This is a genomic window from Micromonospora aridisoli, assembly GCF_056150025.1.
In genome coordinates, this window is record NZ_JAXCFK010000006.1 from 170,826 (window position 1) to 286,168 (window position 115,343).

96 protein-coding genes, 1 tRNA gene and 2 pseudogenes (3 of these 99 running past the window's edge) are annotated in these 115,343 nt (G+C 71.8%); 63 read left to right on the forward strand and 36 right to left on the reverse strand.

Annotation, left to right across the window (positions count from 1 at the left end):
- On the forward strand, nucleotides 1-51 hold the end of the coding sequence (locus SM447_RS15185; protein WP_474573436.1) for a rhomboid family intramembrane serine protease. 603 nt of this gene lie to the left of the window's left edge; only the last 51 of its 654 coding nucleotides appear in the window; its start codon lies off the left edge, out of view; its stop codon occupies nucleotides 49-51.
- Here SM447_RS15185 and SM447_RS15190 read toward each other — a convergent pair.
- Together SM447_RS15190 and glpX are read right to left on the reverse strand one after the other, a co-directional pair.
- Nucleotides 1-1,009: the 5' portion of a DMT family transporter gene (locus SM447_RS15190; protein ID WP_474573437.1), read on the reverse strand. 20 nt of this gene lie to the left of the window's left edge; only the first 1,009 of its 1,029 coding nucleotides appear in the window; the start codon lies at nucleotides 1,007-1,009; its stop codon lies off the left edge, out of view. The genes SM447_RS15185 and SM447_RS15190 overlap by 71 nt on opposite strands.
- A complete protein-coding gene (gene glpX / locus SM447_RS15195) occupies nucleotides 1,006-2,037 on the reverse strand; it encodes a class II fructose-bisphosphatase (RefSeq protein WP_474573438.1) in 1,032 nt (343 codons plus the stop codon). Before glpX ends, SM447_RS15190 begins: the two co-directional genes overlap by 4 nt.
- A gap of 144 nt (nucleotides 2,038-2,181) precedes the next feature.
- Between glpX and SM447_RS15200 the strand changes: the two genes are divergently transcribed.
- The 3 genes from SM447_RS15200 (at nucleotide 2,182) to SM447_RS15210 (ending at nucleotide 4,841) form a co-directional block, all read left to right on the forward strand.
- A complete protein-coding gene (locus SM447_RS15200) occupies nucleotides 2,182-2,841 on the forward strand; it encodes a DUF4245 domain-containing protein (protein ID WP_474573439.1) in 660 nt (219 codons plus the stop codon).
- Between the two features lie 200 nt (nucleotides 2,842-3,041).
- The gene (locus tag SM447_RS15205) at nucleotides 3,042-3,824 is read left to right on the forward strand and encodes a hypothetical protein (RefSeq protein WP_474573440.1); all 783 of its coding nucleotides are present in this window, start codon (nucleotides 3,042-3,044) and stop codon (nucleotides 3,822-3,824) included.
- Between the two features lie 180 nt (nucleotides 3,825-4,004).
- Complete coding sequence (locus SM447_RS15210) at nucleotides 4,005-4,841, forward strand: hypothetical protein (RefSeq protein WP_474573441.1); 837 nt, start codon at nucleotides 4,005-4,007, stop codon at nucleotides 4,839-4,841.
- 126 nt (nucleotides 4,842-4,967) lie between these two features.
- On the opposite strand, the gene SM447_RS15215 is transcribed toward SM447_RS15210, so the two are convergent.
- Nucleotides 4,968-5,198, reverse strand: coding sequence for an exodeoxyribonuclease VII small subunit (locus SM447_RS15215; protein WP_474573442.1), 231 nt, complete (start codon nucleotides 5,196-5,198; stop codon nucleotides 4,968-4,970).
- Nucleotides 5,199-5,246: 48 nt separating this feature from the next.
- Nucleotides 5,247-6,128 carry an aldo/keto reductase family oxidoreductase gene (locus tag SM447_RS15220; protein ID WP_474573443.1) on the reverse strand — a complete coding sequence of 294 codons (882 nt, stop codon included), beginning with the start codon at nucleotides 6,126-6,128 and terminating at the stop codon, nucleotides 5,247-5,249.
- A gap of 127 nt (nucleotides 6,129-6,255) precedes the next feature.
- Here SM447_RS15220 and SM447_RS15225 point away from each other — a divergent pair, with 127 nt between their 5' ends.
- On the forward strand, nucleotides 6,256-6,693 hold the full coding sequence (locus SM447_RS15225; RefSeq protein WP_474573444.1) for a winged helix-turn-helix transcriptional regulator: 438 nt from the start codon (nucleotides 6,256-6,258) through the stop codon (nucleotides 6,691-6,693).
- A 39-nt stretch (nucleotides 6,694-6,732) separates the two neighbouring features.
- On the opposite strand, the gene xseA is transcribed toward SM447_RS15225, so the two are convergent.
- Nucleotides 6,733-7,971: an exodeoxyribonuclease VII large subunit gene (gene xseA, locus SM447_RS15230; protein ID WP_474573445.1), complete on the reverse strand. Its 1,239-nt coding sequence runs from the start codon at nucleotides 7,969-7,971 to the stop codon at nucleotides 6,733-6,735.
- Nucleotides 7,972-8,124: 153 nt separating this feature from the next.
- Between xseA and SM447_RS15235 the strand changes: the two genes are divergently transcribed.
- The 3 genes from SM447_RS15235 (at nucleotide 8,125) to SM447_RS15245 (ending at nucleotide 10,524) form a co-directional block, all read left to right on the forward strand.
- A complete protein-coding gene (locus tag SM447_RS15235; protein WP_474573446.1) occupies nucleotides 8,125-9,114 on the forward strand; it encodes a 4-hydroxy-3-methylbut-2-enyl diphosphate reductase in 990 nt (329 codons plus the stop codon).
- Nucleotides 9,115-9,171: 57 nt separating this feature from the next.
- A complete protein-coding gene (locus SM447_RS15240; protein ID WP_474573447.1) occupies nucleotides 9,172-9,618 on the forward strand; it encodes a hypothetical protein in 447 nt (148 codons plus the stop codon).
- Between the two features lie 72 nt (nucleotides 9,619-9,690).
- Nucleotides 9,691-10,524, forward strand: a complete 834-nt coding sequence (locus SM447_RS15245; protein WP_474573448.1) for a hypothetical protein — start codon at nucleotides 9,691-9,693, stop codon at nucleotides 10,522-10,524.
- A gap of 100 nt (nucleotides 10,525-10,624) precedes the next feature.
- Here the strand turns inward: SM447_RS15245 and SM447_RS15250 are convergent, their stop codons facing one another.
- Together SM447_RS15250 and SM447_RS15255 are read right to left on the reverse strand one after the other, a co-directional pair.
- Nucleotides 10,625-13,882 (reverse strand): S8 family serine peptidase, encoded by a 3,258-nt coding sequence (locus SM447_RS15250; RefSeq protein ID WP_474573449.1) that lies wholly within the window; start codon nucleotides 13,880-13,882, stop codon nucleotides 10,625-10,627.
- Between the two features lie 161 nt (nucleotides 13,883-14,043).
- The gene (locus SM447_RS15255; RefSeq protein WP_474573450.1) at nucleotides 14,044-15,213 is read right to left on the reverse strand and encodes a DNA recombination protein RmuC; all 1,170 of its coding nucleotides are present in this window, start codon (nucleotides 15,211-15,213) and stop codon (nucleotides 14,044-14,046) included.
- Nucleotides 15,214-15,329: 116 nt separating this feature from the next.
- On the opposite strand from SM447_RS15255, the gene SM447_RS15260 reads away from it, so the two are divergent.
- Nucleotides 15,330-16,076, forward strand: a complete 747-nt coding sequence (locus SM447_RS15260; RefSeq protein WP_474573451.1) for a hypothetical protein — start codon at nucleotides 15,330-15,332, stop codon at nucleotides 16,074-16,076.
- Between the two features lie 110 nt (nucleotides 16,077-16,186).
- Here SM447_RS15260 and ppc read toward each other — a convergent pair whose 3' ends face one another.
- Nucleotides 16,187-18,973 carry a phosphoenolpyruvate carboxylase gene (gene ppc, locus SM447_RS15265; protein ID WP_474573452.1) on the reverse strand — a complete coding sequence of 929 codons (2,787 nt, stop codon included), beginning with the start codon at nucleotides 18,971-18,973 and terminating at the stop codon, nucleotides 16,187-16,189.
- 202 nt (nucleotides 18,974-19,175) lie between these two features.
- Between ppc and SM447_RS15270 the strand changes: the two genes are divergently transcribed.
- The gene (locus SM447_RS15270) at nucleotides 19,176-20,216 is read left to right on the forward strand and encodes a S66 family peptidase (protein ID WP_474573453.1); all 1,041 of its coding nucleotides are present in this window, start codon (nucleotides 19,176-19,178) and stop codon (nucleotides 20,214-20,216) included.
- 190 nt (nucleotides 20,217-20,406) lie between these two features.
- On the opposite strand, the gene SM447_RS15275 is transcribed toward SM447_RS15270, so the two are convergent.
- Together SM447_RS15275 and SM447_RS15280 are read right to left on the reverse strand one after the other, a co-directional pair.
- Nucleotides 20,407-21,123, reverse strand: coding sequence for a hypothetical protein (locus SM447_RS15275; protein ID WP_474573454.1), 717 nt, complete (start codon nucleotides 21,121-21,123; stop codon nucleotides 20,407-20,409).
- An 11-nt stretch (nucleotides 21,124-21,134) separates the two neighbouring features.
- On the reverse strand, nucleotides 21,135-22,049 hold the full coding sequence (locus tag SM447_RS15280; RefSeq protein ID WP_474573455.1) for a cyclase family protein: 915 nt from the start codon (nucleotides 22,047-22,049) through the stop codon (nucleotides 21,135-21,137).
- Between the two features lie 286 nt (nucleotides 22,050-22,335).
- Here SM447_RS15280 and mfd point away from each other — a divergent pair, with 286 nt between their 5' ends.
- From mfd to SM447_RS15300, 4 genes are all read left to right on the forward strand, one after another.
- Nucleotides 22,336-26,043 carry a transcription-repair coupling factor gene (gene mfd, locus SM447_RS15285; RefSeq protein ID WP_474573456.1) on the forward strand — a complete coding sequence of 1,236 codons (3,708 nt, stop codon included), beginning with the start codon at nucleotides 22,336-22,338 and terminating at the stop codon, nucleotides 26,041-26,043.
- Between the two features lie 75 nt (nucleotides 26,044-26,118).
- Entirely contained in the window at nucleotides 26,119-26,865 is a 747-nt protein-coding gene (locus tag SM447_RS15290; protein ID WP_474573457.1) for a hypothetical protein, read from the forward strand.
- A gap of 2 nt (nucleotides 26,866-26,867) precedes the next feature.
- Nucleotides 26,868-27,848, forward strand: a complete 981-nt coding sequence (locus tag SM447_RS15295) for a nucleoside triphosphate pyrophosphohydrolase (protein WP_474573458.1) — start codon at nucleotides 26,868-26,870, stop codon at nucleotides 27,846-27,848.
- Nucleotides 27,849-27,937: 89 nt separating this feature from the next.
- Nucleotides 27,938-29,557 carry a DUF885 domain-containing protein gene (locus SM447_RS15300; protein ID WP_474573459.1) on the forward strand — a complete coding sequence of 540 codons (1,620 nt, stop codon included), beginning with the start codon at nucleotides 27,938-27,940 and terminating at the stop codon, nucleotides 29,555-29,557.
- A gap of 50 nt (nucleotides 29,558-29,607) precedes the next feature.
- Here SM447_RS15300 and SM447_RS15305 read toward each other — a convergent pair whose 3' ends face one another.
- Entirely contained in the window at nucleotides 29,608-30,300 is a 693-nt protein-coding gene (locus SM447_RS15305; protein ID WP_474573460.1) for a hypothetical protein, read from the reverse strand.
- 221 nt (nucleotides 30,301-30,521) lie between these two features.
- Here SM447_RS15305 and eno point away from each other — a divergent pair, with 221 nt between their 5' ends.
- The 13 genes from eno (at nucleotide 30,522) to SM447_RS15370 (ending at nucleotide 42,302) form a co-directional block, all read left to right on the forward strand.
- Nucleotides 30,522-31,805 (forward strand): phosphopyruvate hydratase, encoded by a 1,284-nt coding sequence (gene eno / locus SM447_RS15310; RefSeq protein WP_093406354.1) that lies wholly within the window; start codon nucleotides 30,522-30,524, stop codon nucleotides 31,803-31,805.
- A 29-nt stretch (nucleotides 31,806-31,834) separates the two neighbouring features.
- Nucleotides 31,835-32,455: an FtsB family cell division protein gene (locus SM447_RS15315; protein WP_474573461.1), complete on the forward strand. Its 621-nt coding sequence runs from the start codon at nucleotides 31,835-31,837 to the stop codon at nucleotides 32,453-32,455.
- A gap of 29 nt (nucleotides 32,456-32,484) precedes the next feature.
- Nucleotides 32,485-33,081 (forward strand): DUF501 domain-containing protein, encoded by a 597-nt coding sequence (locus tag SM447_RS15320; protein WP_474573462.1) that lies wholly within the window; start codon nucleotides 32,485-32,487, stop codon nucleotides 33,079-33,081.
- Nucleotides 33,078-33,590 carry an amino-acid N-acetyltransferase gene (locus SM447_RS15325; RefSeq protein WP_474573463.1) on the forward strand — a complete coding sequence of 171 codons (513 nt, stop codon included), beginning with the start codon at nucleotides 33,078-33,080 and terminating at the stop codon, nucleotides 33,588-33,590. Before SM447_RS15320 ends, SM447_RS15325 begins: the two co-directional genes overlap by 4 nt.
- A 339-nt stretch (nucleotides 33,591-33,929) precedes the next feature.
- Nucleotides 33,930-34,874 carry a Ppx/GppA phosphatase family protein gene (locus SM447_RS15330; protein ID WP_474573600.1) on the forward strand — a complete coding sequence of 315 codons (945 nt, stop codon included), beginning with the start codon at nucleotides 33,930-33,932 and terminating at the stop codon, nucleotides 34,872-34,874.
- A 111-nt stretch (nucleotides 34,875-34,985) separates the two neighbouring features.
- Nucleotides 34,986-35,672 (forward strand): dienelactone hydrolase family protein, encoded by a 687-nt coding sequence (locus SM447_RS15335; RefSeq protein WP_474573464.1) that lies wholly within the window; start codon nucleotides 34,986-34,988, stop codon nucleotides 35,670-35,672.
- Nucleotides 35,665-36,405, forward strand: a complete 741-nt coding sequence (locus SM447_RS15340; RefSeq protein WP_474573465.1) for a uracil-DNA glycosylase — start codon at nucleotides 35,665-35,667, stop codon at nucleotides 36,403-36,405. The genes SM447_RS15335 and SM447_RS15340 overlap by 8 nt, the downstream gene beginning before the upstream one ends.
- A 76-nt stretch (nucleotides 36,406-36,481) precedes the next feature.
- The gene (locus tag SM447_RS15345) at nucleotides 36,482-37,210 is read left to right on the forward strand and encodes a DUF4129 domain-containing protein (protein ID WP_474573466.1); all 729 of its coding nucleotides are present in this window, start codon (nucleotides 36,482-36,484) and stop codon (nucleotides 37,208-37,210) included.
- The gene (locus SM447_RS15350; protein ID WP_474573467.1) at nucleotides 37,207-37,794 is read left to right on the forward strand and encodes a hypothetical protein; all 588 of its coding nucleotides are present in this window, start codon (nucleotides 37,207-37,209) and stop codon (nucleotides 37,792-37,794) included. Before SM447_RS15345 ends, SM447_RS15350 begins: the two co-directional genes overlap by 4 nt.
- The gene (locus SM447_RS15355) at nucleotides 37,794-38,801 is read left to right on the forward strand and encodes an AAA family ATPase (RefSeq protein WP_474573468.1); all 1,008 of its coding nucleotides are present in this window, start codon (nucleotides 37,794-37,796) and stop codon (nucleotides 38,799-38,801) included. Before SM447_RS15350 ends, SM447_RS15355 begins: the two co-directional genes overlap by 1 nt.
- A gap of 6 nt (nucleotides 38,802-38,807) precedes the next feature.
- On the forward strand, nucleotides 38,808-40,190 hold the full coding sequence (locus SM447_RS15360; RefSeq protein ID WP_474573469.1) for a DUF58 domain-containing protein: 1,383 nt from the start codon (nucleotides 38,808-38,810) through the stop codon (nucleotides 40,188-40,190).
- A gap of 67 nt (nucleotides 40,191-40,257) precedes the next feature.
- Entirely contained in the window at nucleotides 40,258-40,821 is a 564-nt protein-coding gene (locus SM447_RS15365; protein WP_474573601.1) for a hypothetical protein, read from the forward strand.
- Nucleotides 40,822-40,976: 155 nt separating this feature from the next.
- Nucleotides 40,977-42,302 carry an NAD(P)/FAD-dependent oxidoreductase gene (locus SM447_RS15370; protein WP_474573470.1) on the forward strand — a complete coding sequence of 442 codons (1,326 nt, stop codon included), beginning with the start codon at nucleotides 40,977-40,979 and terminating at the stop codon, nucleotides 42,300-42,302.
- 36 nt (nucleotides 42,303-42,338) lie between these two features.
- Here SM447_RS15370 and SM447_RS15375 read toward each other — a convergent pair whose 3' ends face one another.
- Nucleotides 42,339-44,183: a hypothetical protein gene (locus SM447_RS15375; RefSeq protein ID WP_474573471.1), complete on the reverse strand. Its 1,845-nt coding sequence runs from the start codon at nucleotides 44,181-44,183 to the stop codon at nucleotides 42,339-42,341.
- 101 nt (nucleotides 44,184-44,284) lie between these two features.
- On the opposite strand from SM447_RS15375, the gene SM447_RS15380 reads away from it, so the two are divergent.
- The 10 genes from SM447_RS15380 to SM447_RS15425 all read left to right on the forward strand — a co-directional run bounded on the left by SM447_RS15380 (nucleotide 44,285) and on the right by SM447_RS15425 (nucleotide 54,842).
- Nucleotides 44,285-44,365 (forward strand) — tRNA-Leu (locus tag SM447_RS15380).
- A gap of 250 nt (nucleotides 44,366-44,615) precedes the next feature.
- A complete protein-coding gene (locus tag SM447_RS15385) occupies nucleotides 44,616-45,305 on the forward strand; it encodes a choice-of-anchor M domain-containing protein (RefSeq protein WP_474573472.1) in 690 nt (229 codons plus the stop codon).
- 25 nt (nucleotides 45,306-45,330) lie between these two features.
- Complete coding sequence (locus SM447_RS15390; protein ID WP_474573473.1) at nucleotides 45,331-45,987, forward strand: choice-of-anchor M domain-containing protein; 657 nt, start codon at nucleotides 45,331-45,333, stop codon at nucleotides 45,985-45,987.
- A 157-nt stretch (nucleotides 45,988-46,144) separates the two neighbouring features.
- The gene (locus SM447_RS15395) at nucleotides 46,145-47,707 is read left to right on the forward strand and encodes an anchored repeat ABC transporter, substrate-binding protein (RefSeq protein ID WP_474573602.1); all 1,563 of its coding nucleotides are present in this window, start codon (nucleotides 46,145-46,147) and stop codon (nucleotides 47,705-47,707) included.
- Nucleotides 47,708-47,723: 16 nt separating this feature from the next.
- Nucleotides 47,724-48,686 carry a choice-of-anchor M domain-containing protein gene (locus SM447_RS15400; protein ID WP_474573603.1) on the forward strand — a complete coding sequence of 321 codons (963 nt, stop codon included), beginning with the start codon at nucleotides 47,724-47,726 and terminating at the stop codon, nucleotides 48,684-48,686.
- Nucleotides 48,683-49,480 (forward strand): anchored repeat-type ABC transporter ATP-binding subunit, encoded by a 798-nt coding sequence (locus SM447_RS15405; protein WP_474573474.1) that lies wholly within the window; start codon nucleotides 48,683-48,685, stop codon nucleotides 49,478-49,480. The genes SM447_RS15400 and SM447_RS15405 overlap by 4 nt, the downstream gene beginning before the upstream one ends.
- Nucleotides 49,480-50,397 (forward strand): anchored repeat-type ABC transporter permease subunit, encoded by a 918-nt coding sequence (locus SM447_RS15410; RefSeq protein ID WP_474573475.1) that lies wholly within the window; start codon nucleotides 49,480-49,482, stop codon nucleotides 50,395-50,397. The genes SM447_RS15405 and SM447_RS15410 overlap by 1 nt, the downstream gene beginning before the upstream one ends.
- A gap of 121 nt (nucleotides 50,398-50,518) precedes the next feature.
- Nucleotides 50,519-51,979 (forward strand): choice-of-anchor M domain-containing protein, encoded by a 1,461-nt coding sequence (locus tag SM447_RS15415; RefSeq protein ID WP_474573476.1) that lies wholly within the window; start codon nucleotides 50,519-50,521, stop codon nucleotides 51,977-51,979.
- Nucleotides 51,980-52,059: 80 nt separating this feature from the next.
- Nucleotides 52,060-53,163 (forward strand): WxL protein peptidoglycan domain-containing protein, encoded by a 1,104-nt coding sequence (locus SM447_RS15420; protein ID WP_474573477.1) that lies wholly within the window; start codon nucleotides 52,060-52,062, stop codon nucleotides 53,161-53,163.
- Nucleotides 53,164-53,186: 23 nt separating this feature from the next.
- Entirely contained in the window at nucleotides 53,187-54,842 is a 1,656-nt protein-coding gene (locus SM447_RS15425; RefSeq protein WP_474573478.1) for a TIGR03773 family transporter-associated surface protein, read from the forward strand.
- A 113-nt stretch (nucleotides 54,843-54,955) separates the two neighbouring features.
- Here the strand turns inward: SM447_RS15425 and SM447_RS15430 are convergent, their stop codons facing one another.
- Together SM447_RS15430 and SM447_RS15435 are read right to left on the reverse strand one after the other, a co-directional pair.
- Entirely contained in the window at nucleotides 54,956-55,219 is a 264-nt protein-coding gene (locus SM447_RS15430) for a type B 50S ribosomal protein L31 (RefSeq protein WP_474573479.1), read from the reverse strand.
- Nucleotides 55,216-56,502, reverse strand: coding sequence for a CobW family GTP-binding protein (locus tag SM447_RS15435; RefSeq protein WP_474573480.1), 1,287 nt, complete (start codon nucleotides 56,500-56,502; stop codon nucleotides 55,216-55,218). The genes SM447_RS15430 and SM447_RS15435 overlap by 4 nt, the downstream gene beginning before the upstream one ends.
- A 140-nt stretch (nucleotides 56,503-56,642) precedes the next feature.
- Here SM447_RS15435 and rpmB point away from each other — a divergent pair, with 140 nt between their 5' ends.
- The 5 genes from rpmB to SM447_RS15460 all read left to right on the forward strand — a co-directional run bounded on the left by rpmB (nucleotide 56,643) and on the right by SM447_RS15460 (nucleotide 58,851).
- Nucleotides 56,643-56,879, forward strand: a complete 237-nt coding sequence (rpmB, locus tag SM447_RS15440) for a 50S ribosomal protein L28 (protein WP_474573481.1) — start codon at nucleotides 56,643-56,645, stop codon at nucleotides 56,877-56,879.
- Nucleotides 56,879-57,046 (forward strand): 50S ribosomal protein L33, encoded by a 168-nt coding sequence (gene rpmG, locus SM447_RS15445; protein ID WP_093410686.1) that lies wholly within the window; start codon nucleotides 56,879-56,881, stop codon nucleotides 57,044-57,046. Before rpmB ends, rpmG begins: the two co-directional genes overlap by 1 nt.
- A 1-nt stretch (nucleotide 57,047) precedes the next feature.
- Nucleotides 57,048-57,353, forward strand: a complete 306-nt coding sequence (rpsN, locus tag SM447_RS15450) for a 30S ribosomal protein S14 (RefSeq protein ID WP_474573482.1) — start codon at nucleotides 57,048-57,050, stop codon at nucleotides 57,351-57,353.
- A gap of 131 nt (nucleotides 57,354-57,484) precedes the next feature.
- Nucleotides 57,485-58,318: a Bax inhibitor-1/YccA family protein gene (locus SM447_RS15455; RefSeq protein ID WP_474573483.1), complete on the forward strand. Its 834-nt coding sequence runs from the start codon at nucleotides 57,485-57,487 to the stop codon at nucleotides 58,316-58,318.
- Nucleotides 58,319-58,557: 239 nt separating this feature from the next.
- Nucleotides 58,558-58,851, forward strand: a complete 294-nt coding sequence (locus SM447_RS15460; protein ID WP_474573484.1) for a hypothetical protein — start codon at nucleotides 58,558-58,560, stop codon at nucleotides 58,849-58,851.
- A 45-nt stretch (nucleotides 58,852-58,896) separates the two neighbouring features.
- On the opposite strand, the gene SM447_RS15465 is transcribed toward SM447_RS15460, so the two are convergent.
- The 3 genes from SM447_RS15465 to SM447_RS15475 all read right to left on the reverse strand — a co-directional run bounded on the left by SM447_RS15465 (nucleotide 58,897) and on the right by SM447_RS15475 (nucleotide 62,154).
- Nucleotides 58,897-60,156, reverse strand: a complete 1,260-nt coding sequence (locus tag SM447_RS15465; RefSeq protein WP_474573485.1) for an acetyl-CoA C-acetyltransferase — start codon at nucleotides 60,154-60,156, stop codon at nucleotides 58,897-58,899.
- A gap of 89 nt (nucleotides 60,157-60,245) precedes the next feature.
- On the reverse strand, nucleotides 60,246-61,049 hold the full coding sequence (locus SM447_RS15470) for an SGNH/GDSL hydrolase family protein (RefSeq protein ID WP_474573486.1): 804 nt from the start codon (nucleotides 61,047-61,049) through the stop codon (nucleotides 60,246-60,248).
- A gap of 52 nt (nucleotides 61,050-61,101) precedes the next feature.
- A complete protein-coding gene (locus SM447_RS15475; RefSeq protein WP_474573487.1) occupies nucleotides 61,102-62,154 on the reverse strand; it encodes an SGNH/GDSL hydrolase family protein in 1,053 nt (350 codons plus the stop codon).
- Nucleotides 62,155-62,293: 139 nt separating this feature from the next.
- Between SM447_RS15475 and SM447_RS15480 the strand changes: the two genes are divergently transcribed.
- Nucleotides 62,294-62,650: a YkvA family protein gene (locus SM447_RS15480; RefSeq protein ID WP_474573488.1), complete on the forward strand. Its 357-nt coding sequence runs from the start codon at nucleotides 62,294-62,296 to the stop codon at nucleotides 62,648-62,650.
- Nucleotides 62,651-62,731: 81 nt separating this feature from the next.
- On the forward strand, nucleotides 62,732-64,102 hold the full coding sequence (locus SM447_RS15485; protein WP_474573489.1) for a cystathionine beta-synthase: 1,371 nt from the start codon (nucleotides 62,732-62,734) through the stop codon (nucleotides 64,100-64,102).
- Between the two features lie 135 nt (nucleotides 64,103-64,237).
- Here SM447_RS15485 and SM447_RS15490 read toward each other — a convergent pair whose 3' ends face one another.
- From SM447_RS15490 to SM447_RS15510, 5 genes are all read right to left on the reverse strand, one after another.
- Complete coding sequence (locus tag SM447_RS15490) at nucleotides 64,238-64,747, reverse strand: N-acetyltransferase family protein (protein ID WP_474573490.1); 510 nt, start codon at nucleotides 64,745-64,747, stop codon at nucleotides 64,238-64,240.
- On the reverse strand, nucleotides 64,744-65,673 hold the full coding sequence (locus SM447_RS15495) for a ribonuclease Z (protein WP_474573491.1): 930 nt from the start codon (nucleotides 65,671-65,673) through the stop codon (nucleotides 64,744-64,746). Before SM447_RS15495 ends, SM447_RS15490 begins: the two co-directional genes overlap by 4 nt.
- A 329-nt stretch (nucleotides 65,674-66,002) precedes the next feature.
- On the reverse strand, nucleotides 66,003-67,196 hold the full coding sequence (locus SM447_RS15500) for an osmoprotectant NAGGN system M42 family peptidase (RefSeq protein WP_474573492.1): 1,194 nt from the start codon (nucleotides 67,194-67,196) through the stop codon (nucleotides 66,003-66,005).
- Nucleotides 67,193-69,085, reverse strand: coding sequence for an N-acetylglutaminylglutamine synthetase (gene ngg, locus SM447_RS15505; protein ID WP_474573493.1), 1,893 nt, complete (start codon nucleotides 69,083-69,085; stop codon nucleotides 67,193-67,195). Before ngg ends, SM447_RS15500 begins: the two co-directional genes overlap by 4 nt.
- A 2-nt stretch (nucleotides 69,086-69,087) precedes the next feature.
- Entirely contained in the window at nucleotides 69,088-70,872 is a 1,785-nt protein-coding gene (locus SM447_RS15510) for an N-acetylglutaminylglutamine amidotransferase (RefSeq protein WP_474573494.1), read from the reverse strand.
- A 446-nt stretch (nucleotides 70,873-71,318) separates the two neighbouring features.
- Here SM447_RS15510 and SM447_RS15515 point away from each other — a divergent pair, with 446 nt between their 5' ends.
- Nucleotides 71,319-77,552 carry a DNRLRE domain-containing protein gene (locus SM447_RS15515; protein WP_474573495.1) on the forward strand — a complete coding sequence of 2,078 codons (6,234 nt, stop codon included), beginning with the start codon at nucleotides 71,319-71,321 and terminating at the stop codon, nucleotides 77,550-77,552.
- Between the two features lie 15 nt (nucleotides 77,553-77,567).
- The gene (locus SM447_RS15520) at nucleotides 77,568-77,885 is read left to right on the forward strand and encodes a hypothetical protein (protein ID WP_474573496.1); all 318 of its coding nucleotides are present in this window, start codon (nucleotides 77,568-77,570) and stop codon (nucleotides 77,883-77,885) included.
- A gap of 60 nt (nucleotides 77,886-77,945) precedes the next feature.
- On the opposite strand, the gene msrA is transcribed toward SM447_RS15520, so the two are convergent.
- Nucleotides 77,946-78,608 carry a peptide-methionine (S)-S-oxide reductase MsrA gene (gene msrA / locus SM447_RS15525; RefSeq protein WP_474573497.1) on the reverse strand — a complete coding sequence of 221 codons (663 nt, stop codon included), beginning with the start codon at nucleotides 78,606-78,608 and terminating at the stop codon, nucleotides 77,946-77,948.
- Between the two features lie 74 nt (nucleotides 78,609-78,682).
- The gene (locus SM447_RS15530) at nucleotides 78,683-79,099 is read right to left on the reverse strand and encodes an HIT family protein (protein WP_474573498.1); all 417 of its coding nucleotides are present in this window, start codon (nucleotides 79,097-79,099) and stop codon (nucleotides 78,683-78,685) included.
- Between the two features lie 204 nt (nucleotides 79,100-79,303).
- Between SM447_RS15530 and SM447_RS15535 the strand changes: the two genes are divergently transcribed.
- The 5 genes from SM447_RS15535 to ilvA all read left to right on the forward strand — a co-directional run bounded on the left by SM447_RS15535 (nucleotide 79,304) and on the right by ilvA (nucleotide 85,192).
- Nucleotides 79,304-80,341, forward strand: a complete 1,038-nt coding sequence (locus tag SM447_RS15535) for a YncE family protein (RefSeq protein WP_474573499.1) — start codon at nucleotides 79,304-79,306, stop codon at nucleotides 80,339-80,341.
- Between the two features lie 89 nt (nucleotides 80,342-80,430).
- Nucleotides 80,431-81,573 (forward strand): cystathionine gamma-synthase, encoded by a 1,143-nt coding sequence (locus SM447_RS15540; protein WP_474573500.1) that lies wholly within the window; start codon nucleotides 80,431-80,433, stop codon nucleotides 81,571-81,573.
- Nucleotides 81,574-81,589: 16 nt separating this feature from the next.
- Nucleotides 81,590-82,999, forward strand: coding sequence for an amidase (locus SM447_RS15545; RefSeq protein ID WP_474573501.1), 1,410 nt, complete (start codon nucleotides 81,590-81,592; stop codon nucleotides 82,997-82,999).
- Nucleotides 83,000-83,036: 37 nt separating this feature from the next.
- On the forward strand, nucleotides 83,037-83,969 hold the full coding sequence (locus tag SM447_RS15550; protein ID WP_474573502.1) for a DUF4328 domain-containing protein: 933 nt from the start codon (nucleotides 83,037-83,039) through the stop codon (nucleotides 83,967-83,969).
- A 2-nt stretch (nucleotides 83,970-83,971) separates the two neighbouring features.
- Complete coding sequence (ilvA, locus tag SM447_RS15555; protein ID WP_474573503.1) at nucleotides 83,972-85,192, forward strand: threonine ammonia-lyase; 1,221 nt, start codon at nucleotides 83,972-83,974, stop codon at nucleotides 85,190-85,192.
- A gap of 54 nt (nucleotides 85,193-85,246) precedes the next feature.
- Here ilvA and greA read toward each other — a convergent pair whose 3' ends face one another.
- Both greA and SM447_RS15565 read right to left on the reverse strand, forming a co-directional pair.
- Nucleotides 85,247-85,744, reverse strand: coding sequence for a transcription elongation factor GreA (gene greA / locus SM447_RS15560; protein WP_350695645.1), 498 nt, complete (start codon nucleotides 85,742-85,744; stop codon nucleotides 85,247-85,249).
- 252 nt (nucleotides 85,745-85,996) lie between these two features.
- Nucleotides 85,997-86,431 (reverse strand): DUF4307 domain-containing protein, encoded by a 435-nt coding sequence (locus tag SM447_RS15565; protein WP_474573504.1) that lies wholly within the window; start codon nucleotides 86,429-86,431, stop codon nucleotides 85,997-85,999.
- 222 nt (nucleotides 86,432-86,653) lie between these two features.
- Between SM447_RS15565 and mca the strand changes: the two genes are divergently transcribed.
- The 3 genes from mca to SM447_RS15580 all read left to right on the forward strand — a co-directional run bounded on the left by mca (nucleotide 86,654) and on the right by SM447_RS15580 (nucleotide 90,589).
- Nucleotides 86,654-87,535: a mycothiol conjugate amidase Mca gene (gene mca, locus SM447_RS15570; RefSeq protein ID WP_474573505.1), complete on the forward strand. Its 882-nt coding sequence runs from the start codon at nucleotides 86,654-86,656 to the stop codon at nucleotides 87,533-87,535.
- A 48-nt stretch (nucleotides 87,536-87,583) separates the two neighbouring features.
- Entirely contained in the window at nucleotides 87,584-87,880 is a 297-nt protein-coding gene (locus SM447_RS15575) for a hypothetical protein (RefSeq protein ID WP_474573506.1), read from the forward strand.
- Between the two features lie 234 nt (nucleotides 87,881-88,114).
- Complete coding sequence (locus tag SM447_RS15580) at nucleotides 88,115-90,589, forward strand: putative bifunctional diguanylate cyclase/phosphodiesterase (RefSeq protein WP_474573604.1); 2,475 nt, start codon at nucleotides 88,115-88,117, stop codon at nucleotides 90,587-90,589.
- 90 nt (nucleotides 90,590-90,679) lie between these two features.
- Here the strand turns inward: SM447_RS15580 and SM447_RS15585 are convergent, their stop codons facing one another.
- The gene (locus tag SM447_RS15585; protein ID WP_474573507.1) at nucleotides 90,680-91,711 is read right to left on the reverse strand and encodes a phosphatidylinositol-specific phospholipase C domain-containing protein; all 1,032 of its coding nucleotides are present in this window, start codon (nucleotides 91,709-91,711) and stop codon (nucleotides 90,680-90,682) included.
- Between the two features lie 131 nt (nucleotides 91,712-91,842).
- On the opposite strand from SM447_RS15585, the gene SM447_RS15590 reads away from it, so the two are divergent.
- From SM447_RS15590 to purE, 3 genes are read left to right on the forward strand one after another with little or no spacing between them, the layout of a single operon-like run.
- The gene (locus SM447_RS15590) at nucleotides 91,843-93,882 is read left to right on the forward strand and encodes a thioredoxin domain-containing protein (RefSeq protein WP_474573508.1); all 2,040 of its coding nucleotides are present in this window, start codon (nucleotides 91,843-91,845) and stop codon (nucleotides 93,880-93,882) included.
- Between the two features lie 51 nt (nucleotides 93,883-93,933).
- Nucleotides 93,934-95,121, forward strand: coding sequence for a 5-(carboxyamino)imidazole ribonucleotide synthase (locus SM447_RS15595; RefSeq protein ID WP_474573509.1), 1,188 nt, complete (start codon nucleotides 93,934-93,936; stop codon nucleotides 95,119-95,121).
- Nucleotides 95,122-95,126: 5 nt separating this feature from the next.
- On the forward strand, nucleotides 95,127-95,618 hold the full coding sequence (gene purE / locus SM447_RS15600; RefSeq protein WP_474573510.1) for a 5-(carboxyamino)imidazole ribonucleotide mutase: 492 nt from the start codon (nucleotides 95,127-95,129) through the stop codon (nucleotides 95,616-95,618).
- 257 nt (nucleotides 95,619-95,875) lie between these two features.
- Here purE and SM447_RS15605 read toward each other — a convergent pair.
- From SM447_RS15605 to SM447_RS15615, 3 genes and pseudogenes are all read right to left on the reverse strand, one after another.
- Nucleotides 95,876-100,465, reverse strand: a pseudogene (locus tag SM447_RS15605) (SCO7613 C-terminal domain-containing membrane protein); the annotation flags it as partial.
- A 66-nt stretch (nucleotides 100,466-100,531) separates the two neighbouring features.
- A pseudogene (locus tag SM447_RS15610) lies at nucleotides 100,532-100,828 on the reverse strand (TFIIB-type zinc ribbon-containing protein); the annotation flags it as partial.
- Nucleotides 100,829-100,938: 110 nt separating this feature from the next.
- Nucleotides 100,939-102,366 (reverse strand): UDP-glucose dehydrogenase family protein, encoded by a 1,428-nt coding sequence (locus SM447_RS15615; protein ID WP_474573511.1) that lies wholly within the window; start codon nucleotides 102,364-102,366, stop codon nucleotides 100,939-100,941.
- Between the two features lie 251 nt (nucleotides 102,367-102,617).
- Here SM447_RS15615 and SM447_RS15620 point away from each other — a divergent pair, with 251 nt between their 5' ends.
- Nucleotides 102,618-103,781, forward strand: coding sequence for an acyl-CoA dehydrogenase family protein (locus SM447_RS15620; protein ID WP_474573512.1), 1,164 nt, complete (start codon nucleotides 102,618-102,620; stop codon nucleotides 103,779-103,781).
- 60 nt (nucleotides 103,782-103,841) lie between these two features.
- Here SM447_RS15620 and SM447_RS15625 read toward each other — a convergent pair whose 3' ends face one another.
- Together SM447_RS15625 and SM447_RS15630 are read right to left on the reverse strand one after the other, a co-directional pair.
- On the reverse strand, nucleotides 103,842-104,786 hold the full coding sequence (locus SM447_RS15625; protein WP_474573513.1) for a ribose-phosphate diphosphokinase: 945 nt from the start codon (nucleotides 104,784-104,786) through the stop codon (nucleotides 103,842-103,844).
- A gap of 192 nt (nucleotides 104,787-104,978) precedes the next feature.
- Nucleotides 104,979-105,632, reverse strand: coding sequence for a hypothetical protein (locus SM447_RS15630; protein ID WP_474573514.1), 654 nt, complete (start codon nucleotides 105,630-105,632; stop codon nucleotides 104,979-104,981).
- A 23-nt stretch (nucleotides 105,633-105,655) separates the two neighbouring features.
- Here SM447_RS15630 and SM447_RS15635 point away from each other — a divergent pair, with 23 nt between their 5' ends.
- Nucleotides 105,656-106,177: an acyl-CoA thioesterase gene (locus SM447_RS15635; RefSeq protein WP_474573515.1), complete on the forward strand. Its 522-nt coding sequence runs from the start codon at nucleotides 105,656-105,658 to the stop codon at nucleotides 106,175-106,177.
- Nucleotides 106,178-106,352: 175 nt separating this feature from the next.
- A complete protein-coding gene (locus SM447_RS15640) occupies nucleotides 106,353-108,335 on the forward strand; it encodes an acetoacetate--CoA ligase (protein ID WP_474573516.1) in 1,983 nt (660 codons plus the stop codon).
- A 656-nt stretch (nucleotides 108,336-108,991) separates the two neighbouring features.
- On the opposite strand, the gene SM447_RS15645 is transcribed toward SM447_RS15640, so the two are convergent.
- Nucleotides 108,992-109,681, reverse strand: a complete 690-nt coding sequence (locus tag SM447_RS15645) for a TIGR03089 family protein (protein WP_474573517.1) — start codon at nucleotides 109,679-109,681, stop codon at nucleotides 108,992-108,994.
- 150 nt (nucleotides 109,682-109,831) lie between these two features.
- Between SM447_RS15645 and SM447_RS15650 the strand changes: the two genes are divergently transcribed.
- Both SM447_RS15650 and SM447_RS15655 read left to right on the forward strand, forming a co-directional pair.
- Nucleotides 109,832-110,977 carry a glycosyltransferase family 4 protein gene (locus SM447_RS15650; protein ID WP_474573518.1) on the forward strand — a complete coding sequence of 382 codons (1,146 nt, stop codon included), beginning with the start codon at nucleotides 109,832-109,834 and terminating at the stop codon, nucleotides 110,975-110,977.
- A 48-nt stretch (nucleotides 110,978-111,025) separates the two neighbouring features.
- Nucleotides 111,026-112,117 carry a mannose-1-phosphate guanylyltransferase gene (locus SM447_RS15655; protein ID WP_474573519.1) on the forward strand — a complete coding sequence of 364 codons (1,092 nt, stop codon included), beginning with the start codon at nucleotides 111,026-111,028 and terminating at the stop codon, nucleotides 112,115-112,117.
- Here the strand turns inward: SM447_RS15655 and SM447_RS15660 are convergent.
- The gene (locus SM447_RS15660; RefSeq protein WP_474573605.1) at nucleotides 112,086-112,685 is read right to left on the reverse strand and encodes an NUDIX hydrolase; all 600 of its coding nucleotides are present in this window, start codon (nucleotides 112,683-112,685) and stop codon (nucleotides 112,086-112,088) included. The genes SM447_RS15655 and SM447_RS15660 overlap by 32 nt on opposite strands.
- A 354-nt stretch (nucleotides 112,686-113,039) precedes the next feature.
- Here SM447_RS15660 and SM447_RS15665 point away from each other — a divergent pair, with 354 nt between their 5' ends.
- Nucleotides 113,040-114,026, forward strand: a complete 987-nt coding sequence (locus SM447_RS15665) for an ArsR/SmtB family transcription factor (RefSeq protein ID WP_474573520.1) — start codon at nucleotides 113,040-113,042, stop codon at nucleotides 114,024-114,026.
- Nucleotides 114,027-114,150: 124 nt separating this feature from the next.
- On the opposite strand, the gene SM447_RS15670 is transcribed toward SM447_RS15665, so the two are convergent.
- Both SM447_RS15670 and cofD read right to left on the reverse strand, forming a co-directional pair.
- A complete protein-coding gene (locus tag SM447_RS15670; RefSeq protein WP_474573521.1) occupies nucleotides 114,151-115,239 on the reverse strand; it encodes a coenzyme F420-0:L-glutamate ligase in 1,089 nt (362 codons plus the stop codon).
- Nucleotides 115,236-115,343: the 3' end of a 2-phospho-L-lactate transferase gene (gene cofD / locus SM447_RS15675; RefSeq protein WP_474573522.1), read on the reverse strand. It continues 858 nt past the right edge of the window; only the last 108 of its 966 coding nucleotides appear in the window; its start codon lies beyond the right edge, outside the window; the stop codon is at nucleotides 115,236-115,238. The genes SM447_RS15670 and cofD overlap by 4 nt, the downstream gene beginning before the upstream one ends.

The window sequence follows — 115,343 nt, forward strand, 5'->3', positions numbered from 1 at the left end:
TCCGACCTCGACGGGCCGTACCGCTCCGAGTCCCCGATGACCATGCCCTGAACCGTCCGCCGAGCGCGGCGACCGCCACGGCGACCAGGGTGAGAACCGCACCGAGCAGGGTGGTCGCGTCGGGATGGGAGGCCGCGGACGGCATCAGCACGTCCAGCAGCACCGCGCCGAAGACCTGACCGGCGACGGTGGCCAGGCCGAGCAGCAGCACACCGGTGAGCCGGACCACCGCCGCGGCGACGGCGATGAACGTCACGCCGATCGGCCCGCCGAGGTAGAGCCAGGGCTCGGTGGGCAGACCGCCCGGGGGCAGCCCTCGCAGCGCGAGGCTGGCGACGAACGCGGCCAGCAGCACCGCCGTGCCGGCGGCGAAGTTGACCAGCGTGGCGGTCAGGGTGCTTCCGGTGACCACGCGAACCCACCCGTTCACCGCCTGCTGCCAGGCCACGGCGACGCCGGCCAGCAGCGGCAGCACGGCCAGACCGAGGGTCGCGGGCTCGCGGAACCGGTCGCTGACCGCCAGCAGCACCGCCACCGTGGTCAGCACCGCACCGGCCAGCCGGGCACCGGTGACCGGCTGCCGGCCGCTCGGGCCGACCCCCGCCCGGTCCACGAGCAGGCTGCTGGCGGACTGGCCGGCGACCACCGCCACGGTGAACACCGCGACCCCCAGGGTGCCGACGGTCGCGCCCTGGGTGAACACGAGAAACGCGCCGCACGCACCGCCGAGGCACTGCCAGGGCCGGAGCGTCCCGCGGTGGAGAGCGGCGCGCAGCGTCGTCAGTCCCCGTCGCCCGGCGCCGGTGGCCGGAACCAGCACCAGCAACAGCAGCAGACCGGAGCCGAACGAGATGACCGCGGCGGCCACCCCGTCACCGAGGCGTACGCCCAGCTCACCGTTGATCCGCGACTGCGTCGCGACGGCGACCCCGGCCACCGTCGCCAGCACCACCGCGCCGAACCGGCGACCCGCCGAGACCTCCGGCCGGGTCGCCGTCGCGGCACTCAAGCCTGTTCGTCCAGCGGCCGGCCGTCGAAGTCCACCGCCGAGTAGAGCGCCAGCTTCTCCAAACGGTGGTACGAGTCGATGACCCGGATGGTGCCGCTCTTGGAGCGCATCACGATCGACTGGGTGTACGCCCCGCCGGCCCGGTACCGCACGCCGCGTAGCAGGTCCCCGGAGGTGATGCCGGTGGCCACGAAGAAGCAGTTGTCGCCGGTCACCAGATCGTCGGTGGTGAGCACCCGGTCCAGGTCGTGTCCCGCCGCGATCGCCTTCTCCCGTTCGGCGTCGTCGCGTGGCCAGAGCTTGGCCTGCATCATTCCGCCCATGCACTTGAGGGCGCAGGCGGCGGTGATCCCCTCCGGGGTGCCGCCGATGCCCATCAGCACGTCGACGTCCGACTCGCCGCGCGCCGCGGCGATCGCACCGGCGATGTCGCCGTCGGAGATGAAGCGGATGCCGGCCCCGGCGTGGCGGATCTGGTCGACCAGGTCGTCGTGCCGGGAACGATCGAGCACGCAGACGGTGACCTCGGAGACGCTGGATCCCTTCACCCGCGCGATCCGGCGCAGGTTCTCCCCGACACCGGCGTCGATGTCCACCACGTCCGCGTAGGCCGGGCCGACGGCGAGCTTCTCCATGTAGAAGACCGCGCTCGGGTCGAACATCGCACCGCGCTCGGCGACCGCCAGCACCGCGAGCGCGTTCGGCATCCCCTTGCTCATCAGGGTGGTGCCGTCGATCGGGTCGACCGCCACGTCCACCTCGGGACCGGTGCCGTCGCCGACCTCCTCACCGTTGAAGAGCATCGGGGCGTTGTCCTTCTCGCCCTCGCCGATCACCACGATCCCCGTCATCGGGATCGAGTTGATCAACTTGCGCATCGCGTCGACGGCGGCTCCGTCGCCGCCCTCCTTGTCGCCCCGGCCGACCCACCGGCCGGCGGCCATTGCGGCCGCCTCGGTGACCCTGACGAGGTCGAGAGCGAGGTTACGGTCGAGGTTCTGTGGGGTCCGGGTCCTGGTGGTCGTCATGAAAGCGGCTCCTCCTCGCGGCGGTGCGGGGCGGGCCGGCGCTGCCGGCTTCGATCCTGATCCTCACACGATGACGGACCCGCAGCCGGGGCGGGGCGGTGATGGGACGGATACCGCCGGTCGGGCGGCTGCGAGAATGGCGGGGTGGAACCCGCACAGCCTGCCGACCGCGTACCCGCCGACGAGTCCCCGACCGGTGCCGACCCGACCGTCGACCGGGCCGGCGGGTCGGGCGTACCCGAGGAACAGTCGGCGCGGATTCCCGGCGAACCCGTGCCGCCGGCCGCCGCCGCCGCGAAGTCGGAACGCTCACCGCGCGACATGGCGATCTCGCTGCTGGTGCTGCTGATCCCCATCGTCCTGCTGCTCGCCTTCTACCGGGGTTTCCTCGGCGGGGACGAACCGAACACGGTCGATCCGGCACCCGCCTTCGAACAGGCGAGATCGGCCGGCGCTTTTCCGGTGAGCGAACCGTCCGGACTGGGCGACGGGTGGCGGCCCGTACGCGCCACCTACCGGACGGCCGAGGACGGCGCCATTCTCCGGGTGGGATATGTCACCCCGGAGGGCCGTGGCCTGCAACTGGTGCAGAGCAACGTGCCGCCGGAGCGGCTGCTGCCGGTCGAGTTGACCGACGAGGGGCGGCCCCAGGGGCAGGCCGATCTCGGGTCCGGCACCTGGCAGCGGTACACGGCGCGCGGCAACGAGCAGGCGTTGGTGCTGCTTCAGCCGGAGCGTACGGTGATCGTCGTCGGCGACGCCCGGGACAACGAGCTGCGGGCGCTGGCCACCGCCGTGGACTGAGCGCCGATTCCGGTCGCGGCGACGGTCCCACCCTGCGTTGGGGCGTGACAAGCCACCCGCCCGGCCGCCGTCGGCAGGTCGGTGCCCCCTGCGTGTCGGTCCGATCCGTTACGCTCGCCGGGTTCGATGCCTGGCCGGCCCCGGTCGGTCGGGCTTTCCTGCTTGAAGAGAGACGATCTGTGAACATTCGACGGTGGAGCGTGGGCCTCATTGCCGCCACGCTGCTCGTTCCCGGTCTCGCCGCCTGCAACAACTCCGGCGACGAGTCGCCCTCGACGGCCTCCTCGGCCGAGTCGGGCATTCCGGCCGACCCGAAGGCGGCGCTGGTCGCCTCCACCAAGGGGCTGGCCGACGGCAACTTCACGTTCACCATCGCGGCTGACTCGATGAACGGCAAGGGCACGCTCCACAAGCCCAGCAACAGCGCGCAGATGACGATGACCGTGGGTGACGAGAACTTCACCATGGACTTCGACCTCATCCAGATCCAGCCGGACACCTGGGTCAAGGTCGACCTGGGTGACCTTGCGGCCGGCATCCCGGGGATGGAGATGTTCAAGGACAAGTACCAGCACCTCGACGCCGCCAAGGCCAAGAACGCCAAGAATCTCGACATCTTCAAGGGCGGCACCGACCCGGCCGACGCCGCCGGGATGTTCGAGGGCCTCACCGACGTGCAGAAGACCGGTGAGGGCACCTACGCCGGCACCTTCGACCTGACCACCGTCAAGGACTCGGTCGCCGCCGACGAGGACCTGCTCAAGGAGCTGGGCGACCAGGCCAAGGCGATCCCGTTCACCGCGAAGCTGGACGCCGAGGGTCGGCTGACCGAGCTGGTCATGTCCGTCCCGGCGGCCGGCGAGGCCAAGGCGCAGGACATCAAGATCACCTACGGTGACTACGGTGCGGCGACCGCCGTGCAGAAGCCGCCGGCGGACCAGGTCGTCGAGGCGAGCGAGCAGACCTACGAGATGTTCAAGTAGGCCGAGCGACAGTGCTGCGGGGGTGGGCCTGGCCCACCCCCGTTCGCGTACCCGGCGGCAGGCACGTGCCGACAACCGGGGATGCCCGGGTTCGGGTGATTGCGCGGGCGGGCGGACGGGAACAGATAGGGGGAGCCTCCGGCGCGAGAACGCACCGGATGACCCTGCTGGGAGACACCGATGACCGTTCGACGACTGAGCGCCGGCCTCGTGGCCGTCGCCCTCTTCACGCCCGGAGTCGCCGCCTGCGCCACGACCGGTGACGCCGGGTCGACCGCCACACCGTCCGCCACCGCCACCGCCACCGGTGCCGCGCCTGAGGCCGACTCGGAGGCCAAGCAGGCGCTGCTGGACTCGACCCGGGAGATCCGCAACGGCAACTTCCGGTTCAGCATGTCCGGTGCCGGCTCCATCGCGGAGGGGCAGGTGCATCAGCCGAGCCAGAGCGCCGAGATGCGGGTACGGCTCGGCGAGCCGACGGACGACCTCGCGATCAGCCTCGACCTGATTCACGCCCGACCCGACAGCTGGGTGAAGGTGGACCTCAAGGGCCAGGCCGCGGCCCGGGTGCCCGGGGTGGAGCGACTGAACCTCGGCAAGTACCAGCACCTCGACCAGAACCGGATCCAGGGCGACCGTAACCTCGGGTTCGACTTCGATCGGGTCGACCCCGCCGGTAGCGAGGCGTTGACCCAGGCGGTCACCGAGGTCCGCCGTACCGGCGAGGGCACGTACGCCGGCACCCTGGACCTCTCCAAGGCCGCCGACGCCCGATCGCTCGACCCGACGGTGATCACCGCGCTCGGCGCGGAGGCGAACTCGGTGCCGTTCACGGCGACGACCGACGCCCAGGGGCGGCTCACCGAGCTGGTGATCCAACTGCCCGAGGCCGGCCGGGCAGCCGGACAGGAGATCAGGGTGACGTACTCCGACTACGGCAACGCGACCGAGGCGACCAGGCCTCCGGCGGACCAGGTCGTCGAGGCGCCGCCGGAGCTGTACAACCTGTTCGACTGAGGGCATGCTGCGGGGCCGAGCAGTACGCACGCCTCGCTCGTCCTGACCGTACGCGTCGCGGCGGGAACCACGGGTTCCCGCCGCGACGGCTGTCGGTACCGGCTGCGGCGCGTACTCGGGGTCGGGTCAGCCAGCCGGGTCGGGGCGGGCGGCGTCGATACGGGCACGAGCGCCGTCGAGCCAGCGCTGACAGATGACCGCCAGCGCCTCGCCGCGCTCCCACAACGCCAGCGACTCCTCCAGGGACGTGCCGCCGGCCTCCAGCCGCTCCACCACCGACGCGAGTTCGGCGCGGGCCTGTTCGTAGCTGAGCCGCTCGTCCGACCCGCTGCTCTTCTCGTCAGTCATCGCACCCATCTCAGCACAACCCCCCGACGCCTCCGCCGACGACGTCGCAGTCGCCGGTTACGGCAGGCAGCGGCCGATGCCGTCCAGCTCGGCGACGTCTTCGCTGGACAGGGCGAGCCCCGCCCCGGCGATGTTCTCGCGGAGGTGTGCCGCCTTCGACGTACCGGGAATCAGCAGGACGTTCGGTGAGCGTCGCAGGAGCCAGGCGAGGGCGACGGACATCGTTGTCGACTCCAGCCGGGCGGCGACGGCCGCGAGCGCCTCGGACTGCAACGGCGAGAAGCCGCCGAGGGGGAAGAACGGCACGTAGGCGATGCCGTCGGCGGCGAGCTGGTCGATGAGATCGTCGTCGTGACGGTGGGCGAGGTTGTACATGTTCTGCACGCACACGACAGGGGCGATGGTCCGGGCCTCGGCGACCTGCTCCGCGGTGACATTGCTGACGCCGAGGTGGCGGATCAGTCCCTCCTGCTGAAGCTCGACGAGCGTGCCGAACGCCTCGGCGATCGAACCGGGCTGAGGACCTTCGGCGTTGCCCATGCGCATGTTGACCAGATCGAGGGTCTCGCATCCGAGGGATCGCAGGTTCTCGTGGACCTGCCTGCGCAGATCCTCGGGTCGACGGGCGGTCGGCCAACCGCCTTGCGCGTCGCGGGTCGCGCCCACCTTGGTGGCGATGACCAACGACTCCGGGTAGGGGTGGAGTGCTTCGCGGATCAGCTCGTTGGTGACGCGCGGCCCGTACGCGTCGCTCGTGTCGATGTGGGTGATCCCCCGGTCGACCGCTTCGCGCAGCACGGTCAGTGCGCCCTCATGATCGGCGGGCGGGCCCAGCACCCACGGCCCGGCGAGTTGCATGGCACCGTACCCGAACCGGGTGACGGTCCGATCGCCCAGCGTCCAGGCGCCGCCGGGAAGAGGAGGAACAGGTGAGCTCATCGTGTCGATTTCCTCGCTGGTGAGAGGGTGGCGGGTTGCGTCTGCACGGATGAGTATTGGAGCGGAACTTCCCAACGGGAAGTAGGCACCTGAAAGTACGTAACCACCCAACAGTGAGGGGGAATCAGTGGCCACGATGCGGGCGGCTCAGCAGCGAGCGCAGGCCAGGGCGGATTACAACGCCTTTCTCGCCGGCTGCCCCAGCCGCCAGTTGCTCGACCGGATCTCGGACAAGTGGGTCGTGCTCATCCTGTGCGCGTTGGGCGGCGACACCTCTTCGCAACCCCACGCGTCGGACGGGCCGAGAGCGATGCGTTACTCCGAGCTATCCCGGCTGCTGGCCGGGGTCAGTCAGAAGATGTTGACCCAGACCCTGCGGTCGCTGGAGCGTGACGGCCTCCTGACCCGTACCGTGACGCCGACCGTTCCGGTCACCGTCACCTACGAACTGACCGACCTCGGTCTCTCGCTCCAGCGCATGACACGCGAGATCAGACACTGGGCACAGGCACACATGAGCGAGGTCCTCGCACATCGCGACGAACACGACCGTGCCGCCTCCTGAGGCGACCGAGGACCTTTGACACCGGCCCAGGCGTATGGGTCAGGTGTCGACCGTGGCGGAGAGTTCGCCCTCGGCGAGGCGTACCCGAAGCGGGTCGCCGGGAGTGACCTCGGTGGCCGCGCGTACGACATGGCCGTCGGCCCGTTGCACGATGGCGTACCCCCGGTCGAGGGTGGCCGCCGGGGAGAGAGCGCGCAGCCGGGCCAGGGTGTGCCGGAGGTCGTCACCGGCGGCGGCGAGGCGGTGGTCCAGGCAGCGACCGGCGCGTTGGCGCAGGGCGGCCAGCTCGGCGGCCCGTTGCTCGACCATCACCTGCGGCCGGGCCAGCACCGGCCGGGAACGCAGCGCGTCGATGCGGTGGGACTCCCGGTCGACCAGGTTGTGCACGGCCCGGTGCAGGCGGTACCGGGCCTGCTTGATCAGGCGTACCTCCTCGGCCAGATCGGGCACCACCCGCTTCGCCGCGTCGGTGGGGGTCGACGCGCGGACGTCGGCCACGTAGTCGACCAGCGGCGCGTCCGTCTCGTGGCCGATCGCGCTGACCACCGGTGTACGGCAGGCGAAGACGGCCCGGCAGAGCGCCTCGTCGGAGAAGGGCAGCAGGTCCTCGATGCCACCCCCGCCACGGGCCAGGATGATCACGTCGATAGTCGGGTCCGCGTCCAGCACCTTCAGCGCGTCCACGATCTGCGGCACGGCGCTCGGACCCTGGACGGCCACGTTCACCGTCCGGAACTCCACTGCGGGCCAGCGCCGGCGCGCGTTGGTCAGCACGTCCCGCTCGGCGGCGCTGGCCCGGCCGGTGATGAGCCCGATCCGCTGCGGCAGGAATGGCGGACGGCGCTTGCGGGCCCGGTCGAACAGCCCCTCGGCGGCCAGCAGCTTCTTGAGTTTCTCCAGCCGGGCCAGCAGCTCACCGAGGCCGACCTGGCGGATCTCGTCCGCGCGCAGGCTGAGCGTGCCCCGGGCGGCGTAGAACTCGGGTTTGGCGTGCAGCACCACGCGGGCGCCCTCGCGCAGTTCCGGTGCGCCGGTGTCGAGCACGTCCCGGTTGGTGGTGACCGTGAGGCTCAGATCGGCGGACGGGTCACGCAGGGTCAGGAACACGGTGCTGGCACCGGGACGCCGGCTGATCTGCGCCACCTGCCCGTCGACCCACACCCACCCGAGCCGGGCGACCCAGGCGCCGATCTTCTGACTGACCACCCGCACCGGCCACGGCTCATCCGAGCTGCTCTTCCCGCCCGCCCCCGCGCCTGCTCCCTCACCCGAACCCACCCGACCACCCTACGATCCGCCGCCCCGACCGCGTTGATCATGAGGCTGTTGCTCTCGGGAGGGCGTGTCGCGGGCGACAACCTCATGGTCAACAGGCGATGGGGGAGATCCGGCGCCGCTGCCGCGCCCGGCGAGGGCACGTACGATGAGGGGGTGACTGAGGCTGAGGCGACTCCCCGGACCGGTAAGCGCGTGCTCCTGGCCAAGCCCCGCGGCTACTGCGCGGGTGTCGACCGGGCGGTGCAGACCGTCGAGGAAGCGCTCAAGCTCTACGGTGCCCCCATCTACGTCCGCAAGCAGATCGTGCACAACAAGCACGTGGTGCGGACGCTGGAGGCCCAGGGCGCGATCTTCGTGGAGGAGAACGAGGAGGTGCCCGAGGGTGCCACCGTGATCTTCTCCGCGCACGGCGTGGCACCCGAGGTGTACGAGCAGGCGAAGCAGCGGTCGCTCAAGGCGATCGACGCCACCTGCCCGCTGGTGACCAAGGTGCACCACGAGGCGAAGCGGTTCGCCGCCGAGGATTACGACATCCTGCTCATCGGTCACGAGGGGCACGAGGAGGTCATCGGTACCTCCGGCGAGGCCCCGGAGCACATCCAACTGGTCGACGGCCCGGAGGACGCCGACCGGGTCACCGTGCGGGACCCGAACAAGGTCGTCTGGCTGTCGCAGACCACGCTGTCGGTGGACGAGACGATGGAGACCGTGGCCCGGCTCAAGAAGCGGCTGCCGATGCTCCAGTCTCCGCCCAGCGACGACATCTGCTACGCCACCAGCAACCGGCAGCACGTCATCAAGGAGATCGCGCCGGAGTGCGACGTGGTGCTCGTCGTCGGCTCCCGCAACTCGTCCAACTCGGTCCGCCTGGTCGAGGTGGCCCTGGACGCCGGTGCCCGTGGTGGTCATCTGGTCGACTTCGCTCACGAGATCGACGACGCCTGGCTGGCCGGTGCGGAGACGGTGGGGCTGACCTCGGGCGCGAGCGTGCCGGAGGAACTGGTCCAGGAGGTGCTGGCGCACCTCGCCGAGCGTGGCTTCACCGATGTGGAGGAGGTCGTGACCGCCAACGAACGGCTCACCTTCTCACTGCCGCAAGAGCTCAAGCGCGACATGAAGGCCGCCGCCGCGGCCCGTGGCTGAGCGCACCGGGGCAGGCCCGATGGAACTGTTCACCGGTCCGCTACGTCAGAGCCTGGTATGAGGACTCTTCGGATCGCCGCCACCGCGCTGATCGTCTGCACGGCGCTCGCCGCCTGCGGCGGCCAGGACGCGGGGGACGGCACCACCACCCCGACCCCGACCGGAGCGTCACCCGTGACCGAGCTGCCCACCCCGGATCCGACCGGATCCGCGCCCCCGCCCTCCGATCCGGTGGACCCGACGGCACCGACCACCCGACCGACGGTGCGACCCAGCGGCCCGTCGAAGCCGCCGCCGACCGGCGAGATCACCCTGACCGGCCGGGTCGAGTCCGGGGTCGAGCCGGGCTGCCTGCTGCTCGACGGTTACCTGCTGCTCGGCGGCCCCCGAGACGTGCTCACCTCGGGTGCCTCCGTGACGGTGACCGGGCGTCCCGACCCGACCATGATGTCCACCTGCCAGCAGGGCACCCCGTTCGTCGTGTCCTCCGCCAAACGCAACTGAGCGCGCGGCTCCGGGCACCCTCGGCGGCAGTACGGGCCGGCGATATGCATCGATTGATGGCAGTATGCCCGGGTGCGGTACCGATCGATCCTTCCGGCGGCGGCGGGGGCACTCGCCGCCGTTCACGTCCTTGGCATCCTCACCGGTGTTCCCCTGCTGCGTCAGGCCGAGGTGGCCGCGCTGCTGCTGCTGTCGGCGTACGCGCTGACCGCCCGGCTACCGGGCCGGCCCTGGGCAGTGCCGATGGCGCTCACCGTGCTAGTCGTCGATGCGTGGACCACGATGCCCGCCGATCCCGCCGACCGGAAATGGCAGGTGCTCCGGCCCGGTGAGGTTGACCCCACCCTGGGGTTCGTCACCGGCCTTCGCCTGGGCTGGGCGCCGCTGGTCCTCGTCCTGATCCTGTTGTTGGGCGCGCGATGGCGCGACGCGCGCCCGAGTCGCCCCGCCCTCGCCGGGACGGTGCTGGCGGCGACGCTGGTGGCCGCGTACGCGACGGTCCGGCTGGTCGAGATCCACCTTGCGGTACGGGAGGTTCAGCGGCTCAGCCCCGGCAGCGGCGGCCCGTCCGGCGCGGAGGTGGCCGCCGCCATGCTGGTGCCGCTCGCACTCGCCTTCGGCGCGCTCGTTCTGACCGCCCTGTTGGCCGAACGCCGGCACCGGCTCGCTGCCGGTGCTGCCGTCCTGCTGGTACCGGTCGCGCTGACCCACCTGGACATGGCACTCAACTCGTTGTCGCTGCCGTCGTACGCCGGACGTGGTGTTCTGGTCACCGCCGTGTCTCATGCCAACGCGAGCCTGCCCGCCTCCGGACCGGCCGTCCTCGCCGGTGTCGAGTTGGTCGCTTACCTGCTGCTCGTGGTCGGGCTGGTTGCCCGCTACCCGCAACGGGTCGAGCCGGACTGACGGATGCCAAGCGGCTGATCGCGTCGGGCAGGTGGACAGACGGAAGCCCGTCTCCGGAGATCCGGAGACGGGCTTCCTGGTGGTGCGGGGGTGGTACGGGTCAGTTCACCGCGCCGACGGAGACCGCGCCGCGGCCGACGACCGCGCCTTCGGTGGTCACCACGGACAGCTCACCGAAGAGCGACCGGCCCGCGGCCGGGGCGGACTGGGCGGTCACCGTACCGGAGATGGTGCCGGTGGCGCCGTGCGCCAGGGTGAGAGCGGTGCCCGACGCCGCGAGGGTGCCGAGCGCCGGGGAGGAGAACGAGTCCCGGTAGTCGTACTCGGTGCTGCCACCGGCACCGTCGACCGAGTACGCCTCGACGACGACGGTGTAGGTGCCCGCCGGCGGGTTGGCGATGGTGACGAACTCCTCGGAGTCACCGTCGGCGTTGTAGCCGACCAGGGTGCTGCCCCGGTAGACGAACAGGTCGAGGTCGGCACCGGCGTTCGAGGTGTTGCCGATGCGGGCGGTGAAGCTGGTGGCGCCCGCCGGCACCTCGACGGTGAACTCCTGCTCCGCGTACTCGACGATGGTCGGCCGCTCGGCGTGGGAGCTGGACAGCGCGCCGCCCTGGCCGGTCACCGAGACCGGACCGAAGGTGTTCTTCAGCGACCAGGTGACCGGGGTCGGGGTGCCGGCGGTGACCGACGGCAGCTCGACCACGGCCGGCTCGACCGCGACGCCCTGCACCCGCGCCTGAATCTGGTACGGGTTGTTCAGCGCCGGCGAGGTCCGCCGGGACTCCACCTCGATCTCCCAGACACCCGGCATCGGGTTCTGGTAGTCACGCTCGAAGGCGTTGCAGGCGCTGGCGAAGTTGGTGTAGCAGGTCAGGCTGGAGGTGCTCTCCACCGGCACGCCCCACGGGTTGAACGCGATGAAGCGCGTCTGCGACCCGGTCGCGATCCCGGAGAGGTTGACCTGGAGGGCACCGGCACCCGGGGGCACCGTCACGAAGTACGACGTGGTGCTGTTCCGGTCCACCGAGCCCTGCGCCGAGTAGGCGAAGTTGGGCTTGCTGACGTCGTTCGAGACCACCACCACGGCGGAGAACTCGAAGTCGATCGTGTTGGTGGCCGGGTCGTCGACGGTCACGATCGTGCTGTGCGCGCCCGCGGTCTTGGGCTTGGCGGTGATCGTGATGGTGACGGTCTTGTTCAGCGGCAGCGTGACGCTCTTCGGCGCCGAGAAGGTGCCGTTGTTGCCGCGCAGGCCGACGTCGTGCTTGACGTTGCCGGCCGGGCCGCTGGTCCGGGTCAGCTTGACCTGGTACGACTTCGACTGGTTGACCTTGTGACCGCCGTCGGCGGAGCCGCAGCGGTTGTAGACGCCGGTGCCGCGGTGCGGGGTGGCCAGCATGCCGGACAGCGGCGTGCAGACCGGGGCGTCGGCGGTGTACGAGCGGGTCTGCACACCCTTCTTGAGCAGCTTCCAGGCGCCCGGCACGTCGAACATGCCGTAGCCCTGCCCGTAGGTCGGGGTGTCGGCGATCGGCTTGGCCGAGGTGTAGATCGCCCGGCGCAGCATTTCCGGGGTGACGCCCTTGTCGGTCGCCTTGGCGGCCGAGAGCAGCAGCGCGGCGGCGCCGGCAGCCTGCGGGGAGGCCATCGACGTGCCGTTGAACATGCCGTAGCCCGGCGGGAGCGCGTAACCGGCCTCGGCGACCGGGCTGCCGGCCTGCCAGACCGGGGTGGTGGAGATGGCCGAACCCGGCGCGGCGATGTTCGGCTTGGCGCCACCGTCCTCACGCGGGCCGCGCGAGGAGAAGTTGAACAGGGCGTTCTTCTTCTTGACCACCGAGCCGTAGTTCGCCAGCCAGGTGTCCTTGCTGACGCTGGCGGCGACACTGACCACGTTGGTCGACGCCGAGGGGTCGCCGATGGTGTTCACGCCCGGGCCGGAGTTGCCGGCCGAGATGAACATCTGCACCCCGTAGGTGGTGATCAGGTTGTTGTAGAGGGTGGCGCGGGCGTTGTTGCCGTCGTTGAGCGCCGGCAGGCCACCGATCGACATGTTGATGACGTCGACACCCCGGTTGATCACCAGATCGGCCATGCCGGTGGTGAGTGCGGCGGCCGTGCAACCGCCGCCCCAGGAGCAGGCACGGGAGGAAACGATCTTGGCGCCGGGGGCGGCACCGTCGAACGCGCCGTTGCCCAGCATGTCGTTGGCGGCGGTGATGCCGGCGACGTGCGTGCCGTGGGCGCTCTCGATGATGCCGATGTTGACGTAGTCGACCAGACCGGGGCCGCCGACCGGGGTGGTGTCGACGTTCTTGCGGTACTCGACGACGAACGACATCCGCTCCTTGACCGGAGTCGCCGGGTTGTCGGTGCCGAAGTAGCCGACGTCGAACTTCTCCTTGTACGGCCGCATCACGGCCTCGTCGGTGAAGTCACCGTCCTGGTCGGTGTCGACCCAGATGTTGTTGGTGGCCGGGTCGAACAGGATGCCGAACTGGTCGGTGTTGTCACCGTCGCGGTTGACGTCACCGGCCGGATCGCTGTTGTTCGTGACGTTCTCGCTGAACAGGTTGAACCGGTAGGTGCCGGCCGGCGCGGTCCAGGTGCGACCGGCGAGGGTGAAGGTGGGCCCGGTCACCTGGTTGATCATCGGCCGCCAGGTGGCGTCCTCGAACGGGTCGGTCGCGGTCACCCAGTCGACGATCTTGCGCTCGCCGGTGGTGGTCTTCTGCAGCGCCGGGTGCTCCAGGTCCACACCGGAGTCCATGACGCCGATGGTGACGCCGCGCCCGTCCCACTTGGGGTTCTGCTTGACGAACTTGACCGCACCGGTCTCGCCCGTGGGCATGTACGGGTTGTCGGCGGGCGTCGTGGCGCCGGGGCCACTGAGCGTGGTGCCCTGCTTGGCGGCCTTGCCGCCCTGGGCGGCCTCGGGCTTCGGGTCCGGCAGCTGGATCTTCTCGTCCAGGTCGACCGCGGCGACGCCGGGCAGCGTGGCGGCCTTGACCGCCTTTCCGGTCGGCACCTTGGCGAGCACGAATCCGATCGTGTCGTAGCGCTCGGTGACGGCGGCGCCCAGGTCCTTGAGGTCGCCGGCGACGTCCTTCGCCTTGCCGCGGTCGGTTGCGACGATCATCGTGACGGTGAGGGCGTTCTTCGCCTCCGCCTCGGCGAGCAGCTTGGCGTCGTGCTGGCTCAACGCCTCGGCGGGGGTGGCCTGCGCGGCGTCGGGTCCGGCAGGAGCGGCGCTCGCGGTGGCGGCACCGCCCGCCACGGTCACGGCGCTGGCCGCCATGACCGAGGCGAAGAGCGCGGCGGAGGTACGCCGGCTCAGGTTTCGGGGTTTGCTCACGTTCTCTTTCCTCCAGAGAACAGGGCGCCCTCAGATGCAGGGCACGCGTGAGCGAAATCCTTCGTGGTGCCGACCGTCGATGTCACTACCGCCAGGTACGTTGTGACCATCTCGTGATATGCGAGACGCACATTGTCACATCGAAGATGATAGGGGTCGATTCAGTTGGACCGACTTCGATCATCCGTTGTGGATTCCGCAAGCAGTTCAGGCGCTTGCGGCTGTCGCGGCGCCAGCTCCACCTGCCCCGGCGCGGGCAGTTCCTGATCCGATACCCCCAGTTCGGCCAGCTTCCGGGCGCTCACCAGCACCCGTGCCTCCAGCGAGCCCACCGCCCGGTTGTAAGCGGTGACCGCGCCGCCGAGTGAGGCGCCGAGTTTGCCGACGTGGTCGCCGAGCGTCGACAGCCGTCCGTACAGTTCCCGTGCCAGCGTGTGCACCGCCATCGCATTACGGGCCAGCTGCTCCTGCCGCCACGACCACGCGACCGTACGCAGCAGCGCGACCAGCGTGGCCGGAGTGGCCAGCACCACGTTGCGGGCGAACGCGTGCTCCAGCAGCGTCGGATCGCGTTGCAGGGCGACGTCCAGGAACGGGTCGGCCGGCACGAAGAGCACCACGAACTCCGGAGTGGACTCGAAGGCGGCCCAGTAGGACTTGGCGGCCAACGCGTCGACGTGTGCCCGCAGGTGCTTGGCGTGCAGGTCGAGCTGGCTGTCCCGGCCCCGCTCGTCGCGCGCCTCCATCGCGGTGAGGTACGCGTCGAAGGGCGCCTTGGCGTCCACCACCACGCTCCGGCCGCCGTGCAGCCGGACCACCAGGTCGGGGCGTACCGTCTGCTGGTCGGTGGCGGCGGTGACCTGCTCGGCGAAGTCGCAGTGCTCCAGCATGCCCGCCGCCTCGACGATGCGACGTAGCTGGTGCTCCCCCCACCGGCCGCGTACCTGTGGTGCGCGCAGCGCCGCCACCAGCTGTTTCGTCTCGGTCCGCAGCTCACCGGAGACCGCGCTCATCGAACGGACCTGCTCGCGCAACTCGGCGTACGCGTCGACCCGCTCGCGCTCAAGCTCGGCCACCCGCTGCTCGTAGCGGCGTAACGTGTCGTGCAGTGGGGCCACCGCCCGGGCGACCGCCTCCTGCGACTGGGCCGTCGCCTCGTAGCTCAACGCCCGCATCGACTGTTCCAGCCGGCCCTCGCCCTCGCGGGTGGCGCGCAGGGTGGCGTCCAGCCGGGCGATCTCGGTCGCCGAGCGGGTCCGAGCGGCGAACCAACCGAGCGCGCCGCCGGCACCGAGACAGACGACGACAACCGCGAGGGTCGAGAGTTCCATCCTCACGAGCTTGCCAAAGACGGGCCCTCCGCGCCCGGACGGGTGTCCCGGTCCGCCGACGTGTCAGCTACTCCGCGGCAGGTGGGACGTTGGCTCCGGCTGGGTAGGTTGAAGTGGTGGAACCCCTGCTGCTCGTACTTCTCGTGGTCCTGCTCGGTGGTGCCCTGCTCTGGTGGCGGCGGGAGCGTGCCGCCCGCGAGGCCCGCAACCTCGCCGACGTGCAGGCGGACGCGCGGCGGTGGTACGAACGCCTCGGCGGGCAGGTGATGAACCTCAGCGGCGAGGATCCGGCGGTACGCCAGGCGCTGGCCGACGCTGCCGAGCGCTACCACGCCGCCGGCTCCCAGTTGGAGCAGGCGCGGAGCATCACGCAGTACCGGCTCGCCCGGGAGACCGCCGTGGAGGGGCTCACCTACATCCGGGCCGCGCGGCTGGCGCTCGGCATCGACCCGGGCCCACCACTGCCGCCGCTCGCCGCCGCCAGTGGTGCCGGTGAGTTGACCGTGCCACGCCAGGTCGAGGTGCAGGGCCAGACGTTCAGGGCCGGCCCGCAACCTGGGCAGGAGACGCCCTACTACTACCCGGGCGGCCGGGTACGGGGCCGACCGGTGCCGGCCGGCTGGTACTCAACCCCCTGGTGGAAGACCGCGCTGGGCGCCGGGGCCGGCGTGATCGGCGGCATGCTGATCGCCGACGCGCTCTTCTCACCGTCGTTCGGCGACCCCGGCTACGACGCCGCCGCCGCGGGCGGCTTCGAGGATCCGGGCGACGTCGGCGCGGACTTCGGCGGCGGCGATTTCGGGAGTGGTGACTTCGGCGGGTCCGACTTCGGCGGCGGGGATTTCGGCGGCGGCGACTTCTGACACCCGCCCCGTTCGGCACCAGCGCGAACCTGCCCGACCAGCACGGCGGTCTAGTTAAGAAGGGCCCCTTCCTATACACAAGGCGTTAACAAGGGGCCCTTCCTTACACCTCAGCCGGTGTTGCGCATGCCGGCCGCGATGCCGTTGACCGTGGTCAGCAGGGCCCGCTCCAGGGCGGTGCCGTCGCTGGGGGCACGCCGGCCACCCGGTGCGGTGGCCACGGCCCGTCCGGCGGCCCCCGAGTCGCGGTACTGCCGCAGCAGCGCCACCTGAAGGTGGTGCAGCGGCTCCAGGTAGGTGTCGCGCACGGCGAGGGTGCGTTGCAGCACCGGAGAGTTCTCCAGCAGGTCCGGCGAATCGGTGATCGCGAGCACCTCGCGTCGGGTCAGCTCGTACTCCTGCTCGATCTTGTCGAAGATCGGGTGCAGCTTCTTCGGTACCAGCGTCTCCACGTACCGGCGGGCGATGCCGAGGTCGGTCTTGGTCAGCATCATCTCGACGTTCGACAGGAACGTGCGGAAGAAGTGCCAGTTGCGGTGCATCTCGGCGAGCACGTCGGCCAGCCCGGCCTCCCGGGCGGCGGCCAGGCCGGTGCCGACGCCGAACCAGCCCGGCACGATCTGACGGGTCTGGGTCCAACCGAACACCCACGGGATGGCCCGCAGCCCGGACAGCCCGGCACCGGTGTTCGGTCGCTTCGCCGGCCGGGAGCCGATGTTCAGCGCGCCGAGCAGCTCGGTCGGGGTGGACGCCCAGAAGTACGCGGGCAGATCCGGATCCTCCACCAGAGAGCGGTACGACCGGAACGCCGACTCGGACACCACGTCCATCGCCGCGTCCCAGCGTTCCAGCATCTCGGCGGGCTGCCGGGGGGCGGTGTGCAGCAGCGTCGCCTGGAGCACGGCGGCCACGCTCAGCTCCAGGTTCTCCCGGGCCAGCGCGGGCAGGGTGTACTTGTCGGAGATGACCTCGCCCTGCTCGGTCACCTTGATCTCGCCGTCCAGCGTGCCGTAGGGCTGGGCCAGGATCGCGTCGTGCGTGGGGCCGCCGCCGCGCCCGACCGTGCCGCCCCGGCCGTGGAAGAGCCGCAGGTGCACCCCGTGCCGGGCGGCCACGTCGCGCAGTGCGCGCTGGGCCCGGTGGATGGACCACTGGCTGGTGGTGATGCCGGCCTCCTTGTTGGAGTCGGAGTAGCCGAGCATCACCTCCTGCACGTCACCCCGGGCCGCCACCAACGCCCGGTACGCCGGCAGTGAGAGCAGCTCGTCGAGCAGGTCACCGCCGGAGTTCAGCTCGGCCGGGGTCTCCAGCAGCGGCACGATGCCGATCCGGGCCCGGCCGCTGTGCACGTCGACCAGGCCGGCCTCGCGGGCGAGCACCACCGCGGCGAGCACGTCGTCCACACCGAGCGTCATCGAGATGATGTACGACTCGATGACCTCGGCGCCGAACCGGTCCTGCGCCTCGCGGATGGTCGCGAACACGTCGAAGGTCTTGCGGGCCGACTCGCTCAGCGGGGTGTCCGCCGTCGACAGCGGCCGGCGGCTGGCCAGCTCGTCGGCGAGCAGCTTGGTGCGCTCCAGCCGACTCAGCGACGGGTAGTCGTCGACCTCGCCCACCGCCGCGTACAGCTGGGTGAGCACCTCGTGGTGCTTCTCGGCGTGCTCGCGGACGTCCATGGTCGCCAGGTGCAGGCCGAACGCGGAGACGGTACGGATGGTCGAGGCGAGCCGGCCGACGGCCGTGAGCTGGCCGGAGTTACGGGCCAGCGAGGCGCGCAGCAGCTCCAGGTCGGCGATCAGCTCGGCCGAGCCCCGGTAGTCGCGCCCCGGCACGTGCGGGGTGCCCTGCCGCAGCCGGGCCCGGGTGTTGGCGAGCTTGGCGCGTACGCAGCGGGCCTTGAGCCGGTACGGCTCCTCGGCGTTGACCCGGCGAAATCGGGGTGCCACCTCGGGCAGCGCGTCGAGGTCGGCGGCGAGGCTGGCGGAGAGGTCCAGCGACACCCCGCGCAGTCGGCGGGAGACCGACACCTCGTTGATCAGCTCCTCCATCGCCGTCTCGGTGGCGGTCAGCCCGTGCTCGTGCTGGATGGCCAGCACCTCGCGGGTCACCGCCGGGGTGACGAACGGGTTGCCGTCCCGGTCGCCGCCGATCCAGGTGCCGAAGGTCAGCGGCCGGGCCGTCGGCGAGGTCTCCACGCCGAGCGTGCGCAGCGTCTCGGCGAGGTCGTCGAGCACCTGCGGAGCCGCCTCGGCGTACAGGTCACGCAGGTAGTAGATCGCGTTGCGGGCCTCGTCGGTCGGGTCCGGCCGGTCCAGCCGCAACTCGTCGGTCTGCCACATCAGGTCGAGCAGTTCGGCCAGCCGCCGGTTCGCCGGGCCCTCGTCGCTGGCGCCGTAGAGAATCGCGTTGGCGGTCTCGGTGTCCAGCTCGTCGGCGATCGCCCGCAGCTTCGACAGGATCGACCGGCGGGCCGCCTCGGTCGGGTGCGCGGTGAAGACCGGGCGTACCGCCAACCGGCGGGCCACCGACGCGATCTCCTCGGCCGGCACCCCGCGCTCGGCGATCATCTTGGCCGCCTGGTCCAGCCAGCCGCCGTGGATGGCGCGGCGGCGGCGCAGGTCGCGGGCCCGGTGCACCTGTTCGGTGATGTTGGCCAGGTGGAAGTAGGTGGAGAAGGCCCGGGCCAGCTTGGTGCCGGTGGTCACATCGAGCCCGCCGAGCCGCTGGGCGGCGGCCGGGGCGTCGGTGCGGACCTGGGCGCGGATCTCCTCGACGAGGTCGAGCAGCGGTCGCCCCTCCTGGCGGGCCAGGGTCTGCCCGAGCAGCGTGCCCAGCCTGCGGATGTCGGCGCGCAGGGCGGCGTCGGGGCCGTCGTGATCGTGCTGGTCGGTCACCGTGCGCTCCTCACGTCAAGTACGAAGGACAGCGCTGTCCGACTCCCCCGATCGTATCCGCGTGAACCCGTCTGTAAGGAGGGGGCCCTTGTTAACGCCTTTTGTATAGGAAGGGCCCCCTCCTAACGTCGAGCCTGCCGGGTGTTCCGGTCGCGGCTCACCGAGGGCGAAAACGGCTGGTCATGGCCGGTAGCGTCCGGACATGACGTCCTTGGTTCATCCCCCGAAGCCCCGACCGGGTGACCGGGTGGCGGTGGTCTCACCCTCCGCCGGCCTGCCGGGTGTTTTTCCCCACGTGTACGAGCTGGGGCTGCGTCGGCTGCGTGAGGAGTACGGCCTGGAGCCGGTCGAGTACCCGACCACCCGGGTCATGGGCGCGGACCCGCGCGACCGTGCCCGGGACCTGACCGCCGCCTTCGCCGATCCGACGATCACCGCTGTGCTGGCCACCGTCGGTGGCGACGACCTGATCACCGTCACGCCGCATCTGGACGACGAGGTGCTGCGGAGCAACCCGAAGCCCTATTTCGGATACTCCGACAACACCAACCTGCTCAACCACCTGCACCGGCTGGGAATCGTCAGCTACCACGGCGGGTCGGTGCTGGTGCATCTCGGTCGTCCCGGCGCGTTGCACCCGCTGACTGCCGACTCGCTGCGCGCGGCGCTGTTCGGCACCGACTGGTACGACCTCACCCCGGCGACCGAGTGGGGTGATGAGCCGAACGACTGGAACGACCTCGAATGCCTGGCGGACGAGCCGGTGATGTTCCCCGGCGAAGGCTGGCGCTGGCAGGGCCCGGCGACGGTGGCCGAGGGCCCCACCTGGGGCGGCAACCTGGAGGTGCTGCACTGGCTGCTCGCCGCCGACCGGGTCGCCCCGGTCGGTCAGCTCGCCGGGTCGGTCTTCCTGATGGAGACCTCCGAGGAACTGCCGCCGGCTGTCGAGGTCTACCGGATGCTCCGCAACCTCGGCGAGCGGGGCCTGCTCGGCACCTTCCCGGCTGCCCTGATCGGCCGGGCCAAGGCGTGGGACTTCGGGCGCCGGCTCACCCCCGATGAGAAGAAGGCGTACGCCCGGGAGCAGCGCGCCGCCATCACCCGGGCCTTCGCCGAGTACGCCCCCGACGCGATCCTGGTCTTCGACGTCGACCTCGGTCACACCGACCCGCAGCTGATCATCCCGTACGGCGGCCCGGTCCGGGTCGACGCGGTCGAGCGCCGCATCTCGGTGCACTACTGACGTTGGTCACCGGAAATGCCCAACCCCGCCACATGCTCGTCGCGTCAGTAGCTCCGGTGCACGCGTGACGGCTCACCCAGCCAGATCGACTCCACTCGCGCGATGGTGCGGTGTCCGCCGGGTTCGGATGCCGCACCATCGCCCACCCGGAGTTGCCCTCGGACGTGGGCCCGGACGGGCCGCGCGACGGTCAGGTGAGGAGGCAGCGGCCGGCGCTGAAGTGGGCGACGGCCGCCAGGATCTCTTCCTCGGACTTGTCGGCGAAGTTGAGTGTGGCGACGAGCCCGGAACCGTAGAAAAGGCTCAATGCCCCGCTGTCCAACGCCGTGTACGCGCCGAGGTTCTGCAGGGCGCGCGGGTCGCGCGGCTTGACCACCAGCATCTTCTCCAGGCTCCACCGGCGGCGCGAGATCTGTGCCACGCCCTCCCAGGGCAGCCAGACCGCCTGGCCCCGGGTCGGCCGGGTACGGATCCAGAGCCCGGCCGGGCCCAGCGCCAGCACCGGACCGCCGGAGCCGATCAGCCACAGCTGAATGCCCAGCGGCACGCAGATCGCGACCAGCAGGCAACCGAGCACGCCCAGGAAGCCGAGGAGCGCGTCGCTGCCGGTGTCGGCCGAACCCATGAAGCCGAGCCCGACGCAGCAGGTGACCGGCACGACGAGCAGCAGCGCGAGGCCCAGGAAGACCAGACCACGCTTGGTGATGTTGGGGCGTACGACGAAGGGTTGGTCCTCGGGGATGCGCCGGACGACGGGTGCCGACGGCGGGCGGCCAATCGGCGGCGGTTGGCCACCCGACGGGGGAAGGCTTCCTGGCGGGTAGGGGCCGGCCCAACCGTGGGGGTGTCCGGACGGTTGATCACCATGGGGCGGGTGCTGCGGGAATCCCGGCGGCGGGTTGGTCACCTGTCTCGCTCTCAGTCGATGATGGCGTACGCGCGGACGGGGAAGGTGCCCATGCCGGCCACCCTCGGCGGGGCCGCGGTGAACCGGAAGCCGTCGGGCGGCAGCGCCTCCAGCCCGGTGAGGTGTTCCACGATCGGGATACCTGCGGCCAGCAGCAGGCTGTGTGCGGGGCGCGTACCGCCGGCCGCCGGGGACATGTCGTCGATGTTGATCGAGTCGATGCCGACCAGGGCGGCGCCCGCGTCCACCAGCGCCTCTGCGCCGTCGGCCGTGAGGTACGGCGCGTCCGGTGCGGCGTACCCGTCGGTGCCGAAGCGCGCGTCCCAGCCGGTGTGCAGCAGCACGGCCTTGCCGGCGACGTCGTACGGCGCGAGGAGCAGGCGGTCCACGGCACGGGTGTCGGCGGGCACCCGGACGACGGTCCCGGGCAGGTCGGCGAGCCGGTCCAGCGGGGCGCCGGCCAGGTCGGCGCCGTCGGCGTACCGGTGGGCGGGGGTGTCCAGGTAGGTGCCGGTGTTGGCGATCATGTCGATGCGGCCCACGTGGAACTCGGTGCCCGGGGCGTAGTGCTGCCGGGACGCCTCACGGGTCAGCCAGTCGGTGATCCGGGGTGCCGGCCAGCCGGGGAGGGTGGTCATCCCGTCGGTGAGCACGTGGCTCAGCTCGATCAGCCGTCGACCGGCGGTGCCATCGGCGGCAGCCGCGACGCCACGACCGCCCTTGTGTGGTTCCTCGATGATCGTCTTGTTGGTGATCCGTACGTCGGACACCATCAGCAGGCCGAGATGCCGGACGAAGAGCGCCGCCAGGTCGCCGTCGTCGATCCCGTCTCCCGGTATGTCCAGCCGGAATCCCTCGGTGCTCAGGCCCCCGCCGTTGGCGAAGGTGACCACCGCGTCGAACTGCACCCGCCACTGACCACTCACCCGCCCACCCGATCACCCTCCGCCCGACCAGTCAAGATCCATATTTGCTCCCGCCGCCCAGGTCGAGGCGACAACTTCGGGGAAAGTGTGGCCTCCCGCGCACCGCAGGCTGCACTTTCCCCGAAGTTGCACACGCCTCGGGGCGGGGCGGGCGCTCCTGTGACGTGTCGGGCTGGGGTGTGGGAAGCGGGGAGACGGTCGGGGGGCAGAGCTAGGCTGGCATCCGTACACCCCCCGTCCGACCCGGACGCGGGGTGATCGTCGTGTCCCCACCTCGGAAGTGATCATGACTGCGCTCACCGGACTGTTCGCCGCCGCCCTGGCCGACCCGGGCCTGGCCCGCGTCCGTGACCTGGCGCGCTCCGGTGCTGCCCAGGTCGACGGGATCGACCTGACCGCTCCGCCCGCGCTGCGCCCGTTCGCGGTCGCCGCCGTCGCGGCCGACCCCGCCGACCCCGCCGACCCCCAGCGCACCGACGCCCAGCGCACCGACGGCCAGGGCGCCGGTGGGACGAGTGGCGGGGCGGGGCGGCCGGTGTTGGCGGTGACCGCCACCAGCCGTGAGGCCGAGGATCTCGTCGCGGCCCTGGGTAGCCTGCTGCCGCCCGAACAGGTGGCGATCTTCCCGAGCTGGGAGACGCTGCCGCACGAGCGGCTCTCGCCGCGCTCCGACACGGTGGGCCGGCGGTTGGCCGTGCTGCGCCGACTCGCCCATCCCGACTCGGCGGACGCGCACGGGCGCACCGGCCCGCTGCGGGTGGTGGTCGCCCCCGTCCGCTCGGTGTTGCAACCGCAGCTCAAGGGGCTCGGTGACCTTGAGCCGGTCCGGCTCGCCGCCGGTGACGAGGCCGACCTGGAGCAGGTGGCCCGCCGACTGACCGACATGGCGTACGCGCGGGTCGACCTGGTCACCAAGCGCGGCGAGTTCGCCGTGCGCGGCGGCATCCTCGACGTGTTCCCGCCCACCGACGAGCACCCGTCCCGGGTCGAGTTCTGGGGCGACGAGGTGGAGGAGATCCGGACCTTCGCGGTCGCCGACCAGCGCACCATCGAGCAGATCGCCCAGCTCTGGGCACCGCCCTGCCGGGAGCTGCTGCTCACTCCCGAGGTCCGGGACCGCGCCGCCACGCTGGCCCAGCAGCACCCGGAGCTGGCCGAGATCCTGGACAAGCTGGCCGGCGGCGTACCGGTGGAGGGGATGGAGTCCCTGGCGCCGGCGCTGATCGGCGGGGACTCCATGGAGCTGCTGCTGGATTGCATGCCGGCGGGCACGCACGTGCTGCTCTGCGACCCGGAGCGGATCCGCACCCGGGCGCACGACCTGGTGCGTACCTCGGAGGAGTTCCTCCAGGCCAGCTGGGCCGCGGCCGCCGTCGGTGGCCAGGCGCCGATCGACCTCGGCGCCGCCGCGTTCCGCACCCTCGCCGACGTCCGCGCGACCGCCGCGACGCTGCGCCAGCCCTGGTGGACGCTGTCCCCGTTCGGCCTGGCCGAGCCGGCCGCGGGTCCGGCCGCGACCCGACAGCCGTGGGAGGACGAGCCGGCGACGGTCGACGTCACGCCCGACGACGCGATCGCGGTGTCCCTGGCCGCGCAACCCGCCCCGCTCTACCACGGCGAGACCGCCCGGGTGGTCGACGACCTGAAGCGCTGGGCCGGTGAGGGCTGGTCGATCGCGCTGGTCTTCGAGGGTCACGGTCCCGCCCAGCGGGCCGTCGAGGTGCTGCGGGACGGCGGCCTCGGGGCCAGGATGACCGAGGAGGTGCCCGCCGCGCCCGCACCGGGTGAGCTGCTGGTCACCTGCGGCAGCCTCACCGGCGGCTTCGTCGACGAGGCCGCCCGGTTCGTGCTGCTCACCGGCAACGACGTGACCGGCGGCCGGGGTGTGTCGACCCGCGACATGCGCAAGTTGCCGAGCCGGCGGCGCAACACCATCGACCCGCTGGAGCTGCGCGCCGGTGACCACGTGGTGCACGAGCAGCACGGCATCGGCCGGTACGTCGAGCTGGTGCAGCGCACCGTCAACGGTGCCTCACGGGAGTACCTGGTCATCGAGTACGCCCCGAGCAAGCGCGGCCAGCCGGGCGACCGGCTCTTCGTACCCACCGACCAGCTCGACCAGCTCAGCCGCTACGTCGGGGGTGAGCAGCCCGCCCTGCACAAGATGGGCGGTTCCGACTGGCAGAAGTCCAAGGCCCGGGCCCGCAAGGCGGTACGCGAGATCGCCGCTCAGCTCATCCAGCTCTACGCCGCCCGTAAGGCGTCCAAGGGGCACACCTTCGGCCCGGACACCCCGTGGCAGCGGGAGCTGGAGGACGCCTTCCCCTGGCAGGAGACGCCCGACCAACTCGCCGCCATCGAAGAGGTCAAGCGGGACATGGAGCAGAGCGTCCCGATGGACCGGTTGATCTGCGGTGACGTCGGCTACGGCAAGACCGAGATCGCGGTACGGGCAGCGTTCAAGGCGGTGCAGGACGGCAAGCAGGTCGCCGTGCTGGTGCCGACCACCCTGCTGGTGCAGCAGCACTACAACACCTTCGCCGAGCGGATGAGCCAGTTCCCGGTGACGATCCGGCAGCTGTCGCGGTTCCAGACGCCGAAGGAGGCCGAGCGGACCATGGAGATGGTCGCCGACGGCACCGCCGACATCGTCATCGGCACCCACCGGCTGCTCCAGTCGGCCACCCGGTTCAAGTCCCTCGGGCTGGTCATCGTCGACGAGGAGCAGCGCTTCGGCGTGGAGCACAAGGAGCACCTGAAGTCGATGCGGGCGGCGGTCGACGTGCTGAGCATGTCGGCGACCCCGATCCCGCGCACCCTGGAGATGGCGATCACCGGCATCCGGGAGATGTCCACCATCGCCACCCCGCCGGAGGAGCGGCACCCGGTGCTCACCGCCGTCGGGGCGTACGACGAGCGGCAGGTGGCCGCCGCCATCCACCGCGAGCTGCTCCGCGACGGTCAGGTCTTCTACCTGCACAACCGGGTCGAGTCGATCGAGCGGGCGGCACGGCGGCTGCGCGAGCTGGTCCCCGAGGCCCGGGTTGCGGTGGCGCACGGCCAGCTCGGCGAGGACGCCCTGGAGAAGGTCATGGTCGGCTTCTGGGAGAAGGAGTTCGACGTGCTGGTCTGCACCACGATCGTGGAGTCCGGCATCGACATCCCGAACGCCAACACGCTGATCGTGGAGCGGGCCGACCTGCTCGGCCTGGCCCAGTTGCACCAGATCCGGGGCCGGGTCGGTCGGGGTCGGGAGCGGGCGTACGCGTACTTCCTCTACCCGCCGGACAAGCCGCTCACCGAGCACGCCCACGAGCGGCTGGCCACCATCGCCCAGCACACCGAGCTGGGTGCCGGCATGTACGTGGCGATGAAGGACCTGGAGATCCGGGGTGCCGGGAACCTGCTCGGCGGTGAGCAGTCCGGGCACATCGAGGGCGTCGGGTTCGACCTGTACGTGCGGATGGTCGGCGAGGCGGTGCAGGCGTTCAAGGGCGAGCGCCCGGAGGAGGAGGCCGACATCAAGATCGACCTTCCGGTGGACGCGCACCTGCCGCACGACTACGTCGGTGTCGAGCGGCTGCGCCTGGAGATGTACCGCAAACTCGCCGAGGCCCGCGACGACGAGCGGTTGCGCGAGGTGGCCGCCGAGATGACCGACCGCTACGGCGAGCCGCCCGCGCCGGTGCAGAACCTGATCGCGGTGGCCCGGTTCCGGCTGCTGGCCCGCCAGTACGGCCTCACCGACGTCAGCATGCAGGGCAAGCACATCCGGTTCGGCCCGCTGCCGCTGCCGGACTCCAAGCAGTTGCGGCTCAAGCGGTACCACCCCGACTCGGTCTACAAGGCCGCCCTGGACCAGGTCAGCGTGCCCCGCCCGACCACCCGCCGGGTCGGCGGCGAGCCGCTGCGCGACCAGGCCCTGCTGGAGTGGTGCGCTCAACTCCTCTCCGACGTCCTGGGTGCCCCCGCCCTCGCCGGCTCCCCTAGCTGATCATGAAGTTCTTGTCCTGCCACGCCGGGGGACCTGTCAGGGATCAGTGCGATGGGGCATGAGAGAGTGACGGGCATGCGTGCTCGCCGTCTTGTCGCCGTCGCCAGCGTGGCGGTCGGCCTCGTCGCCCTCACCGGTTGCCGTTCCGAGCCCGGCGTCGCCGCGTACGTCGGTGACCACCGCATCACGGAGGACGCGGTCACCGAGGTCGTCGACGACGCTGCGGCGAGGAACCCGACCCCGACCGAGTCGGACGAGCTGCCGCCCGGCCAGGAGCCGCAGCTGCCCGGACGTAGCCAGGTGGTCAGCACCCTCGTGCTCACCGAGGTCTGTGAGCGGGTATCGGCCGCCGAGGGCTACCGGCCGGAGGGCCAGGTCGACCCCGATCAGGTCGCGCGCGGCCTGGGCCTGAGCCCCGAGACCGGGTACGTGCGTCAGGTCGCCGAGTTGTACACCTGCCTGTCCGGGATCCCGGTCGGCTCGCCGGTGGCTCCCACCGAGCAGGAGCTGATCGACCTGGTGGCGGCGGGCAAGCGGGCCGGCGCCGTACCGCCCGAGGTGACCGTCGAGCAGGCCGCCTCTCAGCTCGACGGCGACCAGCTCCGCCAGGCCCTGGCCAGCCGCAACTCGCTCAGTGAGGCGGTCGAGGCGTACGACGTGACGGTCAACCCCCGGTACCGGCCGCTGATCTTCCCGGTGCTGAGCTTCACCGGGCAGGCCATCGCGGTGGGCGTGCCGCTGGGTGAGCCGGCCTCCGACGCGGTCACCGACATCTCCACCCCGAGGCCGCGGCCCGAGCCGGCCGCACCGACCGACGGCTGAGCATGCCGCGGATCGTCCTGCTGGTGACCTCACCCCGGTTGCCGGCCGGTCTGCTGACGGCGGCCGCCTGGGACGTCGTACGCGCGGCTCCGGTGCTGGCCGCCGAGGAGAGTGAGCTGACCACGGCGCTGCGGACGGCGGGCGCCGAGGTCCGGGTGCTCGACGAGCCGCCGGTGCCGGCGCTGCTGGCCGCGGCGGCGACGCACGACACGGTGGTCTGGCTGGCCGGCCCGGCCGGGGACGAGTCACTGGCCCGGGAGCTGGGGTTGCGACTGGCGCGCGAGCCGGGGCTGGCGGAGCTGGAGCTGATGTACGGCTCGTGGGATCCACCCGGTGCCCGGCTGCTGGACGCGGTGGCGGTGCTCGACCGGTTGCTCTCGCCCGGTGGGGATCCGTGGAAGCGGGCCCAGACGCACCGGAGCCTCGCCGGGTTCCTGCTGGAGGAGAGCTACGAGGCGTACGACGCGATCAGTGCCGGGGACACCGACGCGCTGCGCGAGGAGCTGGGTGACGTGCTGCTCCAGGTCGTGCTGCACGCCCGGCTGGCCGAGGAGCTGCCCGAGGAGGAACGCTGGACCGTCGACGACGTGGCCGGTGGGCTGGTGGACAAGATGATCCGGCGCAACCCGCACGTCTTCGCCGGGGCCGAGGCGGGCACCCTTGAGGAGATCACCGCCAACTGGGAGCGGATCAAGCAGGCGGAGAAGGCCCGTGACTCGGTGCTCGACGGCGTCGTGCTGAGCCAGCCGGCGCTCGCCCTTGCGGCGAAGATCCTGGATCGTGCCGCCCGGGCCGGCATCGCGGTGCCGCTGCCGTCCCCGGAGGCGCAACCCGACCCCGAGACCACCCTCGGCGCCCACCTCCTCGCCTCCGTCGCCCAGGCCCGCACCGCCGACCTGGACCCCGAAGCCGCCCTCCGCCGCACGACCCTCGCCCTCGCCGAGACCCTCCGCGCCGCCGAGCCGCCCACCCCACCGCGTTGACCATGAAGTTGTTGCATCCCGGATCGGCGTGTCGGGGCAACAACCTCATGATCAACGCGGCGAATGGGGTGGGTGGTTAGGGTCGGGGGGTGGAGAGCTTCGGGGTGGTGGGGGAGCGGGTTGTCGAGGCGTTGCTGGGGAGTCGACCGGGGCTCGCCGCTACGGCGGGGGACCATCGGGTCGACGATCGACTCCCGGATTTCTCGGCCGACGCGGTGGCGGGGGACCGGGCGATGCTGGTCGATGCGGCGAGCGCGCTCGTCGAGATCGATCCCGACGTCCTCGACGCCGAGGAGCGCGTAGACCACGCCCTGCTCTCCGCCCTGGTCGACCGGGAACTGTTCGAGCTGACCGAGATCCGGGGACACGAGTGGAACCCGCTCGCGTACAACCCTGGCCCACTGCTGCACGCCCTGCTGGTCCGGCCGTTCGCGCCGGTGGAGGTGCGGTTGACCGCCCTCGCCGGCCGGCTCGCCGCCGTACCGGACGCGCTGGCCACCGCGCGCGCGACGTTGCGCGACATGCCCCGCGTCCACGCCGAGACGGCGGTCGGGCAGTTCACCGGGGTGGCGGCACTGATCCGCGACGAGGTGCCGGCGCTGCTCGCGCAGGCACCCGGATTCCTCGACCGGATCGAGCCGGCCGCCACCGCGGCGCTGGCCGGGCTCGACGAGTTCGTCGCCTGGCTGCGCGCCGGCCTGGCCGCCGACGCCGGCCCGGGCCGCGATCCCCGGCTGGGCCGGCGGCGCTGGGAGGCGCGACTGTGGCACGCACTCGACACCGAGCTGGGTGCCGCCGAGATCCAGCGCCGGGCCTGGGCGAACCTCGACCGGGTCACCGAGGAGATCCGCGCGGCGGCGGTCGAGCTGGTCGGTGGTCCGGCCGACGACGAGACCGTACGCCGGGCACTCGACCTGCTCGCCGCCGAGCACCCCGACGACCACACCATCGTCGACCTGGCCTCGATCACTCTCGACGAGGCGAGCGACTTCGTCCGCGCGCACGATCTGGTGAGCGTGCCGGAGGACCCGTGTGTCATCCAGGTGATGCCGCAGTTCGCCCGGGGCGTCGCAGTGGCCTACTGCGACGCGCCCGGCGGTCTGGAAACCGCCGCCGTGCCCACGTTCTACTGCATCGCGCCCACACCGGCGGACTGGCCGGCACGCCGGGTGGAGTCGTTCTACCGTGAGTACAACGACCACATGATCCGCAACCTGACCGTGCACGAGGCGATGCCCGGTCACTTCCTCCAGCTCGCGCACGCCCGGCGGTACGCCGGCTCCACCCGGGTGCGGGCGTTGATCCGTTCCGGCCCCTTCGTGGAGGGTTGGGCGGTCTACGCCGAGGAGCTGATGGTCGGTCGCGGCTTCGGTGGCCTGCCGGTGCGGTTGCAGCAGTTGAAGATGCAGCTGCGGATGACCCTGAACGCGCTGCTCGATCAGCTGGTGCACGCCGAGGAGCTACCGGAGGCCGAGGCGATGGCGCTGTTGACCGGCCGTGGTTTCCAGGAGGAGGGCGAGGCGGCCGGCAAGTGGCGCCGGGCGCTGCTGACCTCGACGCAACTGTCGACGTACTTCGTCGGCTACAGCGAGCTGGCCGAGATCGCCGCCGCCCGGCCGCCCGACGTGACGCTGCGCGACTGGCACGACGAGCTGCTCGCCCACGGCAGCCCACCGCCGCGCCATCTGCGGACCCTGCTCGATCTCTAGCGGCCGCCTCCAGCTGTAGGGGCCGTCGCGACGGCGGCGACCGGGGCGGGTCAGGGGCCGGTCGGGCGCCGGTCCACCACGCCGGCACCCGCCGGCAGGTCGAACGCGGTGCCGTCGACCTGCTCGCGGTAGCGGCTCAGCGCCAGCTCGACCGGTCGGCCGTCGAGCTGCCCGGTGAAGCTGCCCAGCGCGCCCTCCCCGGTCACGCAGGCGGAGAAGCTCTCGGCGCTCTGCCGTACGTCGACGCAGGTGGCGTGATGACCCGCGACGGTGCTGCTGCGTTGGGTGATGACCGCGCCCGGATCCAGCGCGGCGGAGGTCAGCCGGCCCATCACCATCGGCGGTGTGACCAGCCCTTGAAGCTCGGCCTCGGCGAAGACCACGACCGAGGGCTTGCTGTTCGGCGCGGGAGGCGCCTCGAGGGTGCAGACCGGCTTGTCGCCGTCGGTGTCGCACCGGGTGGTGGCCTCCTCGGTGACCGTCAGCTTCCCGCCGGGCCAGGTGTAGCTGGACCCGGCCGGGTCCTGCGACTGGACGAACGAGGCGCGCTGCCCACCGGCGATCTGGTACTCCGCTGAGTAGGTCAGCTCCAGCGCGCGGTCCATCCGGGCGGCGAGATCGTTGACGATGTCGGCCCGCCCCATCGCCCGGCCGGCGTCGTCCAGGGCCTGACAGCCGGTGACGGTGAGCAACGCGATGACCGACACAGCGAGGGTACGGAGAGTGGTCGAGGCGGCGGGCATGGCGACCAGCCTTGTCGATCGGGTCCCGCTCGTGCAAACCGGTTGCCGGTTGAGGCACGAGAATCCGGGAATGTCCGACCTGTCGGTAGCCGGAGCGTGGTCGTTGACCCGCCCGGTCGCCGTACCGGCGGGCGGGGACCGATACGCTGCGTTCAACACCTGCCTCTGCCGCACCGTCGCGGCCCATACCGGACGAGACCGCACGAACGAGGAGCAACTCAGTGGCAACCATCGAGGTAATCGAGGCTCGGGAGATCCTGGACTCGCGGGGCAACCCCACCGTCGAGGTCGAGGTCGGGCTCGACGACGGGACGATCTCCCGGGCGGCGGTGCCCTCCGGCGCCTCGACCGGCGCCTTCGAGGCGATCGAGCTGCGCGACGGTGACAAGGGCCGCTACCTGGGCAAGGGAGTGGAGAAGGCGGTCGCCAACATCGAGGACCGGATCGTCGACCAGCTCATCGGCTACGAGGCCAGCGAGCAGCGGGCGATCGACCAGAAGATGCTCGACATCGACGGCACGGACAACAAGGCGGAGCTGGGCGCCAACGCGATCCTGGGGGTCTCGCTGGCCGTGGCCAAGGCCGCCGCCGGCAGCGCCGACCTGAGCCTCTTCCGCTACCTGGGCGGGCCGAACGCGCACCTGTTGCCGGTGCCGATGATGAACATCCTCAACGGTGGGGCGCACGCCGACAGCAACGTCGACATCCAGGAGTTCATGATCGCGCCGATCGGTGCGCCCAGCTTCCGCGAGGCGCTGCGCTCCGGGGCCGAGGTGTACCACGCGCTGAAGTCGGTGCTGAAGAAGAAGGACCTGTCGACCGGGCTCGGTGACGAGGGCGGCTTCGCGCCGAACCTGCCGACCAACGCCGCCGCCCTGGACCTGATCGCGGAGGCGGTGGAGAAGGCCGGCTACCGGCTCGGCACCGACATCGTCTTCGCCCTCGACGTGGCCGCGACCGAGTTCTTCGCCGACGGCAGCTACACCTTCGAGGGTGCCGCCAAGAGCGCCGCGGAGATGAGCGAGTACTACACCAAGCTGGCCGACGCGTACCCGATCGTCTCCATCGAGGACCCGCTGGCCGAGGACGACTGGACCGGCTGGCAGACGCTGACCGCCGCGATCGGCGACCGGGTCCAGATCGTCGGTGACGACCTGTTCGTCACCAACCCGCAGCGCATCGCCCGGGGCATCGCCGAGAAGGCGGCGAACGCGGTGCTGGTCAAGGTCAACCAGATCGGCTCGCTCACCGAGACGCTGGACGCGGTGGACCTGGCCCACCGGGCCGGCTTCAAGTGCATGATGAGCCACCGCTCCGGCGAGACCGAGGACACCACCATCGCCGACCTGGCGGTGGCCACCGGTTGCGGCCAGATCAAGACGGGTGCTCCGGCGCGCTCCGACCGGGTCGCGAAGTACAACCAGCTCCTGCGCATCGAGGAGGAGTTGGCCGACGCGGCGCGCTACGCCGGGGCGGGCGCGTTCCCGCGCTACCGTTCCGCCTGACGGATGCCGGACCTCGGGGGAGGGGTGTGATGCAGCAGCGCCGCACACCGGGTGGTCAGCGCCCGGTCCGTCGACCGGCTCGCGCCGGGCGGCCCGGCACCGCCCGGGACGGCGGTGTCCGCGCCGAGTCGCGGTCCGCCGCCGGCCGGGCGCCGTCGGCCGCCCGCGGTGCCGAGGGCGTACGCTCCGCGAAGCGGCCCGCCGCCGCCCGGCGTGCGGCGGCCAGCGGCGCGGTGACGCGGCTGTCCGCACCCCGAACCCGAGGTCTCACCGGCCGGGCCACCGTGCTGTTCGCGGTGTTGATCGCCCTCGCCCTCGCCTACACCTATCCCGTCCGGGTCTACCTCGACCAGCAGGCCGACATCGAGCGGATGGAGGCCTCGCAGGCGGCCCAGCGCAAGCTGATCGCCGAGCTGACCACCGAGGCGGAGAAGTGGCAGGACGACGCGTACATCGAGGCCAAGGCGCGGGAGCGGTTCTTCATGCGACGCCCCGGCGAGAAGATGCTGATCCTGCTCGACGACCCGGCCGGTGCCGCCCGGGAGGCGGGCGGCGGCGCTGACCCGGCGAACCCGGTCACGCCCGACCCCTGGTACGACACCCTCTGGTCCAGCGTGCGGGCCGCCGACGCCCAGCACACCGAGGACTGACCGAAGCACCCCCGACGAGAGATGGCATCGTGACTGTCGTACCACCGCAGGAGCCGGCGGCGGCCTCCGTACCCCCGCCGCAGCGGGAACCGGCCACGGAGGGCGACCTGGCCGCGGTGGCCGCGCAGCTCGGACGTCCGCCCCGGGGCACCCGGGCGGTTGCGCACCGCTGCCCCTGCGGTCTGCCGGACGTGGTGGAGACGACTCCTCGGCTGGCTGACGGCACCCCCTTCCCGACGCTGTTCTACCTGACCTGCCCTCGGGCGACGGCGGCGTGCAGCCGACTGGAGTCGGCCGGGCTGATGAAGGAGATGGCGGACCGGCTGGCCGCCGACCCGGAACTGGCCGCCCGGTACCGTGCGGCGCACGAGGACTACCTGACCCGTCGGGACGCCATCGGCGAGGTGCCCGAGATCGCCGGCATCTCGGCCGGCGGGATGCCCGGCCGGGTGAAGTGCCTGCACGTCCATCTCGGCCACGCGCTCGCTGCCGGGCCGGGGGTGAACCCGTTCGGGGACGAGACACTCGACCTGGTCGAGCCCTGGTGGACGGCCGGACGCTGCGTCGACGTGCCACCGGGTGACCGGGTGGCGGGAGACCAGACCGACGTGCCGGAGGCCGGGTGAGCGACGGCGGCGTCGTGGTCCGTCGGGCCCGGACCGCCGACGTGCGGGCGATCCGACGGCTGGTCGACACCTACACCGACGACCGCCGGCTGCTCAGCAAGGCGACCGTGACCCTCTACGAGGACGTGCAGGAGTTCCGGGTCGCCAGCCGGGTCACCGACGGCGCGGTGGTGGGCTGCGGCGCGTTGCATGTCATGTGGGAGGACCTGGCCGAGATCCGCACGGTGGCGGTCGATCCGAGCTGCCGGGGACAGCGGATCGGGCACCGCATCGTCGCGGAGCTGATCGAGGCGGCGCGGGACCTCGGGGTGGCCCGCATCTTCGTGCTGACCTTCGAGACCCGGTTCTTCGCATCGTTCGGCTTCACCGAGATCGACGGCGCCCCGGTGCCGCACCCGGTCTACGAGCAGTTGCTGCGCTCGTACGACGAGGGTGTCGCCGAGTTCCTCGACCTGGAGCGGGTCAAGCCGAACACCCTGGGCAACACCCGCATGCTGCTCCGCCTCTGACAGCGCCTACCGCACCGTCACCTGCCCGCACCGTCACTCACTGTGGCCGCGCCCGGGCGGGTCCACTCTCCACCTTGCGCCCTTTGCTCTGCTTACCTCTACGCACAGGTTTACGGTCAGTGACGGCCGGGCGGGATAGACCCGGCGCCGGGCCTTCAGGGAGTACCAGTTCAGGCCGGTTTGCGTATGAGTAAGCAGAGCAAAGGGCGGAAGGAGCAAGGAGGGCAGCCCGGCTGGTCGACTTCGGAGAGCGACTGACGGGTCCGCTACTGTCCGTGCATATGGTGGTCGGCGTGACGGGCCGGCGGTGGCGGTAGGGTTTCCGTCGTGACGACACGCGTGGCGGCCATCGACTGTGGTACCAACTCGATCCGGTTGCTGGTGGCCGATCTGCCCGACCCGTCGGCCGGGCCGTCCGCACCGCTGGTCGACGTCAGCCGACGAATGGAGATCGTCCGGTTGGGGCAGGGGGTCGACAGGACCCGCCGGCTGGCCCCGGAGGCGATCGAGCGGACCCGGGTCGCGCTCGCCGACTACGCCACCGAGATCGAGAAGCTGGGTGCCGAGCGGGTACGCATGGTCGCCACGTCGGCCAGTCGGGACGCGGAGAACGCGGCCGACTTCCGCGCCATGGTGGAACGGACCCTCGGCGTCGCGCCCGAGGTGGTCAGCGGCGACGAGGAGGCCCGGCTGTCGTTCACCGGGGCGGTACGCGGTCTCCCCGTTGACGCGCCGCCGCCGTACCTGGTGATGGACATCGGCGGCGGCTCGACCGAGTTCGTCGTCGGCACCCGCGACGGTGGTGTCGAGGCCGCGATCTCAATGGACATCGGCTGCGTACGGATGACCGAGCGGCACCTGCACGGCGACCCGCCGGGTCTGGACGAGATCGCGGCCGCCCAGGCCGACATCGCGGTCGCGGTGGACCGGGCGTTGACGGCGGTGCCGGGGCGGGGGGCCGCCACGCTGGTCGGGCTCGCCGGCTCGGTCACCACCGTGGTCGCGATAGCCGAGGGCCTGCCCGGGTACGACTCGGCCCGCATCCACCATGCCCGGGTCTCCTACGACCGGGTGGCGGAGGTGACGGCCGACCTGTTGGCGATGACGCGCGAGCAGCGGTTGGCCGTCCCGGTGATGCACCCCGGACGCGCCGACGTGATCGGCGCGGGCGCGTTGGTGCTCCGTGTGGCCATGGAACGGGCGGGGATGGCCTCGGTGATCGCCTCCGAGCACGACATCCTCGACGGCATCGCCTGGAGTCTCGCAGACGCGAACGGGAGGTGAATGCCACTGTTCCGGCATCTTCCCGGCGGTGGTCACGGCGTGGCAGGCTACCGGCACGTAGGACCACTGGGCGACCAGCCAACGATGACTGACCGCTAGGAGGACGGGCCGATGGGCGAGATGGTGACCTACCGTGGCGATGGCGGTACGGGTGAGGGATATCTCGCGATACCCGCCACCGGCACGACCAGCCCGGCAGTGATCGTGATTCAGGACTGGTGGGGCCTGGTGCCGCACATCCGGTCGGTGGTGGACCGCTTCGCCGAGGCGGGCTTCGTCGCCCTCGCCCCCGATTTCCGGCACGGCGAACCGGCCGGAAAGCCGAGCGAGCCCCGACGGCTGCTCAACGGGCCGCAGATGGACGAGACCGCGCGGGAGATCGCCGCCGCCGCCGACTACCTCGCCGGCCGTCCCGAGGTCACCGGCAAGGTGGGCTGCGCGGGCTTCTGCGCCGGGGCAAGTCTGGCGCTCTGGGCGGCGAACTTCTCCGAACGGATCGTCGCCACCGCCGCCTTCTACCCCCGGTTGCCCTGGGAGGGCATGCGCACCGAGTGGACGGACTACGCGGGCAAGGACGCGCTGGTGCACTGCTCGGAGGCGGACGGCACCTCCGCCGACCCGGGTGTCCAGGCGGTACGTCAGGCGATCGAGAACTCCGGCGGTACCTGCCACCTGCACGACTATCCGGGCACCTCACACGCCTTCTTCAACGAGGACCGGCCGGAGAAGTTCGACCAACGGGCCGCCACCAGCGCGTGGGCCCGCACCCTGGAACTCTTCCGGGCCAGGCTTGGCTGAGTCGCATACCCCCGCTGAGGTCGTGGCCCGCGCCGGGCGCGCGGCGGATCTGGCCGAGCTGGACGCGGGCGTCGCCGACTGCTTCGCCTGCCCCCGGCTGGTCGAGTGGCGGGAGGAGGTCGCCCGCACGAAGCGGGCAGCCTTCCGCGACCAGGAGTACTGGGGACGACCGGTGCCCGGCTTCGGCGACCCGGCGGCCCGGATCGGGATCCTCGGCCTGGCCCCGGCCGCGCACGGCGGCAACCGCACCGGACGGATCTTCACCGGCGACCGCTCCGGTGACGTGCTCTTCGCCGCGCTGCACCGCGCCGGCCTGGCCAACCAGCCGACCAGCGTGGCCGCCGACGATGGACTGACGCTGCGGGACACGAGGATCTTCGCCGCCGTACGCTGTGCCCCGCCGGACAACAAGCCCACCCCGGGCGAGCGGGACACCTGCGCACCCTGGCTGCACCGGGAGATCGAGCTGATCCGGCCGACGCTGCGGGTGGTGGTGGCGCTGGGCGCCTTCGCCTGGGCCGCGTGGTGGCCGGCGTCACGCGCCGCGTACGGCGTCCGTCCGCCCAGCCCGCGACCGTCGTTCGGTCATGGGGCACACTGGTCCGGCACGGCCGTACCGGAACTGCTCGGTTGTTACCACGTCAGCCAGCAGAACACCTTCACCGGGCGGCTGACACCAGAGATGCTGGACGATGTATTCGCCCGGGCGAAGCTACTGGCCGGGGTGGACTGAGGCTGCGGGGCGGTGACGATGGCGGACGGTACGCGTGACTGCCCGCCGTACGCCCCGGTGGCCCGGAGGTAACCCGATGGACGTGCTGCGCAGGTGGTGGCCGGTGACGGCGGTGATCGCCCTGCTCGCCGCGGTCACCCTGGCCACCGCGCACTCGTCGATCGGTGCGAGCCGGATCCCGCCGGCCGTCCAGGACGCCCCCTTCGTGCTGGAGTACCCGACTGACGAGCCGCGTCCGTCGATCCCGGCCGAACCCCGCGAGGCCGCCGAGGAAACCCGTACCCAGATGCCGTCGTGGCTGGGCAAGGTGGCCGTGGCGGTGCTCGGGCTGGCGCTGCTCGCCGCCCTGAGCTATCTGATCTGGACGGTGGCGCGGGGGGTGGCGCGTCGGGTCACCCGGGCGCTGCCGGCACAGCGGACCCGGCGCAGTGCCGAGGGCACCGCCGCGGAGGTGGTGGCGGCCGTCGACGCCGGCCTGGTCGACCTGGACGACCGTGCCACCGACCCGCGCGTCGCGGTGATCGCCTGCTGGGTGCGCCTCGAAGAGGCCGCGGCCGCCGCCGGGGTGTCCCGGTTGACCGGCGACACCCCGACCGACCTGGTCACCCGGCTGCTCCGCGGTGACCCGTCCACCGGCGTCCCGGCGATCGTGAGTGCCGACGTGCTGGCCGAGTTCGCGCACGTCTACCGGGAGGCCCGCTACGCCACCCGCCCGGTGGACGAACGGACCCGGGACCAGGCCCGGGCGGCCCTGCGTCGGTTGCGCGGCGAACTCACCGCGCTGACCGAGCGGGAGACGGCGTGAGCAGCACGAGTATCGACGACCTGCTCAGCTTCTCGGAGGAGCGGCAGGTCCAGCAGGAGTCGCGTCAGGGCGGGCCACTGCGCACCGTGGCCGGTGTGCTCGGTGTCACCGCCGCCGGGACCGTCGTGGCCGTCGCCGGGCTGCGGGCGGTCGGGCTGCGGGTGTCGCTGCTGGTGCTGGTCGCCGCCGTGGTCGCGTTGCTGGTGGTACGCCGCATCGTCGGCGCGCTCGCGCCGCCACCGAAGTCCGGTCAGGGCGGGTCCTCGTCGCGGGGCGGCGAGGAACCCGGCACCTACAACTGGGACGCCCGGGACGCGTTGCGGGTCGCGATCAACGGCTGGGCGGTTCCGCTGGAGTGGTCCAAGACGCGCCCGGAACGGTTCACCACCGTGATCCTGCCTCGCCTGGCCGAGCTGGCCGACGAGCGGCTGCGCCTGAAACACGGCGTCACCCGCGAGTCGGATCCGGCCCGTGCCCGCGTCCTGCTGGGCGACCGGCTGTCGACGTTCCTGGAGACCCCACCCCGCCGCACCCCTTCGCCGCGTGACCTCGCGGCGATCGTCGCCGAACTGGAGAAGATCTGATGAACGACGTCGGCCGGACGATGCCCCCCACCGAGGTCGGTCGCCTCGCCCGGGCGGTGCTGGACGCGGTGGGTCAGGTCGTGGTCGGCAAGCGGGACGCCCTGGAGCTGGTTCTCGCCGGCATCCTCGCCGGTGGGCACGTCCTGCTGGAGGATCTGCCAGGGCTGGGCAAGACGCTCACCGCACGCTCCTTCGCCCAGGCGCTGGGGCTGGACTTCCGGCGCCTCCAGTTCACCCCCGACCTGCTGCCGGCCGACGTCACCGGCTCGTTCCTCTACGACCAGCGCAGCGGCGACTTCACCTTCCGGGCGGGGCCCGTCTTCACCAACCTGCTCCTCGCCGACGAGATCAACCGGACCCCGCCGAAGACCCAGTCGGCCCTGCTGGAGGCGATGCAGGAGAAGCAGGTCTCGGTGGAGGGCGTCACGTACCGGCTCGACGAGCCGTTCCATGTGCTCGCCACCGCCAACCCGATCGAGTACGAGGGCACCTACCCGTTGCCCGAGGCGCAGCTGGACCGGTTCCTGTTGCGGGTGTCGTTCGGCTACCCGGCGCAGGACGAGGAGTGGGAGGTGCTGCGCCGGCGGATGGCCCGACGTCGGGAGGAGGCCGACATCAAGCCGGTGGTCGACGCCGGCACGCTGCGCGCCATGCAGGCGGCGCTGGAGGACGTGGTGGTGGAGGACTCGGTGGGCCGCTACATCGTGGCGCTGACCGCGGCCACCCGCGAGCATCCCTCGGTGCTGGTCGGGGCGTCGCCGCGTGGCTCGCTGGCGCTGCTGCTGCTGTCCCGGGTGCGGGCGGTGCTCTCCGGCCGGGACTACGTGGTTCCCGAGGACGTCAAGGAGGTGGCGGCCCCGGCGCTGGCCCACCGGATCACGCTGCGGCCGGAGATGTGGCTGCGTCGGGTCGATCCGTCCTTCGTGGTCGGTGAGGTCCTCGACGGCACCCCGGCACCGGCCAGTGGAGCACTGCCCAGCTACGCCGCTGGCCGGCAGGGAGACTGACCCGGCGTGAGCGAGCGAACGGCACCGCCCAACTGGACGCCCACCTGGGCGTTCGGCCGAGCGGTGCTGCTCACCGGCCTGCTCCTGGTCGCCGCGGTGCTGCTGGGGCGGGTGGATCTGATCGTGCTGGCCGTCCCGTTCGCACTCGGCACCGCGTACGCGTTGCGACGCCGGCCCACCGAGCTGCCCCAGGTCTGGCTCAGCACGGACGAGGATCACCTGGTGGAGGGCGGCGCGATGGCCGGGACGGTCAGCGTCGGCAACCCGGGTGAGGTTCCCTACGACGTGGCGGTGCTGCGTACCCGGGTCTCGCCGTGGCTGCGGGTCGAGCGCGCCGGGGTGGCCGGCAGCGCCGTGGTCGGGTCCGGCCGACCCGTCGGCGCGGGTCAACCGACCGTGGCGGACCGCCCGTTCGTCACCTCGGTCGCTCCGGACACCGCCGTCGACCTGGACCTCACCGGTACCGCGCTGCGGTGGGGTCGGCACCCCTTCGGTCCGGCGGGTGCCCGGGTCGCCGCGGCGCAGGGCCTGCTGGTCTCGCGCGCGGTGATCGTCGAACCGGTGCTGTCCAAGGTGTACCCGAAGACCGAGCCGTTCGAGGCAGTCGAGGCGATGCCCCGGGCCGCCGGCCTGGTGGGTGCCCACCATTCGCGTCGCCCCGGTGAGGGTGGCGAACTGGCCGGGGTGCGGGTGTTCGCCCCCGGTGACCGGTTGCGCCGCATCGACTGGCGGGTCTCGCTGCGGGCCCGGCAGCTGCACGTGGCGGCCACCCTCTCGGACCGGGACGCCGAGGTGGTCGTGCTGCTGGACGTGCTGGCCGAGGCCGGGCGTTCCGGTGGCGTCACCGGTACCGCGTCGGTGCTGGACACCACGGTCCGGGCGGCCGCCGCCATCGCCGAGCACTACCTGCACCGGGGTGACCGGGTCGCCCTGCTGGAGTACGGCCCCAGTGCGCGGCGGCTGCGCCCGGCGACCGGACGCCGGCAGTACCTGACGGTGCTGGAGTGGCTGCTGGACGTCAAAGCCCAGTCCTCGCCGCACGAACCGTACGACCAGGTGTTCGGTCCCCAACTGCTCTCCGCTGACGCGCTGGTGGTGGTGCTCACCCCGCTGCTGGAGGAGCGGTCGGCGCAGATGCTGGCCCGGTTGGCCCGTTCGGGACGGTTCGTGGTGGCCGTCGACACCCTTCCGGCGGATCTGTCCGCACCGACCGATCGTGGCTGGGCCGAGGTGGCGTACCGGCTGTGGCGGCTGGACCGGGACACGATGATCGCGCAGCTGCGCGAGCACGGGGTGCCGGTGGTGCCGTGGGCGGGTGCGGGCAGCCTCGACCAGGTGCTCCGCGACGTGGCGCGGCTGGCCACCGCCCCCCGGGTCGGTGGCCGGTGAGCGCGAGGAAAGTAGTGCGGCGGATTCTCGCGGTCGCGAACGGAGGGCCGGCCCGGTGAGCGAGATGGTGGGGACGGTCATCGGGCGGGTCCGGGCACTGCGGACGGCCGCCGCCCGGATCTCCCCGGCTCCGCTGCTGGTCCGGGTGGGGATCTTCCTCAGCGCCCTGGTGGGGGTGCTGCTGGCGTACCCGGCCGAGGTGCTGGCCGGGGAGGCACTGGGTCCACTGGTCGTGGTCGCGGTGCTGCCCGCCGTGCTACCACGCCGGCTCTGGCCGACCTTCGCCGCGTTGGTCACGGTCGGCGGCTGGCTGCTCGCCACCGAGGGGCACGGCCGACCGATCGCGCTGTGGCGGCTGATGGCGGTGGCGGCCGCGCTCTACCTGACGCACACGCTCTGCGCGCTGGTGGCGGTGTTGCCGTACGACGCCGTGGTGGGTCCGGACGTGATAGTGGGTTGGCTCACCCGTGCCGCGGGCGTGTTGCTCGCCACGTCGGTCCTGGGCGTGCTGCTGCTCGAACTCTCCGGTTCGCGTGCCGGCGGCAGCGGGTGGCAGGCGGTCACGCTGGTCGGTCTGCTGCTCGCCGTCGGGGTGACCGCGTTGCTGGCTGGGCTGCTGCGACGCAGGTGACGGAGGGTCCGTCGGGGTTGGTGGAACCGACGGTGCCGGCGGGCCGGAGGTGGCTGGCGGGGGCGGCGTTACCGGGGTCACAGCGGGCTTGTGCTCGGTCACAGAAGGCGGCCGCGCCCGGAATTACCGCTCCCGGTGGGGGAAAGATGCTAGGTGTGAATCCGAAGCGGATCCTTGTGGTGGGTGCCGGGCACGTCGGTCTCTACGCGGCGCTGCGCCTGTCGAAGAAGCTGAGTTCCCGTGAGGCTGAGGTCATCGTCGTCGACCCCCAGCCGCACATGACGTACCAGCCGTTCCTGCCCGAGGCCTCGGCGGGAAACATCTCCCCACGGCACTCCGTGGTGCCGCTGCGGCGGGAGTTGCGCCGGTGCACGGTGGTGGCCGGTGCGGTCACCCGGATCGACCACGCCAGCAGGACCGCCACGGTGCAGCCGATCATCGGTCCGCCCCGCGAGATCACCTACGACCACGTGGTGGTCGCCCCCGGTTCGGTCTCCCGGACCCTGCCGATCCCCGGTCTGCACGAGCACGGCATCGGCTTCAAGACCATCGGTGAGGCCATCTACCTGCGTAACCACGTGCTCGAACAGCTGGACGTGGCCGCCGCCACGATCGACCCGGAGGTGCGCCGCCGGGCGCTGACCTTCGTCTTCGTCGGTGGCGGGTACGCCGGCATCGAGGCGCTGGCCGAGATGGAGGACATGGCCCGCCACGCCCTGAAGTACTACCCGGAGCTCAAGCTCTCGGACATGCGGTGGGTACTGGTCGAGGCCACCCAGCGGGTGCTGCCGGAGGTCGACCGGGACATGGGTGCCTACACGGTGCAGCAGCTGCTCAAGCGGGACATGGACATCCGGCTCGACACCCGGTTGGAGTCCTGCGTCGACGGGGTGGTCAAGCTCTCCGACGGGGACAGCTTCAGCGCGGACACCATCGTCTGGACCGCCGGGGTGAAGCCGTCACCAATGCTGGACGCGACCGACTTCCCCCGCGAGGAGCGGCGCCGGATCACCTGCCTGCCGACGTTGCAGGTGGTGGACGGCGACCGCGTGGTCGAGGGTGCCTGGAGCGCCGGTGACTGCGCCGCCGTGCCGGACCTGACCAAGCCGCCGGGCAACTTCTGCTCGCCGAGCGCTCAGCACGCGGTCCGCCAGGCCCAGCGGATGGCCGACAACATCGTCGCCGTGATCCGGGGCCGCGAGCCGGTGGCCTACAAGCACAAGCACGCCGGCAGCGTGGCCAGCCTCGGCCTGCACAAGGGTGTGGCCCAGGTGTACGGCATCAAGATGACCGGTTGGCCGGCGTGGTTCATGCACCGGACGTACCACATGAGCCGGATCCCGTCGCTGAACCGGAAGATCCGGGTCGTGGTGGACTGGACACTGGCGTTCGTCCTCAAGCGCGAGGTGGTCGCCCTCGGCCAGCTGCACGACCCGCGCGAGGAGTTCGCCGAGGCGTCTCAACCACCCGCGAAGGTGTGAGCGGAGCCCCTTCCCTGGGAAGGGGCTCCGTCGTTCTCAGACCCGCCAGTACCACGCGTCGGCGACCCGGGTCGACGGGCCGTAGAGCGCCTCCAGGGTCAGCCGGAGACTGTCGGCGTGCGTGGTGTCGGCCGCGAGCACCACGCACGAGGCGCCCCAGTGCTCGACGTCCGTGACGGCCCGGCGGCGCTGCTCGTCGCCGACGACCGGCCGGAGGCCGCTGCGGGCCACCTCGGTCAGGAGCGCTGAGGTGGGTCGCGGTGCGACGCCCATCGCGGCGCTGCCGCCCCGGCCGTGCGGGCCGATGAAGAAGCCCTCCGGCATGCCGAATGCGGCGTCGGCAGCGGTAGCCCACCGCATCGGCCAGGGCTCCTTGGGCGTCGCGAGTGGCACCGGCACCAGGACGCCGCCCGGCTCGACACACGTGCGCCAGTGACCGGCGGTGATGAACTGCGGCACCGGGGGCCGCTGCGTGGTGGGCAGCGGGGCCGGGAGCAGCGGTACCACCGCCACGGCGACGGCGACCAGGGTCAGGCGTCGGGTTCGGCCCGTGGCGCGTAGCGCCCGGTCGACCGTCAGCACCAGCAGTGTCGCCACCAGCGGCGGTACGGCCAGGGCGAACCGCATCGGCAGCGCGCCGTCGACCACCGGCAGCCCACCGAGCAGCGCGTACGGCCCCGGCAGGCCGGTGCGTTCGCCGTCGAAGACCACCTCGGGGCCGAGCGAGAGAGCGCCCATCACCAGGATGCCGGCGACACAGGCCAGCACCAGCGGACGGCGTCCCAGCCAGATGGCGCAACCGGCGGTGACCACCAGCAGCGGCCAGCCGAGGAAGGTGTTGTACTCGGCCGGGCCGGTGCTCAGCCCGGCGGAGCGGTCGTCCCCGACCAGGGCGAGCGGTGAGATCGCCACCCAGCTGCGCAGGTCCGCCGAGAAGTAGTGCGGGCTGAACATGCCGTCGGCGACGCCGAGCGGCCCGGCGAACTGGAACCACAGCGGGCGGGCCAGCACCAGCAGGGCCGCCCCGGTGGCGAGGGCCATCGCCCCGGCGAAGGCGGGCAGCGCGCGGCGGGCCAGGTCGCGGTCCGCGACGATCACCGTCACCGCCATCGCCAGCAGGGTGAGTGCGGCGAGGAAGAGCACCTCCTCGCCGATGAACACCTGGACGGAGACGGCGGCGGCGAGCCCGAACGCGGAGGTGGTCAGCCGGCGCCGGTCCAGACCACCGGCCGGCACACCGGAGGCGGAACCGGGCCGGGCGGCGGGATCGGCGGCCCGCAGCAGGCGTACCACCAGCCAGACGATGACCGGCAGCAGCCACTGCGCCGTCATGTGCAGGTGACTGTTGCTCTGCGACACCATGCCGGGGCCGAACCCGCACAGCGCGCCCCCCAGCGTCGCGGCGACCCGGTGCGCCCGCAGCGTCCGGCAGAACAGGAGGTACCAGGCGGTAGCGGTGCCGGCGAGGTTGGCGGTCACGATCAGGGCGAAGGTGACCGGGGCGCCGAACAGCAGGGTGACCGGGGCGAACAGCACACCGAGTGCGATGACCGAGGTGTTGGCCATCAGGTTGACCCCGTCGGGCGCGTTGAGCCGATCGGTGGTCAGGCCGAAGTCGCCCAGCAGGGCCCGGGCGTCGACGGCCAGGAACCACTCGTAGAGCACCTGGTCCTCGGGGTTGAGGGCGAACGCCCGTCCGGTCGGATCGGCCCAGAGCCGGTGGGTGAGTGTGCCGGCGAGCGCCAGGAAGAACAGTCCCACCAGTAGGTCGGCCCGGTACCGGGACAGCCGGGCCAGCCGCGGCCGGCGTACCCGTTCGACGGTGTGATCGGCCTGCGACACCACGTCGTCGGTGGCGGCGTTGGGTGCGCGGCTGCTCACGGCCTCGACCCTAGTGGCGGTGCTCGGCGGGGGACGCCGCAGTGGCCACGAACCCGCTACCGTGGCACTGCACCGTGCGTGCCGGCGCGCCGGTGTCACCCGCCCGGGTGGTGGAACGGCAGACACGGCCGCCTTAAAAGCGGCTGCCGCAAGGCGTGCGGGTTCGACCCCCGCCCCGGGCACTCGAAGCGTCCCCGCCGAGGTCATCGGCGGGCGTTGACCCTCCCCCCTCCCGCCCCTCCCGCCCCTTCCGAGCCGCCGGCAGCCGTCCGCTCGATGGCCGATGCCCTCGGCAGCTCCGTACCGCAGCTTGCGCCGGTTCGTTCCCGCACCGTCCCGCCACCGGCACGATCCCCACTGTCGCGATCAGATGAAAATGAGTATCGTTACCATCAGTGCTCCACAGGGGATCACTGGGAAGGAGTCCGTTTCATGCTGACCGCAACCCGCGGGCGAGCCAGGGTCGCGCTGGTGACGGGAGCCGCGATGATCGCGGCCCTCGTCGGCTCGGCGGCACCGGCGCAGGCCCACGGCGTCCCGGCGCTGCCGGTCGTTCTCTCGGCCGGCCACGTCGACGTGATCGATGTGGAGTACGAGGACGGCGAGCTCGAACTCGGCGTTCACGACGGCACCGTCGAGCCCGGTGTGCACCGCGACCACTCCGATGTCGTCTTCGTGGTCAAGTCGCAGGCCAGGACCACGGTGCCGGCGGACCCCGCCTACCGTTTCCTCGGCGCCGCCGGCACGCCGGCCTGGATCCTGCCCCAGATCGAGAACGAGGAACTGCTCTTCGCCGGCCTCTCGGCCGAGGAGTTGGACGCCGGCGTCTTCGACGGTGACTCGATCGACCTGACCGTGCAGCAGCTGGTCAGCGCCCCCAGCTCCGCCCGGGTGGCGATCTACACCGAGAACCTCTTCGGGCAACCCACGGTGTTGGCGAACAGCCGTGACGGGCTGCCGGACGTCGTCGACCTGCCGATCGGTGACCACCTGCACGCCAACTGGGCCTTCAGCAAGCCGGGCGCATACGTACTCAAGGTGAAGGCGAGCGGCACCCTGGCCGGCACCACGACGGTCGTCGAGTCCGAGTCGGTCCAGCTGCGTTTCGTCGTCCTGCCCTGACGTGAGGGCGGTAAGGGAGAGTGGGATGAACAGGACCTTTGCCCGCCGTTGGCTGGCCGGGGCCGCCGCGACCATGCTGGCCGGGACGCTGGCGCTCGCGGTGACCAGCCCGGCGCGGGCCGCCGTGATCGAGCTGACCAGCGGCCACGTCGACGTCATCGACGTCAACCACGTGGCCGGCGGGCCGATCGTGGTCAGTGTCCGCGACGACACCGGATCCACCCCGGTCGAGCGGGATCCGTCGACCGTGGTCTTCAAGGTGCCGCCGGCGGCGCGCACGGCGGTGCCGTCCGGATCGGCGTGGTCGTTCCTCGGCAGCGGCGGGTACGCCTACGTTCTGCCGCAGACCAACACCTCCGGTCTGCTCTGGGCCGGCTGGAACACCATCGACGTCGCCAGCGGGGCGCTCCAGCTCAACCGGGTGACGTTCGCACTGACCGGGGTGCAGGGCCCGGGCGGGTTCAGCGTCTTCACCGCGTCGGGTGGCACCCCCACCGTGCTGTTCGACAGCGGTAACGGACTGCCGGACAGCCTCAACGTCAACCGCAACGTGCACGCCCATGTCAACTGGGGCTTCGACGTCGCAGGCACGTACGTGGCGACGTTCACGGTCAGCGGCGTACGGGCGTCCAACGGGCAGTCGGTGAGCACCACCAAGCAGTTCACCTTCCAGGTCGGCTGAGCGCGCGTGCCGCCCCCGGCCCCGGTGACCCCGGTGACGGGGGCGGCGCGTCCAACGGCGACGGCTGTCACCCACCTGGACTTGATAACCGTTCCCATTTTCATGGTACGTTGCTGCCGGTCGGCCGGTTGAGAGGTGAACAGTGCGGGGTGTGCGGCTGCTGGCGCTGTCGGTGCTGTTGGTCGCCGGCCTCACCGGCTGCGTCGACGCTGAGGTGCTCAGCGATCGCGACGAGCGGCTCCAGGTCGTCACGACCACCGGGATCCTGCGCGACCTGGTGCGCAACGTCGGCGGCGACCGGGTGGCGGTCAGTTCGCTGGTGCCCGACGGCGCTGACCCACACGCGTACGAGCCGTCGCTGCGCGACGTGCGCAACGTCGTCTACGCCGACGTGGCCTTCAGCAACTACCTGCTCCTCGAGGAGCAGGCCGTCATCAAGGCCCTCGACGCGAACCTGCGGTCGGGCGTACCGAACGTCTCGCTCGCCGAGGGTGCCGTCAAGTACGCCGCGGAGATCATCCCGCTGGTCGAGGACGTGGCCCTGGACACCATCTGGCTCGGCATGCGGGTCCGCGGCGGCGGGGCCGCCCACGGCGCCAACCGCGCCTCCGACGTGCTGCTGCGCGCCACGAACCTCACCGGGCCCGGTGTGCTGGCGGCGTATCTCACCGGGTCGTTCGGAAACCCGACCGTCTACCTCAACTCCGCCGACGGTTTCGACGCGGCGACCGGTTACCGCGACGACACCGCCACCCTGCCGCCCGACGCGCACACCCACATGAGCTGGGCGTTCACCGCGCCCGGCATCTACCGGTTGACCCTGTCGGCGCAGCTCGCGGTCACCCCCGAGGCGCGACCCGTTGGGCTGGGCGAGCAGACCTTCACCTTCGCGGTCGGCGTCGACCCGCACGGCGTGCCGGGCATGGCCGACGCAGCCGTGCTGCGCGGCGGGCACGCCGACGTGACCGTCGACCTGGACGCCGCCGCTCGTGGCGAGCCCACCCTCTACCTGCTCGCCGACCCGCACGGTGGCGGCGACGCCCACCAGCGGATCCACGACCCGACGCGCACGGTCGTCGAGGTGCCGAACAAGGCGCTCGCCGAGGTTCCGGCGGACCGGGACTTCCGCTTCCTCGGCCGTCCCGGCACCCGGATCCACCAGCTGCCCCAGGCGGTGCTCGGCAAGCACGTGCACGGCGAGATCGATCCCCACCTGTGGCAGAACGTCCGCAACGCCATCTCCTACGTGGAGCTGATCCGGGACACCCTGACCGGAGTCGATCCCGCCGGGGCGGCGGACTACCGGAGCAACGCGACCGCCTACATCGCCGAGCTGGAGGCGCTCGATCGCGAGGTGCGGGACACCATCGCCCAGATTCCGCCGGCCCGCCGACACCTGATCACCACCCACGACGCGTTCGGCTACCTCGGCGCGGCCTACGACGTGCAGATCTCCGGCTTCGTGACGCCCCATCCGGCCGCCGAGCCGAGCCTTGCCGACCGGCGCCGGCTGACCGAGACGATCCGCAACCTGCGGGTGCCGGCGGTGTTCCTGGAGCCCGGCCTGCGATCGCGTTCGTCGACGTTGACCGAGGTGGCCGAGGCGCTCGACGTGGCCGTCTGCGACATCTACGGCGACGCCTTCGACGACCGGGTCACCAGCTACGTCCAGATGATGCGGTTCAACGCCCGGTCCCTGCGGGACTGCCTGGCGAAGTGAGGAGAAGAGCGTGAAGATGACCCGCCTGACGGCGGTCGTCCGGACCGTCGTACCGGTGGTCCTGCTGGCGGTGCTGACTCCGGCCGGCGCGTCGCTCGCCGCCGCATCCGGCGCGTCGCTGACCGCGCAGCCCGCGTCGCCCGACCCGGCGTTGGAGCAGTCCATCGCCCCCGACCAGCCGGTCGCCGACGAGCCCGCCGTGCTGCGCGCCGGCCATGTCGATCTCGGACCTCGGTACGTCGACGACGGGTGGACGCTGCTGATCCACGACGACGCCGCCGAACCGGTGTGGCGCGATCCGGACCGTACCGTGCTCCAGGTCGGCGACGCGGCCGTGCAGACCGTGCCGGATGACCCGGCGTACGGGTTCCTCGGGGTGCCGGCCGGCACTCCGGTGCACGTGGTGCCGCAGATTCAGGATCCGCGGGTGGTGTGGCTCGGCTGGAACACCCAGGATCCGAGGGTCATGCGGACGATCGATCGCGGCGTGACCCTCGAACTCGCGGGCGTCGACGGGCCGGGCGCGGTGACCATGTACGTGCAGTCCGGCACCTTCAGCGAGCCGCAGGTGCTGTGGCGCTCGACCGAGCCGCCCGGCCAACCGATGTGGGTGGAGGTCAACACCCACACCCACGCCAACTGGGTCTTCACCGCGCCCGGCGTCTACCTGGTGGCGGTGCGGGTGAGCGCCGACCTGATCAGTGGCGAGCGGGCCACGGTGACGCGCCACCTCCGGTTCGCCGTCGGGGACGCCACCAGCACCGACGAGGCCCTCGCCGCGAGGCCGGGCGCGGTCGCGGAGCCGCAGCCGACGGCCGCGACCGACGTGGCGTCCGGCGCAGGCGGTGAGCCTTGGCTGGTCGTCGGTCTGGTCGCGGTGGCGGCTGTGCTGGCGGTGGCACTGCTCGTGGTGGTGCTGCGTGGCCGGTCGGTGCGCCGCCGGGTCGAGCGGGAACGCGCGGCGAGGTCTGGTTCATGACGACGTCAGGTCTCGTACCGGCTGCCACCCAAAACCAGACCGGCGACATCGGCAGCGCCCTCACGGTGGAGGACCTCGACGTCGACCTCGGCGGCCGGCCCGTGCTGCGCGGGATACGGCTCCACGTCGCAGCGGGGGAGCTGGTCGGGCTGATCGGACCCAACGGTGCCGGCAAGACCACCCTGCTGCGGTCGGTGCTCGCACTGCTGCGGCCACGGGCTGGACGGGTTCTGGTCGGTGGGGTGCCGAGTCGCCCGGGTCGGTCGGTGATCGGCTACGTACCGCAGCGGCACGAGTTCGCCTGGGAGTTCCCGGTCTCGGTGGAACAGGCGGTGCTCAGCGGCCGTACCGGCCGGATCGGGCTGTTCCGCCGCCCGGGAGAGGCGGACTGGCGGGCGGCGGTCGAGGCGATCGACCGGGTACGCCTGGGCGAGCTGCGTCGCCGACCGGTCGGCGAACTCTCCGGCGGGCAGCGGCAACGCGTACTGGTGGCCCGCGCGCTCGCGTTGCAGCCGACGCTGCTGCTGCTCGACGAGCCGTTCACCGGGCTCGACCTACCCACCCAGGAACTGCTCGGTGACCTGTTCGGCGGGTTGGCCGCGGAGGGGAAGGCGTTGCTGATGACGACCCATGACCTGATCGGCGCGATGGAGTCCTGTGCCCGGCTGGTCCTGCTGAACCAGCGGGTGATCGCCGACGGCCGTCCGGACGAGCTGCGGGACCCGGGGTTGTGGATGCGGACGTTCGGGGTGAGCGAACGCTCGCCGCTGCTGCGGATCGTGCGGGGCAGCTGATGTCGATCATCGACTTCTTCACCGACCTGACCAACCCGGATCTGGCGTTCCTGCCCAAGGCCCTGGCCATCGCGGTGATGTCCAGTGTGGTCTGTGGTGTCGTCGGCTGCTACGTGGTGCTGCGCGGGATGGCGTTCATCGGCGACGCCGTGGCCCACGCGGTCTTCCCGGGCCTGGCGGTCGCCTTCGTGCTCCAGGGCAGCCTGGTGCTCGGTGGTGCGGTGGCCGGCATCGTGACCGCGTTGCTGATCGCGGTGTTCGCGCAGCATCGACGGGTCAAGGAGGACTCACTGATCGGGGTCTTCTTCGTGGCCGCCTTCGCGCTCGGCATCGTGATCATCTCTCGAGCGCCCGGGTACGCCGGATCGTTGCAGCAGTTCCTCTTCGGCTCGATCACCGGCATCCCGGACCGGGACCTCTACACCGTCGGCTTCACCGGGCTGGCCATCCTCACGGTCGTCTTCCTGCTGCACAAGGAACTGGTCGCGGTGAGCCTGGACCGGGAGATGGCCCGGTCGGTCGGGCTGCCGGTGTTCTGGCTGGACATCGTCCTCTACGTACTGGTCACCCTGGCGGTGGTGATCTCCCTGCAGACGATCGGCAACATCCTCGTCCTCGCGCTGCTGATCACCCCGCCGGCCGCCGCCCGTCTGCTGACCGACCGGCTCGCGGTGATGATGCTGCTCGCGCCGCTGATCGGCGGCGGTTCGGCGCTGGTGGGGCTGTATCTGTCGTGGAGCTACGACCTGCCGGTGGGTGGCACCGTCGTGCTGGTGGCCACCGCCGTGTTCCTGGCGGCGTGGTTGTTGGCCCCCCGGCACGGCCTGCTCGCCCGGCGCTGGAGCGGGGCCCGGACGCGCCCCGGGAACAGTGCGTCGGCCACCGCCGTCGCCGGATCCCCGGGGTCGGCCACCTGAGATGCCCGAACGGGCTACTAGCTAATGAAAACCATTTCCGTTAACTTGTGGTCGGGGGTGTCGCCCCTGATCGCGACCACGTCCCGCTCCGGAGATGGTGCGGGCGAGGAGAGGAACAAGGATGAGAACAGCAGGTGCCCGCGTACTCGCGGCCCTGATCGGCGGGGCGGTGATGGCCGCCGGGACGGTGCTCGCGGCGCCCGCCGCCAGTGCCGCCGCGAAGGTGGTGCTGTCCAAGGGGCACACCGACGCGATTGATGTCCACTACGCCGGCGGCGCGCTGTCGCTGAAGGTGCATGACGACACCGTCAGCCCCTCGGTGACCCGGGACCCGGCCGACGTCACCTTCCAGGTGCTGCCCGAGGCGGCCATGCCGGTGCCCGACGACCCGCGCTTCGCCTTCCTCGGCGCGGCCGGGTCGCGGATCTGGCTGCTCCCGATGACCCAGAACCAGAACCTGCTCTGGCCCGGCTGGAACACCACCACCCTGGGGGCCGGCACCTTCGCCGGTGACAAGGTGCGGCTGAGCCTCGTCGACGTCGACGGACCCGGTGCCGTGTCGGTGTTCACACAGGACACCTTCGGCAGCCCACTGGTCAAGTTCCGCAGCGACGACGGCCTGCCGGACGCCATCGACGTGCCGGTCCGCACCCACGCTCACGCCAACTGGGCGTTCGCCGCCGAGGGCGCCTACACCCTGACCTTCCAGGCCGACGCGACGCTGGCCAACGGAACCACGGTCAGCACCGGACCCGTCGACTACTCCTTCGTCGTCGGCGAACTCGGCGGCACCGGCCCCGGGACGGTGCTCTCCATCAGCGGGATGGCCGAGGAGTACCAGCCCGGTGACACAGTCACCCTGCGCGCGGTGCAGACCCCGCAGACCGAGCTGGACCACTACCACTGGTTCAGCCGCTGCCCCGGCACCGACACCTTCGCGGTCATCCCGGGCGAGGCCGGGCCGACCTACACCTTCACCGCCACCCGGGAACTCAACGCCTGCGAATACCAGGTGAAGCTCTATGACGACAACCACACCGTCGTCGCCACCAGCGAGGAGGTGTGGCTCTGGGTGGCCTTCCCGCCGGCCGATCCGGGCACCTCTCAGACCATCACCGCCTCCATCGACCCGAACCAGGGCGCCCTGGTGATCAGCGTCGACCCGGACGACCGCAGTGTCGTCCTGCCGCCGGCGCAGCTCAACAGCGCGGGCGACCGTTGGGAGAGCGGCGGGTCCCTCCGTCCGGTGACCGTCACCGACACCCGGGCCGGCACCCCGGGTTGGAGCGCCTCCGGTCAACTGCCCCGAGACTTCACCAGCGCCGACGGGGCCACCTTCAGCACCAGTCACCTCGGCTGGACCCCGCAGGTAGTCAAACAGTCCCCGGGGCAGGGCGTCCTCGCCGGACCGGCCGTCCAGCCCGCCGTCGACGGCGGGCTCAGCGGCAGCGCGGTGCTCGGTTCGGCACCTTCAGGCACCGGACGCGGGACCGCGACCCTCTCGGCCGGCCTGCGGCTCCACCTGCCGACGGAGACCGCACCCGGCACCTACACGACGACCCTCACCCTGACCGCGATCTGAGCGGTTGCGTTGCCGCGCGGGCCGGGCGGCCGAGTCGGGACGCCCGGCCCGTCCCCCTGACCCGAACGGACCCACCCGTCATGCGTACGCCCGCCGCCCTGGCCGCCGGTGCCCTCCTCGCCGGTCTGACCCTTTCCGGAACGACCCCCGCCCACCTGGAGTTCACGCCGCAGGCGACCGTGAACCTCGCCGCGCAGTCGCTCACGTGGGGCGTGGCGCCGTCCAGCCCGGATGGTCCGAACGGACGGTCGGCCTTCGAGTACAAACTGGCCCCCGGCGCCACGCTGACCGACTACGTGGCCGTCAGCAACCACTCCGACCGGCCGATCACCCTCGACGTGTACGCCAGCGACGCCTACACCACGCAGCAGGGCGGGTTCGACCTGTTGCCTGCCGACGAGAAGCCGACGGACGTCGGCGCCTGGGTCACCTTCCAGCGGCGTACCCTCACCGTGCCCGCGACGTCCCGGCTGGACGTACCGTTCACCCTCGCCGTGCCCGACAACGCCACGCCCGGCGACCATCCCGGCGGCGTCGTCGCCTCGCTCGCCGCCGCCGAGACCGACGCACAGGGTAATCAGGTCTCAGTCGACCACCGGGTCGGTGCCCGCATGTACCTCCGTGTCACCGGTGACCTGCGGCCCGCCCTCGACGTCGAGGACCTGACGGTGACCCACGACGGCAGTTGGAACCCGTTGCGCGGCGGCACCGTCACCGCCACCTTCACGGTCCGCAACAGCGGCAACGTACGACTGACCGGACAGCCGCAACTTGCGGTCGCCGGACCGTTCGGGCTTGCCCGGCGCGCCACCGACGGCGAGCGGCTGCCGGAGATCCTGCCCGGTGACAGCTACCGGACCAGCGTGCGGATGACCGGTGTGCCACCGCTGCTGCGCCTCGGGGCCACCCTCACCGTCGAGCCGGCCGCCGTCACCGACGAGGTGCTCGACCCGGCACCGGCGACCACCACCCGGGAGGTCGGCCTCTGGGCGGTGCCCTGGTCTCAACTCGCGATTCTGCTGCTCGCCACGACCACCGTCGCGCTGGCCGTCGCCCGGCGACGCCGTCGGCGACGCCGGGACGCCCAGGAACTCGCACGCGCGGTGGCCGAGGCCCGCGAGCAGGGCCGGGCCGAGGCCGCCGGCAGAGCGAACGCCGGCCCGCCCGCCGGCTCCAACGACTGATTCACGGGAGAAGGAAGAACCAGATGATTGCCGTACGCCGGGCAGCCGCTGCCCGCGACGCGACAGCCGCACGTCGGATCGCCGCCGTCGCCGCGGTGCTGGCCCTCGCCGCTGTCGCGGCCACACCGACGCCGGTCCAGGCCACCGAACCGGGGGGCTCACCGGAGACCGGCCAGGCCACACCCCACGACGCCGCCGGTACCGACCTGATGTCGGTCGCGCTCCGCGACGACCAGTTAGACCTGGAGGTACGCGAGGTCCCCGCCGGGCGCCGGACGGCACCGGTAGCGGGCGGAACAGACCCGTCCATGGTCGTCTTCGGGCCGGACGACGGAACCTCGGTGCGCGTGCCTGACTTGGCCGCGTTCCGCTTTCTCGGCCCGCCGGGGCGGGCGATGTGGGCGCTGACCGCCGGCGACACGGAGTTCGCCTCGCTGGACACCACCAGGGTGAGCCGCAAGCGGATCCGCGACGACAGGATTCGGCTGTCGCTTGACGAGGTGGACGGGCCGGGAGGCTTCGCCGCGTACACCCTGAGCGGTCTGGGCGAGCCGGCGCCGCTGTTCGGCACCCTGGAGGACATGCCGCGCGCCAGCGACGTACCGGCCGCGACCCGTACCGGCGGGTTGGTGTGGCTCTTCGACGCGGCGGGGGAGTACCGCCTGACCGTGACCGCCGCGACCACCCTCGCCAGCGGCCAACGGGCGAGCGCGCAGGCCATGTACCGGGTGCTGGTGCCGGAGGTCGGCAGCCCGGCGCAGGTTCCGCTCCCGGCGCCGGCACCGCCGGCCACGCCTGAGGTGGCAGGACGCGCCGCGCCGAACGCCGCTCCGATGACGCCCGTCGAGGACGGACGCAACACGGCTGCCCGACCCCCGGCACCGCTGGTCGCGGCGACGCCGAAGACCACGGCAGGCGCCGGCCGGGTGGTGATCGACGATGGGCACATCGACATGGGGCCGCAACTGAACGGGACCGACTGGACGATCCGGATCAAGGACGACACGGTCACCCCGGCCGTGTGGCGGAACCTCGCCGACGTGGTGCTGCACGTCAAGGACAACGCCAGGACCAGCGTGCCGCAGGGCGCTGACTTCCTGGGGAAGCCGGGGGACCAGGTGTGGCTGTTGCCCCAGGCGCAGCGGTCCGGGATCGTCTGGCCGGGGTGGAACACGCAGCATCCGAGCGTCGTCTCCGGCACCCGTGGCCCGGTCACGTGGAGTTTCAAGGGGGCCAGCGGGCCGGGCAGGTTCACTCTCTTCCTCACCGGGTCCTTCGGCTCGGCCGAGGTGCTCTTCGACTCGGCCGAGAGCCTGCCGCAGCGGCTGGAGATCCCGGCCAACACCCACGCGCACGGCAACTGGGCGTTCAGCCGATCGGGCATCTACCGGCTCGCCTTCGAGATGACCGGCACCACCACGGCGGGCACCCGGGTAACGGACACGAAGACCCTGACCTTCGCGGTCGGCGACGGGACCGATCCGAGCACCGGGTTCGGGCCGGGTGCGGGCGGCGGTGCCGGCAACGGTGGTGACGGCAGCGGCGGTGACAACTCCGGTGGTGGTGGCAGGCTGCCACGTACCGGAATGTCCTGGCACCTGCCCGCCGCCGGCGTGCTGCTGGTCGCCGTCGGGGCCTTCGTGCTGGTTTCGCTACGTACTCGGCGACCGCGTCACTGACCATCCGCCACGACAACCGCGGCGCGCACCGACTTCGGTCGGTGCGCGCCGCGCTGCTGGTGGATTTTGTACTCAGGAGGTCGTGCCGAGCACGGTGGGACGGGGCCGCCGGGTCAGCTCGACTGCTGAGGTCTGCGGCGGGCGTACTTGTTGCGGAACTTCTCGACCCGGCCGGCGGTGTCGAGCAGGCGTTGCTTGCCGGTCCAGAAGGGGTGGCTGGCCGAGGAGATCTGGACGTCGATGACGGGGTAGGTGTTCCCGTCGGTCCATTCGATGGTCTGGTCGCTGGTGGCGGTGGAGCGGGTGAGGAAGGCGAAGTCGGCGCCCTTGTCGCGGTAGACGACGGGGCGGTAGGCGGGATGGATGTCGGGTTTCACGCTGGTTCTCCTCGGGTCGGATGCGGCGTCAGTTCGGTGAGCGGGAAGCAACCTGCGAACGGGTCGGGATAGGCGCGCCAGGTCTGCTCGCCGTCGGCGAGTTCGGCGTCGGTGAGCAGGCAGCCGGCGAGGGTGCGGTGCAGGTCGGCCGGGTCGAGGTCCAGGCCGATGAAGACGAGGTGCTGGTGGCGGTCGCCGTAGTACGGATCCCAGTCCAGGGCGGCGGCGAGTCGGCGATGGTCGGACGCCTCAGCCCAGTGGGAATCGGGGAGGAAGGTCAGCCAACGGCCCAGCGAACCGAGGCTGAGGCCGCCACCGGCGAAGTCCCAGGCGATGACCGTCTCCGGCTGGCTGGCGAGCCACAGATGCCCGCGGGAGCGGACCACCTCGGCGTTGACCTCTTCGAGGACGTCGTGCAGTCGCTGGGGGTGGAACGGGCGACGGGCCCGGAAGACCAGCGAGACCACACCGCAGTCGGGGTGCGGCTCGTGTACCCCGAGGACGTGACCCTCCAGACCGCGTACCAGCACGCCGGGGGTCTCGGGGCGATGCCGGTGGGTGCGACGCAGCCGACGGGTCAGCGCCTGCGCGTCGACGATGTCGCCGTCGACGTGGACCTGGGTCGCCCAGGGGGTGATCCGTTCGAGCAGCACCGCCAGGCGGCTCGTGTCGTGGTCGCCGTCGCGGGACCCGCCCCACAGGACGAGGGTGTCGGCGTACTCGATCTGGCGGACGATGACGTCGGCGAGGGACCGGTCATCGTCGTCGGCGGCGTGGATACCGCGGGACCGGAGGTCGTCGGTGCTGGCGAGCCCGTCGAGCAGATGCTCGGCGTCGACCACGGTGACGTACGAGTCGACGTGCAGCAGCTCGGTGACGGGTGCGCCGTCGACGAGGCAGTACGCGCAGGCGGCGGCGACGGCCTCGGGCTCGACCACCTCGGGCAGCATCAGCACCAGGTCCCGGTCGGGGTGCGCGCGGGCGAGCCGGGCGAGGGTGGGCAGCACGTCCTCGCGCAAGGTGCAGGAAACGCAGCCGTGGGCCAGCGAGATCCGTTCGTCCTCCAGCACCCGGGAGCTGTCGCGGACCACCCGGTGCACGCCGCCGGCGCGTACGTCGGCGAGGTCGTGCCGGACCAGTAGCAGTGCCGGATCGGCGGCGAGCAGGGCCCGGGCGACGGCGTAGGTCGCCCCGGGCCAGAAGCCGCTGAGCACGGTCAATGACGGGCGGACGCGGGCCGCCGCGGTGTCGCTGCCGGCCGGTGCGAGTGATGACGTCGACATCGCAACCCTCTCGACGGTAGTTGAAAACGGTTGTCATTATAGGCAGGCGGTCACCCGGCCGTGACGGGCGGGGCTCGCGGCGGCATCGCATCGGTCCTGCAACAATGAAAACCATTGTCGATAATTTCGAGGAGAGAGTCGTGTCCCGACGCTGTGACGTCACCGGCGCGAAGCCGAGCTTCGGCAACGCCGTGTCCCACTCCCACCGGCGCACCCGCCGACGGTGGAACCCGAACCTGCAGAGCCACCGCTACTGGCTGCCCACGGAGCGCAGATGGGTCCGGCTGAACCTGACGGCCAAGGCGTTGAAGACGGTGGACCGTAAAGGCATCGAGAAGGTCGTGGCGGAGCTGCGTGCCCGTGGGGTGTCGGTCTGATGGCCCGGCAGACCGACGTACGCCCGATCGTGCGGCTACGCAGCACCGCCGGCACCGGCTACACGTACGTGACCCGGAAGAACCGTCGTAACGACCCGGATCGGCTGACGCTGCGCAAGTACGACCCGATCGTGCGCCGGCACGTCGAGTTCCGGGAGGCACGCTGACATGGCACGCAGGAGTCTGAGCAACCGGCAGGCCCGGCGGGCCGAACTCGTCGCGCGGCACGCCGACCACCGGGCCGAGTTGAAGCGGATCATCGCCCACCCGGACACCGAACCCGGCCACCGTGAGCAGGCGGTACGCCACCTCGCGCGGCTGCCCCGCGACTCCAGCCCGGTGCGGCTGCGGAACCGGGACATGGTCGACGGACGGCCCCGGGGCGTACTGTCCCGGTTCGGCCTGTCCCGGGTGCGCTTCCGGGAGATGGCCCTGCGCGGCGAGCTACCCGGCGTCCGTAAGGCCTCGTGGTGAGCACGCCGAGCAGTGCCCCCGCCAGGCACTCTCAGCGTTCCCTCAGCATTCCGATGACCACCCGGCTGTTCCGGACGTTTACTCTTGTAGCGCGCGTTGACGTGCCACGACCCCCCTAGGGAGGCCAGACAGTGAAGACCTCGAACCCGGTGCTCGCCCGGCTCGGTCAGGCGGCCGAGCGGGAGCGGGCCGCCGGGTACGCCCCGACCGGGCCGTACGGACAGCCCGGCTACCCCCAGCAGTACCCGCCGCAGGCCGGCTACCCCGGCGCGCCGGGCTTCCCGTCCGCCCCGCCGGCGGTCACCCCCATGTCGATCGACGACGTGGTGGTCAAGACGGTCACGCTCCTGGCCATCCTCGGCGTCGCCGCCGCGGCGGCGTGGGCGCTGGTGCCCGACGCGCTGCTCGGCGTCGCCTGGATCGGTGCCGCCGTCGTCGGCCTGGTGCTCGGCCTGATCATCTCGTTCTCCCGGATGGCGAACCCGGCGCTCGTCGTCGCGTACGCCGTCGTCCAGGGCGTCCTCGTCGGAGCGGTCAGCAAGTTCTTCGAGTCGCTGTACGACGGCATCGTCATCCAGGCGGTGACCGCCACCTTCGGCGTCTTCTTCGTGATGGCCATGCTCTACAAGGCGCGGGTCATCCGGGCGACGCCGAAGTTCGTCAAGGGCATGATCGCGGTGATGGCGGGCCTGTTCGCCGTCATGCTGATCAACCTGGTGCTCGCCATGTTCAACGTCAACACCGGCCTGCGCGACGGCAGCCCGCTGGCCATCGGGTTCAGCATCGTCTGCATCGTGGTCGCCTCGCTGAGCTTCGTGCTCAGCTTCAAGGAGGTCGAGGACGGCGTCCGGATGGGCCTGCCGCAGCGCTACTCCTGGGTCGCCGCCTTCGGCATCCTGGTCAGCCTGATCTGGCTCTACATCGAGATGCTGCGTCTGCTGAGCTACTTCCAGGGCGACGACTGACCCGCTGCCCAGCCACACCGACCGGCGCCCGCCCCACCCGGGGCGGGCGCCGTCGTCTCTCCCCCACCCCCGCCCCGCCTACGTCGATCATGCAGTTGTGGTCGTGGCATAACGGACCGAAGGGGTGTTTCGGCGACCAAAAGTGCATGATCGGCAGGCTTGGGGGCGGGGTGCGTAGAGTGCGGGGGGTGGTGGGTGTCGGGGGTAGAGGCGAGCGGGGGGCGGAGGTTGTGCGGGGGGTGGAGCTGTTGGTGCGGCAGGTGAGCCACTGGCAGCAGCCACGGTGGTCGGCCGCGGCGTCGGTCGGCAACGTGTCCCGGGCGGACCTGGTGCACCGGCTGGTGCAGGAGATCGCCAACCTCGCCGCGGACGCGGAGGGGCAGCCACGGCGGACCGTACCCCGGCTCGACAACGACCTCGCCCTGCCCGACCAGCTCCGGGTGGTCACCGCCGACCTGGTCGCCGCGAACGCGAGTGAGGAGGCCCTGGCCCGGGCCGCCACCGAGGTGGCCGCGACCCGGACCGCGCTCTGATCGGGGTTGACCTCGCGACTCCCTCGCCGCAACCCCCTCGGTACGTCAGCTCAGGCGTTCGACGATCATCGCCATGCCCTGCCCGCCGCCGACGCACATGGTCTCCAGGCCGATGGTCCCGTCGTGCCACTGGAGGGCGTTGAGCAGGGTGCCGGTGATCCGGGCACCGGTCATCCCGAAGGGGTGACCGACGGCGATCGCGCCACCCATCACGTTCAGCTTCTCCTCTGGGATGCCGAGCTGGCGGTACGACGGGATCACCTGGGCGGCGAACGCCTCGTTGATCTCGACCAGGTCGACGTCGTCGATGGTCATGCCGGCCCGTGCGAGGGCCTGCCGGCTCGCCTCCACCGGGCCGAGGCCCATGATCTCCGGCGACAACGCGGTGACGCCGGTGGAGACGATCCGCGCCAGCGGGGTGATGCCCAGCTCCTCGGCCCGCTGGGCACTCATCACGACCACCGCGGCGGCCCCGTCGTTCAGCGGGCAGCAGTTGCCGGCGGTGATCCGGCCGTCCGGACGGAAGACCGGCTTGAGCTCGGCGACCGCCTCCAGGGTCACCCCGGCCCGAGGGCCGTCGTCGGTGCTGACCACCGTGCCGTCCGGGGTGGTGACCGGGGTGATCTCCCGGGCCCAGAAGCCGTCGGCGATCGCCTTCTCGGCCAGGTTCTGGCTGCGTACCCCGAAGGCGTCCATGTCCGCTCGGGTGACATCGTGCACCTGGGCCAGGTTCTCGGCGGTCTGCCCCATGGCCAGGTAGACGTCGGGCAACGCGTCCTTCTCCCGTGGGTCGGTCCAGACCGGTGCGCCGGCCTCGGCGCGCTCCCTGGACCGCTCGCGCGCCTGCGCGAAGCGGGGGTTCTCCCAGCCGCCCAGCAGCGCCTGCGCCTCCGGCGGCAGGCCGTCGGAGCTGCCGCGCGCGTACCGGGAGACCATCTCGACACCGGCGGAGACGAAGACGTCGCCCTCGCCTGCGCGGATCGCGTGCATCGCCATCCGCGTCGTCTGCAACGAGGAGGCGCAGTAGCGGGTGAGGGTGGCGCCGGGCAGGCCGTCGAGGCCCATCAGCACGGCGACCACGCGGGCCATGTTGAAGCCCTGCTCGCCGCCGGGCAGACCGCACCCGAGATAGAGATCGTCGATCTGTCGTGGGTCGAGCTGCGGCACCTTGTCCAGGGCGGCCTGCACGATGGTGGCGGCCAGGTCATCCGGGCGGACCTCGCGTAGGGACCCCTTGTGGGCCCGGCCGATGGGGGAGCGGGCGGTGGCGACGATGACGGCGTCGCGGGACGACTCAATCGGCATACGGTCACGTTAACTCGCCAGTAACTTGCGGCGGAAGTTTTCCGGCGGCCGGAAATGTCACCCCGCGCGCCCGTGATGCGCGAGACCGGTCAGCGGCGCGGGGTGACGGCCGCCGCGGCGACCACCGCGGGTAGCAGGGCGTGCGCCCAGACGCGGTAACCGTCGGCGGAGGGGTGGTAGCCGTCGTGGCAGAACGTGCCGGCGTCGGCCCGGAACACCGGGCCCGTCTCGGTGGCCAGATCGACCACCGACCCGCCGGCGTCGAGCACCGCGCCGGTCTGGGCCCGGGCGACGCGCCGCCCCATCCACCCGACGATCTGCCGCAGGGGCGATGCGATCGCGCGTACGGCGCCGAGGTCCGGGCAGGTGCCGACCACCACCTCGACGCCGGCCTGACGCAGCCGGTGCACGGCCGCACCGAGGTAGGCGGCCGCTTCAGTCGGGCGGCGCATGCTGGTGACGTCGTTGGCCCCGACCAGGACGACCGCCACGTCCGGCCGTTCGCCGAGCAGCGCCCGGGCCACCTGGGTGGCCAGGTCGGTGGAGCGCGAACCGGAGACGCCGACGCTGGACAGGTGTACCCGCCGCCCGCCCGGACCTTCGGCGAGCAACTCCGCCAGCTGCCCGCCGATGGTGTCGCCGAGCCGGTCCACTCCGACGCCGAGGGCGGAGGAGTCACCGAGCAGCACCAGGCGCAGCGGCGGGGCGTCGGCCCGACCGACGGTCGCCCGCAGGGCCAGGCCGAGTTCCGGCTGGGCGTAGCGGCGGTTGCGTGCCACCACGGCCTCACCGGCGAGCACCGCGGCCCCGCCGACCGCACCGGCGAGCAGGGAGAAGGCGGCGGTGCGAGCCACTCGCGCGGCGACCCGGGCACCGGGCGGCAGGCCGGTCATGGCGCCACCCTCGGGCCGGCACCGGGGCCGTGCCGGCCCCTGATCCGCTCGGTCATGAGAATCCTTCCACTGCGGGTGAGTCGGCGGTGGCGGCTGGCTGCGGCGCCGCACCGACGCCGAAGAATCCCCGCCGTCGCAGCTGCGCCCAACGGCCGGCCGGGCCGTTCTCGCTGCCACGGACCTGCGTTCCGCTGACCTCCGTCCCCGGGTGCCGAGCCGCCTCCTGTGCGGCCTTAGGCAACGACCGTACGCCTTCCAGGCGCGTTGGCGAAGGCCTGCGTTCGGCACCGTGCCCGAGGGCGGAGAGCACCGTCGGCAACAGGGCGGCGGCAGCCACCGCGTACCCGTCGGCGGAGGGGTGGAACCGGTCCCAGGCGAACATCCTCCCCGGCTCGGCGGTGAATCGGGGGCCGAGCAGGTCGCCCAGGGACACCGTCCAACCGCCGGCTGAGACCACCGCGACCGTCTGCGCCGCGGCGAGCTGCCGACTCCATCGACGGGCCAGCCAGCGCAGCGGCGGCTGGATGGGTTGGATCGCCCCCAGGTCCGGGCAGGTCCCGACGACCACCTCGGCACCGGCCGCCCGCAGGGCCCGGACCCCCTCGACGAGATAGCGTACGGCGAGGGCTGGGGGCGTACGGTTGGTGACGTCGTTGCCGCCGATGAGGATGACCGCGACATCGGGGTCGCACTCCAGAGCCGCCTCGACCTGATACTTCAGCCCGGCCGAGATGGCACCCACCACCGCGAAGCGGTGCAGCCGAACGGGACGCTGGAGCCGTCGGGACAGGCCGGTGGCCAACAGCGCGCCCGGCGTCTCACGGCGTCGATGCACCCCGTAGCCGGCCGCCGACGAGTCGCCGAGAATGACCATGGTGATCGCGGGGCCCGGGAACTTCGCGCCGTAGATGCCGTCGCAGCGTGGCGGTGGCGCCTCGGCCATCGGAATGGTGCGCCTGGCCTGCCGGGCCTGACCGAGGAGCACCCCGGTCGTCGCCGCCGCGGCCGCCACCGTGGCGCCAGTGCCGATGGCGGCCAGCCGGGCCACCCGCAGGGCACGGTGCCAGCGCGGACGATCCGGTACGACGGAACCAGCGACCCCCATAACGTGACACTAGCGCGCCTGTCCGACGCCCTGCTGTCGTCGTCACGGCGCTCGGGTGCCTGGAAGACGACCGCGTTGGGTACTTGAATGGACGATGTTGCGGCGGGTCGTCACGCTGCACGTGGAGAGGAGCACGACGATGGCTAAGACGTTGAAGCGAGGTGCCGCGTTCGTGGCCCTGGCACGGGCCCTGACCTCCGGCGCCCGCGGCGGGCCGTCGCTCGGCGAGCGGATCGGGGCGCTGCCCAGGATGATCGCGGCCACGGCCCGGGGCCAGTACGACGGTGGGCTGCGGCTGGCCATGATGACGGCGGCCACGGCGTACATCGTCTCGCCGATCGACGCGGTGCCGGAGATGTTCCTCACCGTGTTCGGCCTTATCGACGACGCGGTGATGGTCACCTGGTTGGCCGGTGCGGTGCTCGCCGAGACCGAGCGGTTCCTGGAGTGGGAGGCACGTCGCAGCACCGTGGTCCCCGGCCACGTGGTGCCCTGACCGACGTACCCTGGGCGGGATTCCACCTGATTCACCCGCCCGGCCTGGCGCGCCGGCGCCGGAGCAGAAGGGCACAACGAGGTGCAGTACTACGACAACGTCGTCGAAATGATCGGCAACACCCCGCTGGTACGGCTGCGCAACGTCGCCGAGGGCATCCAGGCGACGGTGCTGGCGAAGGTGGAGTACCTCAACCCCGGCGGGTCGGTGAAGGACCGCATCGCCCTGCGCATGGTGGAGGACGCCGAGGCGGCGGGCATTCTCCGACCCGGTGGCACGATCGTCGAGCCGACCAGCGGCAACACCGGCGTGGGGCTGGCCCTGGTGGCCCAGCTCAAGGGCTACAAGTGTGTCTTCGTCTGCCCGGACAAGGTCAGCCAGGACAAGCAGGACGTGCTGCGGGCGTACGGCGCCGAGGTGGTGGTGTGCCCGACCGCAGTGGCACCGGAGGACCCCCGCTCGTACTACAACGTCTCCGACCGGCTGGCCCGGGAGATCCCCGGCGCGTGGAAGCCCAACCAGTACGCCAACCCGGCGAACCCGCGTTCCCACTACGAGACGACCGGGCCGGAGCTGTGGAAGCAGACCGAGGGACGGATCACCCACTTCGTCGCCGGGGTGGGCACCGGAGGCACGATCTCCGGCATCGGTCGGTACCTGAAGGAGGCCTCCGGCGGCAGCGTCAAGGTCATCGGGGCCGACCCGGAAGGTTCGGTCTACTCCGGCGGTACCGGCCGGCCGTACCTGGTCGAGGGGGTCGGTGAGGACTTCTGGCCGGAGACCTACGACCGGGACGTGGCCGACGAGATCATCGAGGTCTCGGACAAGCAGTCGTTCGAGATGACCCGCCGGCTGGCCCGTGAGGAGGGCCTGCTGGTCGGCGGCTCCTGCGGGATGGCGGCCGTCGCGGCGCTGGAGGTGGCCCGCGCCGCCGGTCCGGACGACGTGGTCGTGGTGCTGCTGCCGGACGGTGGCCGGGGCTATCTCTCCAAGATCTTCAACGACGCCTGGATGGCCCGCTACGGATTCCTCGACAACTCCGGCTCGGAGCCGACCGTCGCGCAGGCACTGGCCAGCAAGCCGGGTGGCCTGCCCGAGCTGGTGCACGTGCACCCCACCGAGACGGTCCGCGACGCCGTGGACTACATGCGGGAGTACGGCGTCTCGCAGCTGCCCGTGCTCAAGGCGGAGCCGCCGGTGGTGACCGGCGAGGTGGCCGGCTCGATCGCGGAGAAGGACCTGCTCGACGCCCTCTTCACCGGCCAGGCGCAGCTGCACGACACGATCGAGCGGCACATGGCGCCGCCGCTGCCGATGGTCGGCGGCGGCCAGCCGGTCAGCGACGCGGTGCACCTGCTGGAGAAGTCCGACGCCGCCCTGGTGCTGATCGACGGCAAGCCCAAGGGCGTACTCACCCGCCAAGACCTGCTGGCCCACCTCGGCGCCCGCTGACATGTAAGGAAGGGCCCCTTCTTAACGCCTCATGCATAGCAAGGGCCCCCTTTTAACACTCGATCTTGCGGCTGCGCGGCCGAGTGTTAAAAGGGGGCCCTTCCTCTACCGCAGGCGTTAATAGGGGGCCCTTCCTTACACCTGGCGGGCGTAGCGAAGCTGGGGGGTTTGGGTCGTGCCGATGGTGTCGTGGCGGGTCCGGCCCGTCGGGTGCCAGCCGCCGCGTTCGTAGAAGCGGCGGGCGTGGGTGTTGTCGCGCAGTACCCAGAGGACCGCGCGACGCCAGCCGCGGGCACGCATGTCGGCCAGCGCGTCGACCATCAGCGCCCGGCCGATACCCCGACCACGCTCGGCCGGTTCCAGGTGGATCGCGTTGAGCAGGCCGGTCGCCGGGTCGCCCTCGTCGTCGGGGCCCAGGTAGCTGAAGCCGGCGAGCGTGCCGTCCCGCTCCGCCACGATCATCCGGTGGTCGGCCCTTTCCCAGGCCCACCGCTGCGCCCAGTACTCGCCCATGGCCTCGGGAGTCGGGTCGGCCAACGCCTCCGGTGACAGGAACGACGAGTACGCGGCGACCCGGGAACGCTGGTGGAGTCGCCCCACCGCCAGCAGATCGTCAGCGGTTGCGGCACGCAGCGTGACAGTCACTCGACCGAGGGTACCCGCCGGGGCGGAACCTGAACCGTGGTCAGATCGGCGGCGATCACCAGGTCGCCGTCGAAGTGGACGCGGGCCTCCTCGGCGAAGCGGGCCGGATCGGCGTACCGCTGGGAGAAGTGGGTGAGCACGAGCCGGCGTACCCCCGACTCGGCCGCCACCCGCGCGGCCTGGCCGGCGGTGAGGTGCCCGACCTCGGCGGCGAGTGCGGCCTCCGACTCCAGGAACGTCGACTCGATCACCAGCAGGTCGGCGTGCTCGGCCAGCGCGTACACCCCGTCGCAGAGGCCGGTGTCCATCACGAAGGCGAACCGCTGTCCCGGGCGGGGCACGCTCACCTCCTCCCGGGTGACGCGCCGCCCGTCGAGGTCGAGGTGGCCGCTGCGTTGCAGCTCACCGACCGCCGGCCCGACGATGCCGTACGCGGCCAGCTTCTCCGGCAGCATCCGGCACCCGTCCGGCTCCAGCAGTCGATAGCCGTACGTCTCGATGGGGTGCCGCAGCCTGCGGGCCTCCAGCGTCCCGCAGCGCAGCGCGACCCGCTGCCCGTCCGACTCGATCGGTGCCACGGCCAGATCGGCGGTCTCGTGGAAGGAACTGGCGTGCCGCAGCCGGGCGAAGTAGTCGGCACCTGCGGCCGGAAAGTGCACCGCCACCGGGTGCGGCACCCGGTCCAGCGACAGCCGCTGGATGGTGCCGGGCAGACCGAGGCAGTGGTCGCCGTGGAAGTGGGTGACGCAGATCCGGGTGAGGTCGGTGGCGGTGACCGTGGTGTGCAGCAGTTGGCGCTGGCTGCCCTCGCCCGGGTCGAAGAGGATCACCTCGTCGTCCCAGCGCAGCACGTACCCGTTGTGGTTGCGCTCCCGGGTCGGTGCCTGGCTCGCCGTGCCGAGCACCACCAGCTCGCGCATGGACACGGCCGCCTCCGGGAGAGATGAAGCGACCCCCGGGGCTTCCACGCTCACGCGCGGGCCGACTGGACTGGGCCGGCACCCCGGGGGTCGGGTGGCTGTCGTGGTTTCGCCGCACCGCTGCCACACGGTCTCGACGACTCTTACCGTGCCCGCCCCGAGGGACGGGCTGTCACTGTCGAGGACAGCGGCTAGCGGACAGCCACCTCACGAGTCCGATTGCTATACAAGTCTGGACCACCTCCTTTCCCGTGTACCGCCACGCTATCCAGCGTCCGGCCCACCGGCAACGGATTTCGATCACAGTGCGAGGGCGTACCGGCTCAGGAACGCTCTCAGGCACCCTGGGCGATGCCGATGGGGCCCTCGCGGGGGCCGTCCGAGCTGGCCGGCTGCACCGCCAGTGACGGGAAGTCGGCCAGGTCGCCCTCTGGTTCGGCGTCCCATTCGGGGAAGACCAGGTCGCTCTGCAGGTAGAGGCAGAGCAACTGGGTCAGCTGGCGCAGCCCGTCGAGGTGGGTGCGCTCGTGGCCGTGGGTGGCGTCGACGCCGAAGCCGAGCAGGGCGACCCGGGCGTGCGCGCCCGCCTCCACCGCCGCCGCCACGTCCGAGCGGTAGTAGTCGAAGACGTCCCGGACGAGATCCACGTCGTGCTCCCGGGCGATCGCCGCCAGGTTCCGGGTGAGGTGGTAGTCGAACGGCCCCACGCCGTCGCCCATCGCCAGGGTGGCGGCGTTCTCCCGGGACTGCTGCCCGGGGGCGACCACCGCCGCGTCCACCGAGACGATCTCGGCCACGTCCGGGTCGAGTCCGTGCGACGCGCCGTGGCCGATCTCCTCGGTCACGGTGACCAGCAGGTGTGCGGTCACGGCGGGCTTCACGCCGGCGTCGACCATCGCCTTCATGGCGGTGAGCACCGCGGCCACGCCGGCCTTGTCGTCCAGGTGCCGGGACTTGACGTAGCCGCTGGGGGTGACCGTCGGGTTCGGCAGGAACGCCACGAAGTCGCCCGCGTCGATGCCGAGCGCCCGCAGGCCGGCGATGTCCTCCACCGGCTCGTCGACGCGTACCTCCACCTGCTCCCAGCCGATGCCCTGCAGGTCGACCGCCTCGTTGTAGCGGTGTCCGCTGGCCTTGAGCGGAAGCACCTGACCGGTGACCACCCGGTCCAGGTCGTCGGTGAAGATCCGTACGTGGGCACCCTCGGCGAACCGGGCGCTGTGCGTACCGATCGGCTTCAGCTCCAGCCGGCCGTTCTCCTTGAGCCGCTTGACCATCCCGCCGATGGTGTCGGTGTGTACCACGATGGCCCGGTCCGCGCCGGTCTCGCGGGGGCCCGGCAGGCAGGCGCTGAGCGCACCGCGACGGGTCAGCGTCGACGGGATGCCGAGCGCCGAGAGCCGCTCGCCCACGTACTGCTGGACATGATCGGTGCGTCCCGACGGGCTCGGGATATCGAGCAGCTCGACCAGCACCTGACGCAGATAGTCCAGGTCGATGGGGAGCGGAGTGGTCTTGCGTACGGTCATGCCCCAGATGGTGCCGCACCCGCCGGGGTCCACAGCCGCTGCGGTGCCCGAGTCCCGGGAAAGAGCAGATCCACGAAGCGTTCGGCGGTGGGCTGCGGTTCGTGGTTGGCCAGTCCCGGCCGCTCGTTGGCCTCGATGAAGACGTGCTCGGGCTGGTCGGGCGCCGGCACCAGCAGGTCCAGGCCGGTGACCGGGATGTCGATGGCACGGCTGGCGGCCACGCACGCCTCGGCGATCTCCGGGTGCAGCTCGCCGGTCACGTCGTGGATGGTGCCGCCGGTGTGCAGGTTCGCGGTCCGCCGCACGGCCAGCACCTGCCCCTCGGGCAGTACGTCGTGCAGTTCGTGACCGGCCTCGGCAACCACGTCCCGGGTCATGTCGTCCAGCGGGATGCGGGACTCGCCACCGGTGGCGGCGGCCCGACGGCGGCTCTGCCGCTCGATCAGTTCGGCGATGTCGTGGACGCCGTCACCGGTGATGGCGGCGGGCCGGCGTACGGCGGCCGCCACCACCTCATGATCGATCATGACCACCCGCAGGTCCTCGCCGGTGCACAGCTCCTCCAGCAGCACCTCGGGGCAGTACCGGGCGGCCAGCTCGACGGCGGCGGCCAGCGCCTCGGGGGTGCGTACGCCGACGGTGATGCCGTTGCCCTGCTCGCCCCGGGCCGGCTTGACCACCAGCTGGCCCACCTCGGCCAGGAACTCGGCGTCGGCGGCGTCGCCGGAGGCGGTGCGTCCGCGCGGCACCGACAGTCCGGCCTCGGTCAGGATCCGCCGGGTGACCCGCTTGTCGTCGCAGCGGCTCATCGCCACCGCCGAGGTCAGCTCGGACAGCGACTCGCGGGTGAGGATGGTCCGGCCGCCGCTGGTCAGCCGCAGCTCACCCCACTCCGGGTCGGTCACCTCCACCCGGATGCCCCGCCGCATCGCCTCGTCGGCGACGATCTTCGCGTACGGGTTGAGCCCGTCGTAGCCGACCGGCATGGCCGGCAGGAACAACCGCTCGTTGATCGGGTTCTTCCGCTTCACGCAGAGCGTGGCGGTGCGGTAGAAGCCGAGCCGCTCGTAGAGCCGGATCGCTCCGGCGTTCTCGGCGAGCACGGACAGGTCGACGTACGCCCGTCCGCGGGCGACCAGCCGGGCGGCCAGCTCGGTGATCAGCGCCTGCCCGGTCCCGGGCGGGGCCTGGTTGAAGTCGACGGTCAGGCACCACAGGCTGGCGCCGTTGTCCGGGTCGTCGAAGACCGCCACATGGTCGATGCCGGTGATCGTCCCGACGATCTCGCCGGTCGCCGCCTCCGCCACCAGGTGCAGGAAACGGTCGGTGGCGGCGTTGTCGACCAGCACCTCGACCGGGGCGGTGACCATGCCGTTGGCGGCGTAGATCCGGTTGACGGCGTCGGCGTCGGCGGCGTCGCGCAGCCGACGGATGCGCACCCCGGGCAGCTCGGCACGACCGTCGAGCGGTGCCGGCGTCTCGGCGGTACCGGCCTCCTCGGAGGTGCCGGCGCCGGGACGGGGCCCGCGACGGTCCCCGCCCAGCGGCAACCGGTAGGTCAGCGACGGGTCGATGAACAACTCGTCGGGAAGCCGGGAGACCAGCACGTGCGGATCCCGCAGGTAGATGCAGATGTCCCGGGCACCGGCCGCTTCGGAACGCAGCACGTCGGCGACTGCCGACTGGTCGGCGTAGGTCTGGCCGAAGACCAGCCGCCCCCAACCGCAGTCGAGGACGACACCGGCCTCGGCGGCCGGTGGTTCGCCGTCGCCGGCCGGGTCCGCGCCCGTGGCGACCGGATCACCCCCCGGCCCGACCCGCTCGTACCGCCGTCCGGTGCCGCGGCCACGATCTGTCCGGGCCACCCCGGTGGCCAGGCTGCCGGTCACGGTCAGTCGATTCCGTGGCTCTGGAGCCACATTTCCAGGAGTCCGAGTTGCCACAGCTTGTTTCCGTTCAACGGGGTCAGTTCGGCGTTGGGAGCGTCGAGCAGGGCGTTGACGTAATCGGTGCGGAACAGGTCGCGGCGGCGGGCCTGCGGCGCGTGCAGCGCGTCGCGTACCCGGTCGAGGAGTTTGCCTTCCAGGTGCGTGAGGCCCGGCACCGGGAAGTAGCCCTTCGGCCGGTCGATGACCTCGTGTGGCAGCACCCGGCGGCCGATCTCCTTGAGCACCCCCTTGCCGCCCTGGGCGAGCTTCAGCTCGGGCGGGCAGGCGGCGGCCAGTTCCACGAACTCGTGATCCAGGAACGGCACCCGGGCCTCCAACCCGTGCGCCATGGTCATGTTGTCGACCCGTTTGACCGGGTCGTCGGTCAGCATGATCTGCGTGTCGATGCGCAGTCCGGCGTCGACGGCGGTCTGCGCGCCGGGCCGCGCCAGGTGCGCGGCGACGAATTCCCGGGCCGGGTCGCCGTCGGCGAGCCAGTCGGGGTTGAGCACCCGGGCCAGGCCGGCGCCGTCGCGGTCGAAGAAGGCCCGGGCGTACGTGTCGAGGGCCTGCTCCCGGCCGACCTGCGCCAGTGGTGGATACCAGTGGTAGCCGCCGAGGATCTCGTCGGCGCCCTGACCGGACTGCACCACCTTGACGTGCCGCGACACCTCCTGGCTGAGCAGGTAGAACGCGACGCAGTCGTGGCTGACCATGGGTTCGCTCATGGCCGCGACGGCGGCTTCCAGCGGCGGGACCAGATCCTGTGCGGCCACCCGGATCTGGTGGTGGTCGGTGTCGAAGGTCTTGGCCACCACGTCGGAGTAGCGGAACTCGTCACCCTCCCGGCCGCCGACGGCGTCGAAGCCGATGGAGAAGGTGGAGAGCCCGCGCTGCCCCTCCCCGGCCAGCAGGGCGACCACCAGGCTGGAGTCCAGGCCACCGGAGAGCAGCACACCGACCGGTACGTCGGCGACCATCCGTCGGCGTACGGCGGTGGTCAGCGACTCGTGCAGCGCGTCCTGCCACTCCCGCTCGGACCACCCGCGGTGCTCGTCGCGGCGCAGGAACGGCGGATCCCAGTAGACCCGCTCGTGGCTGCGGCCGTCGGCCTCGTAGACGCGGACGGTGGCTGGCGGCAGCTTGCTGACCCCACGCAGGATGGTGCGCGGCGGCGGCACGATGCTGTGGAAGCTGAGGTAGTGGGCCAACGCGACCGGGTCGATGGTGGTGTCCACCCCACCGGCGGCCAGCAACGCCGGCAGGGTGCTGGCGAAGCGCACCACACCGGGGGACTCGGCGAGGTAGAGCGGCTTGATGCCGAGCCGGTCCCGGGCCAGCACCAGCCGGCCGGTGTCGCGCTCGCTGATCGCCACCGCGAACATGCCGACCAGATGGTCGACGAAGTCGAGCCCCCACTCGGCGTACGCCTTGACGACGACCTCGCTGTCTCCGCTGGAGAAGAAGTGGTGGCCCTTGGCGGCGAGTTCGGCCCGCAGTTCCCGGTAGTTGTAGATGCAACCGTTGAAGACGGCGGTCAGACCGGCGGCCGAGTCGACGATCGGCTGGCTGCTGGCCGCCGACAAGTCGATGATCTTCAGCCGTCGGTGGCCCAGGGCGACCGACCCCTGCGACCACACCCCGCTGCCGTCCGGGCCCCTGTCGCACATGGTGGCGGCCATCCGCTCCACCGCCGCGACGTCGGCACGCGTCGTGTCCCGTCGGAACTCCCCAGCCAGTCCGCACATGTGAGCCCATGCTGCCAGAGGATGTTGCGATTGGCCCGTTGAGACCATGACGGTCGTGTAACAGGATTGCTAGAATCCGCGCCTTCGCGATCAAGTCCGCGTCCTCGCCGCCGTCGGCCGTGGTCGTTTCGGCCGTTATCCGGCCCGCTGCGCTGATGCTCACCGTCGCCTGATGTGACGAACCCCGCAATTCGCCGCTGGGCCTCCGGCCTCTTCTCGGGTGAATCGACGACGGCGGGTGTCGGCGCGGTGATCAACCTCTGGACATGTTTCGATGGCCGAACGGCCCGGTTTCCATAGTGGATATAGGGATGTGTCGAGATTCCCCGGCTCGTACTGTCTGATCGCTCACTGTTACGAACGGGGGAGGATCAGTGCGTAGTCGCATACCCATGCCCAGGTGGCGGAGCCGGAAACCGGTTTCGGCGGTAAGCGGGTCGCGGCTGGTGGCCGCGGGCTTGTCGGTCGTGCTCGCCGCGACCATGGCGGACTGGGTGACGGTCCGGCCGGCAGCGGCGGCCGTCGCGCCGCCACCACCCGCGGCACCCGTCGGGTCGCAGACGCTGGAGCGGCCGGACGAGGCCGCGGCGATCCACACCGCCCGACTGACCGGCAAGAAGGTACGGATCGGCGGCATGACCTCCGAGACGTCGGAGTTCTGGGCGCTGCCCGATGGCCGGGTGGAGGCGGAGGTCCACCTCGGGCCGGTGCGGGTACGCGACGACGACGGCGCCTGGCAGGCGGTCGACTTCGACCTGGCCCGCCAGCCGGACGGTTCGGTCCGGGCGAAGGTGCACCCGCACGACCTGCGGCTCTCCGGCGCGGCCGGACCCGGCGAGCACGACCTCGTCACGGTCGGTCGGGGCGGCGAGCACCTGTCGCTGGGCTGGTCCGGTGAACTCCCCGAGCCGGAGGTGGCGGGTACCCGGGCCACCTATCCGGAGGTCCGTCCGGGGGTCGACCTGGTGGTCGAGTCGACCCGGACCGGTTTCGAGCAGTACCTGGTGGTCAAGCGCCGCGAAGCGGTCGCGCAGGTCCGCAACATCGCACTGCCGCTGCGTGGCAAGGGGCTCAGGGCGGTGGCGGACGGCCGGGGCGGCTTCGACATCCGCGACGCCGACGGTGAGACCGTCGGCGTGTCGCCGGAACCGCTGATGTGGGACGCCCAGATCGACCCGAGGTCCGGTGAGCGACTGCGGCAGGTGAAGGTCGGCAAGCGGATCGGTGCGGCGAAGGGCGGCCGGCTGGCGGTGACGCTGACGCCCGACGAGGCGTGGTTGACCGACAAGGCGACCAGCTTCCCGGTGACGATCGACCCGGCGGTCACGCTCAAGCCCAACTACGACGCCTTCGTCCAGATCGGCTACACCAGCGACCAGTCCGCGGCGACCGAACTGAGGCTCGGCACGTTCGACGGCGGCGCGACGAAGGCCCGCTCGTTCCTCAGCTTCCACAACATGGAGTGGTTGCAGGGCAAGCAGGTCCAGGCGGCGACCTTGTATCTGTGGAACCAGCACTCGTGGTCCTGCACCGCCCGACAGTGGGAGACGTGGCAGACCAACTACGTCACCACCTCCGCCCGCTGGACGAACCAGCCGACGTGGGTCAAGCGGCTGGGTTACACCACCGCGACGAAGGGCTACAACTCCTCCTGCGCCGCCGGCCGGGTCAACGCCTCGGTGACGGGTGCCTTCGCCGATCTGGCCAACGGTGTCACCTGCTGCAGCACCGTCAACATCGGGCTGCGGGCCGCCTCGGAGACGGACAACCTGGGGTGGAAGAAGTTCCACTCGATGGAGGCCGCGAACGACCCGTACGTCTCGCTGACCTACCAGACCCTGCCGACGGTCACGGCGCGGGCGACCGTGCCGGCGCTGCCCTGCGCAACCGGTGCGAGCACGCCGTACGTCAACACCAGGACCCCGCAACTGCGGGCCCAGGTGACCGACGCGGAGGGTTCGCAGGTGCGAACCGAGTTCGAGTGGCTCACCGGTGGCGGCACCCGGATCGGCGGCACCACCGTCGGACCCGGTGCGTCGGGTTCCTGGCTGGCCACCGTGGTACCGGCCGGTGCCTTCGGCGAGGGCGGCACCTACTCCTGGCGGGCGCGCGGCAACGACGGCAACGGCAACGGACCGTGGACCGGCTACTGCGCGATGATCGTGGACACGGTCGCGCCGTCGGCGATGCCGACCGTCTCCTCCACCGCCTACCCGGCGGGTCAGTGGGCCGGTGCGACCGGCACGGCGGGCAGCTTCACCTTCGGCGCGGCCGGGGTGACCGACGTGGCGGCGTACGAGTACGGGTTGAACGTGAACCCGCCGAACCAGACGGTCAACGCGGCGAGCCTGGGCGGCAACGCGACGGTGTCGATCACGCCGACCACGGACGGCCCGCAGACGTTGTACGTGCGCTCGCGGGATCGCGCCGGAAACCAGTCGGCGATCCGCAGCTACACGTTCAACGTCGGATCCGGTGCGGTGACGGCGCCGAAGGAAGGTGACATCACCGCGGCGAAGGTCGCGATCACCGGTGTCGGCCAGGCGGCGGCGACGGGCGTGACGTACCAGTGGCGACGGGGTGACGCCGACGCGTGGGTGAGCATCCCGGCCGGTCACGTCACGGTCGCGGCCGGTGGCGGTGCGGTGACCTGGCCGTTGCCGACCAGCGGCGGTGGCGCCTTCGCCAAGCTCAACTGGGACGTGGAGGCGACCCTCGCGGCGGTCGACGCGGAGTCGATTCCGCGCAACGGCCCGCTGCAACTGCGCGGTACGTTCACCGGCGGCACGGGCGGCACGTCCAGCCCGGTGAAGATCACGTTCGACCGGGACCAGGCGTCGGCCGCCGCCGAGGAGATCGGGCCGGGTTCGGTGAACCTGATCACGGGCAACTACAGCCTCTCCGACACCGACGTCTCGGTGGACTCCTACGGCAGCGACCTGACGGTCACCCGGTCGTACAACACCCGACGGTCGGCGGAGACCGACTCGGCGAACATGTTCGGCCCCGGCTGGGTCTCCGGTGCCATGGTGGAGGAGGCCGAGGCCCCGTACACGTCGCTGACCGTGTACGGCTCGCTGGTCCAGGTCGGGTTGCCCGAAGGGGACACGATCGGCTTCACCAAGCGCACCGCCACCGCGTTCGACCCCGAGATCGGGATGGAGTTCCTGCGGCTGTCGTACGCCAGCGGCACCGACTCGTACTCCCTGCTCGACGAGGACGGCAACAACGTCACCTTCACCCGGGTGGCCGGCACCGCGGCCGGCAAGTACTTCCCGACCTCGGTGATGGTGCCGGGCAGCAACCAGACCACCACGCTGGGCTGGGAGCGGGTCACCGTCGCCGGTAAGGAGGTGGTCCGGCCGGTCCGGATGCTCGCCCCGGTCGCCGACGGCGTCAACTGCGCGACCCTGACCCGGGGCTGCCGCGCGTTGACCTTCACCTACGCCACGGGTACCACCGCCTCCGGCACCGCCGAATCGGGCTGGGGCGACTACACCGGCCGGGTTAAGGAGATCGCCTTCACCGCCTGGGATCCGGACCTGCCGACCCCGGCCATGCGGACCGTGCCGATGGCTCGCTACGCGTACGACAACGCCGGCCGGCTGCGGGCGGTGTGGGACCCGCGGTTGGACTGGAACGACGCCGGCACGGTGCGGCAGTTGCGGGAGACCTACGACTACACCGCCGACGGGATCCTCAGCGCGGTGAAGCCGGTGGCCGAGGAGCCGTGGCAGTTCAGCTACACGACCATCCCGGGTGATCCGGGCGTCGGCCGGCTGCACAAGGTGACCCGCTCCGCGCTGACCGCCGGCACCGCCACGCAGACGGTGGTCTACAAGGTCCCGGTCTCCGGCACGGGTGCACCGTACGACCTGTCACCGGCCCAGACCAGCCGGTGGGCGCAGCCGGAGGCACCCACCGACGCCACCGCCGTGTTCCCGGCCAACCAGGTGCCCACCGGCAACCCGGCCACCGGTGCGCTGCCGTCGTCCTACGAGCGGGCCACCGTCACCTACCTGGACGCCAACGCCCGGGAGGTGAACACCGCGACGCCGGGCGGGCACCTCAACGCCACCTGGTACGACCAGTGGGGCAACACCGTCCGTACCCTGACCGCCGGCAACCGGGCGCGCGCCCTCAACGCCAGCCCGACCGACGACGCGGCGGCCGAGAGCATGCTCGCCCGCAGCCGCTCCACGCTGAACATCTACTCGGCGGACGGGCAGCGACTGACCAGCACCCTCGAACCGGAACACGACGTCATGCTGCCCACCGGCGTGGTGGTGCGGGGACGCAAGCACACCATGAACACCTACGACCAGGGCGCGCCCACCACCGGTGGGCCGTACAACCTGGTCACCAAGCAGGATGTCGGCGTCCGTATGTGGGACGCCGAGGGTCGGGAGAGCGACCACGACATCCAGACCACCACGACCGCGTACGACTGGGGCCTGCGTCAGCCGACCGTGGTGACCGTGGACCCGGGTGGCCTGGCGCACACCGTCCGCACCACCTACGACCCGCTCACCGGCCTGGTCACCGCCACGACCACGCCAGCGGGCGGCACCAGCACCAGCACTCCGGCCACCCGGCGGACGATCTACTACCGGGCCACCTCCGGTTCCGGTCACACCGACTGTGACCTGCGGCCGGAGTGGGCGAACCTGCCCTGCCGGGTGCAGCCCGGTGGGCAGGCCGCCAGCGGACCGGAACTGCCGGCCACGGTGACCACCTACGACATGTTCAACCAGCCTCGGGTGGTCACCGAGAAGACGGGTTCGGCGACGCTCCGGACCATCACCACCAGCTACGACGGTGCCGGTCGGGCCTACGAGACCAGCATCACGGTGGCCGCCGGACTCGGCACCGCCGTACCGATCACCCGGAACGTCTACGAGCCGGCCACCGGCCGCCTGATCCGTACCCAGCAGGTGGTCGGCGGGCTGGCGACCGCGCAGGTGGTGCGGGGCTACGACGGCCTCGGCCGGCAGACGACGTACACCGACGCCGACGGGGTCACCTCCAGCACCACCTACGACCTGCTCGGTCGGGTGGCGACCAGCAACGACGGCAAGGCCACCCGTACCCACACCTACGACGGCGGTGCCGAGCGGCGCGGGCTGCTCACCTCGATCGTCGACTCACAGGCCGGCACCTTCACCGGCAGCTACGACGTCGACGGCGCGCTGACCAGGGAAACCTGGCCGAACGGGGTACAGGTCACCACCGAGACCGACGAGACCGGCACGCAGATCGGCATGACCTACGTCAAGCCCGGCTGCGCCGCGGCGGACTGCACCCTCTACACCGAGTCGGTGGTCGAGTCGGTGCACGGTCAGTGGCGGGAACGGGCCTCGACCCTGTCGGAGCAGAGCTACAGCTACGACCGGGCCGGGCGGCTCACGACGGTCCGGGACACCGTGGGCGGCCAGTGCACCACCCGGTCGTACGGGTTCAGCACCGCGTCGAACCGCAACTCGCTCACCGCGTACGCCCCCGGAGCGGACGGCACCTGCCAGACGACGACGGCGGCGTCCTCCCGGACCTGGACGTACGACACGGCCGACCGGGTCAACAACACCGGCTACAGCTACGACGCTCTGGGCCGGACGACGACGGTGCCGGCCGCCGACAGCGTCAGCTCGTCGAGCGGCAACGTGACGGTCACGTACCACTCGACGGACCTGGTCGACACGATCACCCAGGGTGGTCGGACGACCGACTACACGCTCGACGTGACCGGTGAGCGGATCCGTTCCTGGACCGACAACTCGGGCGGCAGCGCGGCTCAGTCGGTGCACCACTACGACGGCGACGGGGACAGCCCGTCCTGGACGCAGGAGACGCCCGAGCTGTTCACCCGACCGGTCCCCGGCCTGGGCGGGATGGCGGGCATCTTCGACAGCGAGAGCGGGCAGGTCGACTGGCAGATCGCCAACCTGCACGGCGACCTGGTCGCGGCGATCGACGGCGACGACGAAGGGCTCTCCCGGACCAGCGAGACCACCGAGTACGGCACCCCGCGCAACGCCGCAGACATCGGCGGCCAGCGGTACGGCTGGCTCGGCGCCAAGCAGCGGGCGGCGGACAGCGTCTCGGGCATCGTGCTGATGGGAGTGCGCCTCTACAACACCGTCACCGGACGCTTCCTCCAGGTCGACCCGGTGTACGGCGGCAACGCCAACGCCTACGACTACTGCACCGGTGACCCGGTCAACTGTTTCGACCTGGACGGCAAGTGGAGCTGGCGCAAGACCCTGCGCCGAGCCGCCACCATCACCGGCTTCGTCGCGCTGGGCGCGTGCGTCGTGGCCAGTGCCGGTCTCTGCCTCGGAGCGACCGCCCTCGCCGTCGGCGCCAGTGCAGCCTGGAACGGCTACCAGTGGCGGAAGAAGGAGATCTCCGGAAGGAGGGCCTTCGCGAACGTCGGGATCGACGCCATCTCGCTGCGGCTCAGCTCGGTCCGGACCCTGAAAAGAGTCCGGATCAACCGGGCGGTGGGTAAGCACCGGGCATCCGGAGGACGCCACCACCACAAGGTGTTGAAGATCAACAGCGGGGCGCGCGGGGCCTGGCGCGGGTTCAAGAGTGGCCTGCGGCGTCACCCGGTTCGGACCGCGTTCCGGGTCGGTGCCCAGGGCTACTATGGCTATCGCGCGTACAGCAACGGCTGGTAGGGGCAGGGGTTCGACATGGGCACGCACCTCGGGCTGGACGACATCGCGTTGTGGCCTGTCGTGCTGGGTCTGTTCGGCTACTGGGTGTTCCTGCTGGTGCGCGCGATCCGGTGGAGAGCCGTGCCGTGGTATTTGAAGTCCGTGTCCCTGGTGGCGTATCCGTTGGCCATCGCCGCTCTGCTGACACCCCGGTACGAGTACTGGATCGGGTTGCCCGCCCTGGTCCTGATCGTGGTGGGTTTCGTCATGGACGGTCTGTGGCGACGGACCGAGGTCTTCGGCTCGTTCGACGACCCGGCCCGCCGACCGGAAGCCGGACGGCATCGATCGTGACGACCGACTGAGAGCAGTGAACGATGTGGACCCGGCGCTCAGCGCCGGGTCCACAGTCGTTCAGCCCGCGGTACGTGCCACGCCCACCGGGCAGCTCAGCCCGTTCGGGCCGTGGTTGCAGTAGCCGTTCGGGTTCTTGGTCGGGGCGAGGTACTGCTGGTGGTAGTCCTCGGCCAGGTAGTAGTCGCCGAGCCGGGTGATCTCCGTGGTGATCTCGCCCTTGCCGGCCCGGGCCACGATCGGCGCGAACGCCTCCCGGGACGCCTCGGCGGTCGCGAGCTGCTCATCGGTGCTGGCGTAGATCGCGGACCGGTACTGGGTACCCACGTCGTTGCCCTGACGCATGCCCTGGGTCGGGTCGTGGTTCTCCCAGAAGACCTTGAGCAGGTCCTCGTAGCTGATCTTCGCGGGGTCGTACACCACCTCCACCACCTCGGCGTGCCCCGTCATCCCGGAGCAGACCTCCTCGTAGGTCGGGTTCGGCGTGTAACCACCCGCGTAGCCGGCGGAGGTGGTGAAGACTCCGGGCAGGGTCCAGAACAGTCGCTCAGCACCCCAGAAACACCCCATACCGAACACGGCGACCTGGTGCCCCTCGGGGAACGGGCCCTTCAGCGGGGTCCCGAGCACCTCGTGCCGGTCGGCCACCGGCATCGCGATGGGACGGCCGGGCAGGGCCCGGTCGGGTGAGATCATCTCGGCCTTCAAGCGGCGGAGGAACACGGTGGGACTCCTTTCGTACCCTTCCCCGCGTGCAACACCGGCGGATCCCACTTCCTTACCCGCGCCGTGCCCCGTCAGGCCGTCAGTGCCGATCGGACGCGCTCCGCATAGGAGGTGGCCTCCGGATCGTCGGCGTACCGGGTACGTGGCCAGAAGAAGCCGCGTAACCCGTCGCCCTTGGTCCGGGGGACCACATGGGTGTGCAGGTGCGGCACCGACTGGGACACCCTGTTGTTCATCGCCACGAAGGTGCCGCCCGCGTCGAGACCGGACTCGACCGCGACGGCGATCCGCCGGACCAACCCGAAATAGCCGGCGAGGGACTCCGGCGGCAGGTCGGCCAGAGTGACCAGGTGCGTGCGGGGCACCACCAGCACATGCCCCTTGAACACCGGTCGGGTGTCCAGGAACGCCACCCCGTCCCGCTCGTCGGCGACCCGGAACGCCTGCACCTCGCCCGCCACGATCCCACAGAAGACACAGCCTGCCACGACGCCCAGATTACGGTCCGGCAGGGGCCCGGAAGTGTCGGTGCGCCGTGCTACCTATTGGCGAGCCTGAATGTTCCCACGGGGAAAACAACGGCGGTCTGCCAGGGCGGAGCCCTGCCCGCCGAAGTGCTCCCCGCGTGGGTCGGTTCCGGCAGCCGTCGGCCGCGCACAGGGCGCGGTCGACCATCTGACGAGGAGGCTGGCATGCGCGCCAGGCGTCTGTTCCTCTCCGCATTAGCGGCCCTCACCGTGTTGGCCGCCGCTCCGCCCGGCCCGGCGATCGCCGCCGAGACGGTTCACACCGTCGCCCTGCCCCTGACCGCGGTCGCCGACGTCGTCTCGTCCGGCGACCGGGTCTTCATCAGTGGCGGGCGCGACTCAACCGACGTGGTGGTGGCGAGTGCGGCGGGCGATGTCGAGACCACCCTGCCCGGCCTGCCCGGCCCCACCGACCTGCTGCTGAGCGCCGACCGCAGGACGCTCTACGTGGCACTGCCCGCAGCGGGCGAGATCGCCGCGTTCGACACCGGCAGCCTGCGCGAGTCCGCCCGGTACGGCACCGGCTCGGCCGGCTGCCCCTCCTCGCTGGCACTCACCGGCCGCTACCTGTGGTTCGGTCACGGCTGCGGCGGCTGGGACGGCAACATCGGCCGGATCGACCTCGGCCGCCAGCCGGCCGTCGTCACGGAGCGGACGACCCACCGCAGTTACTACGGTGCGCCCATCCTCACCGCCGCCCAGCAGAACCGCGCGGTCCTGATGGCCGGCCAGCCAGGGCTGAGCCCGGCCTCGGTGGACGCGTTCGAGGTCGGCGGCGGAACGCTGACGCTGCTGCGCGGCAACGAGTTCGGTGCGCTCGGTAGCAACCTCGCCGACATCGCCCTGGACCCGACCGGCACCACCCTCTACACCGCGGCCGGAGCCCCCTACCAGGTGCAGGCCTTCCCGGTCGCGGACATCTCGGTCCCGTCGCTCACCCTGCCCACCGGTCCCTACCCGAACGGCGTCGAGGTGACGCGCGACGGAGCACGGATCGCCGCCGGGGTGGACGCCTCCTACGACCCGGACATCTTCGTGTTCGACAGCGGCGGCGCCGAGTTGGCGCGCTTCGAGCTGAACGCCCCACTGGTCCGGGGCGCCCTCGCCTGGTCGCCGAACGGCTCGCGGCTCTACGCGGCCACCGCCGACTCGTGGCTCGGCGTGCGGGGCGCCCTGCACGTCATCCGGATCCCCACCGCCTGACATCGCGGCTGGTCCTGCCGGGCGAGGCACCCTCTCGCCCGGCAGGGTTCGGAGCGCCGGGGCGGGGTGGGACGGCTAACGTCTGCAGCATGACCCACGGCTTCGAGACGCTCGCCATCCACGCCGGCCAGGACCCCGAGGCCCGCACCGGCGCGGTGATCCCACCGATCTACCAGACCAGCACGTACGCCCAGGACGCCGTCGGCGCGCCGAGGCTCGGCTACGAGTACAGCCGCTCCGGCAACCCCACCCGCGACGCGCTCCAGGAGTGCCTGGCCGCGCTGGAGGCGGGCCAGGTCGGCCTCGCCTTCGCCAGCGGCCTGGCCGCCGAGGACACCCTGCTGCGTGCCGTCTGCGCCCCGGGTGACCACGTGGTGATCCCCGACGACGCGTACGGCGGCACGTACCGGCTCTTCGCCCGGGTCGCCGAACGGTGGGGGCTGGCGTACACCCCGGCCAGGGTCACCGACCCGGACGCCGTGCGGGCCGCGATCCGGCCCGGCGTCACGAAGGTGGTCTGGGTGGAGACCCCGACCAACCCGCTGCTCGGCATCGCCGACATCGCCACCCTCGCCGCCGTGGCGCACGACGCCGGGGCGCTGCTGGTGGTCGACAACACGTTCGCCTCGCCGTACCTGCAACAGCCGATCACGCTCGGCGCCGACGTGGTCGTCCACTCGACCACCAAGTACGTCGGCGGGCACTCCGACGTGGTCGGCGGCGCGCTGGTGGCGGCCGACGCCGACCTGGGTGAGCAACTGCGCTACCACCAGAACGCGATGGGCGCGGTCAACGGGCCGTTCGACGCGTGGCTGACCCTGCGCGGCATCAAGACCCTCGGGGTACGCATGGACCGGCACTGCGACAACGCGGAGCGGATCGCCGCGTACCTGGACGGGCACGCCAAGGTCGCGCAGGTGCTCTACCCGGGCCTGCCGACGCACCCCGGGCACGAGGTGGCGGCCAAGCAGATGCGCCGCTTCGGCGGCATGATCTCCTTCCGGGCCGCCGGCGGCGAGGAGCAGGCCGTGGAGATCTGCAACCGGGCCCGACTCTTCGTGCTCGCCGAGTCCCTCGGCGGGGTGGAGTCCCTGATCGAACACCCCGGGCGGATGACACACGCGAGTGCTGCCGGCTCGCCGCTTGAAGTTCCCTCCGATCTCGTGCGACTGTCTGTCGGCATCGAGACGGTCGAAGACCTGCTCGCCGATCTGGAGCAGGCGCTGGGCTGACCGCTGGCTTGGGAGGGTGGCCGTGCAGGACATCATGCCGACCTGGGTCGGAGCGACCGCCAAACAGATCGCCCGGGGCGTACGCCGGGGTGACGTCTCCGCCACCCAGGTGCTGGCCGACCACCTTGACCACGTCGCCAAGGCCGACGTCGACCTCGCCGCGTTCCGCACGGTGCGCGGCGGGGAGGCGGTCACCGAGGCGGAGAAGGTCGACGAGCAGGAGGACCTGGCCAACCTGCCGCTGGCCGGGGTTCCGATCGCGGTCAAGGAGAACACGCCGGTGGCCGGCATGCCCACCTGGAACGGCTCGGTCGCGGTGCGTACCGCGGTGGCGGAGGCCGACCACGAGGTGGTCCGCCGGCTGCGCGGTGCCGGCGCGGTGATCCTCGGGGTGACCCGGATGCCGGAACTGGGTCTGTGGGGCCTCACCGACGACGAGACCGGCGTCACCCGTAATCCCTGGGACCTGTCGCGTACCCCCGGCGGTTCCTCCGGTGGCGCCGCCGCCGCGGTGGCCGCCGGCCTGGTGCCGATCGCGCACGGCAACGACGGGCTCGGCTCGATCCGGATCCCCGCGGCCTGCTGCGGCCTCGTCGGTCTGAAGCCCGGTCGCGGCGTGGTGCCCTGCCAGCTCGGCGCCGAGGACTGGTTCGGTCTGACCGAGCACGGCATGCTCGCCACCACCGTCGCCGACGCGGCCGTCGGCTTCCAGGTGCTGGCCGGCCGGGCCCAGGGCAAGCTGGTCCCCCCGCAGCGGCTGCGGGTCGGTGTGTCGCTGCGCTCCCCGGTGCGCGGTGTGTCACCGGACGCGCCGAACCGGGACGCGGTGGCCGCCGCCGGCCGGCTGCTCGCCGCGGCCGGGCACGACACGGTGCCCGCCGACCCGATCTACCCGACCGTCCTGGGACTGCAGGGCATCGCCACCTGGTTCGCTGCCGCGGCGGCGGACGTGCGGGCCGCCGGGGTCGACCGGCGGGCCCTGCAACGCCGCAGCCGGCGGCACGTCGCGCTCGGCGAGTGGGCGTGGCGACGCGGGTACGTCCGGGAGGCGGACCGGCTGGCCTGGCGCGAGCGGTCGATCGGCTTCTTCGCCGACCACTCGGTCGACCTGCTGCTCACCCCGGCGCTGGCGAGCGCACCGCCGCCGGCCACCAGCTGGTCGACCCGCTCCTGGCAGGCGAACATGCTGGCCAACATCCGGTACGCGCCGTACGCGGCGCCGTGGAACATCGCCGGCCTGCCCGCCCTGGTGGTGCCGGTGGGTCGCCGCCCGGACGGGCTGCCGCTCGCCGTTCAACTGGTCGGACCACCCGGCTCGGAACTGCTGCTGCTCGGCGTCGCCGGTCAGTTCGAGCTGGAGGCCCCGTGGCCTCGGCACGCTCCCGGTTACCCGCGGGTCGGAACGGGGTCGCCCGCCAGCGCGTGATCATCTACGCTCCCGTTGCCGTCACCCGGGAGGTCCGATGACCATGCGCTGCCAAACCTGCGACACCGAGACCGACGTACGCATCGGTGAGTGCCCGACCTGTCGTACGCCGGTCGGTTCGCCGGTCCTGCGCCCGGGTGTCCGGGTGCGCCCGGTCAACGGCGTCGGTCGGGCCGCCTGTGTCGCCGTCGCCGCGACCACCCTGTTCCTGCTGCTGACGGTGGCGGTTCAGCCGGTCAACGCGCTGCTCGCCGAGCGGGCGGCCGACTCCGGCGACGGCGAGGCCTTCCTGCTCACCGCCGGGATGCTGGAACTGGCGGCGGCGTTGCTGTACCAGGTCGCGTTCCTGGTGGCGATCGTGCTCGTCATCGTCTGGACCTGGCGGGCCCGGACGAACCTGGACGCCTTCCCGGGCGCCGGGCCCACCCATTCCACCGGGTGGGCGATCGCCGGGTGGCTGGTGCCGTTCGTCAACTTCGTGATGCCGCACCGGGTGGTCGCCAACATCGCCCGGGAGAGTCTCTGGCGGCTGAGCACCCCGCCGCTGGTGCACGTCTGGTGGGGCAGCTGGCTGATGTTCCTCTTCGCGGAGCGGATCATCGCGCGTTCCTCCCTCGCCGAGTACGAGGCGCTGCCGTACCCGCGGACCGCCGCGGACTTCCAGGCGTACGCCGACCACTACGCGTCGGCGACCGGCGAGTACCTGGTCCCGGCGGTGTTCTGCGTGGTGGCCGGGGGATCTCTGGTGGTGCTGATCCGTCGGATCTCGGCGGCGCAGACCGCCCGGATCGTACGGTCGATGCCCGCTGGCCCGATCCTGCCCGGCATGACCGTGGCGGCACCGGCGGGATCACCGGGTGTCGGCGCAGCTCCGGCACCGGACGCGCCGTTCGAGCCGGCCGGTGCGCCAGCACCGACCGTGCCGGGCCAGGCGTCGACCGCGCCGGACGGGGCGGGTGGCACGATCTAGGCATGACGGAACTGGTCAGCCTGGACGATGTGCGCGCGGCACGGGAACTGCTCGACGGAGTCGTCCGGACCACCCCGCTGGAGCCGTCCCGTCCACTCAGCGCCGCGCTCGGCGGGCCGGTCTGGCTCAAGTGCGAGAACCTCCAGCGGGCGGGGTCGTACAAGGTGCGCGGCGCGTACGTGCGGATCTCACGCTTGTCGGCGGAGGAGCGCACCCGGGGTGTGGTCGCGGCCAGCGCCGGCAACCACGCGCAGGGCGTGGCGCTCGCCGCGGGGCTGGTCGGCAGCCACGCCACCGTCTTCATGCCGGTGAACGCGCCGCTGCCTAAGGTGGCGGCCACGAAGGGGTACGGCGCACAGGTCGAGCTGGTCGGTGCCACGGTGGACGAGTCGTTGGTCGCGGCGCAGACGTTCGCGGAGCGCACCGGAGCGGTGCTGATCCATCCCTTCGACCACCGGGACGTGATCGCCGGGCAGGGCACGGTGGGGCTGGAGATCCTGGAGCAGTGCCCGGAGGTCAGGACGATCGTCACCGGTGTCGGCGGCGGTGGACTCGTCTCCGGGTTGGCGGTGGCCGCGAAGGCGCTCCGGCCGGACGTGCGGGTGATCGGGGTGCAGGCGGCCGGTGCGGCGGCCTTCCCACCGTCGCTGGTCGCGGGGGAGCCGGTCCGCCTGCCGGCCTTCACCACCATCGCGGACGGCATCGCGGTCGGCCGTCCGGGTGATGTCACCTTCACCCACGTGCGCAAGCTCGTGGACGACGTGGTCACCGTCACCGAGGAGGACATTTCCCGGGCGTTGCTCGTGCTGCTCGAACGCGGCAAGCAGGTGGTGGAGCCGGCCGGCGCCGTCGGCGTGGCCGCGCTGCTGGCCGGTGCCGTCGAGGTGACAGCGCCGGTGGTGGTGGTGCTCTCCGGCGGCAACATCGATCCGCTGCTGATGCTGCGGGTCATCGAACACGGCCTGGCGGCGGCCGGGCGTTATCTGCGGGTGACGGTGCGCTGCTCGGACCGCCCCGGTCAGCTTGCCTCGCTGCTGAGCGAGATCGCCGAGCACCGGGCGAACGTGGTGGACGTGGTGCACCAGCGGGCCAACCCGCACCTGGGCCTGGGTGAGGTCGAGGTGGCGCTGTCGGTGGAGACCCGTGGCGTCGAGCACTCCGACACGCTGATCAGTGCCCTGCGGGCCAGCGGCTACCAGGTGACGATCGCACCAGAGGCGTGACGCGGTGGCGTCACGCCTCTGAACGAACGGATGCCGGCTCAGCCGGCCGACGGGTCAGCCGGAGAACGGCTCGAAGCTGACCACGGTCACCTTGATGTCGGCCCCGCTGGGCGCGGTGTAGGTGCAGGCCTGCCCGGCCTTGCCGCCCAGGATCGCCTGGCCGAGGGCCGACTCGGGGCTGTAGACCGTCAGATCCGTGGTCGAGGCGATCTCGCGCGAGCCGAGCAGGAAGGTCTCTGTGTCGTCGGCGTCGTCGTCGAAGTAGATCGTCACGACCATCCCGGGCGCCACGGCGTCGACGGTCGGCGCCTCGCCGACCTGGGCCGTGCGGAGCAGCTCCTTCAGGTAGAGGATGCGCCCCTCGGCCTTGCCCTGCTCCTCGCGGGCGGCGTGGTAGCCGCCGTTCTCGCGCAGGTCGCCTTCCTCGCGCCGGGCGTTGATCTCGGCGGCGATGACCGGCCGGTTGGCGATCAACTCGTCGAGCTCTGCCTTCAGGCGGTCGTACGCGTCCTGGGACAGCCAGGTGGCGGGCGCCTCGTTGCCATTGGACACAGGCGGTCCTCCTCGGTTGTGCGTGCTGGCTGACAGGTGAACCTCCAAGTTACCAGTGCCCTACGACAAGGAGTGTCGGCGATCACGCCGGCTACGCGGACGGGCTGCGAGCGACCAGGGTCTCAGCCGGGTCGGCCGGGACGTTGCCGGAAGTCAGGCGGGTCGGCCGCGCGGTCGCTGCCGGGCCTTCAGCGCAGCGGCTCGGCCGACCGACGCTGCCGGGGCTGCCGCAAGTGCCGGGGCTGCCGTAAGTCAGGCGGACGGCCGGCAGCGGACGACCTCGCCGATGAACGGTCGGGCGTCGGTGACGAGGCGGTGCCGAACGGTGACGTGGCGCTGCCCGGCGACGGCGGCGACCGATACCTCCTCGCGGGCCACCTCGGCGCCGGCGTGGTCCCGGGCGCGCAGCACGCACACCGCCGAGCCGCCGTCCGGCAGGTTCACCCGGAAGTCCACCACGACCTGGCGGTCCGTGATGTCGCCGTAGCTGATCACCTGTGCGTCGTAGGTCGGGTCGCCGTACTGACGGTAGAGCCGGACGGAGACGACGGTGAGCATCGCGACCACGACGACGACCAGTAGCGCGGCGACCAGGGGCCGGCGGCGGCGGGGCGCGCGGCGGCGGCCGTACCGACCGGGCGGGAAGACCGGCGCGTTCGGTCCAAGTGTGGCGTGCGTCTCGGTCACCGGCGGGTATCTCCCTGGCGTTGTTGTCATCCGTATCGGCAAGAATGGCAGAGTCCGCCATTCCTGTTCGACTCGGTCGCGAGATCTGGCTCAGCGTCGCGTACGGCTGGGGTCAAATATGACAGGCCGGCGCGGCTCGGCGCCGCGCTACGGAGAGGAATCCGGCAGGTCAACGGGGGCCCGGGGTGGGTCGCCGGTGGGCAGAGACGAGGAGCGCCGACCTTGGCAGAGCAACTTCGACTCATGGCCGTTCACGCGCACCCCGACGACGAGTCGAGCAAGGGCGCCGCGACGATGGCGAAGTACGTCGCCGAGGGGGTGGACGTGCTGGTCGTCACCTGTACGGGCGGCGAGCGGGGCAGCGTGCTCAACCCCAAGCTCGACCGGCCGGACGTCTGGGCGAACATCGCCGACATCCGCCGCGCCGAGATGGACGCGGCACGGGCGATCCTCGGCATCGAACAGGCGTGGCTGGGGTTCGTCGACTCCGGCCTGCCCGAGGGCGACCCGCTGCCGCCACTGCCCGAGGGCTGCTTCGCGCTGCAGGACGTCGAGGTGGCCGCCGGCCCGTTGGTGCGACTGATGCGCCAGTTCCGCCCGCACGTGGTCACCACCTACGACGAGGAGGGCGGCTACCCGCACCCGGACCACATCATGTGCCACAAGATCAGCGTGGCGGCCTTCGAGGCGGCCGGTGACGCCGAGCGGTACCCGGAGCTGGGTGCGCCGTGGCAGCCGCTCAAGCTCTACTACGACATCGGCTTCTCCAAGGGCAAGATCCTGGCGTTGCACGAGGCCATCCTCGCCGCCGGCGCCGAGTCGCCGTACGCGGAGTGGCTGACCCGCTGGGAGGACCGGCCGGACAAGGGCCCCCGGATCACCACCCGGGTGCCGTGCGCGGAGTACTTCCCGGTCCGCGATGACGCGCTGCGGGCGCACGCCACCCAGGTGGATCCGGACGGCTTCTGGTTCCAGGTGCCGATGGAGCTGCAGCAGCGGGCCTGGCCGACGGAGGACTTCCAGCTGGTCCGGTCGTTGGTCGACAGCCCCATGCCGGAGTCCGACCTCTTCGCCGGCGTACGGGAGACGGTCCATGCCCGCTGAGCGGGCGGCGGGCTACTCTGGTCGCACACCGCGAACCGGAGGAATCCCATGCTGACCGCTGCCCAGGTGCTCGCCCAGAACAACTTCGGGGACACCCGCACGGGTGGTCTGGCCGGGCCGATGGGGCTGTTCCTCATCCTCGTCCTCGGTGCCGCCACGGTGCTGCTCATCCGGAACATGAACGCCCGGCTGCGCCGGCTGCCGGACCGGTTCCCCGATCAGGGGCCGAGCGCACCGGCTGCGGAGTCGATGGACCGGGCGGTCGGTGATCCGACAGATGGGATCGCGGCGGGGGATTCATCCACGGACGCTCCCAACCGGCATCAGCAGGGCCGCGACGGTTGATCGGAGCATGATTCACGTCGAACCGGATGGTCGACCCCTGTTGCGACCATCGGGTTTGGCTTAGCCTTCCGCCGGGGGGACCAGAAGTCCTCAAGCTGCGCGGGAGGGGGCGCCGATGACCACCGCACTCGTGTCCGCCCGCCGCGTGGCCTGTTCCGGGTCGGCGGGAGGGGGTCGGTGACCTCCGGCAGGACCGGTCAACCGCTCGACCGGTCCCCGGTCCGTGGTACGCCGTTGGGGCTGCACGTGCTCAGCGCGGCCGTCGTGGCCACCGCGCTGGTCGCCGCGGTGGTGGGGCTGAGCCTGCCGGCTCTGCTACCGGTCGACGACCCGCTCGGTGGGCCGGTTCGGTTCGGCCTCGCGGTCGCCCTGTTCGCCCTGGCACAGCTGGTCCGGCTGCGCTTCCGCGCCGCGGCCGGCGTGGTCAGCGTCACCTGGGCCGAGGCCGCCCTGATCATCAGTCTCTACCTGGTGCCGCCCGGCTGGCTCCCCGGGGCCGCTCTGGTCGGTGTCGCGCTCGCCTGGACGGCACTGTCGGTGGTGGACGACGGCCGGACCACCTGGGACGTGGTCCGCGTCGCGGGCGCACAGACCGCCGCCACCGCGCTGGCGGTGGCGGTCACCACGGCCCTGGGACAGCCGATGCTGGCCGCGCCGACTCCGTCGCTCGCGCTCGTGCTGACCGCCGGTGCCGTGACCTACCTGCTGGCCAGCGCCTGGCTGGGCGGCGTGATGCTGGCGTTGCGGCACGGCATGCCGATCGGGCGCCCGTTGCTCGCCGCGCTGCGCGGCAAGCTGCTGATGTTCGTCGGCAACGTGGTGGTCGGTCTGCTCGTGGTGGTGCTGATCGAGATCGATCCACGCTGGCTCCTGCTGCTGCCGGCTCCGCTGTGGCTGTTGCAGCAGACCTACCGGCAACGGCTCCGACAGGACCGTGATCGGCGCACCTGGCGATCGTTCGCCGAGGCCACGAACGCGCTCAACCAACTCGACGAGCGGGGCGCGGCCACGGCGGGTGTCACCGGCGCGTTGGCGCTGTTCGAGGCGGAGATGGTCGACGTCGAGGTGGTCCGGGCCGACGGAAGGTGGCGCCGCTATCGGGGCGACCCCGGCGGTCAGGTGGTCGACCGGGAGATCGCCCCGCCCGGCGAGGACGAGCCCGAACCGGGCGAGCTGGTTCGCGACCTGTCGGTGGGCGAGACGCGGGTCGGCCGGCTGCGGGTCCGCTTCCCCCGTACCGCGCCGCCGACCGGACAGGAACGCGACGCCCACGCGGCCTTCGCCGACACCCTGGCGGCGGCTCTGCATGACGCGGCCACGTACCGGGAGCTGCGCCTGGTCACCGCCCGCTCCTCGTACGAGGCGGTGCACGACCCGCTGACCGGGCTGGCCAACCGGGCGGCCCTGCTCAGCAAGGGCGACCAGGCGTTGCGGCAGTTGGCCCGCGACCGTCCGGTCGCCCTGCTGTTGCTCGACATCGACCAGTTCAAGGAGGTCAACGACACGCTCGGGCACGCCGCCGGTGATCAACTGCTGCGGTTGGCGGCGAACCGGCTGGGAGCGCTGGTCCGCACCGGTGATCTGCTGGCGCGCCTCGGTGGTGACGAGTTCGCCCTGTTGTTGACCTCGGTCCCGCTCGTGGGCGACCGCGCGGCACCCATGGCGTACGCGCTGCGTCAGGCCCGGGAGATCGCCGAGCGACTGGCCGCGCCGACCGAGGTGGCCGGGGTGCGGATGTCCGTCGAGGTCTCCGTCGGGGTGGTGGTGGCCCCGGCCGGCACCGCCGACCTGACCGAGCTGCTGCGCCGGGCCGACATCGCCATGTACCAGGCCAAGTCGGGTGGTGTCAGCGTGGCCGCGTACGACAGCTCACGCGACGCGGCCAGCACCGACCAGCTGGCTCTGCTCGCCGAGTTGCGCGAGGCGTTGCAGGCCGACGACCAACTGGTGCTCGTGCTGCAACCGGCCGTGGACCTGGTCACCGGCGCGCCGACCGGTGTGGAGGCGTTGATCCGTTGGCGGCATCCGCGGCGGGGCTGGCTGGGGCCCGCCGACTTCATCCGGCCGGTGGAGAACAGCGAACAGCTCGGTACCTTCACCCGCTACGTGCTGGACAAGGCGCTCGCCGTGGCCGCCGGCTGGGCCCGGGAGGGTCTGGACGTACCCATCTCGGTCAACCTCTCCGCGCGCAGTCTGCTGGATCCGAGGCTGCCGACGGAGATCGCCGAGGCGCTGCGCCGGCACCAGGTGCCGGCGGACCGGCTGGTCCTGGAGATCACCGAGACGGTGGTGATGAGCGAGCTGGAGATCATCGACCAGGTGCTCACCACGCTGCGGTCGATGGGCGTGCAGCTGGCGGTGGACGACTTCGGCACCGGCTTCTCGTCGCTGGCGTTCCTCACCCGGGTCACCGTGGACGAACTCAAGGTGGACCGGTCCTTCGTGCTTCAGATGGCGGACTCACCGGAGGCGGCGGCCATCGTCCGCAGCACCGTCGGGCTGGCCCACCAGTTGGGTCTGCGGGTCGTGGCCGAGGGGGTGGAGACGGCCGCCCAGCGTTCCGCGCTGGTCGAGCTGGGCTGCACCGCCGCCCAGGGCTACCACTTCTTCAAGCCGATGCCCGCCGACAAGATCGCCGCCGTCCTCGGGTCGCTGCGTGACAGCGCCCCCACCAACGTCCTCCCCCTCCGCGCCGACGGCGCCTCCTGACCCAACCCCCAAACGCGATGATCAAGAAGTTTGCGTCATGCGAGCGTGCCCTCGCAGACGCAAACTTCTTGATCAACACGATCGGGTGGGTCAGGCGCGGGGGAGGGTCTCGGCGATGACCTGGGGGATGGGGGCCCAGTCGGCGGAGGCGATGGTGGCGTGGCGGGCGGCCAGTTCGGCCAGGCGGGCGCGGGCGGCGGCCGGGTCGGTGGTGCCCACGGCGGGCGGGACCTTGTGGGCGTCGGTCATCACCAGCAGGTAGCGGTTGGTGGAGTACCAGGCGGTGTCGATGTTGCCGGTGACGTATGCGGTGGCGTCGCCGTCGAAGATGACGAACCAGGGGCGCAGGTTGGTCTCCGCGTACTGGGTGCGCGGGTCGCCGGCCCGGGCCCGGTGCACGGCCGGGAAGGCCTTCGCGGCACCGAGGTTGCCGGCGGCGTCCAGCGCCACCAGGTGCCGGGCGTACTCCACGTCGGTCCGGAGCGTGTCGGTCGGGTTGCCGTGTTCGACGGTGCCCGGGATCAGGTAGACGATCACCTTCCCGGCCAGTTGCCGACGGGTCGGCCAGGCGTTCGCCCGGGCGGCGGCGTCCAGGCTGACGTGCCCGCCGCGCAGTTGGGCCGGGGTGAACAGCCGGTCACCGAGTCGGGCGGCGAGCAGCGCGTCGAGCTGCGCCGGCCCCTGCCCGGTACGGGCACTGAACCCGGTCTTCAACTCGACCTTGAGCAGCAGCGGGCCGGCGTCCGGGTGCGCCTCCAGCCAGAGCCGGATGTTGTCCAGGCAGTGTTCGAGGTTGCGGTTACGGGTGCCGGTGTAGAGCTGGACGGCGCTGGTGGCGGCCACGCAGTTGTTGTCGTTGCCGAGCGGGTTGGAGTGGCTTACCCGCCACTGTCGGGTGAGGACGTCCGGCCAGACGTCCAGCTCGATCAGGCCGGGCCGGGCGTCCAACGACTGCGCGAAATAGGTGTAGGTGGCCCGCTCGTACGCGTTGTGGGTGCCGACGCCGGTGGTGGCCGAGATCCGGGCGTCCGGGTCCACCGCGGCGCTGGCCGGGGTCGGCACCGCCAGCGTGGCCGTCAGCAGGCCGGTCGCGAGGACCGACAGGAGTCTGAGTCTGCGCATGGAAACCTCCTCGTCGCCGGTCGGCGGGTCGCCGGCCAGGCATGCACAGATCTAAATGGAGGGTCGTGAACAGTGGGGGGCCGATCGGCGTCCGACCGGCAGCCGATGGTCAGGCTGGATATGGTCGTCGGGTGAACCGACTCGCGGACGCCACCAGCCCCTACCTGCTTCAGCACGCCGACAACCCGGTGGACTGGTGGCCGTGGTGCGACGAGGCGTTCGCCGAGGCGAAACGGCGCGACGTGCCGGTGCTGATCTCGGTCGGCTACTCGGCCTGCCACTGGTGCCACGTCATGGCCCACGAGTCGTTCGAGGACGAGGCCGTCGGCAGGCTGCTCAACGAGGGTTTCGTCTCGATCAAGGTGGACCGTGAGGAGCGGCCCGACGTGGACGCCGTCTACATGACGGCCACCCAGGCTATGACCGGCCAGGGCGGCTGGCCGATGACGGTCTTCGCCACCCCGGACGGCACCCCGTTCTTCTGCGGGACGTACTTCCCCCGCCCGAACTTCATCCGACTGCTCCAGTCCGTCGGCACCGCCTGGCGGGACCAACGGGACGCCGTGCTGCGCCAGGGCGCCGCGGTGGTGGAGGCCATCGGTGGCGCCCAGGCCGTCGGCGGCCCGACCGCCCCGCTCACCGCCGAGCTGCTCGACGCCGCCGCGGACCAGCTGGCCAGCGAGTACGACGAGGTCAACGGCGGCTTCGGTGGGGCACCGAAGTTCCCGCCGCACATGAACCTGCTCTTCCTGCTGCGCCACCACCAGCGCACCGGCTCGACCCGGAGTCTGGAGATCGTCCGGCACACCTGCGAGGCGATGGCTCGCGGCGGGATCCACGACCAGCTCGCGGGCGGCTTCGCCCGGTACTCCGTGGACGGGCACTGGACCGTGCCGCACTTCGAGAAGATGCTCTACGACAACGCGCTGCTGCTGCGGGTCTACACCCAGCTGTGGCGACTCACCGGCGACGCGCTGGCGTTGCGGGTGGCCCGGGACACCGCCCGGTTCCTCGCCGACGAGCTGCACCGGCCGGGGCAGGGCTTCGCCTCCGCCCTGGACGCGGACACCGAGGGCGTCGAAGGGCTCACCTACGTCTGGACACCGGCCCAGCTGGTCGAGGTGCTGGGCGAGGAGGACGGCCGCTGGGCCGCCGACCTGTTCGCCGTCACCGAGGCCGGAACCTTCGAAGAGGGCATGAGTGTGCTGAAGCTGGCCCGCGACGTGGACGACGCCGATCAGGCGGTACGTGAGCGCTGGCAGGCGGTGGTCCGACAGCTGCTGGCGGCCCGGGACACCCGCCCCCAGCCGGCGCGTGACGACAAGGTGGTCGCCGCCTGGAACGGCCTGGCGATCACCGCGCTCGCGGAGTTCGTCCGGCTGGTCGAGACCGGCGGTCGGATCGGCACCGAAGGCGAGGCGAACCTGCTGGAGGGGGTGACCATCGTCGCCGACGGTGCGATGCGGGACACCGCCGAGTACCTCGCCCGGGTGCACGTCGTCGACGGACGGCTACGCCGCGCGTCCCGGGACGGCCGGGTCGGCGAGCCGGCCGGCGTACTGGAGGACTACGGCTGCGTGGCCGAGGCGTTCTGCGCCATGCACCAGGTCACCGGTGAGGGACGGTGGCTGGAGCTGGCCGGTCAGCTGCTCGACGCCGCGCTGGCACACTTCGCCGCGCCCGGCGGGGCGTTCCACGACACCGCCGACGACGCGGAGCAACTGGTCGCCCGGCCGGCCGACCCGACGGACAACGCCACCCCCTCCGGACGGTCCGCGATCGTCGCCGCCCTGGTCGCGTACGCGGCGCTGACCGGGGAGAACCGCTACCGCGAGGCCGCCGAGGCGGCCCTGTCGACCGTCGCGCCGATCGTCGGGCGGCACGCCCGGTTCACCGGGTACGCGGCGACGGTGGCCGAGGCGCTGCTCTCCGGGCCGTACGAGATCGCGGTGGCGACCGGTGACCCGGCGGGTGATCCGCTGGTGGCGGCGGCGTACCGACACGCCCCGCCCGGTGCGGTGATCGTGGCGGGTCACCCGGACCAGCCGGGAGTCCCGCTGCTGGCCGGCCGTCCGCTGGTCGACGGACGGGCCGCCGCGTACGTCTGTCAGGGCTTCGTCTGCCAGCGGCCGGTCACCGAGGTCGAGGAGCTGGTGGGGCAGCTGCGCTGAGCCGGATCCGCCGGTCGCTGCCGCGGCCGGCCCGGATAGGCTGACGCCGCTATGGATTCCCGTACCGGTCTGCCCGTTGTCGGCATGGTGGGCGGTGGCCAACTGGCCCGGATGACCCACCAGGCCGCCATCTCCCTCGGCCAGTCGCTGCGTGTGCTCGCCCTCACGCCGGACGACGGCGCGGCCCTGGTCGCCGCCGACGTCCAGTACGGCGACCACACCGACCTCGCCGCGCTGCGTACCTTCGCCAAGGGTTGCGACGTGGTCACCTTCGACCACGAACACGTCCCGACCGAGCACATCCGAACCCTGACCGGCGAGGGGGTGAAGCTGTTCCCGCCGGCCGACGCCCTGGTGCACGCCCAGGACAAGCAGGTGATGCGGCAGCGGCTCGGTGCGATGGGCGCGCCGAACCCCCGTTGGCGGCCGGTCACGTCCCCCACCGATCTGGTCACCTTCGGCGACGAGGTCGGCTGGCCGGTCGTGGTCAAGGCCGCCCGTGGCGGGTACGACGGCCGTGGGGTCTGGCCGGCCACCGACGCGGCGTCCGCCACTGAGCTGGCGGAGACACTGCTCGCGGGCGGCACGAAGCTGATCGTCGAGGAGCGGGTGGCGCTGCGTCGGGAACTCGCCGTGCAGGTGGCCCGCTCGCCGTTCGGGCAGGTCGCCGTGTACCCGGTGGTGGAGACGGTGCAACGCGACGGGATCTGCGTCGAGGTGCTGGCCCCGGCTCCCGACCTGACGGAGGAACTGGCGGTCTCCGCGCAGCAGCTCGCCATCGACCTGGCCAGCGCGCTCGGCGTGGTGGGCCTGCTGGCCGTGGAGCTGTTCGAGGTGGCCGACCCGGCGACGCCGGGCGGCAGCCGGCTGGTGGTGAACGAGCTGGCGATGCGCCCGCACAACTCCGGGCACTGGACCATCGAGGGTGCCCGCACCTCGCAGTTCGAGCAGCACCTGCGGGCGGTGCTGGACTACCCGATGGGTGACACCTCGTTGACCGCGCCGGTGGTGGTGATGGCGAACGTGCTCGGTGGGCAGCCCGGCGGCATGTCGGTCGACGAGCGGCTGCACCACCTCTTCGCCGCCGAGCCGACCGCCCGGGTGCACCTGTACGGCAAGCAGGTACGCCCCGGGCGCAAGATCGGCCATGTCACGGTGCTCGGCGACGATCTGGACGAGGTACGCGCCCGGGCCGCCCGGGCCGCCCGCTGGCTGCGGGACGGAACACCGGAGGAATGAGCAGCGTGAGCACGGTCGGTGTGATCATGGGTAGCGACTCGGACTGGCCGACGATGAAGGCCGCCGCCGAGGTGCTCGCCGAGTTCGAGGTGCCGTACGAGGTGGAGGTGGTCTCGGCGCACCGCACCCCGGTCAAGATGATCGACTACGGTCGGGCCGCCGCCGACCGCGGGCTCAAGGTGATCATCGCGGGAGCCGGTGGCGCGGCGGCGCTACCCGGCATGGTCGCCTCGGTGACCCCGCTACCCGTGATCGGCGTACCGGTGCCGCTGAAGCACCTCGACGGCATCGACTCGCTGCTGTCCATCGTGCAGATGCCGGCCGGTGTGCCGGTGGCCACCGTGTCGATCGGCAACGCCCGTAACGCCGGGCTGCTCGCCGTCCGGATCCTCGCCGCCGCCGACCGCACCCTGCTCGACCGGATGTCGGCCTACCAGGCCGACCTGGAGCAGTTGGTCGCCGAGAAGGACGCCGCCCTCCGCGCCTCCCTGGCATAGAACCCGCCTACCTGCTCGCGCGCCCTCCTGCTGGCACTTCGCGCGGGGGCAGGCGGTGCGGAGTCTGGAGCGGACCCGCTGCTTGCCGCGACGCGGCGGGCCCACCAGGTGTGGTCCAGACGCTGTCGAGCTGAGCCGTTCGCGCTATCGCTGGCGCCGCCGCGCCGGCTGCGACGGGTCGCTGGTGGCTGATCCGTACACGCCCTCAGCTCGACAGCGCCCTAGACCCCATGGGCCGACCCCGGCCCTACCCGGTTTCACCGCATGCCGCGTAGGGCGGTCTGCAGGCGTTCCTGGGCACGGCGGCGGCGTTCGTTGCTGGCGCCGAGGATCAGCAGCAGGAAGCCGACCGGGATCAGCGCCAACCACGGTCCGAGGCTGAACAGCGCGTGCACGGCCGCGATGGCGGTGACCGCCGCACCGACGATGACCGGGGCCTGCTGCTGAGTCATCGAGCCGAAGACCAGCACGGCGACCGCACCGAGCAACAGCAGCACCTGACGCATCGTGCTCGAATCGGCGGCCAGCACGATCGCCAAGGTCGGCACGAAGGCGGCGATCAGCGCCGGTCCGTACGCCACCCAACTGCTCAGGTCCGCGCGCTGGCGTAGCTCCAGCACGCCGACCAGCAGGGCGAGCGCGGCGAACGGCAGCGTGTAGGCCTCGGGCAGGGCCACGTTGGCGACCCGCATCAGGATCCACCAGGCGGTGATCTCGCAGAGCACCACCGCCCAGAACAGCACCCGTCGCTCCGCCGGTCGCCGGCCGGGCCGGGTCGCCGCCAGGCCGAGGACCGCACCCCAGGCGGCGAGCAGCGCGGCGATGTGCCGGGGCGAGTCGAAGGCCAGCGCTAGCGCGATCAGTGCGGCCGCGTGTCCGCTCCACTCGACCGTCGCCGCCTCGCGACGCGCCTCGGGGCGGCGCAGGCGGGGCAGGGTGGCGGAGAAGACCTGCAACGCCGCGCCGACCGCCAGCACCCCGAACGCCGACCATACCGGGGCGAGTCCGGCCACCAGGCCGGCGGTGAGCACGAAGAGCTGCGCCATCAGCGAGGCGAACAGCCAACCGAGGAGGCGGGCCCGCGAGGTGAGGCCGTACAGGGCGGCCACCAGACCGACCCCGACCGCACCGCCGAGGGTGAACAGGGTCAGCTCCCGGGTGGCGAGGCTGCCGGCGAGACCGGCACCGCCGGCCGCCAGCCCGATCACGAAGACCAGCACCCGGGCCAGTCGCAGCGAGCGGGCCCGCTCCACCAGTGACGGGGGCGGCGTCAGGGCCAACCCGAGCATCGAGATGGTGAACACGGCCAGGGCCGACAGGGTGCTCGCCGGCCAGCCGCCACCCAGCGCGATCGGGGCGATGAGCAGGGTGACGGCGGTGCCGGGCAACACCACCGGCACGGCGCGGGAACGGCTGCCACCGGTGAACCCGGTGGCGGCCAGGGCCGCCGTCGCCGTGAGCAGCAGCGCGGTGAGCACATGGGTCGGGTTGACCGCTGCCGGCGGCGGGTCGAGCAGGACCGCCGGCGGTCCCTGCCAGATCTGCCGGACCGTGTGATGCGGATCGACGAGGGCGGCGACCAGCGCCGGCGTGATCGAGACCAGCGCCAGGACCGTTGGCAGGGCGGCGGCGGCCAGCGCTCCGGCGGCCGGGTCCACCCGCCAGCGACGTCGGTTGTCGTCGGGCAGCCGGCGCAACGCCCCGTCCAACAGCACGGACCAGCGCCGCACCGGCTGGGCCGCGCCGACCGGCGGCTCGGTCGCCCCCCGCACCAGTTCGGCGAGCACACCGAGCAGGGCCGCCGCCGCGGCGTAGACGCCGACCGGCAACCCGATCGGTACGGCGGCAAGTGCGGTCACGCTCGCCCCACCGACCACCCCGGCGCTGACCCAGGGCAGATACTGGGGTACCTGCCGGCGGACGGCGGCGACCGCGGCCAGGCCGAGACTGGACGCGGCCAGGCCCGCGGTGAGCACCACCTGGGGCGCGTGGCCGAACTCGACGGCGAGGGCGGCGGTGGCACCCGGCAACGCCAACAGCGCCGCGCCCACACCCGCACCACCGATCAGCGCCAGGTGCGGTGGCATGCCCTCCGCGTCGATGTCCTCGACCAGCGGCTCGGCCATGTGGCGGGCCAGCGCGGCCACCACCGCGCCGATCAACACGATGCTGCCCAGGGCCAGCGCGGTCGTCCAAGGCCGTACCAGGCCGGCACCGGCCGCGTGCAGCGCGACCACCCCGGCGACCGTGATCCGGGACAGCCCCGCCCTGGGGTCGACCGAGGCGACCGCGGCCATCCCGAAGACGGTGGCGACCATGCCGCCGATCAGGACCGGTGACCACCACGCGAGCTCGAACGCGGCGGGCGCGCCGATGGTGGCGAGCACGACCGCCACGCCGGCCACGTCGTAGCGCCAGGGTGGTGGCAGCAGAATGCCGGCCGCGACCGCGAGCAGCACCAGGGCGATCGGGCCCTGCCACGTGGTGCCGCCGGTCGGCGCGGCCGGCCAGCCGCTGAGGTCACCGTTCCAGATCGGGCCGGGCGTGGCCAGGACACCGAGACCTCCGCGCAGCGCCATCCAGCCGGCCAGCAGCCCGATCAGCACGCCACCGACGGTGAGGCCGAGCACCGGTCCTCGCCGCCACTCCTCGGGCATCGCCCGGGCCGCCACGGCGACCACCAGGACCAGCGCGGCGGCGACGGCGAGCTGCCCGCCCGGTGCGAGCACCGTGCCGATCCGCAGCAGGGTGGCGACCAGCGCGGCGGTCACCGCGGCGGCCGCCAGGTCGGAGCCGTCCAGAGTGAGATCGGAACGGCGACCGGTGTCGATGGAGGGGGCGAGGAAGAGCAGCACGGCGGAGACCAGTAGCAGCGCGCCGACCCAGGCGTCGGCCACGGTGGCTCCCGGTGCGCCGAAGCCGGCGGCGGCCACCACCAGCGCGCCGAGACCGGCGCCCACCGACAGCGGCATCGGGATCTGCCGCTGGGACACCTGCACGACGGCGGCGTAGCCGAGCGTGACGCATACGGCGAGGAAGCTGGCGGCGAGCACCGGCACGGTCGCCTCGCGCAGGCTCGCCGGGGTCGGCGTGGCGTCCGCCGGCAGGATGGCCGCGACGAAGGCGGCCACCGCTCCGGGCAGGGCGAAGGCGGCACCGCCGGCGGCCCAGGCCGAGACGGTGTCCGCTGCCGCCGGGGCGAGCCGGATCCGGGGGGCGGCGGCGATCAGCACAGCGGCCACGACGATGGTGAGCAGCACGGCGGCGGTCAGCGCCGGCCGGGCCAGGGCGGCGCCGGCACCGGCCAGGCCGACCGCGGCGGCGGTCACCGCGTGCGCCAGCGCGGCGCGGGGGGTGCGGGCGGAGAGGCCGATCGCGCCGATGCCGATCGCGGCCAGCACCATCGGCCATGGCGCCAGCGTCCAGGCCAGTCCGAAGGAGGCCGGTACGGCCAGCGCGGTCAACGCGGCACCGGTCACCGCGAACTCGCGTCGGATCTCCGGCGGTAGTGCCAGCACCGCGGCCACGGTCAGCAGGAAGGCGCTCGCGGCGAGCTGCCACGCGGCCGGTCCCACCGCAGCGGCCAGCTCGGCAGGGTACCGGTCGAGGTCCGCCGCCCAGGCCGGCAGCGCCGCCTGCACCGGGGCGATCCCGGCGCGCAGGGCGCTGCCGGCGACCACCACCCCGCTGACCGTGAGCGCCACCGCGGAGGCCAACTGGGGCCCCCGGCGGGCGGCCTCGGGTACCGCCCGGACCGCGATGCCGGTGGCCGTGATGACCGCCGCGATCAACAGCAGCGCGCGGCCGGGCAGCGCGACCGAGGCGATCCGGCCCAGGGCGCCGATGACGGCGAGGGTGAGCACGCCCGCGCCCAGGTCGGGCAAGGGCGGACGGCGGAGCACCAGCGTGCCGGCCAGGCAGACGACGGCGGCGAGGAGAAGCACCAGCCCGGCACCGGTCGCGCCCGGCACGGTGGTGGTCCGCAGCAGGGCGGTCACCGCGTACGCCAGGGCGAGAGCGACAGCCACCCCGTGCAGCACCCAGGTCAGTTCCCGCAGCCCCGGCACCGGTCGGGTGGGTGCCACGGCGGTGGTGCCGACGGTGAGGTCCAGCAGTTCGCCGCCCTCCTCCGGCGCCGCCTCCGGTCGCCCGTCGCGACTCGGCTCACCCGTCCGCTGCCGGGGCGCGCTCGACTGGTCGCGCGCGGCGGGAACCTCGGTGAGCGGCTGCTCCACCGTGACCGGGGAGCGGGCGAGCCACAGGTCGAGCAGCGCCACAACGGTGAGCACCAGCGCCCAGCCCGCCGGACCGGTGATCCGGTCGTAGGCCAGCAGCGGCACCACCGGCTGGGCGGCCAGCACGGTGGCGAAGCGGGGAGCGCGCAGCCTGGTCCATCCGGCGTAGCCGACCGAGACGGTGGCGGTGACCGCGAAGATCACTCCGGCGAAGACGGCGCCGGAGGCACCGCCGTTGCCGATCCGGTCCACCGCCCAGAGGGCGTACCCGGCGAGGGGCACCAGGAGCAGGCCGACCGCGGCGATGGTCTCTGCCGTGGAGGTCAGCCCGCGCCGGACCAGCACCGGCGGGGCGAGCAGCATGAGCACGGTGGCGAGCAGCAGGATGCCGAGGCGGGCCAACGCGTCCATCGAGCTGGTGGCGACCACGGCGAACACCACCGCGGCGACGCCCAGCAGCAGTGCGCCGAGGCCGAGGGGGATGTTCTGGACCTCCCGTGAGGAGGCCTCCGGCGGGTGCTCCGGGTCGTCGGCGTCCAGCCAGACGGGTTCGGTCGGTGGCGGCGGCTCCTGGGTGCCGGCCGCGCCCTGCCGGGGCACCCGGGGCGGCGGAAACGCACCGTCCCGCGGTGGCGGGACCGCGCCGTCGCGGGGCGGCGAGGCACCGTCGGACGAGGGGCGGCGCGGCGGCCGGCGGCGTAGCACCCGGCGCGGCCTGCTGGCCTGCCGGAGGCGTTCGTCTCCCTGACTGCCGGCGTGCGAGAGGATGTCGCGTTGAAAGAGCGCGGCCTGCATCTTGGCGGCGAGCTGGCGTTGTTCGCTGGCGATGGCGGCCTCGCGGGCCTTCATCTCCGCGATCGACCGCTCGATCTCCGCCAGGTGTTCAGCCCATTGGGGCTGGTGGGCGCCGCAGTGCGGGCAGCGAACCGCCGGCTTGAACTCCCGGCCGCACGAGGAGCACTGAAAGGTCGCCACGACACCCCTCCACCCGCAGTGTGGATTCCCACTGTCGCAGCATGCCCAAAACGGGCCGGGAATTCGACAATTGTCGGCGGGTCAAGCGCCAACATCATCGAACGACGCGGTCAGGGCCGCCCCATGCCCCGGTACTCCCAGCCGGCCTGGGTCCACAGTGCCGGGTCGAGGCAGTTGCGGGCGTCGACCACGCGGCGACCGGCGACGAGGTCACCGAGGAGGCTGGGATCGGCGTTGCGGAAATCGGCCCACTCGGTGAGGACGCAGACCAGGTCGGCTCCGGTGACGGCGCCGGTGATGTCCAGTTCGTAGGTCAGTTCCGGTACGGCTCGGCGGGCGTTGTCCATGCCCTGGGGATCGTAGACGTGTACGTCGGCGCCGGCCTTGTGCAGCAGGGCGGCGACGGCGAGGGCGGGCGCGTCGCGTACGTCGTCGGTGTTGGGTTTGAAGGTGGCGCCGAGCACGGCGATGCGGGTGCCGGACAGGTCCGGGCCGGCCGGGCCGGAGCGGCGACCCAGCAGGTCGGCGGCGAGTTGCAGGACGCGGGTGCGACGGCGCAGGTTGATCAGGTCGACCTCGTGCAGGAAGCGCAGGGCCTCACCGGCGCCGAGTTCCTGGGCGCGGGCCTGGAAGGCACGGATGTCCTTGGGCAGGCAGGCGCCGCCGAAGCCGAGGCCGGCCTGGAGGAAGCGGTTGCCGATGCGCGGGTCGTAACCGATGGCGCGGGCGAGTTGGGTGACGTCGCCGCCGGAGGCCTCGCAGACCTCGGCCATGGCGTTGATGAAAGAGATCTTGGTGGCCAGGAAGGCGTTCGCGGCGACCTTGACCAGTTCGGCGGTGGCGAAGTCGGTGACCACCAGGGGTACCTCGCGGTCCTCGGTGGCGGCGAGATCGAACACGCCCTTGTGAGCGGCGTAGAGCATCCCGTTGGCCCACTCGCTCTTGACGCCCACCACGATCCGGTTGGGGCGCAGCACGTCGTCGACGGCGAAGCCCTCCTGGAGGAACTCCGGACTCCAGGCCACCTCGACGCCGAGATCGGCGGGGCTGTGCTTGCCGACCAGCTGCTCCACCCATTCGGCGGTGCCGACCGGGACGGTGGACTTGCCGACGATCAGCGCCTTGCGGGTCAGGTGCTGGGCCAGGCCGGTGACCGACGCCTCGACGTACGACAGGTCGGCACCCATCCCGTCGGCCCGCTGAGGAGTGCCGACACAGATGAAGTGCACGTCACCGAACTCGGCGGTCTCGGCGATGTCGGTGCTGAACCGCAGCCGACCGGCGGCCAGGTTGCGGCGCAGCAGCTCGTCCAGGCCGGGCTCGTGGATCGGCACCTCACCCGCGTTGAGCTTGGCGATCTTTTCCGCGTCGACATCGAACCCGAGTACCTCGTAGCCGAGTTCGGCGTAACAGATGGCGTAGGTCGCGCCGAGGTAGCCGGTGCCCAGGAAGGTCACCCGGGGCCGGGAGGCGCCCGAGGGGGGCGTGACCGCCGCGATGGCGGGCACCGGCTGGGTGTTCGGGTACGGGATGGTCACGCCTGTCTTCTCCGCTCGCACTGGCGCCGCGTGGCTGCGTCGCGTTCCGCTGCGGCGCCAGGGCTGGGCGCCGAGGAGGTGGTTCGTCTTCTGGTTTCCATCATCGCCGAGCGGCGTAGGGCCTCCGTCAGGGCCCAGCTTACGCGCCGGTAACATCACCTGAACTGTGGTCGTTATCCTTCAGTCTGCGCGGTGGGCGTCCAGGTGACGCTACAGACTGCGCATGATAGCGGTGAAGGGGAGGGGCCGAGATGGCCGCAGAGGAGTCGTTCGACGCGTACCGCCTGCCCGAGGAGCACGAGGCGATCCGGGAAGCGGTTCGTGAGGTCTGTGCGGCGAAGGTGGCTCCGCACGCCGCTGAGGCGGATGAGACCGGTGAGTTCCCGAAGGCGTCGTACGACGCGCTCCGAGCGGCGGACTTCCATGCTCCGCACATCCCGGTCGAGTACGGCGGGGCCGGGGCGGACGCGTTGGCCACGGCGATCGTGATCGAGGAGGTCGCGCGGGCCTGCGCCTCGTCCTCGCTGATCCCGGCGGTGAACAAGCTGGGCACCATGCCGCTGCTGCTGGCCGGCTCCGACGAACTCAAGCGCCGCTACCTGACCCAGGTGGCCAGCGGCGAGGCGATGTTCTCGTACTGCCTCTCCGAGCCCGAGGCCGGCAGCGACGCGGCCTCGATGACCACCCGGGCGGTACGTGACGGCGATCACTGGGTGCTCAACGGCGTGAAGCGGTGGATCACCAACGCCGGTGTCTCGGAGTTCTACACCGTCTTCGCGGTGACCGACCCCGCCGCCCGGTCCCGGGGTATCTCGGCCTTCGTGGTCGAGAAGTCCGACCCCGGCGTCAGTTTCGGCGCTCCCGAGAAGAAGCTCGGCATCAAGGGCTCGCCGACCCGCGAGGTCTACCTGGACAACGTGCGGATCCCGGCGGACCGGATGATCGGCGACGAGGGCACCGGCTTCGGCACCGCGATGAAGACCCTGGACCACACCCGGGTCACCATCGCCGCGCAGGCCGTCGGCATCGCCCAGGGCGCGCTGGACTATGCCAAGGGGTACGTCGCCGAGCGCAAGCAGTTCGGCAAGGCCGTCGCCGAGTTCCAGGGCGTGCAGTTCATGCTCGCCGACATGGGCATGAAGCTCGAGGCGGCCCGGCAGCTGACCTACGCGGCGGCCGGCCGGTCCGAGCGTGGCGACGCCGACCTGACCTACTTCGGTGCGGCGGCGAAGTGCTTCGCCTCGGACGCCGCCATGGAGATCACCACTGACGCGGTCCAACTGCTCGGCGGGTACGGCTACACCCGGGACTACCCGGTCGAGCGGATGATGCGCGACGCCAAGATCACCCAGATCTACGAGGGCACGAACCAGGTGCAGCGCATCGTGATGGCCCGGCAGCTGTTGAAGGACTGAGCAGCTGTTCGCGACCCGGAGTTGAGGTGGCCGGGCGCATGGATCCGGCCACCCGGGTGCCTACTCGAAGAGGACCGAGATGCTCTCCCTCGCCGAGATGCGGTGGATGGCTTCCGCGAACAGCCCTGCCACGCTGACGACCTGGACCTTGTCGGACAGTTTGGCGGGCTGGGTCTCCACACTGTCGGTCGTGAACAGACACTCGATCGGGCTGTCGTCGAGCCGCTCGTTCGCGGCCTCGGTCAGCAGAGCGTGACTGACTGCCGCGTACACCTTGGTCGCGCCCCGTTCGACCAGTACGCGGGCGGCGTCGACCAGCGTGCCCGCGCTGATGGTGAAGTCGTCGACGATCAGCGCCGTCCGGCCCTCCACCGAGCCGATCAACTCGACGATTTCAGCGGACTCGCTGTGGTCGACGCGTCGCTTGTCGGCAATGGCCGTGGGCACCTGCAGGCGATTGGCCCACTGGCGCGCCTTCTTGGCGTATCCAGCGTCCGGAGCGACGACGACAAGGTCGTGGAAATTGCGCGTCGCGATGGCGTCGCAGAGCACCGGCAATGAATACAGATCATCGACCGGAATGTTGAAGAATCCTTGAACCTGAGGGGTGTGCAGGTCCAGTGTGACGACTCGATCTGCTCCCGCCGCGGCAATGGCATCGGCGCACACCCGTCCGCGAATGGACACTCGCGGTTCGTCTTTCTTGTCACCCTTGGCGTAGCTGAAGTAAGGAATCACGGCGGTTACCGACGCGGCGCTGGCTCGCTTGAAGGCGTCGATCCAGAAGAGCAACTCCATGAAGTTGTCATTCGCCGGGAAGGCGGTGCCCTGGACGATGAAGATATCGCGCCCTCGGACGTTCTCCAGCACTCTGACAAAAAGGTTGCCCTCCGAGAAATGAAGGACTTCGGAGGAACCCAATGTGACGTTGAGCCTATCGGCAATCGCGCGTCCAAGGTTTCGACTGGCTGATCCTGCGAACACCATGAATTCAGACGAGGTCATGCTCTGTCAAACCCCCTGGCTGCCGATGACGCCACGGAGTCTAACGTCATTGGGCTTCGGCGTCGGGGGTGGCGCTGTCCATGAGGGCGGCCACCGATTGATCAGCGATGTTCGTGTCCACTCGCGATCTGGAGGAGTCGCCCTCTCCGCCCGCGCGGCCGCCGGGCGGAGACGACGATCGGAGTTGCCGGGTCAGCTGGTGGCGTCGTCGCGTCGGGGCAGGTTGCCCGGCGGCGCGGACCAGGGTGAACCACCTCCGGTACGGCGGGGCAGCGGCTCGGTCGGCGTCGAATCCGGATCCGGATAGCCCAGGCTCAACGGGGCGGTGTCCCGCTCCGACGAGGGAGCCGGTGACCAGTCGGTCAGCGTCGGGTCCGGTGCCGGCGCGTCGGGCGTTGCCGACGCCGGCTGTGCCACCGCGACCGGCCAGCGCCGCCAGCGCTGCCCGCTGAACGTCGCGACCAGGAGCAGCATGCCGATCAGGAAGAGCGTTCCGTTCTCCACCGGCAGCCGTAGCGGCAGCGGGTCGCCGAGGAACTCCCAGCCGGACGGGATGCGCTCGCGTACCCGGAACGGCGCGATGAACAGCCCGACGTACGGGGTGACCAGCAGCAGCCCGGCCACCAGCGGACCGAGCGGTGAGATGCGCAGCGTGCCGAGCAGGCCCAGCACGATGCCGCCGACAGCGAGGTAGACGGCCGGTTCGATGAGGTTGGCCGTGTTTGATGTGCCGATCTCCACCCACCGGTTGACGGTGCCCGCCGATCCGTCCTGACCGAGGGTGACCAGCACCCAGGTGACCGGCACCACCACCAGCCCGGCGAGGAAGCTCCACAGATGTCGCATCCGCGCACCGTACCGTTTCCGACATGACCGAGCACCCCGCCACCGCCCTGCCGGGCAAGCCGACCTCGTACTCCCGGGTAACCCTCAGTCGGATCATGACCGCCGTCGACGTGAACCTGTACGGAACGGTGCACGGCGGGGTGCTGATGAAGTTCGTCGACGACGTGGCCGGCGCGGCCGCGGCACGGCACAGCGGCGGTACGGCGGTGACCGCCGCGATCGACGAGATCGTCTTCTCCGAGGCGGTCCGGGTGGGCGATCTGGTGCACGCGTACGCCCAGGTGAACTGGACCGGGCAGACGTCGATGGAGGTCGGCGTACGGGTGATGGCCGAGCGCTGGGACTCGGCCGACGAGCTGCCGGTGCGGGTGGCCACCGCGTACCTCGTATTCGTCGGGGTCGAGGTGGGCGGCGCGCCCCGGCCGGTGCGCCCGGTGCTGCCGGAGACGCCCGAGGACGAACGCCGCTGGCGCGAGGCGGAGATCCGCCGTGCGCACCGGCTGGCCCGTCGCCGCGCCATCCAGGCGGCCCGCAGCGAACCCTGAGAAACCACCCACCGGGCCGGTGCCCGCCGAACCCACATTGGTCGGGCACGGGGGGTGTGGACCGGGCACATGCGCCCGCCGGGCTCGGGTGCGGAGAATGGCGCTGCCAGGTAGGGCAAGATGGCGCCACGGCCCACCGCACAGCGTCGTGCCGGGCCAGGGGAGGAGTTGACCAGTGACGGACGTGCTGTGGACGCCACCGGCGGACGTGCTCCAGCGGTCACGGATCGGGGCCTACCTGCGTTGGCTCGCCGAGCACCGGGGGCTGACGTTCGCCGATTACGACGAGCTGTGGCGATGGTCGGTCACCGACCTGGACGCCTTCTGGCGGTCGATCTGGGACCACTTCGGCGTCGTCGCGCACACTCCGCCGACCGCCACCCTGGCCGACCGGGGCATGCCGGGCACGCGGTGGTTCCCCGGCGCCACCCTGAACTACGCCGAGAACGTGCTGCGGATGCCGGGCCGGGCCGACGACGAGCCGGTGGTCGTGGCACACGGGCAGACCCGGCCGCCGGTGACCCTCACCGCCGGGCAACTGCGCGAGCAGGTCCGGCGGGTCGCCGCCGGACTGCGCCGGCTCGGCGTCACCACCGGCGACCGGGTGGCCGCGTACGCGCCAAACATCCCCGAGACGTACGTGCTGATGCTGGCCACCACCAGCCTCGGTGCCATCTTCTCGTCCTGCGCGCCGGAGTTCGGCACCCGCAGCGTCACCGACCGCTGGCAGCAGATCGAGCCGAAGATCCTGGTGGCCGTCGACGGCTACCGCTACGGCGACAAGCCGGTCGACCGACGCGCCGAGGTGGCGGCGATCCGGGCCGCGCTGCCGTCGCTGCGGCACACCGTCTCGATTCCCTACCTCGATCCCGACGGGCAGGCTCCCGAAGGAGCGATGGCCTGGGCGGAGCTGGCGGCCGCGACCGACGAGCCGCTGAGCTTCACCCCGGTGCCGTTCGACCATCCGCTGTACGTGCTCTACTCCTCCGGCACCACGGGGCTACCCAAGCCCATCGTGCACGGGCACGGCGGCATCCTGCTGGAGCACCTGAAGATGCTCGCCCTGCATCACGACCTGGGGCCGTCGGACCGGTTCTTCTGGTTCACCACCACCGGCTGGATGATGTGGAATTTCCTGGTCTCCGGGCCAGCGGTGGGCGCGACGATCGTGCTCTTCGACGGCAATCCCGGCCACCCCGACCTCGGCGCGCTGTGGCGGCTGGCCGAGCAGACCGGCACCACGTACTTCGGCACCTCCGCGCCGTTCCTGCTGGCCTGCCGCAAGGCCGGGCTGGTGCCACGCGAACTCGCCGACCTCTCGGCGCTGCGCGGCCTCGGCTCCACCGGCGCGCCACTGCCCGCCGAGGGATTCACCTGGGTGTACGACTCGGTAGGCGGCGACCTTCAGCTCCAGTCGCTGTCCGGCGGCACCGACGTCTGCACCGGCTTCGTGGGTGGCGTGCCGCTGCTGCCGGTGCACGCCGGTGAGATCACCTGCCGGGCGTTGGGCGCCAAGGTGGAGGCTCGCTCGCCGGACGGCACCCCGGTCGTGGGTGAGCTGGGCGAGTTGGTGATCACTGAACCGATGCCCAGCATGCCCGTGGGCTTCTGGAACGACCCGGACGGCACCCGCTATCGGGAGGCGTACTTCGACGTGTACCCCGGAGTGTGGCGGCACGGTGACTGGATCACCATCAACTCGCGGGGCGGATGTGTCATCACCGGCCGCTCCGACGCCACCCTGAACCGGGGCGGCGTACGCCTCGGCACCGCCGAGTTCTACTCCGTGGTGGAGGGGCTGGACGAGGTCGTCGACTCGGTGGTGGTGCACCTGGAGGACGACGAGGGCGGCGCCGGTGAGCTGCTGCTGTTCGTGGTGCTCGCCGAGGGGATCACGCTGGACGACGACCTGCGCCGCACCATCTGTCGTGAGCTGCGCACCGCGTTGTCACCCCGGCACGTCCCCGACGAGATCCACCAGGTCCGCGCGGTGCCGCGCACCCTGTCGGCGAAGAAGCTCGAGGTTCCGGTCAAGAAGATCCTCACCGGAACCCCGGTCGACCAGGCCGCCGCCAAGGGTGCCCTGGCCAACCCCGAGTCCCTGACCGCCTTCGCCACCCTCGCCCAACACCGCGCCCCGGACAACCCAACCGCCTGACCCGACCCTCGCCCCGGATACCCGGCCGCCTGACCCGACCCCGCCCCCAACCCGCCGCCACCCACACGTCCCCAACCCCAACCCGCCACACGAACTGGGACCTGTCTTCACTCACCGTGCTGTCACCGCTCGCCCACCAACCAACCTTCACATCCTTTGCTCTGCTTCAACCCACGCAACAGTTACTCTCCGCACCTTCCGCTGCCCGAGTGCTCCTGCGACGCGGGCCGCGTCGTCACAGGTCAGCCAGTTGTGCGTCGGTTGAAGCAGAGCAAAGCGTGGAGAGGAGCACGTCTGTCAGCGGCAGCGGGTTGACGGTTAGTGAGCGTCACTAAGAGTTAGGCGACGCGCGTGCCGTCGCGATTCGCGGTCGCCGTCCCGGGTAACGGCCCGCCTGGCCTGGCTGCTGGCCTGCCTGCCGGTGCGGCCTGCCCGGCTGCCCGGCCTGCCCGGCTGCCCGGCCTGCCCGGCTGCCCGGCCTGCCCGGCTGCCCGGCCTGCCCGGCTGCCCGGCCTGCCCGGCTGCCCGGCGTGTCCGGTGTCCGGCCTGTCCGGTGCGGTCCGCGCGGTGCGGTCCGCCGGCGCGGCTCAGGTCGGCCGCCTCAGGTCGTCGGGTCAGGTCAGGCGGGTCCGGTCAGCCGCGTCAGGCCAGGCGGGTCAGGTCAGGGCTCGGGTGACCTTCTCCGTCGATCGACGGTCGGGCAGGAGGGCCGGGTCGGGGTGGGCACAGAGGACCAGGGTGGCACCGACGCTGAGCGGGGCCAGCAGCCAGTCGAGCGGGTCCGGGTGCCGGTCGACGTCCACGAGGAGGCGGTCGCCCGCGGAGATGCCGAGCTCGGCGGCGCGGGTGGTGGCCCGGGCGCGCAGCGCGACGTGGTCGGGCCCGCCCGGCGGGTACGCCCGGAAGTGGTCACCGTGGACGCGTACCTCGGTGACGTAGTCGGCGAAGCCGGCCGGGACCTCCCGCAGCGGCAGCGCGAACGGGTGCAGCGCGAGAGCGTACCGGTCGCCCGCCGACCAGGCATCGGCCTCGGCGGCCCGGTCGGCGACGGCGAAGAGCACGTCCACCTCACCCGGCCGCTCGGCCACGGTCAGCCCGGCCGACCAGCAGCCGAGCAGCACCGCAGCGGTCTGCCAGTGCGGCGGCAGCAGCACGGCCGCGGTGCCCCCCGCCCCGAGGGCCAGTTCGTCGACGAGCAGGTTGGCTGTCTTGGCCACCCAGTTCGCCAGCGTCGCGCCGGAAAGTTCGGTGCGTTCGCCGGTCGCGTCGTCGTACCAGGTCAGCAGCGGGCGGTTCGGGTCGGTCGCGATCGCGTCGGCGAAGACCCGGGCAATGTTGTCGGCCATCGGCGCGAACGATACGCGCCTGCCGGCCGTACTCGATGGCAGCGACAAGTCGGCGTACCGTCGGGTCGCAGTCAGCGTCCGCACCAGGCTCCGGCGTAGGCTTGCCGGAGTGTCGTTCCCCACAGTCTCGCCATCGCAAGGAGTCGCCCCGTGACCGCCGGTCGCCCGCCCCGCGTGCTCATCGACGCCACGAGTGTCCCCGCCGATCGCGGCGGCGTCGGTAGATACGTCGACGGTCTGCTCGGTGCCCTCGGCAAGGTGTGCGGATCGGCGGTGGATCTGGTGGTGGTGAGCCTCCGCACGGATCTCGAGCGCTACCGCCGGAAGCTGCCCGGTGCGGAGATCATTCCGGCGCCGGCGGCGGTCGCCCACCGGCCGGCCCGGCTCGCCTGGGAGCAGACCGGCCTGCCTCTGCTGGCCCAGCAGGTCGGCGCGGAGGTTCTGCACTCACCCTTCTACACCTGCCCGCTGCGGGCCGGCTGTCCGGTCACGGTGACGGTGCACGACGCGACGTTCTTCACCGAGCCGGAGCACTACGACAAGTCTCGCCGCACGTTCTTCCGCAGCGCGATCAAGACCTCGCTGCGGCGCGCCAACCGGGTGATCGTGCCCAGCAAGGCCACCCGCGACGAGCTGATCCGGTTGCTGGACGCCGACCCGACCCGGATCGACGTGGCGTACCACGGCGTGGACCACGACGCCTTCCACGCGCCCGGTGACGAGGAGAAGGCCCGGGTACGCGCCCGCCTGGGGCTCGGCGGCAGCAGCTACGTGGCGTTCCTCGGCGCGAAGGAGCCCCGGAAGAACGTGCCGAACCTGATCCGTGGCTGGGCACGCGCGGTCGCCGACCGGGAGGACCCGCCCGCGCTGGTGGTGGCCGGCGGGCAGGGGCACGACGACGACATCGACCGCGCGGTGGCCGAGGTGCCCTCCCACCTGCGGCTGCTGCGCCCCGGCTACCTGCGCTACGCCGACCTGCCCGGTTTCCTCGGTGGGGCGCTGGTGGCCGCGTACCCCTCGTACGGGGAGGGGTTCGGGCTGCCGATCCTGGAGGCGATGGCGTGCGCCGCCCCGGTGCTCACCACGCCCCGGCTCTCGCTGCCCGAGGTCGGCGGCGACGCGGTGGCGTACACCAGCGAGGATCCGGATCAGATCGCCGCCGACCTGGCCGCGTTGCTCGACGACGAGCCGCGCCGGTTGTCGCTGGCCAAGGCCGGCTTCGACCGGGCCAAGGAATTCACCTGGGAGTCCAGCGCCGAGGTGCACATCGCGGCGTGGACCAGGGCGCGGGGCTGAGCGGGCAACCCAGGCCCCCGGTCGGGGCGGTTCGGGCATGATGTCCTGGTGATCTATGTCGTCATTCCGGCCGGTGGCAGCGGCACAAGGTTGTGGCCGCTGTCCCGCGCCGGCCATCCCAAATTCCTCCACCCGTTCACCGGTACCTCCTCCTCGTTGCTCCAGGCGACGGTGGAGCGGCTGGGGCCGCTGACCACCCCCGAGCGCACCATGGTGGTCACCGGGGCCGCGCACGCCGCGGCCGTGGCCCGGCAACTGACCGGTCTGCCGGAGGAGAACATCCTGGTCGAGCCGTCGCCCCGGGATTCCTGCGCCGCCATCGCGCTGGCCGCGGCGGTGATCGCGGTACGCGACCCGGACGCCGTGATGGGCTCCTTCGCCGCCGATCATCTGATCGGAGATCCGCAGCGGTGGGTGGACACCGTCCGGGAGGCGGTCCGGGGCGCGGAGCAGGGACTGCTGATGACGGTCGGGATCACCCCGACCCGGCCCGAGACCGGTTACGGGTACCTGCGCACCGGCGAACCCGTCGACGGCGGCCCGATGCGCCCGGTGGTCGAGTTCAAGGAGAAGCCGAGCGCCGAGGTGGCCGAGACGTACCTACGGTCGGGCCACTACCTCTGGAACGCCGGCATGTTCGTCTGGCGGGTGTCGGCGTTCCTCGCCGAGCTGGCGCGTCAGCAGCCTGACCTGCACACCGGGGTAACCGCGATCGCCGCCGCGTGGGGCTCCGACGACCAGGACGACGTGCTCGGCGCGGTCTGGCCGACGTTGACGAAGATCTCGGTGGACTACGCGGTGATGGAGGGCGCGGCCGCGGCCGGCCGGGTGGCGACCGTACCCGGTGACTTCCGGTGGAACGACGTGGGCGACTTCCACACCCTCGGCGAGGTGCTGCCGGCGGACAGCGACGGAAACGTGGTGCTCGCCGGTGACGCCAAGACCGAGGTGCTGCTGCGCGACAGCAGCGGCATGGTGGTGGTGCCGCAGTCGGGTCGGCTGATGGCCGCCGTCGGCGTACGGGACCTGATCGTGGTCGACACCGCGGACGCGTTGCTGGTCTGCCCGCGTGACCGCGCTCAGGACGTCAAGTCGATCGTGGACGAGCTCAAGAGGCGGGGTGAGGACAAGCTCGTCTGAAGGCGGCCAGGCCCGGTGCGACGAGCCGGGCCGTGCCGCCGGCCAGCGGGTCGGGTAGGCGCTCCGGTGGGAACCAGCCGAGCGCCTCGGACTCCGCGCTGACCCGTTCCGTCGCGCCGGTCGGGGCGAACACCGCGAAGCGGACGTCGTGGTGCAGCGACCCGCCCTGACAGCCGACCGGGTGCACATCGACGTCGATCGGCGTCGGGTCGATCCGCAGTCCGGTGATGCCCGACTCCTCGGTGGCCTCGCGCAGCGCCGCCCCGGCCAGCGTCCGGTCACCGGGCTCGCAGTGCCCACCCAGCTGCACCCACTTGTGGAACTTCCCGTGCAGGCAGAGCAGCACCTGGGTGCCGGTCGCGTCGAACACCAACGCGCTGGCGGTGACGTGACCGGCCCGGTGCTCCCGGCGCATCGCGATCGGCCCGGCGCTCAGCAGGTCGAGGGTGCGGTTCCGGGCACCGGCCGCGTCCGAGCTGGTCGGTGTCCAGTCGGCCAGCACCGCCGTCGCGTCGGCGTGCAACTCCGTCCAGTCACTCGCGTCGTCACGCGGGGATCCGTCCACCATCCGGGGCGTCGACAACGGCCGCTCCTTTCGTCCGTGCCAGCGTACGGTTCTGCCCGGTACGCGGCTCGGTCGGCCGGAGCTGTGGAGATGCGTCGAAGCCGGGCCGAGGAGGGTGGGCGGCACCCCCTGCGGAAAACTGAGCCGCAGACCCTCGTAGGGTGCCGCCCTCCCTCCGGCGGCCCAGCGGGCGGGACGCGTGCGACGCGGGTCGCCCCTGGAGCACGGGAAGCATGGCGGATCCACGCGACGGGCGTCGAGGTCTTTCAGCTGAGGCTTAACTACCCGAGGTCGACGGGCTGGGTAGAGTTCCAAGGTCGCCGGGTGCCCCCCTCAGCCGGGCGATGGGAGAGTCCCATGCTGAAGATCCATTTCTCCGGCGAGGACATCCTCCGGACCCGGGTGGCTCCGGCGGCTGATCCCGTCTGGGAAGTGGTGCTGAGCCTGCACCTGCTGCCCGGGCACAGTCGTGACCCGTTGCTGGCCAACTGGCGCCGCGAGGTCTCGCGCGGGCTGCGTCGACACGTCGACCCCGACGCGCTGCGGCTGCTGTCCACGTTGAATCCGCCCCGGGGTTACTTTCCGGACTTCCTCACCCCGTACGAGAGCGTGCACGGCTTCGAGGCGGGGATGGAGGCCCTGCGGCGTACCCCCGTCGCGCTGCTGAAACGCGACCTGGCCCTGCTCGCCGACAACCGGAGTCTGCCCGCCGGGGCGGCCGCCATCGCGCGGGGCGAGCCGGACGCCCTGAACCAGCTGACCGAGACGATGGACCGCTACCGGGAGCTGGCCCTCGGCCCCTACTGGGCTCGGGTGCAGGGCGCGGTGGAGGCCGATCGTGCCCGTCGTGCCCGGGCGATGCTCGACGGCGGCATCGAAGGGCTGCTGACCACGCTGCGGCCGGGCCTGCGCTGGGAATCCGGCGTACTGGAGATCCCCGCGTATCCGCGCAGCCGGGAGCTGCACCTGCAGGGACGGGGGCTACTGCTGGTGCCGTCGTTCTTCTGCGCGAACACACCGGTCGCACTGCTCGACCCGGAACTACCACCGGTGCTGGTCTATCCGGTCGACAAGCTGGGCGGGCTGAGCACGGACGCCGGTGCGGGCGGCGCGGGCCGGGAGGCGCTGAGCGCGTTGCTCGGCCGTACCCGCGCGGCGGTCCTGGCGGCCAGTGACGACGGCTGTACCACCGGCGAACTGGCGCGTCGGCTGCACATCTCACCGGCGGCGGCCAGCCAGCACACCACCGTGCTGCGCAACGCGGGACTGCTGGTCAGCCACCGCGACCGCAACACCGTCCTGCACACCCTCACCCCCCTGGGCCGCGCCGTCCTCAACCCCTAACCCCACCCACCCTCGCCCCACCCCACCCACCCTCGCCCCGTTGATCATGAAGTTGACGCCCGGGAGAGCGCTTGCCGGCGACAACAACTTCATGATCAACGGGGGTAAAGGGAGGGGGAGGGGGTCAGAGGGCGAGGGTGGCGGCGGCGGTGGTGCCGCTGGGTGGGGGGAGCAGTTGGGTGGAGACGCCCTGCGCCGCGAGGGCGGTGCGCAGGCGCTGCACGTCCGCGCCGAACCGGACCAACTGGACCGGACCCACGGGGGTGGGCGGGGAGCAGAGCACCAGACCCGTGGCGCGGGCCGGCCAGCCGGGCACGGTGGCGACCAGCGCGGCGCGTACGTCATCGTCCGCGACCGGGGTGAAGACGGTGCCGGGCGCGATCACGCCGGTGACCGAGGCGATCGCCCGGTCCACGGTGACCGGGTCGGCCGGGACGTCACCCGGGTGGTCCGGCACGGTTGCGGCGGCCGCGAAACCGGCCGCCGTCGCCTCGGCGGTGCCGAGTGAGAACAGGTCCATCGAAGCGTCCCGGACCAGGACGCGGGCACCGTCGCCGTCATCCGGCAGCGGCGGCGTCAGGTAGCCACGGATCACCGCCACCGGCATCTGGTCGCACTTGCCCTTGATCAGTTCGCCGGCCGCGGCCAACTCGTCGACCACCGCCATCTGGGTCAGCACCAGTTCGTTGCCGTACGGGTCGACCTCGCCCCGGTGATCGCGGATGGCGTCCATCCCGGCGACGCCGAGAGCAACGTCGGTCAGCCCGTTGCGCCAGGGCCGGCCCATGGTGTCGCTGACGATGACCGCGACGTCAACGCCGTACCGGGCACGCAGACCGGCGCGCAGCGCGCGGGCCGAGGCGTCCGGGTCCTCCGGCAGCAGCACCAGCCGGGTCTTGTCGACGTTGGAGGCGTCGATTCCGGCGGAGGCCATCACGAAGCCGTGGCGGGTCTGCACGATCCGGGTCGTGCCGCGAGAGGCCACCACCCGTACCGTCTCCGCCGCCAGCACCTCGTCCCGGGCGGCCTGCCGGTCCGGGCCGTCGGCCGGCACGTCGACCAGCCGTCCCTCCGCCTTGGAGACGATCTTGCTGGTCACCACCAGCACGTCCCCGTCGCGCAGCCAGGGTGCCGCGCCGCCGATCAGGGCCGCCAGGTCGTCACCCTCGGTCACGTGACCGATGCCGGGCACCGGCAGGATCTCCAGTCTCACGTCAACTCCACCGCGGCGCGGACCATCGCCGCCGTCGCCGCCTCGTCGGTCATCCGCAGCGGCACCGCGCGGACCGTCACGTCCGGCACCAGCGTGCCCGCGTC

Excerpts from the sequence above, each read along its gene's own strand:
- SM447_RS15500 (WP_474573492.1), bottom strand. The coding sequence starts at position 67,196 with ATGACCGTACGCAAGACCACTCCGCTCCCCATCGACCTGGACTATCTG.
- SM447_RS15540 (WP_474573500.1), top strand. The coding sequence starts at position 80,431 with ATGACCCACGGCTTCGAGACGCTCGCCATCCACGCCGGCCAGGACCCC.
- SM447_RS15215 (WP_474573442.1), bottom strand. The coding sequence starts at position 5,198 with ATGGGTGCGATGACTGACGAGAAGAGCAGCGGGTCGGACGAGCGGCTC.
- rpmG (WP_093410686.1), top strand. The coding sequence starts at position 56,879 with ATGGCCCGGCAGACCGACGTACGCCCGATCGTGCGGCTACGCAGCACC.
- SM447_RS15465 (WP_474573485.1), bottom strand. The coding sequence starts at position 60,156 with ATGCCGATTGAGTCGTCCCGCGACGCCGTCATCGTCGCCACCGCCCGC.
- ilvA (WP_474573503.1), top strand. The coding sequence starts at position 83,972 with ATGACGGAACTGGTCAGCCTGGACGATGTGCGCGCGGCACGGGAACTG.
- SM447_RS15240 (WP_474573447.1), top strand. The coding sequence starts at position 9,172 with ATGAGGACTCTTCGGATCGCCGCCACCGCGCTGATCGTCTGCACGGCG.
- SM447_RS15335 (WP_474573464.1), top strand. The coding sequence starts at position 34,986 with ATGGGCGAGATGGTGACCTACCGTGGCGATGGCGGTACGGGTGAGGGA.
- SM447_RS15220 (WP_474573443.1), bottom strand. The coding sequence starts at position 6,128 with ATGAGCTCACCTGTTCCTCCTCTTCCCGGCGGCGCCTGGACGCTGGGC.
- SM447_RS15665 (WP_474573520.1), top strand. The coding sequence starts at position 113,040 with ATGCTGAAGATCCATTTCTCCGGCGAGGACATCCTCCGGACCCGGGTG.
- SM447_RS15210 (WP_474573441.1), top strand. The coding sequence starts at position 4,005 with ATGACCGTTCGACGACTGAGCGCCGGCCTCGTGGCCGTCGCCCTCTTC.
- SM447_RS15475 (WP_474573487.1), bottom strand. The coding sequence starts at position 62,154 with ATGGGGGTCGCTGGTTCCGTCGTACCGGATCGTCCGCGCTGGCACCGT.
- SM447_RS15270 (WP_474573453.1), top strand. The coding sequence starts at position 19,176 with ATGACGTCCTTGGTTCATCCCCCGAAGCCCCGACCGGGTGACCGGGTG.
- SM447_RS15255 (WP_474573450.1), bottom strand. The coding sequence starts at position 15,213 with ATGGAACTCTCGACCCTCGCGGTTGTCGTCGTCTGTCTCGGTGCCGGC.
- mfd (WP_474573456.1), top strand. The coding sequence starts at position 22,336 with ATGACTGCGCTCACCGGACTGTTCGCCGCCGCCCTGGCCGACCCGGGC.
- SM447_RS15595 (WP_474573509.1), top strand. The coding sequence starts at position 93,934 with ATGGATTCCCGTACCGGTCTGCCCGTTGTCGGCATGGTGGGCGGTGGC.
- SM447_RS15405 (WP_474573474.1), top strand. The coding sequence starts at position 48,683 with ATGACGACGTCAGGTCTCGTACCGGCTGCCACCCAAAACCAGACCGGC.
- rpsN (WP_474573482.1), top strand. The coding sequence starts at position 57,048 with ATGGCACGCAGGAGTCTGAGCAACCGGCAGGCCCGGCGGGCCGAACTC.
- SM447_RS15645 (WP_474573517.1), bottom strand. The coding sequence starts at position 109,681 with ATGGCCGACAACATTGCCCGGGTCTTCGCCGACGCGATCGCGACCGAC.
- SM447_RS15435 (WP_474573480.1), bottom strand. The coding sequence starts at position 56,502 with ATGTCGACGTCATCACTCGCACCGGCCGGCAGCGACACCGCGGCGGCC.
- SM447_RS15550 (WP_474573502.1), top strand. The coding sequence starts at position 83,037 with ATGACCATGCGCTGCCAAACCTGCGACACCGAGACCGACGTACGCATC.
- SM447_RS15345 (WP_474573466.1), top strand. The coding sequence starts at position 36,482 with ATGGACGTGCTGCGCAGGTGGTGGCCGGTGACGGCGGTGATCGCCCTG.
- SM447_RS15355 (WP_474573468.1), top strand. The coding sequence starts at position 37,794 with ATGAACGACGTCGGCCGGACGATGCCCCCCACCGAGGTCGGTCGCCTC.
- SM447_RS15575 (WP_474573506.1), top strand. The coding sequence starts at position 87,584 with ATGCTGACCGCTGCCCAGGTGCTCGCCCAGAACAACTTCGGGGACACC.
- SM447_RS15625 (WP_474573513.1), bottom strand. The coding sequence starts at position 104,786 with ATGACCTCGTCTGAATTCATGGTGTTCGCAGGATCAGCCAGTCGAAAC.
- SM447_RS15390 (WP_474573473.1), top strand. The coding sequence starts at position 45,331 with ATGAACAGGACCTTTGCCCGCCGTTGGCTGGCCGGGGCCGCCGCGACC.
- SM447_RS15480 (WP_474573488.1), top strand. The coding sequence starts at position 62,294 with ATGGCTAAGACGTTGAAGCGAGGTGCCGCGTTCGTGGCCCTGGCACGG.
- SM447_RS15315 (WP_474573461.1), top strand. The coding sequence starts at position 31,835 with ATGCAGCAGCGCCGCACACCGGGTGGTCAGCGCCCGGTCCGTCGACCG.
- SM447_RS15510 (WP_474573494.1), bottom strand. The coding sequence starts at position 70,872 with ATGTGCGGACTGGCTGGGGAGTTCCGACGGGACACGACGCGTGCCGAC.
- SM447_RS15425 (WP_474573478.1), top strand. The coding sequence starts at position 53,187 with ATGATTGCCGTACGCCGGGCAGCCGCTGCCCGCGACGCGACAGCCGCA.
- SM447_RS15410 (WP_474573475.1), top strand. The coding sequence starts at position 49,480 with ATGTCGATCATCGACTTCTTCACCGACCTGACCAACCCGGATCTGGCG.
- SM447_RS15305 (WP_474573460.1), bottom strand. The coding sequence starts at position 30,300 with ATGCCCGCCGCCTCGACCACTCTCCGTACCCTCGCTGTGTCGGTCATC.
- SM447_RS15420 (WP_474573477.1), top strand. The coding sequence starts at position 52,060 with ATGCGTACGCCCGCCGCCCTGGCCGCCGGTGCCCTCCTCGCCGGTCTG.
- SM447_RS15520 (WP_474573496.1), top strand. The coding sequence starts at position 77,568 with ATGGGCACGCACCTCGGGCTGGACGACATCGCGTTGTGGCCTGTCGTG.
- SM447_RS15415 (WP_474573476.1), top strand. The coding sequence starts at position 50,519 with ATGAGAACAGCAGGTGCCCGCGTACTCGCGGCCCTGATCGGCGGGGCG.
- SM447_RS15635 (WP_474573515.1), top strand. The coding sequence starts at position 105,656 with ATGACCGAGCACCCCGCCACCGCCCTGCCGGGCAAGCCGACCTCGTAC.
- SM447_RS15630 (WP_474573514.1), bottom strand. The coding sequence starts at position 105,632 with ATGCGACATCTGTGGAGCTTCCTCGCCGGGCTGGTGGTGGTGCCGGTC.
- SM447_RS15620 (WP_474573512.1), top strand. The coding sequence starts at position 102,618 with ATGGCCGCAGAGGAGTCGTTCGACGCGTACCGCCTGCCCGAGGAGCAC.
- SM447_RS15290 (WP_474573457.1), top strand. The coding sequence starts at position 26,119 with ATGCGTGCTCGCCGTCTTGTCGCCGTCGCCAGCGTGGCGGTCGGCCTC.
- SM447_RS15470 (WP_474573486.1), bottom strand. The coding sequence starts at position 61,049 with ATGACCGGCCTGCCGCCCGGTGCCCGGGTCGCCGCGCGAGTGGCTCGC.
- SM447_RS15385 (WP_474573472.1), top strand. The coding sequence starts at position 44,616 with ATGCTGACCGCAACCCGCGGGCGAGCCAGGGTCGCGCTGGTGACGGGA.
- SM447_RS15400 (WP_474573603.1), top strand. The coding sequence starts at position 47,724 with ATGACCCGCCTGACGGCGGTCGTCCGGACCGTCGTACCGGTGGTCCTG.
- SM447_RS15585 (WP_474573507.1), bottom strand. The coding sequence starts at position 91,711 with ATGCGCAGACTCAGACTCCTGTCGGTCCTCGCGACCGGCCTGCTGACG.
- SM447_RS15295 (WP_474573458.1), top strand. The coding sequence starts at position 26,868 with ATGCCGCGGATCGTCCTGCTGGTGACCTCACCCCGGTTGCCGGCCGGT.
- SM447_RS15660 (WP_474573605.1), bottom strand. The coding sequence starts at position 112,685 with ATGGTGGACGGATCCCCGCGTGACGACGCGAGTGACTGGACGGAGTTG.
- SM447_RS15535 (WP_474573499.1), top strand. The coding sequence starts at position 79,304 with ATGCGCGCCAGGCGTCTGTTCCTCTCCGCATTAGCGGCCCTCACCGTG.
- glpX (WP_474573438.1), bottom strand. The coding sequence starts at position 2,037 with ATGACGACCACCAGGACCCGGACCCCACAGAACCTCGACCGTAACCTC.